General features: G+C 44.0%; 111 protein-coding genes and 4 rRNA genes (1 of these 115 only partly in view). 66 read left to right on the forward strand and 49 right to left on the reverse strand.

Features of this window, described 5'->3' with window-relative positions; genetic code table 11:
* Positions 1–99: 99 nt before the first annotated feature.
* The 4 genes from mutM to rpmB form a co-directional block, all read right to left on the reverse strand.
* On the reverse strand, positions 100–909 hold the full coding sequence (mutM, locus tag ACXAER_RS09820) for a bifunctional DNA-formamidopyrimidine glycosylase/DNA-(apurinic or apyrimidinic site) lyase (RefSeq protein ID WP_474828810.1): 810 nt from the start codon (positions 907–909) through the stop codon (positions 100–102).
* 3 nt (positions 910–912) lie between these two features.
* Positions 913–1,374 carry a hypothetical protein gene (locus tag ACXAER_RS09825; protein ID WP_474828812.1) on the reverse strand — a complete coding sequence of 154 codons (462 nt, stop codon included), beginning with the start codon at positions 1,372–1,374 and terminating at the stop codon, positions 913–915.
* 363 nt (positions 1,375–1,737) lie between these two features.
* Positions 1,738–1,893, reverse strand: a complete 156-nt coding sequence (gene rpmG, locus ACXAER_RS09830; RefSeq protein ID WP_012516577.1) for a 50S ribosomal protein L33 — start codon at positions 1,891–1,893, stop codon at positions 1,738–1,740.
* 11 nt (positions 1,894–1,904) lie between these two features.
* Entirely contained in the window at positions 1,905–2,141 is a 237-nt protein-coding gene (rpmB, locus tag ACXAER_RS09835; RefSeq protein ID WP_012516576.1) for a 50S ribosomal protein L28, read from the reverse strand.
* 463 nt (positions 2,142–2,604) lie between these two features.
* Between rpmB and ACXAER_RS09840 the strand changes: the two genes are divergently transcribed.
* The 3 genes from ACXAER_RS09840 to ACXAER_RS09850 are packed head-to-tail and all read left to right on the forward strand — an operon-like array spanning position 2,605 to position 5,005.
* Complete coding sequence (locus ACXAER_RS09840) at positions 2,605–3,600, forward strand: CDP-glycerol glycerophosphotransferase family protein (protein WP_474828814.1); 996 nt, start codon at positions 2,605–2,607, stop codon at positions 3,598–3,600.
* The gene (locus tag ACXAER_RS09845) at positions 3,588–3,986 is read left to right on the forward strand and encodes an FAD synthase family protein (protein WP_474828816.1); all 399 of its coding nucleotides are present in this window, start codon (positions 3,588–3,590) and stop codon (positions 3,984–3,986) included. The genes ACXAER_RS09840 and ACXAER_RS09845 overlap by 13 nt, the downstream gene beginning before the upstream one ends.
* On the forward strand, positions 3,983–5,005 hold the full coding sequence (locus ACXAER_RS09850; protein ID WP_474828818.1) for a CDP-glycerol glycerophosphotransferase family protein: 1,023 nt from the start codon (positions 3,983–3,985) through the stop codon (positions 5,003–5,005). The genes ACXAER_RS09845 and ACXAER_RS09850 overlap by 4 nt, the downstream gene beginning before the upstream one ends.
* Positions 5,006–5,072: 67 nt before the next feature.
* On the opposite strand, the gene ACXAER_RS09855 is transcribed toward ACXAER_RS09850, so the two are convergent.
* From ACXAER_RS09855 to radC, 5 genes are all read right to left on the reverse strand, one after another.
* Positions 5,073–7,202, reverse strand: a complete 2,130-nt coding sequence (locus tag ACXAER_RS09855) for a YjbH domain-containing protein (RefSeq protein ID WP_474828820.1) — start codon at positions 7,200–7,202, stop codon at positions 5,073–5,075.
* Entirely contained in the window at positions 7,199–7,948 is a 750-nt protein-coding gene (locus tag ACXAER_RS09860) for a capsule biosynthesis GfcC family protein (RefSeq protein WP_474828822.1), read from the reverse strand. The genes ACXAER_RS09855 and ACXAER_RS09860 overlap by 4 nt, the downstream gene beginning before the upstream one ends.
* Positions 7,948–8,637 (reverse strand): YjbF family lipoprotein, encoded by a 690-nt coding sequence (locus ACXAER_RS09865; protein WP_474828824.1) that lies wholly within the window; start codon positions 8,635–8,637, stop codon positions 7,948–7,950. The genes ACXAER_RS09860 and ACXAER_RS09865 overlap by 1 nt, the downstream gene beginning before the upstream one ends.
* A gap of 94 nt (positions 8,638–8,731) precedes the next feature.
* Positions 8,732–9,091 (reverse strand): hypothetical protein, encoded by a 360-nt coding sequence (locus ACXAER_RS09870; RefSeq protein WP_474828826.1) that lies wholly within the window; start codon positions 9,089–9,091, stop codon positions 8,732–8,734.
* Between the two features lie 93 nt (positions 9,092–9,184).
* On the reverse strand, positions 9,185–9,862 hold the full coding sequence (gene radC, locus ACXAER_RS09875; RefSeq protein ID WP_179981900.1) for a RadC family protein: 678 nt from the start codon (positions 9,860–9,862) through the stop codon (positions 9,185–9,187).
* A 205-nt stretch (positions 9,863–10,067) separates the two neighbouring features.
* On the opposite strand from radC, the gene coaBC reads away from it, so the two are divergent.
* Positions 10,068–11,297, forward strand: a complete 1,230-nt coding sequence (coaBC, locus tag ACXAER_RS09880) for a bifunctional phosphopantothenoylcysteine decarboxylase/phosphopantothenate--cysteine ligase CoaBC (RefSeq protein WP_474828829.1) — start codon at positions 10,068–10,070, stop codon at positions 11,295–11,297.
* 115 nt (positions 11,298–11,412) lie between these two features.
* Positions 11,413–12,000, forward strand: coding sequence for a nucleoid occlusion factor SlmA (slmA, locus tag ACXAER_RS09885; RefSeq protein WP_118490945.1), 588 nt, complete (start codon positions 11,413–11,415; stop codon positions 11,998–12,000).
* A gap of 57 nt (positions 12,001–12,057) precedes the next feature.
* On the opposite strand, the gene ACXAER_RS09890 is transcribed toward slmA, so the two are convergent.
* Complete coding sequence (locus ACXAER_RS09890) at positions 12,058–12,948, reverse strand: capsular polysaccharide export protein, LipB/KpsS family (RefSeq protein ID WP_474828831.1); 891 nt, start codon at positions 12,946–12,948, stop codon at positions 12,058–12,060.
* A 579-nt stretch (positions 12,949–13,527) separates the two neighbouring features.
* Positions 13,528–15,165 carry a M28 family metallopeptidase gene (locus ACXAER_RS09895; protein WP_474828833.1) on the reverse strand — a complete coding sequence of 546 codons (1,638 nt, stop codon included), beginning with the start codon at positions 15,163–15,165 and terminating at the stop codon, positions 13,528–13,530.
* Positions 15,166–15,353: 188 nt separating this feature from the next.
* On the opposite strand from ACXAER_RS09895, the gene ACXAER_RS09900 reads away from it, so the two are divergent.
* The 8 genes from ACXAER_RS09900 (at position 15,354) to ACXAER_RS09935 (ending at position 25,222) form a co-directional block, all read left to right on the forward strand.
* The gene (locus ACXAER_RS09900) at positions 15,354–15,689 is read left to right on the forward strand and encodes a DUF1820 family protein (RefSeq protein ID WP_136783251.1); all 336 of its coding nucleotides are present in this window, start codon (positions 15,354–15,356) and stop codon (positions 15,687–15,689) included.
* Between the two features lie 39 nt (positions 15,690–15,728).
* Complete coding sequence (locus ACXAER_RS09905; RefSeq protein ID WP_474828835.1) at positions 15,729–17,480, forward strand: DUF885 domain-containing protein; 1,752 nt, start codon at positions 15,729–15,731, stop codon at positions 17,478–17,480.
* A 2-nt stretch (positions 17,481–17,482) separates the two neighbouring features.
* Entirely contained in the window at positions 17,483–17,995 is a 513-nt protein-coding gene (locus tag ACXAER_RS09910) for a hypothetical protein (RefSeq protein ID WP_474828837.1), read from the forward strand.
* Between the two features lie 247 nt (positions 17,996–18,242).
* Positions 18,243–18,968, forward strand: coding sequence for a recombinase RecA (locus tag ACXAER_RS09915; RefSeq protein ID WP_474828839.1), 726 nt, complete (start codon positions 18,243–18,245; stop codon positions 18,966–18,968).
* A gap of 2 nt (positions 18,969–18,970) precedes the next feature.
* A complete protein-coding gene (locus ACXAER_RS09920; RefSeq protein WP_474828841.1) occupies positions 18,971–20,467 on the forward strand; it encodes a Y-family DNA polymerase in 1,497 nt (498 codons plus the stop codon).
* A 35-nt stretch (positions 20,468–20,502) separates the two neighbouring features.
* Positions 20,503–23,592, forward strand: coding sequence for an error-prone DNA polymerase (locus ACXAER_RS09925; protein WP_474828843.1), 3,090 nt, complete (start codon positions 20,503–20,505; stop codon positions 23,590–23,592).
* A 142-nt stretch (positions 23,593–23,734) separates the two neighbouring features.
* Positions 23,735–24,526: a hypothetical protein gene (locus ACXAER_RS09930; RefSeq protein ID WP_474828845.1), complete on the forward strand. Its 792-nt coding sequence runs from the start codon at positions 23,735–23,737 to the stop codon at positions 24,524–24,526.
* 165 nt (positions 24,527–24,691) lie between these two features.
* Positions 24,692–25,222, forward strand: a complete 531-nt coding sequence (locus tag ACXAER_RS09935) for an acyloxyacyl hydrolase (RefSeq protein WP_474828847.1) — start codon at positions 24,692–24,694, stop codon at positions 25,220–25,222.
* A 393-nt stretch (positions 25,223–25,615) separates the two neighbouring features.
* Here the strand turns inward: ACXAER_RS09935 and rrf (ACXAER_RS09940) are convergent.
* From rrf (ACXAER_RS09940) to ACXAER_RS09960, 5 genes are all read right to left on the reverse strand, one after another.
* Positions 25,616–25,730: ribosomal RNA gene (gene rrf / locus ACXAER_RS09940) — 5S ribosomal RNA — on the reverse strand.
* 139 nt (positions 25,731–25,869) lie between these two features.
* Positions 25,870–25,985, reverse strand: a 5S ribosomal RNA gene (rrf, locus tag ACXAER_RS09945).
* A gap of 135 nt (positions 25,986–26,120) precedes the next feature.
* A 23S ribosomal RNA gene (locus ACXAER_RS09950) occupies positions 26,121–28,996 on the reverse strand.
* Positions 28,997–29,329: 333 nt separating this feature from the next.
* Positions 29,330–30,862 (reverse strand): 16S ribosomal RNA (locus tag ACXAER_RS09955).
* The 16S, 23S and 5S rRNA genes sit together here, the layout of an rRNA operon.
* A 383-nt stretch (positions 30,863–31,245) precedes the next feature.
* Positions 31,246–32,073 (reverse strand): UDP-N-acetylglucosamine 2-epimerase, encoded by an 828-nt coding sequence (locus ACXAER_RS09960; protein WP_474828849.1) that lies wholly within the window; start codon positions 32,071–32,073, stop codon positions 31,246–31,248.
* A 344-nt stretch (positions 32,074–32,417) separates the two neighbouring features.
* On the opposite strand from ACXAER_RS09960, the gene ACXAER_RS09965 reads away from it, so the two are divergent.
* Entirely contained in the window at positions 32,418–32,960 is a 543-nt protein-coding gene (locus ACXAER_RS09965; protein WP_474828851.1) for a gamma carbonic anhydrase family protein, read from the forward strand.
* On the opposite strand, the gene aroE is transcribed toward ACXAER_RS09965, so the two are convergent.
* Positions 32,957–33,796, reverse strand: coding sequence for a shikimate dehydrogenase (gene aroE, locus ACXAER_RS09970; protein ID WP_474828853.1), 840 nt, complete (start codon positions 33,794–33,796; stop codon positions 32,957–32,959). The genes ACXAER_RS09965 and aroE overlap by 4 nt on opposite strands.
* On the opposite strand from aroE, the gene ACXAER_RS09975 reads away from it, so the two are divergent.
* On the forward strand, positions 33,795–34,226 hold the full coding sequence (locus tag ACXAER_RS09975; RefSeq protein WP_474828855.1) for a group II truncated hemoglobin: 432 nt from the start codon (positions 33,795–33,797) through the stop codon (positions 34,224–34,226). The two genes, aroE and ACXAER_RS09975, sit on opposite strands and share 2 nt — an antisense overlap.
* Before the next feature lie 115 nt (positions 34,227–34,341).
* On the opposite strand, the gene ACXAER_RS09980 is transcribed toward ACXAER_RS09975, so the two are convergent.
* From ACXAER_RS09980 to ACXAER_RS10010, 7 genes are all read right to left on the reverse strand, one after another.
* Positions 34,342–35,022, reverse strand: a complete 681-nt coding sequence (locus ACXAER_RS09980; protein ID WP_474828857.1) for an OmpW family outer membrane protein — start codon at positions 35,020–35,022, stop codon at positions 34,342–34,344.
* Between the two features lie 213 nt (positions 35,023–35,235).
* Positions 35,236–36,168 carry an oxygen-dependent coproporphyrinogen oxidase gene (hemF, locus tag ACXAER_RS09985; protein ID WP_474828858.1) on the reverse strand — a complete coding sequence of 311 codons (933 nt, stop codon included), beginning with the start codon at positions 36,166–36,168 and terminating at the stop codon, positions 35,236–35,238.
* Positions 36,165–36,770, reverse strand: a complete 606-nt coding sequence (gene tsaC, locus ACXAER_RS09990) for an L-threonylcarbamoyladenylate synthase type 1 TsaC (protein WP_474828860.1) — start codon at positions 36,768–36,770, stop codon at positions 36,165–36,167. Before tsaC ends, hemF begins: the two co-directional genes overlap by 4 nt.
* A gap of 33 nt (positions 36,771–36,803) precedes the next feature.
* The gene (locus ACXAER_RS09995) at positions 36,804–37,346 is read right to left on the reverse strand and encodes a DNA topoisomerase family protein (RefSeq protein ID WP_474828862.1); all 543 of its coding nucleotides are present in this window, start codon (positions 37,344–37,346) and stop codon (positions 36,804–36,806) included.
* A gap of 84 nt (positions 37,347–37,430) precedes the next feature.
* Entirely contained in the window at positions 37,431–37,907 is a 477-nt protein-coding gene (locus ACXAER_RS10000; protein ID WP_474828864.1) for a DUF494 family protein, read from the reverse strand.
* Between the two features lies 1 nt (position 37,908).
* Positions 37,909–39,039, reverse strand: a complete 1,131-nt coding sequence (gene dprA / locus ACXAER_RS10005; RefSeq protein ID WP_474828866.1) for a DNA-processing protein DprA — start codon at positions 39,037–39,039, stop codon at positions 37,909–37,911.
* A 40-nt stretch (positions 39,040–39,079) separates the two neighbouring features.
* The gene (locus tag ACXAER_RS10010; RefSeq protein WP_474828868.1) at positions 39,080–40,141 is read right to left on the reverse strand and encodes a LysM peptidoglycan-binding domain-containing protein; all 1,062 of its coding nucleotides are present in this window, start codon (positions 40,139–40,141) and stop codon (positions 39,080–39,082) included.
* 219 nt (positions 40,142–40,360) lie between these two features.
* Between ACXAER_RS10010 and def the strand changes: the two genes are divergently transcribed.
* The 4 genes from def to trkA all read left to right on the forward strand — a co-directional run bounded on the left by def (position 40,361) and on the right by trkA (position 44,594).
* Positions 40,361–40,870, forward strand: a complete 510-nt coding sequence (def, locus tag ACXAER_RS10015) for a peptide deformylase (protein WP_474828870.1) — start codon at positions 40,361–40,363, stop codon at positions 40,868–40,870.
* Positions 40,871–40,878: 8 nt separating this feature from the next.
* The gene (fmt, locus tag ACXAER_RS10020; protein ID WP_474828871.1) at positions 40,879–41,829 is read left to right on the forward strand and encodes a methionyl-tRNA formyltransferase; all 951 of its coding nucleotides are present in this window, start codon (positions 40,879–40,881) and stop codon (positions 41,827–41,829) included.
* Between the two features lie 2 nt (positions 41,830–41,831).
* Positions 41,832–43,151: a 16S rRNA (cytosine(967)-C(5))-methyltransferase RsmB gene (gene rsmB, locus ACXAER_RS10025; RefSeq protein ID WP_474828873.1), complete on the forward strand. Its 1,320-nt coding sequence runs from the start codon at positions 41,832–41,834 to the stop codon at positions 43,149–43,151.
* Positions 43,152–43,214: 63 nt separating this feature from the next.
* Positions 43,215–44,594, forward strand: coding sequence for a Trk system potassium transporter TrkA (trkA, locus tag ACXAER_RS10030; RefSeq protein ID WP_136782368.1), 1,380 nt, complete (start codon positions 43,215–43,217; stop codon positions 44,592–44,594).
* A gap of 148 nt (positions 44,595–44,742) precedes the next feature.
* Here trkA and ACXAER_RS10035 read toward each other — a convergent pair whose 3' ends face one another.
* Together ACXAER_RS10035 and elbB are read right to left on the reverse strand one after the other, a co-directional pair.
* Positions 44,743–46,194 carry a TrkH family potassium uptake protein gene (locus tag ACXAER_RS10035; RefSeq protein WP_474803290.1) on the reverse strand — a complete coding sequence of 484 codons (1,452 nt, stop codon included), beginning with the start codon at positions 46,192–46,194 and terminating at the stop codon, positions 44,743–44,745.
* 251 nt (positions 46,195–46,445) lie between these two features.
* Positions 46,446–47,099: an isoprenoid biosynthesis glyoxalase ElbB gene (elbB, locus tag ACXAER_RS10040; RefSeq protein WP_474828876.1), complete on the reverse strand. Its 654-nt coding sequence runs from the start codon at positions 47,097–47,099 to the stop codon at positions 46,446–46,448.
* 421 nt (positions 47,100–47,520) lie between these two features.
* On the opposite strand from elbB, the gene polA reads away from it, so the two are divergent.
* The gene (polA, locus tag ACXAER_RS10045) at positions 47,521–50,310 is read left to right on the forward strand and encodes a DNA polymerase I (RefSeq protein WP_474828877.1); all 2,790 of its coding nucleotides are present in this window, start codon (positions 47,521–47,523) and stop codon (positions 50,308–50,310) included.
* A 401-nt stretch (positions 50,311–50,711) separates the two neighbouring features.
* Here the strand turns inward: polA and yihA are convergent, their stop codons facing one another.
* On the reverse strand, positions 50,712–51,347 hold the full coding sequence (gene yihA / locus ACXAER_RS10050) for a ribosome biogenesis GTP-binding protein YihA/YsxC (protein ID WP_474828879.1): 636 nt from the start codon (positions 51,345–51,347) through the stop codon (positions 50,712–50,714).
* Positions 51,348–51,521: 174 nt separating this feature from the next.
* Between yihA and ACXAER_RS10055 the strand changes: the two genes are divergently transcribed.
* The 4 genes from ACXAER_RS10055 (at position 51,522) to ACXAER_RS10070 (ending at position 54,257) form a co-directional block, all read left to right on the forward strand.
* Positions 51,522–52,145, forward strand: a complete 624-nt coding sequence (locus ACXAER_RS10055; protein WP_179981871.1) for a c-type cytochrome — start codon at positions 51,522–51,524, stop codon at positions 52,143–52,145.
* Positions 52,146–52,498: 353 nt separating this feature from the next.
* Positions 52,499–53,146: a class I SAM-dependent methyltransferase gene (locus tag ACXAER_RS10060; protein ID WP_474828882.1), complete on the forward strand. Its 648-nt coding sequence runs from the start codon at positions 52,499–52,501 to the stop codon at positions 53,144–53,146.
* A gap of 127 nt (positions 53,147–53,273) precedes the next feature.
* Positions 53,274–53,777, forward strand: coding sequence for a Der GTPase-activating protein YihI (gene yihI / locus ACXAER_RS10065; RefSeq protein ID WP_474828884.1), 504 nt, complete (start codon positions 53,274–53,276; stop codon positions 53,775–53,777).
* 18 nt (positions 53,778–53,795) lie between these two features.
* On the forward strand, positions 53,796–54,257 hold the full coding sequence (locus tag ACXAER_RS10070; protein ID WP_474828886.1) for a DUF2489 domain-containing protein: 462 nt from the start codon (positions 53,796–53,798) through the stop codon (positions 54,255–54,257).
* A 126-nt stretch (positions 54,258–54,383) separates the two neighbouring features.
* Here the strand turns inward: ACXAER_RS10070 and ACXAER_RS10075 are convergent, their stop codons facing one another.
* Positions 54,384–54,992 carry a DNA-3-methyladenine glycosylase I gene (locus tag ACXAER_RS10075; RefSeq protein ID WP_474828888.1) on the reverse strand — a complete coding sequence of 203 codons (609 nt, stop codon included), beginning with the start codon at positions 54,990–54,992 and terminating at the stop codon, positions 54,384–54,386.
* Between the two features lie 146 nt (positions 54,993–55,138).
* On the opposite strand from ACXAER_RS10075, the gene glyQ reads away from it, so the two are divergent.
* The 3 genes from glyQ (at position 55,139) to ACXAER_RS10090 (ending at position 58,653) form a co-directional block, all read left to right on the forward strand.
* A complete protein-coding gene (gene glyQ, locus ACXAER_RS10080; protein WP_014947716.1) occupies positions 55,139–56,044 on the forward strand; it encodes a glycine--tRNA ligase subunit alpha in 906 nt (301 codons plus the stop codon).
* Between the two features lie 2 nt (positions 56,045–56,046).
* Positions 56,047–58,125, forward strand: coding sequence for a glycine--tRNA ligase subunit beta (gene glyS, locus ACXAER_RS10085; RefSeq protein ID WP_474828890.1), 2,079 nt, complete (start codon positions 56,047–56,049; stop codon positions 58,123–58,125).
* 84 nt (positions 58,126–58,209) lie between these two features.
* Positions 58,210–58,653, forward strand: a complete 444-nt coding sequence (locus ACXAER_RS10090) for a hypothetical protein (RefSeq protein ID WP_474828892.1) — start codon at positions 58,210–58,212, stop codon at positions 58,651–58,653.
* A 166-nt stretch (positions 58,654–58,819) separates the two neighbouring features.
* Here ACXAER_RS10090 and gyrB read toward each other — a convergent pair whose 3' ends face one another.
* From gyrB to dnaA, 4 genes are all read right to left on the reverse strand, one after another.
* Positions 58,820–61,240 carry a DNA topoisomerase (ATP-hydrolyzing) subunit B gene (gene gyrB / locus ACXAER_RS10095; RefSeq protein ID WP_474803310.1) on the reverse strand — a complete coding sequence of 807 codons (2,421 nt, stop codon included), beginning with the start codon at positions 61,238–61,240 and terminating at the stop codon, positions 58,820–58,822.
* Between the two features lie 8 nt (positions 61,241–61,248).
* Complete coding sequence (gene recF / locus ACXAER_RS10100; RefSeq protein WP_474828895.1) at positions 61,249–62,337, reverse strand: DNA replication/repair protein RecF; 1,089 nt, start codon at positions 62,335–62,337, stop codon at positions 61,249–61,251.
* A 124-nt stretch (positions 62,338–62,461) separates the two neighbouring features.
* Entirely contained in the window at positions 62,462–63,562 is a 1,101-nt protein-coding gene (gene dnaN, locus ACXAER_RS10105) for a DNA polymerase III subunit beta (protein ID WP_118491027.1), read from the reverse strand.
* Between the two features lie 32 nt (positions 63,563–63,594).
* The gene (gene dnaA / locus ACXAER_RS10110) at positions 63,595–65,262 is read right to left on the reverse strand and encodes a chromosomal replication initiator protein DnaA (RefSeq protein WP_474828898.1); all 1,668 of its coding nucleotides are present in this window, start codon (positions 65,260–65,262) and stop codon (positions 63,595–63,597) included.
* 616 nt (positions 65,263–65,878) lie between these two features.
* On the opposite strand from dnaA, the gene rpmH reads away from it, so the two are divergent.
* The 25 genes from rpmH (at position 65,879) to ACXAER_RS10235 (ending at position 87,808) form a co-directional block, all read left to right on the forward strand.
* Positions 65,879–66,013: a 50S ribosomal protein L34 gene (rpmH, locus tag ACXAER_RS10115; protein ID WP_014290886.1), complete on the forward strand. Its 135-nt coding sequence runs from the start codon at positions 65,879–65,881 to the stop codon at positions 66,011–66,013.
* Between the two features lie 17 nt (positions 66,014–66,030).
* Positions 66,031–66,390: a ribonuclease P protein component gene (gene rnpA, locus ACXAER_RS10120; RefSeq protein ID WP_334059820.1), complete on the forward strand. Its 360-nt coding sequence runs from the start codon at positions 66,031–66,033 to the stop codon at positions 66,388–66,390.
* Entirely contained in the window at positions 66,375–66,623 is a 249-nt protein-coding gene (gene yidD / locus ACXAER_RS10125; protein WP_205422076.1) for a membrane protein insertion efficiency factor YidD, read from the forward strand. The genes rnpA and yidD overlap by 16 nt, the downstream gene beginning before the upstream one ends.
* Before the next feature lie 10 nt (positions 66,624–66,633).
* Entirely contained in the window at positions 66,634–68,292 is a 1,659-nt protein-coding gene (gene yidC / locus ACXAER_RS10130) for a membrane protein insertase YidC (RefSeq protein ID WP_474828900.1), read from the forward strand.
* A gap of 70 nt (positions 68,293–68,362) precedes the next feature.
* Positions 68,363–68,845, forward strand: a complete 483-nt coding sequence (locus ACXAER_RS10135) for a YajQ family cyclic di-GMP-binding protein (protein WP_014977844.1) — start codon at positions 68,363–68,365, stop codon at positions 68,843–68,845.
* 2 nt (positions 68,846–68,847) lie between these two features.
* A complete protein-coding gene (gene mnmE / locus ACXAER_RS10140) occupies positions 68,848–70,236 on the forward strand; it encodes a tRNA uridine-5-carboxymethylaminomethyl(34) synthesis GTPase MnmE (RefSeq protein WP_474828901.1) in 1,389 nt (462 codons plus the stop codon).
* 97 nt (positions 70,237–70,333) lie between these two features.
* The gene (gene mioC / locus ACXAER_RS10145; RefSeq protein WP_474828903.1) at positions 70,334–70,771 is read left to right on the forward strand and encodes an FMN-binding protein MioC; all 438 of its coding nucleotides are present in this window, start codon (positions 70,334–70,336) and stop codon (positions 70,769–70,771) included.
* Positions 70,772–70,798: 27 nt separating this feature from the next.
* Entirely contained in the window at positions 70,799–71,467 is a 669-nt protein-coding gene (locus tag ACXAER_RS10150) for a DnaT-like ssDNA-binding domain-containing protein (RefSeq protein WP_474828905.1), read from the forward strand.
* Between the two features lie 6 nt (positions 71,468–71,473).
* Entirely contained in the window at positions 71,474–72,301 is an 828-nt protein-coding gene (locus tag ACXAER_RS10155) for an ATP-binding protein (protein WP_071960318.1), read from the forward strand.
* Between the two features lie 896 nt (positions 72,302–73,197).
* A complete protein-coding gene (gene mnmG, locus ACXAER_RS10160; RefSeq protein ID WP_474828908.1) occupies positions 73,198–75,099 on the forward strand; it encodes a tRNA uridine-5-carboxymethylaminomethyl(34) synthesis enzyme MnmG in 1,902 nt (633 codons plus the stop codon).
* Positions 75,100–75,419: 320 nt separating this feature from the next.
* On the forward strand, positions 75,420–76,055 hold the full coding sequence (rsmG, locus tag ACXAER_RS10165) for a 16S rRNA (guanine(527)-N(7))-methyltransferase RsmG (RefSeq protein WP_474828910.1): 636 nt from the start codon (positions 75,420–75,422) through the stop codon (positions 76,053–76,055).
* 35 nt (positions 76,056–76,090) lie between these two features.
* Complete coding sequence (locus ACXAER_RS10170) at positions 76,091–76,885, forward strand: ParA family protein (RefSeq protein WP_474828912.1); 795 nt, start codon at positions 76,091–76,093, stop codon at positions 76,883–76,885.
* 45 nt (positions 76,886–76,930) lie between these two features.
* The gene (locus tag ACXAER_RS10175) at positions 76,931–77,809 is read left to right on the forward strand and encodes a ParB/RepB/Spo0J family partition protein (RefSeq protein ID WP_474828914.1); all 879 of its coding nucleotides are present in this window, start codon (positions 76,931–76,933) and stop codon (positions 77,807–77,809) included.
* Between the two features lie 206 nt (positions 77,810–78,015).
* The gene (locus tag ACXAER_RS10180; RefSeq protein ID WP_474828916.1) at positions 78,016–78,402 is read left to right on the forward strand and encodes an ATP synthase subunit I; all 387 of its coding nucleotides are present in this window, start codon (positions 78,016–78,018) and stop codon (positions 78,400–78,402) included.
* Between the two features lie 101 nt (positions 78,403–78,503).
* Entirely contained in the window at positions 78,504–79,337 is an 834-nt protein-coding gene (gene atpB, locus ACXAER_RS10185) for a F0F1 ATP synthase subunit A (protein ID WP_120962294.1), read from the forward strand.
* Between the two features lie 99 nt (positions 79,338–79,436).
* On the forward strand, positions 79,437–79,658 hold the full coding sequence (gene atpE, locus ACXAER_RS10190) for a F0F1 ATP synthase subunit C (protein WP_012520222.1): 222 nt from the start codon (positions 79,437–79,439) through the stop codon (positions 79,656–79,658).
* Between the two features lie 45 nt (positions 79,659–79,703).
* Positions 79,704–80,174, forward strand: coding sequence for a F0F1 ATP synthase subunit B (gene atpF, locus ACXAER_RS10195; protein ID WP_474828919.1), 471 nt, complete (start codon positions 79,704–79,706; stop codon positions 80,172–80,174).
* Positions 80,175–80,188: 14 nt separating this feature from the next.
* Positions 80,189–80,722 (forward strand): F0F1 ATP synthase subunit delta, encoded by a 534-nt coding sequence (atpH, locus tag ACXAER_RS10200; protein ID WP_474828921.1) that lies wholly within the window; start codon positions 80,189–80,191, stop codon positions 80,720–80,722.
* Between the two features lie 13 nt (positions 80,723–80,735).
* Positions 80,736–82,277 carry a F0F1 ATP synthase subunit alpha gene (gene atpA / locus ACXAER_RS10205; RefSeq protein ID WP_014951450.1) on the forward strand — a complete coding sequence of 514 codons (1,542 nt, stop codon included), beginning with the start codon at positions 80,736–80,738 and terminating at the stop codon, positions 82,275–82,277.
* A gap of 58 nt (positions 82,278–82,335) precedes the next feature.
* The gene (gene atpG / locus ACXAER_RS10210; RefSeq protein WP_012520217.1) at positions 82,336–83,196 is read left to right on the forward strand and encodes a F0F1 ATP synthase subunit gamma; all 861 of its coding nucleotides are present in this window, start codon (positions 82,336–82,338) and stop codon (positions 83,194–83,196) included.
* A 33-nt stretch (positions 83,197–83,229) separates the two neighbouring features.
* Entirely contained in the window at positions 83,230–84,615 is a 1,386-nt protein-coding gene (atpD, locus tag ACXAER_RS10215; protein WP_014951449.1) for a F0F1 ATP synthase subunit beta, read from the forward strand.
* 60 nt (positions 84,616–84,675) lie between these two features.
* Entirely contained in the window at positions 84,676–85,089 is a 414-nt protein-coding gene (locus ACXAER_RS10220) for a F0F1 ATP synthase subunit epsilon (RefSeq protein ID WP_474828923.1), read from the forward strand.
* 210 nt (positions 85,090–85,299) lie between these two features.
* Positions 85,300–86,253, forward strand: a complete 954-nt coding sequence (locus ACXAER_RS10225) for a hypothetical protein (protein ID WP_474828925.1) — start codon at positions 85,300–85,302, stop codon at positions 86,251–86,253.
* Between the two features lie 21 nt (positions 86,254–86,274).
* On the forward strand, positions 86,275–87,138 hold the full coding sequence (locus ACXAER_RS10230) for a hypothetical protein (RefSeq protein WP_474828927.1): 864 nt from the start codon (positions 86,275–86,277) through the stop codon (positions 87,136–87,138).
* A gap of 70 nt (positions 87,139–87,208) precedes the next feature.
* Positions 87,209–87,808, forward strand: coding sequence for a glutathione S-transferase family protein (locus tag ACXAER_RS10235; protein ID WP_474828929.1), 600 nt, complete (start codon positions 87,209–87,211; stop codon positions 87,806–87,808).
* A 23-nt stretch (positions 87,809–87,831) separates the two neighbouring features.
* Here the strand turns inward: ACXAER_RS10235 and ACXAER_RS10240 are convergent, their stop codons facing one another.
* Positions 87,832–88,413, reverse strand: a complete 582-nt coding sequence (locus ACXAER_RS10240) for a tRNA-uridine aminocarboxypropyltransferase (protein WP_474828931.1) — start codon at positions 88,411–88,413, stop codon at positions 87,832–87,834.
* 99 nt (positions 88,414–88,512) lie between these two features.
* On the opposite strand from ACXAER_RS10240, the gene ACXAER_RS10245 reads away from it, so the two are divergent.
* From ACXAER_RS10245 to ACXAER_RS10255, 3 genes are all read left to right on the forward strand, one after another.
* On the forward strand, positions 88,513–88,851 hold the full coding sequence (locus ACXAER_RS10245; protein ID WP_474828933.1) for an MGMT family protein: 339 nt from the start codon (positions 88,513–88,515) through the stop codon (positions 88,849–88,851).
* 72 nt (positions 88,852–88,923) lie between these two features.
* Positions 88,924–90,123: an HD-GYP domain-containing protein gene (locus tag ACXAER_RS10250; RefSeq protein ID WP_474828935.1), complete on the forward strand. Its 1,200-nt coding sequence runs from the start codon at positions 88,924–88,926 to the stop codon at positions 90,121–90,123.
* A gap of 377 nt (positions 90,124–90,500) precedes the next feature.
* Positions 90,501–91,142 carry a YiaD family glycine zipper/OmpA-like lipoprotein gene (locus ACXAER_RS10255; protein WP_179985088.1) on the forward strand — a complete coding sequence of 214 codons (642 nt, stop codon included), beginning with the start codon at positions 90,501–90,503 and terminating at the stop codon, positions 91,140–91,142.
* A 37-nt stretch (positions 91,143–91,179) separates the two neighbouring features.
* On the opposite strand, the gene ACXAER_RS10260 is transcribed toward ACXAER_RS10255, so the two are convergent.
* The 3 genes from ACXAER_RS10260 to ACXAER_RS10270 all read right to left on the reverse strand — a co-directional run bounded on the left by ACXAER_RS10260 (position 91,180) and on the right by ACXAER_RS10270 (position 93,999).
* Complete coding sequence (locus tag ACXAER_RS10260; RefSeq protein WP_474828937.1) at positions 91,180–91,677, reverse strand: nuclear transport factor 2 family protein; 498 nt, start codon at positions 91,675–91,677, stop codon at positions 91,180–91,182.
* A 185-nt stretch (positions 91,678–91,862) separates the two neighbouring features.
* Complete coding sequence (locus ACXAER_RS10265; protein ID WP_474828939.1) at positions 91,863–92,864, reverse strand: LacI family DNA-binding transcriptional regulator; 1,002 nt, start codon at positions 92,862–92,864, stop codon at positions 91,863–91,865.
* Positions 92,865–93,135: 271 nt separating this feature from the next.
* Entirely contained in the window at positions 93,136–93,999 is an 864-nt protein-coding gene (locus ACXAER_RS10270) for a YicC/YloC family endoribonuclease (protein ID WP_269917860.1), read from the reverse strand.
* 300 nt (positions 94,000–94,299) lie between these two features.
* On the opposite strand from ACXAER_RS10270, the gene rph reads away from it, so the two are divergent.
* Genes rph through tusA form a run of 3 tightly spaced genes read left to right on the forward strand, consistent with a single transcriptional unit; the run spans position 94,300 to position 95,962 of the window.
* Positions 94,300–95,013 (forward strand): ribonuclease PH, encoded by a 714-nt coding sequence (rph, locus tag ACXAER_RS10275; protein WP_025257195.1) that lies wholly within the window; start codon positions 94,300–94,302, stop codon positions 95,011–95,013.
* Between the two features lie 57 nt (positions 95,014–95,070).
* The gene (gene pyrE, locus ACXAER_RS10280; protein WP_474803393.1) at positions 95,071–95,712 is read left to right on the forward strand and encodes an orotate phosphoribosyltransferase; all 642 of its coding nucleotides are present in this window, start codon (positions 95,071–95,073) and stop codon (positions 95,710–95,712) included.
* Positions 95,702–95,962, forward strand: a complete 261-nt coding sequence (tusA, locus tag ACXAER_RS10285) for a sulfurtransferase TusA (protein ID WP_474830559.1) — start codon at positions 95,702–95,704, stop codon at positions 95,960–95,962. Before pyrE ends, tusA begins: the two co-directional genes overlap by 11 nt.
* Before the next feature lie 52 nt (positions 95,963–96,014).
* Here tusA and ACXAER_RS10290 read toward each other — a convergent pair whose 3' ends face one another.
* The 7 genes from ACXAER_RS10290 to ACXAER_RS10320 all read right to left on the reverse strand — a co-directional run bounded on the left by ACXAER_RS10290 (position 96,015) and on the right by ACXAER_RS10320 (position 101,286).
* A complete protein-coding gene (locus tag ACXAER_RS10290) occupies positions 96,015–96,818 on the reverse strand; it encodes a DUF1206 domain-containing protein (protein ID WP_474828942.1) in 804 nt (267 codons plus the stop codon).
* Between the two features lie 116 nt (positions 96,819–96,934).
* Complete coding sequence (locus tag ACXAER_RS10295) at positions 96,935–97,117, reverse strand: hypothetical protein (protein WP_474803402.1); 183 nt, start codon at positions 97,115–97,117, stop codon at positions 96,935–96,937.
* A 27-nt stretch (positions 97,118–97,144) separates the two neighbouring features.
* Positions 97,145–97,606 (reverse strand): hypothetical protein, encoded by a 462-nt coding sequence (locus ACXAER_RS10300; RefSeq protein WP_474828944.1) that lies wholly within the window; start codon positions 97,604–97,606, stop codon positions 97,145–97,147.
* 170 nt (positions 97,607–97,776) lie between these two features.
* Complete coding sequence (locus ACXAER_RS10305) at positions 97,777–98,364, reverse strand: YqaA family protein (protein ID WP_474828946.1); 588 nt, start codon at positions 98,362–98,364, stop codon at positions 97,777–97,779.
* A gap of 24 nt (positions 98,365–98,388) precedes the next feature.
* Positions 98,389–99,681 carry an amidohydrolase family protein gene (locus ACXAER_RS10310; RefSeq protein ID WP_474828948.1) on the reverse strand — a complete coding sequence of 431 codons (1,293 nt, stop codon included), beginning with the start codon at positions 99,679–99,681 and terminating at the stop codon, positions 98,389–98,391.
* A gap of 176 nt (positions 99,682–99,857) precedes the next feature.
* On the reverse strand, positions 99,858–100,439 hold the full coding sequence (locus ACXAER_RS10315; protein ID WP_474828950.1) for a DUF1285 domain-containing protein: 582 nt from the start codon (positions 100,437–100,439) through the stop codon (positions 99,858–99,860).
* Positions 100,426–101,286 (reverse strand): DUF3014 domain-containing protein, encoded by an 861-nt coding sequence (locus tag ACXAER_RS10320; RefSeq protein WP_474828952.1) that lies wholly within the window; start codon positions 101,284–101,286, stop codon positions 100,426–100,428. Before ACXAER_RS10320 ends, ACXAER_RS10315 begins: the two co-directional genes overlap by 14 nt.
* A 382-nt stretch (positions 101,287–101,668) precedes the next feature.
* Between ACXAER_RS10320 and ACXAER_RS10325 the strand changes: the two genes are divergently transcribed.
* Positions 101,669–102,055, forward strand: a complete 387-nt coding sequence (locus ACXAER_RS10325) for a hypothetical protein (protein WP_474828954.1) — start codon at positions 101,669–101,671, stop codon at positions 102,053–102,055.
* A gap of 96 nt (positions 102,056–102,151) precedes the next feature.
* The gene (locus tag ACXAER_RS10330) at positions 102,152–102,460 is read left to right on the forward strand and encodes a DUF6482 family protein (RefSeq protein ID WP_474828956.1); all 309 of its coding nucleotides are present in this window, start codon (positions 102,152–102,154) and stop codon (positions 102,458–102,460) included.
* 131 nt (positions 102,461–102,591) lie between these two features.
* On the opposite strand, the gene ACXAER_RS10335 is transcribed toward ACXAER_RS10330, so the two are convergent.
* The 4 genes from ACXAER_RS10335 to ACXAER_RS10350 form a co-directional block, all read right to left on the reverse strand.
* Complete coding sequence (locus tag ACXAER_RS10335; protein ID WP_474828958.1) at positions 102,592–103,959, reverse strand: ABC1 kinase family protein; 1,368 nt, start codon at positions 103,957–103,959, stop codon at positions 102,592–102,594.
* Between the two features lie 233 nt (positions 103,960–104,192).
* On the reverse strand, positions 104,193–104,612 hold the full coding sequence (locus ACXAER_RS10340; RefSeq protein WP_474828960.1) for a hypothetical protein: 420 nt from the start codon (positions 104,610–104,612) through the stop codon (positions 104,193–104,195).
* 278 nt (positions 104,613–104,890) lie between these two features.
* Positions 104,891–105,475: a DUF6702 family protein gene (locus tag ACXAER_RS10345; RefSeq protein ID WP_474828962.1), complete on the reverse strand. Its 585-nt coding sequence runs from the start codon at positions 105,473–105,475 to the stop codon at positions 104,891–104,893.
* Positions 105,465–107,927, reverse strand: coding sequence for a M1 family metallopeptidase (locus ACXAER_RS10350; RefSeq protein WP_474828964.1), 2,463 nt, complete (start codon positions 107,925–107,927; stop codon positions 105,465–105,467). The genes ACXAER_RS10345 and ACXAER_RS10350 overlap by 11 nt, the downstream gene beginning before the upstream one ends.
* A gap of 193 nt (positions 107,928–108,120) precedes the next feature.
* Between ACXAER_RS10350 and proB the strand changes: the two genes are divergently transcribed.
* From proB to ACXAER_RS10370, 4 genes are all read left to right on the forward strand, one after another.
* Positions 108,121–109,221: a glutamate 5-kinase gene (gene proB / locus ACXAER_RS10355; protein ID WP_474828966.1), complete on the forward strand. Its 1,101-nt coding sequence runs from the start codon at positions 108,121–108,123 to the stop codon at positions 109,219–109,221.
* Between the two features lie 125 nt (positions 109,222–109,346).
* The gene (locus ACXAER_RS10360; protein WP_474828968.1) at positions 109,347–109,784 is read left to right on the forward strand and encodes an acyl-CoA thioesterase; all 438 of its coding nucleotides are present in this window, start codon (positions 109,347–109,349) and stop codon (positions 109,782–109,784) included.
* A 3-nt stretch (positions 109,785–109,787) separates the two neighbouring features.
* Positions 109,788–110,804, forward strand: a complete 1,017-nt coding sequence (locus tag ACXAER_RS10365) for a D-2-hydroxyacid dehydrogenase (RefSeq protein WP_474828970.1) — start codon at positions 109,788–109,790, stop codon at positions 110,802–110,804.
* A 9-nt stretch (positions 110,805–110,813) separates the two neighbouring features.
* A complete protein-coding gene (locus ACXAER_RS10370; RefSeq protein WP_474828972.1) occupies positions 110,814–111,716 on the forward strand; it encodes a DMT family transporter in 903 nt (300 codons plus the stop codon).
* Positions 111,717–111,732: 16 nt separating this feature from the next.
* Here ACXAER_RS10370 and ACXAER_RS10375 read toward each other — a convergent pair whose 3' ends face one another.
* Complete coding sequence (locus ACXAER_RS10375; RefSeq protein ID WP_136782441.1) at positions 111,733–112,008, reverse strand: hypothetical protein; 276 nt, start codon at positions 112,006–112,008, stop codon at positions 111,733–111,735.
* A gap of 210 nt (positions 112,009–112,218) precedes the next feature.
* Between ACXAER_RS10375 and ACXAER_RS10380 the strand changes: the two genes are divergently transcribed.
* A complete protein-coding gene (locus tag ACXAER_RS10380; protein WP_474830561.1) occupies positions 112,219–112,725 on the forward strand; it encodes an RNA polymerase sigma factor in 507 nt (168 codons plus the stop codon).
* Positions 112,718–113,338 carry a hypothetical protein gene (locus tag ACXAER_RS10385; RefSeq protein ID WP_474828974.1) on the forward strand — a complete coding sequence of 207 codons (621 nt, stop codon included), beginning with the start codon at positions 112,718–112,720 and terminating at the stop codon, positions 113,336–113,338. The genes ACXAER_RS10380 and ACXAER_RS10385 overlap by 8 nt, the downstream gene beginning before the upstream one ends.
* A gap of 43 nt (positions 113,339–113,381) precedes the next feature.
* On the opposite strand, the gene ACXAER_RS10390 is transcribed toward ACXAER_RS10385, so the two are convergent.
* Positions 113,382–115,343: the 3' portion of a translocation/assembly module TamB domain-containing protein gene (locus ACXAER_RS10390; protein ID WP_474828976.1), read on the reverse strand. The gene runs 1,929 nt beyond the window's last position; only the last 1,962 of its 3,891 coding nucleotides appear in the window; the start codon falls outside the window, past its right edge; its stop codon occupies positions 113,382–113,384.

Here is a 115,343-nt window from a genome sequence, read left to right on the forward strand (position 1 = left end):
GTAAACCGGCGTTGTCCAGTACAGTCGCTTTACGGTGTTAAGTTGCTTTAAGTTAGTTTTCTAGCTGTAAACCTTTCTAGCATAAATCTTTTTTAGCTATTAGCGCTGGCAGCGAGTACAGAAAAAGGTATTGCGCTGCCCTATCACCTTGCTTTCAATGGCTTTACCGCACACTTCACAAGGCTCACCTTTTCTTCCGTACACATTTAAATGCTGCGCAAAATAACCGGGCTTACCATCGGTTTGTGCAAAGTCTTTGAGCGTAGTACCACCTTGCTCGATGGCTTTAGCGAGCACTTGCTTTATTGTAGCGGTGAGTGACTTATAGCGAGCCGCACTGATGTTACCCGCCGCTCTACGCGGATCGATACCGGCAAGAAACAAAGCTTCGTTTGCATAGATATTGCCCACACCAACAACGATTGCGTTATCCATAATGAAATTTTTTACCGGGCCTTTACGGTTACGCGATAGCTTGAACAGGTGCTTTTCGTCAAAGTCGTCTGTAAGTGGCTCTGGGCCTAGGTTGTCAAACATTACTTGATGCGTATTGGGCGCTTGAAATAAAACTGCTCCAAAGCGCCTAGGGTCATTTAAACGCAAGCATTTCCCGGTATCTAGAACAATGTCCACGTGGTCGTGTTTCACAACGGGTGTGGTTGCGTCGATGACACGCAGCTTGCCCGACATTCCTAAATGTAAAATAAGCGTGCCTGTTGCTGTTTCAATAAGCAGGTATTTCGCTCGACGTTTTACCGCAATTACCTTCTGCCCCTCAACACTTGAGACCTCCTCAGGTATGGGCCAGCGCATTCTTCGTTCCCGTACTATTACACGAGTAATGGTATTGCCGATTAAATGCGGTGATATGCCTAGCCGGCTTACTTCAACTTCTGGTAATTCAGGCATTTATCATGTCCAAGGTAATAATTTATTGAGGTTGGTATTGGTTAATGTGTACCAGTTATTTTCAAATTTGATCACTACAGGTGATGTATTGGGGTAAATAGCATAAACGTTGCCGTTACTATTACCCGCAAGCCAAACCACAACAATATAAGGCTGGCTATTCATGACCGACGCAGGTACCTCAGTAGCTGGGTTCAGCATAGCCCGTTGCCAGTGTGAAAACTGCTCGTCGGGTTTTACAGCAAGGCTTGTGTTAAGGCTTTTTTGACGCCATTGTTGCCCGATGCGCTCTAGGCTATTTGTATCATGCTCTATCTTGAGCACGTAGGCATCTTCAGGTAATAAACTACGCGTTTGTATAGGGTCTTTCTTTGGTACCAAACTGTCTAAGTTAAACAGTGCAATCATAATGAGCATTGCGATGATAACGACGTTGTTCATTGCCCGCTGAGAAATTCTTGCCACGCGTTTTTCCGTAATATGGTCGACTATAAACAACGCAATATAGTAATGCCTCATTCTCTTATAAGCTAATCCAATGTGCAGATTACTTGCTTAACTCTGTGTAGGGCGCTTTAAAAGAAAAGTTGGCGCTGCTTGAAGTCTGGCTTAATACGTTTTTAGGATGCTGTAAGCCTTAATCAGCGTGCTGCTTACGTCTTATCTACTGAACGTACGGCAACTATTTGTGTGTGAATAAAAGCGGGATCATTTGTGCGCTACGTTGCGATCTCGCGAAGATCTGAGAGGTATACGAGCAATTGCAAAGGATTTAAAAGCAAAAAACCCAGCAAAGGCTGGGTTTTCGTGGAGACAAAAGCAAGCTAATTACTTGATTTTGGCCTCTTTGAACATAACGTGCTTACGCACAACGGGATCATACTTTTTGATCTCCATTTTGCCAGGCATGTTACGCTTGTTTTTATCAGTAGTGTAGAAGAAACCTGTACCTGCTGAAGAAACTAGTTTAATTTTATCACGCATTGTCGGCTTCCTTAGATTTTCTCACCACGGGCACGGATGTCAGTTAGTACTGAATCAATACCTTTCTTATCGATGATACGCATGCCTTTAGCAGACAAACGTAGTTTTACAAAACGGCTTTCGCTCTCAACCCAAAAACGGTGTGTTTGAAGGTTTGGTAAAAAGCGACGACGAGTCGCATTTCGTGCGTGTGAACGGTTATTACCAACCGTTGGACGCTTACCTGTTACTTGGCATACTCTTGACATTGTATTTGTCTCCAGAACAACGATAACTGTCGCGTCAGTTAATCCCAAGCGCTCAAACAGTGGTTGGGTCAAATGACGTATTACTATAAATTAGAGGGCGCATTTTATACAGCAAAGGCAGGATCATTTCAATAAGAAAGTACAAAAAGGTTACTTTTTATTTTCCCTGGCGCTCAATTTTTAAACAATACTCCATTTCACTCCCAAATAGCCACCTTTCAACCTTATCATTCGTCTATGCGGGCAAACTTTGTTACATTTTCATTTCAGCGCGATATACTAGCTCGTGTTAATCGTTACTGATAAAAGCATCAGTTTGCAGCATTATGTAGGTTGTTTGTAATTTTGGAGTCGAAATATGTCATCAAGTGTGCTTTTTGATGTGCAACATCTCTATTATCTACCTCAATACTTGCCTGTGGCAAAGGAGCTAAAAAGCCAAGGTGCTAAGGTTCGGTTCATATTGCACAAAGAAGATGGATACGACGAGATAAAAGCGCAAAAACTTGACGAGGAACATTTTGAATATTATTTTATTGCCGATAAATCAAATGTGTTTGAATTTTATGAGCAACAAAAAGTAGACTGGATTATATTCGGCAACGTACCTCCATTTCATCGTAAAAAGAAAGCGTTTCTACACGCAAAACTTGCCCTAATGCAACATGGGATAGGCCCTAAATCTTGCTATTACAAAGTATCAGAATACCCTTTCGATGTTCGCTTTGTTGAAGGAGAGCGTAGGCTAGCAAGGTTAATCGAGCGTTTTCCACAACGCACTTTTGTAAATACGGGTTATGCAAAACTCGACCCTCTTTATGGCGATAACCCTGCTCCGATTTCATTGGAAGATATGGGGTTGGATCCCACTAAGCCTACGGTCCTTTATGCCCCTACCTTTTTTCCAAGCAGTATAGAGCAATTTGACGATAGTTGGCCCCGTTCGCTTTCTGATTTCAATATTATTCTTAAACCTCACTTCTTCAGCGTAACCAAAACAAAATATGCTAATCAGAAGAATAAACTCCACACTTGGTCATCGTATGACAATGTCTACCTAACACAAAAAAGCGAGTTTTGTTTAGTACCGTTTATGAAGATTTGTGATGTAATGCTTTCTGATGCGTCCTCTGCTATTTTTGAGTTTGCAGCGATCGATAAACCCGTCGTGTGGTGCGATTTTACCAAAAGAAAGTGGAACTATACTGGCCTATTTAAATTTAGAATGAAAAAGCGCCTCGATCCCGATATTGTACTTTTTCACGATATTGCAAACCGTGCCTCAAATCCTATTGAATCTAATAGATTGCTCAGGGAATGCGTCAATGCTCCGGATGCAAGGCGTGCTGAGCGACTTTCAGTTACCCGTTGCATGGTGGGAGCAATGGATGGAAAGTGCAGTTCACGGATAGCACATTACCTTACGACAAATAATCAGGAATTACCTTGCGAAAAATAATCACCTTCGGCACATTTGATGTGCTTCACATTGGGCATATCCGTATTCTTAAGCGCGCCAGAGCTTGTGGCGATCACTTAACTGTAGGCCTATCTTCTGACGAGCTCAACTTAGATAAAAAAGGGCGCTCTCCTGTGTACGCCTATAGCAGTAGGGAAGAATTACTGTCTTCATTGCGCTTCGTTGATGATGTGTTCATGGAAGAGTCGTTAGAAAAGAAGCGCGATTACATTATGCAGCACAACGCCGATGTACTGGTTATGGGTAATGACTGGGAGGGTAAATTTGACGAATTTAGAGATATTTGTGAGGTCATTTATTTACCCAGAACACCTTCCATATCGACGACAGAAATCATCGAAATTATTCGAGACACTCATTCATGAGATTTTTGCTTTATATATCTCAAAACTACTCTTTTGAGATCCTACGACCGCTTCAACAAGAAATGCGTAGCGCTGGTCATGAAGTAAAATGGTTCGTAGAAGGGAATGACATCAACACATCACTCTTTCGTGAGGATGAACAAGTGTTACCATCAATCAAAGAGGTCATCCAATTCAACCCCGATGCATCCTTTGTGCCTGGCAACCTTATTCCTTCATTCTTACCTGGCTTAAAGGTACAGTTATTCCACGGCTTTGAATGGAAAAAGAAAGGCCATTTTCGGATCAGAGGTTGTTTTGATTTGTATTGTACGCAGGGCCCGTTTTTCACTAAAAAGTTTGAAGAGCTAAGATTGCAACACCCTCACTTTACAGTAAAAGAAACTGGATGGACTAAGCTAGATAACTTATTTAAAAGTGGTAATCCTGATACCCCGACTAACCAAAAGCGAGTTATCCTTTACGCCCCGACCTTCTCGCCAAGCCTTACCTCTACCGAAGCATTGTTTGAGCATATTGTTGCACTGAGCAAAAAGCACGACTGGCAATGGAAGGTAAAATTTCATCCTAAGATGGACAAAGCAACCATTGAAAAATATATGCTCGCACAGCACGATAAACTAGAAGTTGTCACCTCTTCTAGTATTCTTCCTTTGTTGCGGGAAAGCGATATTATGATTTCAGATACCTCGTCTGCTATTACTGAGTTCTTATTAACGGGTAAACCAGTTGTGACATACAAAAATGAGCAGCCAGAGCCAGTACTTATTAATATTGACAATGCCGATGTACTTGAGATGAGCATAATAAAGGCGTTAGCCATGGATTCAGAACTTGAAAATGCCATCAGTGTTTACAGCAGCGAAATGCACCCCTATAAAGATGGGGAATCAGCAAAGCGCGTCTTAGCGGCAACAATTGATGAGATTAAGCATTTTCCAAGGTCTGAAAACTGCACTAAGCCTAAGAATTGGTTCAGAAATCTAAAACTGCGAAAGCGTTTGAAATACTGGCGCTGATAGTAAAATGATAAAGGGAGCATGTGCTCCCTTTTTAGTTTCTAACTTTTACGTAGCTAAACTATCGCTAGTCAAAAAAAGGCGACCTAACTTCAGTTAAATCTATCAACCTTGAAGGTCGACGTAACATTTGCCCACCATCACGAGAGATTGGTACCCAAGGGAACAATCCTCGCCCTTTCGACGGCTCTAGCAAGAACAGATCGGTAGGAATGGAAATATAGAAGCCTTTAGTAAAACTCCCCTCCCCATATTCTTCTGAAGAAACATCAGTGAAGGCAGCGTAAGCACCTACTATAATGCCGCTATCAAAGCGCTTGGCGTAATCAATATTCACGCCTTTATCTTTCGCCAAGAATTGACCCGCACTAACCGTAATTTGCGTATCATCTAGGAATTCAGGCTGCCAATAGACACTTGCATGGCCGGTTATCGTGTCGTAATCCTCTAAGCCTGTTTGGCTGTAAGGGTCGCGCTGTTTAACGTAGTTGATATCGATGCCGTAGGCGACATTACTATCGACAGGGCGATAAAGAATTTCACCACCTACACCAGCAAACATGGTTTCTAGATAACCTGCGTATGCTTGAGCATAAAGATCGTCAGCGATATCGTCTTTGTAATGTAAAAACGCAGTATCTAACCATACATCATTTTCAGACACATATTCACGTACCCGGGTACGCACGCGAGGTAAAGACACGTCTTCACCATCTACGAGGTAATTAAACTTATCGAAGTTATCAAGAAGCGTCACTCGTGCACTACTTACCACCGAGAAGTTTTCATTAAACGCATAGCCACCGTTGAGTAATAGCCCAGTTTGATAAAGGTAGAAGTCCTCTGGGTTACCAAACGATTGAGTGAAAAAGAAGTCGGTGCTATAGAAAAAGCCTGACGTATTTGCGGGGTCGTAAGCGTCCATCACTTCTTCAGAAGGTGACGTTCTTATGTAAGTCTCAGTTATTTCAGCATCCACTGACTCATAGCGGGCGGCAGAGATAAAGGCTTCAGCATCTATTTGTGTATCGACCATAGGAATGCCGCCACGATTATCTACCATATGATAAGTTTTAACACTATCAGGAAGCTCAGAAGCCACAACACGACCTACCCGCTCGATAGCTTCATCTTGATCGCGATACTTAACCTGCGTTCCATAGAAAGTTGCGCTGTCTTCTTTAATTTCAGCATCGGATAAAACAAAACCGCCTGAATTATAAAGGTCATTGTAAAGACGCGATTTATTCACATCCTTAACATCGGACGGTGCATTTCTTCCCAATAAGTTTCGCGGCGCATCGTCAAACTTGATCTGTGATGCTGTGTCCATGTTGAAGCGATATGTCACACCGAAACCAATGGTATTTCCACGTTGGTAATTTAACGAGAAATCAAAGTCTTTGTAGCGATATACCGCGCCCACATTCCAGCGAGAATCTTGCTCTAACTGACCGGCTCTGTCACGTGAGTAATCGTTTCCTTCAAACTCTAGCTTTAGCGTTAACGGTTCCCACGGTGTTTGATACTCTACGCCACCAAAGAAGGCTGTGGTGCCTTTGAAAAACTGGTCGTAATCTACCTTACCACCTCGGCCTGAGAACCCGCCAGGACGTTCACAAAAGCTGTCTCGAACCTCACAAAATGGGTTAGTGATATCGTCTGCTGTACCTAAATATCCCCAGCCTAAGCCTAAGTGGAAATCGAATGGACCAACAGATTTACTGGCGTTTACGTACTCGCTTTCAAAGAAACCAGTGCCACCGAAGTCTCTAAAACCAACGCTAATATCTGGTAGGTAGTAACTTTCTTTCCATAGCCTGAACTTAACGTCTAGGCCCTTATCTTTTAAGGTTTGGTCGCCACTGAATGATTCAACTTGGCTATATAAACGTGTACGTACGTCGGTATAGCGAGCGGTCGCTTCCATCCAATCATAAAGCTGGATATTAACTGACCAGAAGCGGTATTCACCGTTATCGGTATAGTTGATGGCCATTCCGCCTTCGTCGCGCATACGCGCGGTTGGCGTTTGAATTAGGCCATTACCGCCTTGCACCATCTGCGAGGGCGTAACGCGAAGTTGAGTATCAGCAAGCGTGGCAGAAGATAATGCGCTGCTAATTACCAGCGCGAGTGTTTTTTTCTTAGATATTTGTTTCTTAGATACTTTTTTCTTAAATATTGGCGCACTCATTGAGGTAAAACCCTATGTACAGCTAACGCGGCAACCCGCTCATTTAATTTCTTAAGTTTATTGCTGAAAAGCTCTGAAGAAATAGGCACGTAAATCTGGCTACCCGGCATAAGCTGAGCAAAATCTAAATTCCAGTAAGCAATACCCTTCTCTTCTATATTACCCATGGGGTCAATGACATAAACAACGCTTCTGTCGGCGTCTACCGCCTTTTTAACCGTATGAGCCGCCGTATAAATTGAGGTATCGCTTTGATGTTGATAAGCGCCTGGCTTTATTACTGCACCCGAGAAATGCACTACGTTAGGGCGCCCATTTAAACGGATCCAATATTTACCCGGCTGGAACATAGGGTTGTCTTCAAAGAACAACCTAGCTCGATTGTAAGAAATAGGCATATCGATACGTGTAGACACCGTCCATGAAGATACTTGTTCAAAGAGGTTTTGCAGTGCTTTGTGAGTGTCTGAGTCTTTATCAAAGCTAGCCAGTAGTTCTCTTATTTGCGACAGCGCAATCTCTTTTTCTCTTTCAGCTGTTGGGTTGGTTAAATCAAATGCAGAAGCTGTAGGCCAATACCAATCGCCATTATCAGCCACTATAGACAACACACTTGATAACCTGATTGGTCGGTCGAACTGGTAAGTTTGCTTGTTCACCATCACGCTTACAATGCCGTCATTGGCGCACAAACTAGTGGATGTAATAAGACCTAAGGCAATAAAAAGCGTAGAAATAAACTTCATTATTGCGTTACTCCTTGTTTGTTCATCTCGCGTACAACACGGCTTAGATAAACCATGTCGTATACGTCCCCTTCAGGGCTGAACTGTTGCTTCGTGGCCATTAGCTCTTTCGTGTGTTTATGTAGGAAATAGGTATTTTCCCACGACAATCCCACGTCTATAAAGGGGGTATATTCTGAAAAGTCTACGGTTTCTACGACTTTAATAAGAGGCACAGAAAAGCCCAGATATTCGTGAGTTTCCTCTCCCACAATTCGCCATGAAGAGTCCACCGGAACACCGTATCCAATTAAGTCTATATCTACTTTACGCTTCCAGCTAAAGGGCAAAACATCATTGGTGGCTAACGGATTATGCTGCAAATTTCCTGTATAAAAGAGGTCGTTATCTAAACCTTCAGTTTTCACGATAATACCGTGGTGCATAGTAAAAATGACTCTATCACCCGACACCCATTTATACTTGTCACCATCAATGTAGGCTAATGCAAGAGAGGCAGTGTCTCGTTTCCCCGCTTTAATTTGCATAATATCCGCCTTACTCGCTGCAATTTCTTCAACGGTGTAAGTTACCGTGCGGTCTTTAAAAGCAAGTTTAAGCGTATTGTAATAAGCGAGTGTTGTTGTTGAACAACCCGAAAGGGAAAGGCAAAGAAAGCCGATAAGGGCCGATAGAATATGTAGTTTCATTAAAGTACGCCGACAAACACTAAGAATGATGAAGTTTTGCTGTAAAAATAAAAAAAGCCGCTAAAAGAAGCGGCTTTTTCGAATACTCTTAAATTTACTGTACGGTCGGCGCGTAAGTAAATGTAACAGGCACAGTAATTGTCTTAGTTACAGTGCTTGTACCAGAAGTAGTAACAGTAACAGTGTTAGTTGTACCAACACATACGTCGTCTACGATTTGGTCGTCGCCTTCGCAAGTAGGTTCACCTGGAGTAACGCCACCATTTCCTGGCGCATCTGCAGAGTTGTTGTTTGCAACACCAGCGATAATACCAGCAGCAACAACACCAGTAGCGATTAGACCACCGCTTACTGCGCCCGCACCACCTGCACCAGCACCGCCTTCACCTTCTTGTGCGTTAACACCAGCTACCATAGTAGCAGCTGCAAACAATGCAATAATTGACTTCTTCATAACAGTCCTTTAAAAAAAATTACCCACTAGGTCCTATGCTAAATCATTTTCATCTATTTGACTAGATTATAATCGACAAATGACTTAGAAATCTTATGTTAGCAAGCCACGCTGCGCAAATGAAATGGTTTCTTTGTCCCCAACCACAAAATGATCAAGCACAGGTACATCGATCGATGCCATAGCATTTTTGATCTCGGCTGTTAACCGAATGTCTGCGTGACTAGGTTCTGCTACGCCTGAAGGGTGATTATGGACCAAAATGATCGCCGCCGCGTTGTCGATCATAACCTGCTTGATCAATTCTCTCGGATACACTGCAGCGCTGTTGATCGTTCCGTTAAACATGGTACGAAAAGCGATAAGTTGATGTTGGCTATCTAACATCAAAAGCGCAAATTTTTCTCTTTCGCAGTCTCTTAATTTGGCCTGTAAGTAACGCTTAGTGTCATCTACGTTGTTAAATACATCTTGGCGTTTAAGTTTTATTTCTAAATTGCGCTTAAAGATTTCAAACCCTGCTTGGAACTGGGCATACTTACACGGCCCAATACCTGACACTTTTGAATAGCTCTCTTTCGTTGCGGTTACCACTCCTCGCAAACATCCGAGTTCGTTTAACAATTCATGCGCTACAGATAAGGCGCTCTTTCCTTTCACCCCCTTGCCCAGCAACACAGCGAGCAACTCAGCATCACTTAAGCTTTCTGCACCGTGCTGTAGTAGCTTTTCTCTTGGCCTTTCACTTATCGGCCATACTTTTATCGACATGTACTTGGTCCGTTAACTCAATAAAACAGTGGTTATAGTTGAATTGAAAGAGATTAACGACTGTATAAAAGGCGGGTTTCTTCTTTTGAAGTTGAGCAGATATAAGACAAACAGTATCAAAACGCCAAGATCGACTTTTGTTCAGCTATCCGATTTTTTGTCACCATGGTAGGCTAATATTAATATTTAGATTTCGTGTTCTTTTATGTCTATTGCTAATAAAAACATTTTGTTGGGCGTAACGGGTGGTATTGCCGCATATAAAGCTCCAGATTTAGTGCGCAAGCTCACCGCATTAGGTGCAAACGTACGTGTTGTTGTCACCGACTCTGCCGCAGAGTTTGTGAGCACTTTATCGCTACAAGCTGTGTCAGGAAATCCGGTGCATCAGCACCTTCTAGACCCAGCTGCTGAAGCCGCGATGGGACACATCGAATTAGCAAAATGGGCCGACATACTACTTATCGCGCCAGCCACAGCAAACACTATCGCTAAACTTGCTCACGGCATGGCAGACGATTTACTAACCACGCTTTACTTGGCCACAACCGCTACGCTTTTTGTTGCCCCAGCAATGAACCAGCAGATGTGGAAGGCGTCGGCGACACAGCGCAATATTGCTACACTTCAAAAAGACGGTGTTACCTTTATTGGCCCAGCAAGTGGTGAGCAAGCTTGTGGTGATGTAGGCTCAGGCCGTATGGTTGAACCTGTAGATATCGCCGATTTATTAAACGAAAATGAAGATAAGACTTCAGAGTTGGCATTAGCATTAACAAATCTAGCGGGAAAACAAATCACGATTACCGCAGGGCCAACCAGAGAGCCGTTAGATCCGGTACGCTATATCTCTAATCACAGTTCTGGAAAGATGGGGTTTGCTATTGCGCAAGCCGCGGCTCAAGCGGGCGCGAACGTAACGCTAGTTGCAGGGCCAGTAACGCTTTCTACGCCTACCCTTTGTAACCGTATTGATGTTACCACCGCAGATGAAATGCTTGAGGCTTGTGAAAAACTTGTACCTTCTACAGATATTTTTATTAGTACCGCCGCGGTTGCCGACTATAAGGCATGCTCAGTGGCTGACAATAAAATTAAGAAAACAGGTGATAAGTTAACACTTACTTTTGTTAAAAACCCTGATATTCTAGCAACTGTGTCCAACAGACAAGACCGCCCATTTTGCGTAGGCTTCGCAGCTGAAAGCCAAAATGTGGAAGATTATGCTCGCGGCAAGCTTACTAAAAAGAAGCTAGATATGATTGCTGCAAATGATATAACGGCGGAAGGTCTAGGGTTCAATAGCGATAAAAACGCGCTGCATGTAATATGGCAAGACGGTGATAAGCGACTGCCTGCCACCAGCAAAAATGCGCTATCCAAGCAGCTGCTAGCGCTTATTGCGGAACGTTTCGCTTTCAACAATAAAAACTAACAGATACTTATTAAGTGTCGATAATAAAAACGATAAATATAAATGCTTTGGCGTAAGCCAACTTAACATGGAACCCGAGTTGCTATAACTCGGTAGCGGAGGAACCACTTTCGTCATGCCTGCTGTCAAAAAAACAAATCGCAGAGCCCAAATTCTGCAAGCACTTGCTGGAATGTTAGAAACCAGCCCAGGTCAACGTATCACTACTGCTAAGTTAGCGGAAAAAGTCGGCGTGTCTGAAGCGGCACTGTATCGTCATTTTCCCAGTAAAGCGCGTATGTTTGAAGGGCTTATTGAGTTTATTGAAGAAACGCTTTTTACACGTATCAACAAGATTGTTAATGAAGAAAAAGACTCGCTCACGCGCTGTCAGCTAATTCTCCACCTTATTTTAGGCTTTGCAGAGAAGAACCCAGGCATTACCCGTATTTTAAACGGCGATGCGTTAATGGGTGAGCAAGACCGACTACGTGCGCGTATCGCCAAGCTTTTTGAACGTTTAGAAACCCAGCTTAAACAAGTGCTAAGAGAGCGCAAACTGCGTGAAGGGAAAACCCTTTCCGCCGATGAAGCGACCATCGCCAATATGATGATTTGCTATACCGATGGACGTATCAACGGCTTTATTCGCAGCGGCTTTACCCGCAAGCCAACAGAACAGTTCAATGAGCAATGGGCTGCGTTTAAGCAGATGTTTGTTTAAGTCAAGCGATAACCAATAACAGTAAAGGCGCTTTTTAGCGCCTTTACTGTTATTGTATTAAGCAAGTTTGCATGTAGTCGTCATCACCTTTTCTGTCATCGTCTCACTATTCACAAAATTTGATATATAGTGTGCCAAAGCATCTTGCTTCAGTAATCTTTTAGTAAGTGCTTCAACATGCTGACTATCAATATTTTTCCACGTAGTTGGAATAACATAGTAATTGTACATGAAATTTAAGTAGCCGCATTTAGCTTCAGTATCTGCTGCAAGCAATTCAATATTTTTCATGACTTCTAGCATTTCAGCTTCACTTCGCACAAGTTTTGTTACGCCTTCAATGCCGTAGCATGCCTTACCTAACACCACCACCGGCTTGTCCAGTAATAGAGACTCGACTCCCACTGTAGAGTTCACTGTCATCACTACTAATGAACGTTCTATTAACTCTTGAGTCTCGCAGTGATTAGCGAACAAAATCCGTTCGTGTTTATTGTGTAGGTTGTCGTGCCTCACTGATTCTGATGGGTGCTCTTTGATTACAATATGAAGCGTAGGATCATCCACTTTGTCTATGACATTGAGTAAATGCTGGTAATACTGCGCCATACTTCGTATCCAAGGTGAATTTGAAATAATTTGGCTATCAGTCTCTACTTGAAATGGTACAAATATATAACGCTCGGGCAATGCATTTGCCTTTACTCCGCAGGCTTTTCCACACACTGGTTTACGCGGCACTAGTTTGCAAGGTAATGCTTTATTCTCATAAAACTGTTTGTAAAAGTCTTTGGTAGTCGGTAATGAGTTTTCGCAGTTAACGCCAGCCCAATCACATGTTGTAGAATTTGGGAATAGTCCGTTTTCAAAATATACGACTTCTTTTTTTAGTGCTTTCGCAGCAGCAATTGATGAACTAGGCTGTTTTTGTCCGTTCCAGACCCCCACTACGTCTGAATCTTCCCTTTCAATAAGCGCTGCACTTTTAGCAATATCTAATATCGTAAGCCATCGACTTATTTTTTCGTAAAGCAGTCACACAAAAGAATGATGAAGTTTTTTTGTGTTTTTGCGCTTTTTTCAATAAGTGGGGATTAACTAAAGCGTCAATATCGATATGTTTCATGAGGGCTCAGTGCCGGACGTTAATTGGCAGAAACCAAGTAGAGGCAATATTAGCAACAGATACATTTAGCGAGGTTTGCTCCGCAAATTGCTTAAAGTACCGTATGTGAGAACTACCTCTAGCAATTAGCGTATACTTTTTCTGTTGCTTTACCACTGTAAGTTTCTCCTGCGTTCTAACTTGATGAACTCTTCGGTTCTGCGCTTTTATCGGAACTCATGTTATTAGTAATAACATAGACTTCATAGCATATATTAAAAATTTTACCCTACCTCTATTATTGTAGACATAATTTCTTTCTTATTAGTTAAAGGTTGTGTAAAGACGAAACAAATTATCAATACACAGGTACAAAAAAAGCAGCATAGAAATGCTGCTTTTTAGCGTCGAACAAATATGGGTTATTTACTAAACGTATTACCAAAGAAGTCACCATCGTTCCACTTAGGCTTGTTCTTCTGATTTGCCAATGTCCAACCGATTTGCGCGTTGACCTTAGTGAACGTCTCTGCAGCATTCCAGTTGAAAGGCTGATTAATATCATCACTAGGCTTGTGATAGTGCGTAGATAAGAACTTACCAAATACCTTGCTGCCGTCTACGTTAGGATCTTTAGATTTAAGACCAGGCACCATAAATACTGAAGGTACACCTTGTTTTACAAACGCATAGTGGTCTGAGCGAGTGAAAAGTGCCTGCTCTGGCCATGGGTCTGGGCTTAGCTCGATATCGGCGTTAGCTGCAGCTTTTTCCACTGATTCTTGCAAATCACTGTGGTTCGCGCCAAACGCAATAACGTCTGCAAACTCGTAGGTCAAAATCGGCATATCTAGGTTTACGTTCGCCACCATTGAAGTAACAGGTACCGTTGGGTTACGAGCGAAATAATCTGCACCTAGCAGGCCTTTCTCTTCACCCGTTACCGACACGAACAGAATTGAGCGCTTTGGCTTTTCTTTCATTTCGCTAAACAGGCGTGCAGTTTCTAACATCACTGATGTGCCCGACGCATTGTCCATAGCACCATTGTTAATGTTGTCTTTCTTCACTGTTTTGGCAAAACCAATGTGATCAGAGTGAGCAGAGAAAACCACGTACTCGTTTTTAAGCTCTGGGTCTGAACCTTCAAGTACACCCACGACATTCGGGCTTGTAATGGTGTCGTGCACACTCTTCTTGCTGATATCTACCACACCGTTTAACGCAAAACCTCGCGGTACTTTGTCAGCTTCAAGAACTGCATAAACGTCATCAAGGCTCTTTTCAGCGCCTTCAAATAACTTACGCGCCGCACCTTCACTCATATAAGCGCCACCTTTCAGTTGAGTAAAGCTATTTGCAGGCTGACCTTTGTCGTCTAACCAAGCCATACGCGGTGTATGAATGTAGTTCAAACGGCTTTGATAAGGGCGTACCTTTTCATTTTTAGGCGTTGTGATGGTGATCATGCCAATAGCGCCATTGTCTACCGCATACTTTTGCTTTTGATAGCCAGACGCAAAGTGAGCGCCCTCTTCTGATGGGAAGTCACTTGGCTTACCTGCAAGGGCCACAACAATTTTACCTTTTACATCTAAGTCTTTGTAATCGTTGTGAGATAGCTCTTCAGCTACGATACCGTAGCCTACGAATACCATTTCACCTTTTACATTAGCCTCGGTGCTAAGCAAACTCGGGCTAGCTAGATACTCTTTCGGATAGTCAAACTCGATGATCTCGCCGTTTTGGGTGAAGGTAAACTTAGGAGACTCTTGAACCAGATTGGCTTTACGAAACGATACGTTTTGTACGTAACCATCTGTACCTGCCGGCTTCAAACCATATTTGGCAAATTCGGTAGCAATATAAAGCGCCGCAATTGCATGACCGCGAGAGCCAGTATCACGACCTTCAAGTAAATCGTCTGCTAAGAAAAACAGATGTGATTTAATTCGCTGTGTATCAGGGTTAAAAGCATTGTCTGTCGATGCGTGGTTATGTGCAGTAGCAGCAAAGCTCATTGCTGTCATTGCACTACCTATCAGGAGTTTTTTTATCATTCTAATTTCACCATATAACTAAGTGTGCATCATGGTAACGCAGTTAATAGGGGGAATACCATTAAACTACTTACGTTTACCATGTGTTTCCTACCGTTGCTCGCATTTTAGGAGCAAGGTAAAATTGTGGGCCAAACGCCGGAGCAATTTCCGGGAGTATCTATATTTTTTAGTGAAGAGCAGCACCCATGTCGAAAGACGATATTCTTTACCGCGTTCAGTTCATCAGCAATGGAGAACGTTACGAGCTTTACGTTAGAGCCCTTACTCAGGGCGCTTTGTTTGGCTTTATCGAGATAGGTGACTTTGTGTGGGACACCCACACAAGTGTTGTTGTAGACCCTAGCCATGAAAGGTTAAAAGCCGAATTTTCTGAAGTAACAAAAACGTATATTCCTATGCACAACGTTTTACGCATTGACGCCGTAAATAAAAAAGGAACAGCCAAAATTACTAAATTAGAAAATAAATCTGATAAAGTAACTGCTTTCCCTAGTCCAATATATACACCAACGAAAGAGTAGCCGCCGGAGTCTATCCGGTAAAGGTTACCGGAGACCCTTATGTATCGCTATCTGTTAGCTGCATTACTATTTATTTGCAGCGTTAGTTCATCTGCAAAGGACCTTGACGATGAAAGCTTGTACCAACTACTTGATGACATTTGGCAGTATGAGCTTTCGGTTTCCCCGCTTCTAGCTTCTCGCCAAGGCGATAGCTCCCTCGCTCATGTGCTACCCGATATTTCGCCCGAAGCACTAAAAGCACAAAATGAACAATGGCGTGCGTTTCAAAAAGCCTTAAATCAGTACAAAAAAGACAATATCTCTACTGACGCTTATATTGCTTTGCTAATGCAGCAATACCGTTTAGCTAACTATGTGGACGAATATACGTATCGCGCGCATTTAGTGCCTATCAATTCAGAATATGGCTTTCACGGTGCAATGGCCTCGCTTCCTAATTTATCCACCTTTAAGCGCGTAGAAGATTATCAGGCCTATATTAGCCGCCTAAATGCGCTGAAACCTTATTTTGACCAACAAATTGCGTACATGAAACAGGCGCTAAAAGAAGGCTACACACAGCCTAAAGTCGTGCTGAAAGGGTTTGAAAACTCAGTGGCGTCATACATTGTTGAAAACGCCGAGGACAGTGGCTTTTATTCTCCATTTACCCGTTTTCCAGAGTACTTTACTGCCGAGCAAAAATCAGCGCTAACGGAGCAAGGCAAAGCTGCCATAAACAGCAGTGTGTTGCCTGCGTATCAAATGTTCTACGACTTCATGGTAGAGGAATACATTCCTAATGCCCGTGAAGATATTGCCGCGAATAACTGGCCAGACGGCGTGGCGTATTACGCCAATAGAGCCAAGCATTACACCACCACGGATATGACGCCACAGGAAATCCATGATTTAGGTTTGTCTGAAGTAAAACGTATTCGCGCGCAAATGCAGCAAATTGTGGATGAACTTGGTTTTGATGGCGACATTAACGACTTCATTAGTTTTTTACGCGAAGACCCGCAGTTCTATGCCACCAGCGCTGAAGACTTGCTAAAAGAAGCGTCGTTTATCGCAAAGAAAATGGACGCGAAACTCCCTTCTCTTTTTGAGTATTTGCCAAGAACGCCTTACGGTGTAGCGCCTGTACCAGATGCTATTGCGCCTAAATATACAACGGGCCGTTACATCCACCCTAGCCGCGATGACCAGCCAGGATATTACTGGGTAAATACTTACGCCCTTGATAAGCGCCCTTTATATGCGCTGCCTGCTTTGACATTACACGAAGCGGTGCCTGGCCACCACCTTCAAATATCGTTGGCAGCAGAGCTTGAAGACTTACCTATGGTACGTCGTAACACCTATATTTCAGCGTTTGGTGAAGGCTGGGGTCTGTACTCTGAGTTTTTAGGTATTGAAGCAGGTATTTATGAAACGCCGTACGACAACTTCGGTCGCTTAAGCTACGAAATGTGGCGTGCGTGTCGTTTGGTTGTTGATACCGGTATGCACACCATGGGCTGGAGCCGTCAACAAGCGGTTGATTATATGATGGAAAACACCGCGCTTTCAGAACACAACGTAAATACTGAAATAGACCGCTATATTTCTTGGCCAGCGCAAGCTTTGTCTTACAAGATTGGTGAAATCAAAATTAAAGACCTTCGCAAGAAAGCAGAGAAAGCATTAGGCGAGCGTTTTGATGTGCGTAAATTCCACCGCGCCGTGTTAGAAAACGGCTCAGTTCCACTGTTTATCTTGGAGCAAAACATCAATACGTTTATAGAAGAACAAAAGGCAAAATAAACATGATCGTTGCATTTGGTGTTATTGGATTACTTATCCTGTTTTTAATTTACTTTGTGCTGCGAGCGCAGAATTTGCAAAAAGAGCTGGCGCTGTTGCGCCACTCGAATAAACAGACCAGTAACAAAGTTACGTATGCTTATCGCAATCTTGTTCTTGTTACAGATGCGTTGGAAAAAAACCTTACTGCGCGTATTGAAAGTGCCTATAAAAGCCGCCTTATCGACCAAACTCAATACAATGCGCTGCACCCGCTTATGCGCAACTTTTCAAGCATTATTATGGCTTGTTGTGAAAAAGGAATGTCTCTTGAAGAGTCTTTAAATAAAGCGTTGCAGAATGAAGAAGTAACGCTTGAGGAAATTCGTGAAGTGGTAAAGGCTCTACCTAGTAACGTTCGCATGGTGTGGGCAAAAAATACCGCAGATGGATTTATTGCTTTTTGCCAAGCCGTTACAGCAACCGTAAGCGGTACCGCAGCAAAATCACAAAAAGAACCATCATCACAAGAGTAACCTCTTGTTCTTATCCCCATGTTAGCGCCGATAAGGTGCTAACTGTATGACAGGGTCGTCTGCTTTACTATGTAGTAAGGCCAGCGACCCTAGCCATGTTCCTACTTTTTTAAAAGTTTAATCTTTTTACCTTTCCAAACTAATCAGTAAGTTAGCGCTTAAAACAACAAGTCAAAAACCTTTTGTCTTGAAAAGGGTTATTGCTGCACTATAATACTGTATAAAAATACAGTTTATTTTGAGTGCCATGAATAAATCGTTATCCGTGCTTAACAACCATCCGCATATTTGGCGGGCCAGAGATCAAAAGCAAAGTGAAGCTAAGTTTTCGCTGGGTTTTCCGCGTCTGGATAAAGCGCTTAACGGTGGCGTTGCCTCTACGGGGCTTGTACGTATTGCCTCACTAACCGGCGTGGGTGAGCTTTCACTATTTAAACGGGTTATTTGCCAGCACCGCATGCATAAACTGGTGGTGTTTATTAACCCTCCCGGGCTACTACAGTCGCCGTGGTTAGAAAATCTGGGACTTAAAGCGCAACAAGTGCTGGTAGTAAAAACAGGTGCAGAACAAGAATCATTATGGGCAGCAGAACAGTGCTTAAAAAGTACGGCTTGCCATTGCGTGGTGCTGTGGAGTAATGCTGTAAATCAAAAAGAAGCACGGCGCCTACAAGTTGCAGCAACGCATAATGATGCGCTGTGCTTGCTGTATACTCCACCGCAACAGCAGGCATTACAGACAAGCTTGCAGGCTGAAACGACAAGCCAAAACGACAGCTCATTGCCCATCACTTTAGATATTGCGCTACTTAGCAAACCCCACGCCTTGTCGGTGAATATACGCAAACAGCGTCATGGGTGGCCCAAAGATAACATTGTTATTTCTCATCAGTGGACCCCTGACAATCAGGCCATTAAATGGGCCATGGCACACAACACGCTTTCCGACAAGGCGCTACACTCTGTGAGCTAATAATGTTGTGGGCTTATATTTACTGCTATCAACTTACTTTAGACAGCCACATAAAAGCGGCTAAAACTAAACGTGCGCACAGGAAAGGGCCTGGAAACGAACCTAGAGACGAATCTAACGGAAGTTCTTCTTCATTACCGTCGAATACACCTATTGCTGTGTATTGCAGTAAAACAAACAAAATTACGCAGTGTAATGATATTGCGAAAAAAGAAGGCATTGAAATTGGCCATGGACTTGCCCAAGCCGCGGCGCTGTGCCCCTGCGGGCATATTCTGCCTTTCAGTGAAGAAGCCGAAAAGCATATGCTGACGCAGCTAGCCCATAGGCTGTACCCTCTTGCTTCTGACATCGTACTAGACAGCCACATTCATTCGAATGGCGTAAATGGCCTGGCAGTAAGGCTAGATAACCTAATTCATTATTATGGCGGGCATAAGCCGCTGTGGAAAACCCTAACTCAAGCACTCGCAGAGGCAGATATTCGCTATCATTTTGCTAGTGCATGGACGATTGAGGCTGCAAGGGTATTAGCCCTTCATCAACACAATACCTATATGCATGCGCCAGATGATATAAAAAAAGCGCTAAGTACATGCCCGCTTTCTATTACTGCTTTGTCATCTAAAGTCGTTGAGGCCTTAGCAAGGGTAGGTGTTACCCGTGTACAGCAACTCTTGGCCATGCCGGTACAAGAGCTGGGGCGGCGCTTCGACAATAACACCATTATGTACCTTACTGCGCTCAGAGGAGAAACTTTTCCCCGCGTTACGCTATTTAGGCCTTTAGAGCATTTTGATAACTTTACTTTATTGCCTTTTGCTATTGAAAACACGCAGCACCTAACACCTTTTGTCACACAGCAGTTTGAGCATTTGTCTCACTATTTACGGGCCAGGAACTTATATACATCAAGCATAAGCGTGCATATTCATTTCAGAGAAGCACCTGTATTGGATATTAATATTCACTCTGCAATGCCTCAGTCTTCGGTGCATAGTTGGCTACCACTGTTTAGCCTTAAAACCGAGAACTTGGAGTTACCTGAGCCTGCCACAGCGATTGCGCTTACCTGTCGGCAGTTTGAAGAAATAGATTCGCAGAATGGCGACTTTTTTAGCGATAGATTTAATGACGTTGCACAGAAACAATTGATTGGGCGCTTAAATGCAAAGCTAGGCGATAACAGTACGTTTCAACCTCGCGCTGCTGACAGTCATCAGTTTGAATACATGACGGTGACTGAATCGAGCGCCGGTAGCTGCACCGATAATTACGCTTATAGCAGTGACATTACGCCCACCTTTACCTTTGATACACCTAAGCCACTTACTCAGGCGACCCAAATTTGCTTTGGCCCCGTGCGGTTACACAGCGAGTGGTGGCATGACAACCCAACAAAGCGAGATTATTTCATCGCCCAGACTGAGCAATGTGTAAGGCTTTTAGTATTTAAAGATGAAGAGAGCCGCTGGTGGGTACAGGGCCTTTTTTGTTAGCCACATGCGGTTAAAGAAGAGGGAAAGGCGAAACCATGAAATACAGCGAACTCTTTTGCCAAAGTAATTATAGCTTTCTTTGCGGAGCCTCCTCTCCTGCAGAACTTGTCACAACGGCGTCTTTTCTTGGCTATGACGCGCTTGCCATTACAGATGAGTGCTCAGTAGCGGGAGTCGTACGGGCTTTCGATGAAATTAAGCATCAGGGTCTGCCTATTAAGCTTATCGTTGGCAGTTACTTTGTATTCGATGACACTTTATCTTTTGTACTGCTGTGCCCGAACAAACCAGCCTACAGTGAACTGTGCCGAATTATAACTAACGCCAGGCGTCGCTCTGAGAAAGGTGAATATCAACTAGCTGAGTGGGACTTGCGTACCATTCGCCATTGCAAATTCATTTGGTTACCAAGCGGCAAAGAAGCCCACGACAAGCATTGGGCTGAATGGCTGCAAAAACACCCTAGTATTGATGCCTATATTGGCGCTCAGCGCCTATTAGACGGGCAGGATCATCAGAGGTTTGCGCACTACAACCATTTACAGTCTGCCTACTCCTTTCCGGTTATTGCCTGTACAGGTGTACTCATGCATCACGCTGACAGGCTACCGCTTCAACATGTTTTACATGCTACACAACAGCATACCAGTGTAGATAAAATAGGCCGGGAAGCATTGAGTAACGCAGAACGTAGTCTGCGAACCGTACAAAAAACTAAGAAGCTTTACCCTGAGAAATGGATAGCCAATACCAATGCCCTAGCCCAGGTATTCACGTTTTCTTTAGAAGAGTTGCGCTATCACTATCCTTCGGAACTGGTGCCACAGGGCTATACACCCACATCGTATTTACGGGAGCGCGTAGAAGCCGGTATTAAAGTACGCTTTCCTGAAGGTATAACCTCTGAAATTCGCCAAATTATAGAAAAAGAACTAACACTTATTGCCGAACAAGAATACGAGTATTTCTTTTTAACCATTTACGACATTGTTCAATTTGCTAAGCAGCAGCGTATTTTGTACCAAGGACGAGGGTCGGCAGCTAACTCTGTAGTGTGCTATTGCCTAGAGATAACGGCTGTAGATCCAAGGCAAATAAGCGTACTGTTCGAGCGTTTCATATCTAAAGAACGTAACGAGCCGCCCGATATTGATGTGGATTTTGAGCATCAGCGCCGTGAAGAGATCATTCAATACATTTATCAAAAATACGGCAGAGAAAGGACAGCTATCGCGGCTACCGTTATTTGCTACCGCTTTAAATCAGCGTTTAAAGATGTGGGTAAAGCGCTTGGTTTTAGCGAGTCACAACTTGATTTTGTGGTAAAACAAATTAATCGCCGAGACAGCGTTATTCCGTGGAAGTCTCAGCTAGCGGGGCTTGGGTTAAACCCTGAGGAGCCTAGAGTACAGCAGTTAATTACCCTTACCGAAGCTTTACTGGGTACGCCCCGACATTTATCGCAGCATGTAGGCGGTTTTGTTATTAGCGCAGGGCCGCTCTACGATCTCGTTCCTGTTGAAAACACCGCGATGGAAGACCGCACTATTATTCAGTGGGATAAGGACGACATTGAAACCTTAGGTCTATTAAAAGTGGATGTACTCGCGCTTGGGATGTTAAGCGCTATTCGTCGTGCATTTTCTCTTATCAACAAGCAATATCCGGTTGAAACCAGTATTCCATTTATTACTAAGCTTGGAGATGACAAACAAGTTTTCGATATGATTTGTCGTGCCGATACCGTAGGCGTTTTTCAAATAGAATCACGAGCTCAGATGTCTATGCTGCCAAGGCTTAAACCCCGTCGTTATTACGATTTAGTTGTACAAATAGCCATTGTACGGCCAGGTCCGATTCAGGGTGATATGGTCCACCCTTATTTGATACGCCGCCACGGCAACGAAACCATTAGCTACCCATCGAAAGATGTGGAAAAGGTGCTATCTCGCACTATGGGTGTACCTATCTTTCAAGAGCAAGTGATTCAGCTTGCCATGGTTGCCGCTGGCTTCAGTGGCGGAGAAGCCGATCAACTGCGTCGCGCAATGGCAAGCTGGAAAAAAGACGGTAGAATTTTTGAGTTCAGAGACAAGCTTATTAAGGGGATGACGGATAAAGGCTATGACAGTACGTTCGCCCACAACTTATTTGAACAAATAAAAGGCTTTGCAGGTTACGGCTTTCCTGAATCTCATTCGGCATCTTTTGCAGTATTAGCTTATGTGTCTTGCTGGCTGAAGTTTTACTTCCCCGCCGAATTTTACGTGGCGCTGTTAAATAGCTGGCCCATGGGGTTTTATTCTCCTTCTCAGTTAGTTCAAGATGCTAAGCGTCATCATATACGGGTAGAGGCGCCCTGCGTGAACCAGTCAAACGCAGAGCACACTTTGGTTGTAAAAGGCCAAGAAAAGTACATTCAGCTTGGTCTTAAGCTTATTAAGGGTTTAAGTGAAGCGTCGTTTCAGATTATTGTTCAAAACCGTTCAGATGAAGGCTACACCAACGTTGAACAGTTACAGCAGCTATCGATAAAAAGTAATGAACTAGAGGCACTTGCCAGCGCAGATGCACTTCGTACTATTTCAGGGAACCGGTACGAAACCCGCTGGCGAATTATGGATACACAAACGCGTTTACCGCTATTTGATACCGATGATTTTTATGCAGATAAAAGTGCCGCAACCCTTGACGCTAAACCCTCTGAAGCAGAAAACTTACTTGAAGATTATGCCTCGACAGGCTTGTCTGTAAATAACCATCCTATTTCATTGCTTAGGCAGCAACATGAGCTTAAAGACATAAGCTGGTCAAATTCACTTAAAGACAAAAAAAATAAGTCTGTAATTAAAGTACTTGGGGCAGTAACTGGTCGACAGGCCCCAGGCACTGCCGCAGGCGTCACCTTTCTGACCTTAGAAGATGATATAGGCAATATAAATGTTGTGGTATGGCAAGCTACCGCTCGTGCTCAACAACAAACATTTTTAAAAGCTAAACTATTACAGGTAAATGGTATTATTGAACGCTCCAAAGAGGGAGTTATTCATATCATCGCAGGTAAGCTTATTGATCGGACGCCGTGGCTCGAAAAGCTGTCATTAAGTTCAAGAGATTTTCACTGAGTATTTTACACCCGCAAAACGATAAATTATGGTGTATAGATACGCGATTTATTTTTGTATTAAAAAACTTCCTCTCAAGGAAATGCTTCAAAGATAATTTATTTGTATATTGTAAATTGCTGTAGTCATTTTGGAGTTTAGAATGATGCGATGTATTGGGCTTTTCATTGGCTGTTTGTTTAGCCTTAATATTTATGCAGATAAATATGTGATTGGCGCACAAAACTTAGCTTATTTCCCCCATTACGATTTTGCATCATCAACAGATAAAGGGGTTGCCTGGTCAATTTTAGAAGCTTTTTCTGAAGCTTCGGGACACGAGTTTGTGTATTTAAGCTTGCCTATAAGACGGCTTCAACTCGAGTTAGTTAAAGGTAATGTTGACTTTGTATACCCTGATAATAGAGGCTGGTATAACAGCATTACCACTTCAAATGACAAGTACTTTTCCCTCCCATTAACCAGCGCAGTAACGGGGACAATTGTAAAACGACAGAACGCTGGGAAAGGCATCGAAAAAATAAAAAACCTCGCCATGCCGTTAGGCTTCACACCGGTAAATTGGCAAGAAAGAATAGACACTCAACGTACCCAAATAACTTGGGTTACGGATATTCAACAAGGCTTGGCGCTTTTGTACCAAGAACGTGTAGACGGGTTAGATTTAGAGTATTTCGTTAGCCAGCGATCTGCTCCTCTATCATATGAGCAAGACGCATTTACTTTAGATTTGACACTTCCACATAATGAAATTCCTTTTTCCCTGTCTACGCTTTATCATCAAGACATTATTAATGAACTTAATAAGTTCATATCCTCAAATCCAGAATTAATTGATAGCATAAAAACAAAATACGGAATAACCCCGATTGAGAAATTGTCTCAGCAGCTTCTTAACGAACAAGGATTGGAAATTGAAGAGGTTTGGAAATAATAAAAACGCGCTATGGAAACCCTTGTAAAAACTTCAATAATGTCAGTAAAGTAGACTTTCTAAAACTAAAGCCCCACTAATTCTAGAGCCCTATCCGACTGAAATAGCGGCTTTTTTTTGATTGGATAATTTTTTGCTTGTTGATCATCAGATCAAGGAGCAATCATGAAACAGTTATCACTACTTTTATTTTCTTTTTTAATCATTTTTACCGCTAATAGCGCGCAGGCAAGGCAAACTGTCAGTGTAGACTATATGCACGGATTTGATGATATCGACGGTATGCGCTTCGCATACAGACCACTTGAACAAACATTAGCGACAGATTGGTTTGGCGACATAAAGCTTTACTGGGAAGTGAGCGCGGTTGTTTGGGAATATGGCGAGAACGATACGCACAGTACAAGTTATGGCGCATCACTGACTCCTGTTTTTATGAAACAGGTAACCACACTATATGACAAGTATCCTGTATATATAGAAGCAGGTATTGGCGCAAGCTACATTGGCGATCAAAAAGTGGCTGGTAAAGATATTGGATCTAACTACCAATTTGAAGACAGATTAGGTGTGTTTGTAGAGATCGATAAAAAACAACACGTTGCTCTGCGTTACATGCACTTTTCAAACGGCGGCTTTAACAACAACAACCCCGGATTAGACTTCCTAAACCTATCCTACGCCTACCACTTTTAAAGAAATGGGGTCAGAGTACATTTTTGCACTGCAAATAACGACGCTAGGCTGTGTTGTTACACTGTTAAGATCATTTATTCAAAAAAGTACACTGACCCCATTATTCTATATTCAAGCTGACTTGTCCCTCGGCCTCTTTATGATAAGGAAATAGAGGCTTCAGGCTGCCCATAAAATGGGATGGAAAAACTTTGGGGTCAGAGTACATTTTCATTCCGCAATCATTGGGTCAAGGGCTGTTTTGATTTCGAGGAGTATTAGAAGTATTAATGTACTCTGACCCCTTTTTGATGTTTTAAAGGGGGAAGATTGGGGATTAATGTACTCTGACCCCATTTTTTTGTTTCTTCCAGACGCAAAAAACCCGCCGTTAGGCGGGTTTTTCTTAATGGGACCTGGCAGTGTCCTACTCTCACATGGGGAAACCCCACACTACCATCGGCGCTAATACGTTTCACTTCTGAGTTCGGAATGGGTCAGGTGGTACCGTATCGCTATGGCTGCCAGGAAAAACTGGTTTGCAGTAGCGTTTACTGCGTAAAGCTGAGAACTCTCAACTTCACTAAATTCTGTGAGCTCGCATATAAAATGCTGTAGCTTCTATATAAAGCAAAAAACCCGCCGTTAGGCGGGTTCTTCTTAATGGGACCTGGCAGTGTCCTACTCTCACATGGGGAAGCCCCACACTACCATCGGCGCTAATACGTTTCACTTCTGAGTTCGGAATGGAGTCAGGTGGTACCGTATCGCTATGGCTGCCAGGAAAAACTGGTAACAATTTGGGAAAGATAATATTAATTCAATCAGTGAGTAACTACTTTTCACTCTACTTTCTGCTCATTTTTCAGAGCTTAGCTTGTCTACAACACGCAAAAGCCTAAAGCTTTTTGGGCGTTGTATGGTTAAGCCTCTCGGGCAATTAGTACAGGTTAGCTTAACGCCTTACAACGCTTCCACACCCTGCCTATCAACGTCATCGTCTATAACAACCCTTCCAGAACTTAAAGTTCAGGGATGACTCATCTTTGGGCCGGCTTCCCGCTTAGATGCTTTCAGCGGTTATCCGTTCCGAACATAGCTACCGGGCAATGCGATTGGCATCACAACCCGAACACCAGCGGTTCGTCCACTCCGGTCCTCTCGTACTAGGAGCAGCTCCCATCAATCATCCAACGCCCACACCAGATAGGGACCGAACTGTCTCACGACGTTCTAAACCCAGCTCGCGTACCACTTTAAATGGCGAACAGCCATACCCTTGGGACCGACTTCAGCCCCAGGATGTGATGAGCCGACATCGAGGTGCCAAACACCGCCGTCGATATGAACTCTTGGGCGGTATCAGCCTGTTATCCCCGGAGTACCTTTTATCCGTTGAGCGATGGCCCTTCCATACAGAACCACCGGATCACTATGACCTACTTTCGTACCTGCTCGACGTGTCTGTCTCGCAGTTAAGCTAGCTTATGCCATTGCACTAACCTCACGATGTCCGACCGTGATTAGCTAACCTTCGTGCTCCTCCGTTACTATTTGGGAGGAGACCGCCCCAGTCAAACTACCCACCAGACACTGTCCACAATCCCGATAAGGGACCAATGTTAGAACATCAAACATACAAGGGTGGTATTTCAAGGACGGCTCCACACAATCTAGCGACTGTGCTTCAAAGCCTCCCACCTATCCTACACATGTAGGTTCAATGTTCAGTGCCAAGCTGTAGTAAAGGTTCACGGGGTCTTTCCGTCTAGGTGCGGGTACACAGCATCTTCACTGCGATTTCAATTTCACTGAGTCTCGGGTGGAGACAGCGTGGCCATGGTTACACCATTCGTGCAGGTCGGAACTTACCCGACAAGGAATTTCGCTACCTTAGGACCGTTATAGTTACGGCCGCCGTTTACCGGGGCTTCGATCAAGAGCTTCGTCCGAAAACTAACCCCATCAATTAACCTTCCGGCACCGGGCAGGTGTCACACCCTATACGTCCTCTTACGAGTTTGCAGAGTGCTGTGTTTTTAATAAACAGTCCCAGCCACCTGGTCACTGCGGCCTCCATTTGCTTACCACGCGAGGTGTTCACAAACAGAGGCGTACCTTCTCCCGAAGTTACGGTACAATTTTGCCGAGTTCCTTCACCCGAGTTCTCTCAAGCGCCTTAGTATTCTCTACCTGACCACCTGTGTCGGTTTGGGGTACGGTTCATATAATCATAAGTTTAGAAGCTTTTCCTGGAAGCAGGGCATCAACAACTTCACTCCCTTGGGAGCTCGTCTCGTGTCTCGGCCTTGAAAACCCGGATTTACCTAAGTCTTCAGCCTACGCACTTTCACTTGGACAACCAACGCCAAGCTTGCCTAGCCTTCTCCGTCCCTCCATCACTGATTATATAAGTACGGGAATATTAACCCGTTTCCCATCGACTACGCATTTCTGCCTCGCCTTAGGGGCCGACTTACCCTGCCCTGATTAGCATGGGACAGGAAACCTTGGTCTTCCGGCGTGGGAGTTTTTCACTCCCATTATCGTTACTCATGTCAGCATTCGCACTTGTGATATGTCCAGCAAGCTTTACAACTCACCTTCATCCACTTACACAACGCTCCCCTACCCAGCATGTAAACATGCTGCCGCAGCTTCGGTATATTGCTTAGCCCCGTTACATCTTCCGCGCAGGCCGACTCGACTAGTGAGCTATTACGCTTTCTTTAAAGGGTGGCTGCTTCTAAGCCAACCTCCTAGCTGTCTATGCCTTCCCACATCGTTTCCCACTTAGCAATATTTTGGGACCTTAGCTGGCGGTCTGGGTTGTTTCCCTCTCCACGACGGACGTTAGCACCCGCCGTGTGTCTCCCGGATAGTTCTCATTGGTATTCGGAGTTTGCAAAGGGTTGGTAAGTCGGGATGACCCCCTAGCCTTAACAGTGCTCTACCCCCAATGGAATTCGTCCGAGGCTCTACCTAAATAGATTTCGGGGAGAACCAGCTATCTCCCGGTTTGATTGGCCTTTCACCCCCAGCCACAAGTCATCCCCTAACTTTTCAACGTTAGTGGGTTCGGTCCTCCAGTTGATGTTACTCAACCTTCAACCTGCTCATGGCTAGATCACCGGGTTTCGGGTCTATACCTAGCAACTAAACGCGCAGTTAACACTCGCTTTCGCTACGGCTCCGCTATTCGCTTAACCTTGCTACTAAATATAAGTCGCTGACCCATTATACAAAAGGTACGCAGTCACCCCGAAGGGCTCCCACTGCTTGTACGTATACGGTTTCAGGTTCTATTTCACTCCCCTCACAGGGGTTCTTTTCGCCTTTCCCTCACGGTACTGGTTCACTATCGGTCAGTTAGGAGTATTTAGCCTTGGAGGATGGTCCCCCCATATTCAGTCAAGATAACACGTGTCCCGACCTACTCGATTTCACTGTAAAGATTGCGTCGTGTACAGGGCTATCACCTTGTATCGCTCCTCTTCCCAAAGGATTCCACTACATTCAATACAGCTTAAGGGCTGTTCCCCGTTCGCTCGCCGCTACTAGGGGAATCTCAATTGATTTCTTTTCCTAAGGGTACTTAGATGTTTCAGTTCCCCTCGTTCGCCTCGTTACACTATGTATTCATGTAACGATACCTATAAATAGGTGGGTTTCCCCATTCGGACATCTGTGGTTCAAATGCATTTTGTCGGCTCACCACAGCTTTTCGCAGACTTACACGTCCTTCATCGCCTCTAACTGCCAAGGCATCCACCGTATACGCTTCGTCACTTAACCATACAACCCCAAACAGCCTTTTGACTTCTGTCTAAGTTATGTCGTATGCATGACAAGCTAATCGGAAGAATTGCCTTGCTATCAAATCATCGATTGATAACAAGCAATTCAGTCAAGTAGAGTAAAAAGTCATCTTTCGATTTCTCAGTTACTCAATTTTGATTGATTACTATTAATATCAGCTTTCCAAATTGTTAAAGAACATAGTGCTTAATTCAAAACACTTAGGTTTGATCTTAAATCAAAGCTAAGGGCTTTTATTTAAGTCATCTTTAAATATAAACAAAACAATCTGTGTAGGCACTGCATCAAGTGCGTCTATCGACGTAATGGTAAGGAGGTGATCCAACCCCAGGTTCCCCTAGGGTTACCTTGTTACGACTTCACCCCAGTCATGAAACACAAAGTGGTAATCGTCCTCCCGAAGGTTAGACTAACTACTTCTTTTGCATCCCACTCCCATGGTGTGACGGGCGGTGTGTACAAGGCCCGGGAACGTATTCACCGCAGTATTCTGACCTGCGATTACTAGCGATTCCGACTTCATGGAGTCGAGTTGCAGACTCCAATCCGGACTACGACATTCTTTAAGGGGTCCGCTCCACATCACTGTCTCGCTTCCCTCTGTAAATGCCATTGTAGCACGTGTGTAGCCCTACACGTAAGGGCCATGATGACTTGACGTCGTCCCCACCTTCCTCCGGTTTGTCACCGGCAGTCTCCTTAGAGTGCCCAACTTAAGGCTGGCAACTAAGGACAAGGGTTGCGCTCGTTGCGGGACTTAACCCAACATCTCACGACACGAGCTGACGACAGCCATGCAGCACCTGTGTCAGAGTTCCCGAAGGCACCAATCTATCTCTAGAAAGTTCTCTGCATGTCAAGTGTAGGTAAGGTTCTTCGCGTTGCATCGAATTAAACCACATGCTCCACCGCTTGTGCGGGCCCCCGTCAATTCATTTGAGTTTTAACCTTGCGGCCGTACTCCCCAGGCGGTCTACTTAGCGCGTTAGCTTCGCTACTCACGACTTAAAGTCACAAACAGCTAGTAGACAGCGTTTACGGTGTGGACTACCAGGGTATCTAATCCTGTTCGCTACCCACACTTTCGCACATGAGCGTCAGTCTTTGGCCAGGGAGTCGCCTTCGCCACTGATGTTCCTCCAGATATCTACGCATTTCACCGCTACACCTGGAATTCCACTCCCCTCTCCAAGACTCTAGTCTGCCAGTTCTAAATGACCATCCCAGGTTGAGCCCGGGGCTTTCACATCTAGCTTAACAAACCGCCTGCGTGCGCTTTACGCCCAGTAATTCCGATTAACGCTCGCACCCTCCGTATTACCGCGGCTGCTGGCACGGAGTTAGCCGGTGCTTCTTCTGTTGTTAACGTCACGGCTAGCAGGTATTAACTACTAACTTTTCCTCACAACTGAAAGTGCTTTACAACCCGAAGGCCTTCTTCACACACGCGGCATGGCTGCATCAGGGTTTCCCCCATTGTGCAATATTCCCCACTGCTGCCTCCCGTAGGAGTCTGGGCCGTGTCTCAGTCCCAGTGTGGCTGATCTTCCTCTCAGAACAGCTAGAGATCGTCGCCTTGGTAAGCCTTTACCTTACCAACTAGCTAATCTCACTTGGGCCTCTCTTTGCGCCGGAGCCGAAGCCCCGTTTGGTCCGTAGACATTATGCGGTATTAGCAGTCGTTTCCAACTGTTATCCCCCTCGCAAAGGCAAGTTCCCAAGCATTACTCACCCGTCCGCCACTCGTCATCTTCTAGCAAGCTAGAAATGTTACCGTTCGACTTGCATGTGTTAGGCCTGCCGCCAGCGTTCAATCTGAGCCATGATCAAACTCTTCAATTAAATATATCGAAATATGAATCGTCGTTGTGACACTCTTAACGAGTGCCCACACAGATTGTCTTGTCTAAATTTTTAAAGAACGTTGCGACTTCGTCGCAATTCACTAGAAGCCGTTGCTTCTTAGTGACTCACCCTGTTCGAGTGAGGTGCGCATTATACGCTGGAAGTTTTCAGTGTCAACACTTTTTGAAAATTTATTTTCGAAAGCGCTTCTTCTAAACTCCCGTCTTTACTGGCCTATAAAGGTAGTAGAGACTTACTTCAGAAGGGTTGCTGTTTTGCTTTTCCCCCGAAGCGGATGCGCATTTTAGGGAAATGAGCGCTCACGTCAACACTTATTTTAAAAAAAGTGTCATATTGGCTTTGAACGCTCAAAATACCAACTACTTCCAGTATTTTAGCTTATTCCTTAACCTGAACTTGCGCCACAGGTTAAGCGGCTTAGCTTTTATCTTACCTTTATAGTTACTATTAAAGTCATCGACTGCATCTAAAATACGTTCGCAATTACGTCCATCTCTATAGGCTTCATGATAATGGGCTAAGTCATTAACCTCTTTCATTAATGATGCTGGTCGCGTCAACGCAGTTTCGATGACGTTTTCTACTTCGCTTACTTCTGTGACATTAAGTAAATGTTGTCCAGGGTTTGTATTGCGATAAGTGACAACAGGTTTGTTCATCATCATAAACTCTAAAATTATAGAGCTGCTGTCACACAACATGACATCTGATTGCTGAAAGTCTTCAAGACGCACATTATCGACAAAGGTAACGTTACTATTTTCATCTGCCAAAGCACGGTATCTATTTAATAGTGCTTGATCGTTGAGTTTAGGATGAAATGTTAAACGCCAATTCCATTTCTTTTCTTTCACTAACTTACTTATTGTGTCGACAAGTATAGGAGCAGAGGTAATGCCTTTAGAAAAAGTGGTGGCGTAGAGAATAGTGGGAACATCGTTTTCCTTCTTATGTGAAGAAAAGTAGTCATCCACTTTAGCCAAACCTGTTTGGTACACTTTAAAAAACTGATGTTTTACCTCAAGCTGCTTGAAATACTCTGTGCTACTTGGCCCCTGAGTACAGTACATATCAAACCACCCACGAATAGAGAAGTGATAGATGATATTTCCACACGCAAATATGGCTAAGGGGTTGTATTCAACAACATCATTAATAGTGTGAAGACGAATTTCATCAGGCTTCAAAAGATCGGGACATTTTCCTTCCAAAAACCACGCTACTTCGTCACCTCTAGCCCTAATGGCCTCTTGTAGTGGTCTATAAATAGGATACGCATAGGAAAGGGCAGTGAAAAATACATAGCGCTAGGGCATTACAACGTCTCGATAAATTCTATTAGCAAGCTACATTATCATTTTTCTCCTTGTGATTTACTACCCTCCTCTTCGCGTGTTGCAATGTAAGGATAGTTACCTGTTGCTTAAAGCATTACAGGTAGGCTCTGTAACCACCCTATCAGTACCAACTCATCTATATTGCTGTTAAAGTTTGCGTAATTCACTTTCTGCATAGTTTATATGAGTGTGTAATGTATAAATCGATTGATAGTTTTAAAGGTGTTTCTCCTACATTAGGAGAGAAAGTCTATGTTGATGACTCGGCAAGAATCGTCGGTGATGTAGTTTTAGAAGATGATGCGAGTATTTGGCCGCTGGTTGCTGCACGCGGTGACGTGAACAAAATTCGTATTGGTGCCCGTTCTAATGTTCAAGATGGCAGTGTTTTACACGTTACCCGTAAATCTGAGAAAAACCCCAACGGCTTCCCACTTATTATTGGTGAGGACGTTACCGTTGGGCATAAGTGTATGCTGCATGGCTGCCAATTGGGTAATCGTATTCTGGTCGGTATGGGCGCTATTGTAATGGATGGCGTTGTTGTTGAAGACGATGTGTTCATTGGCGCAGGTACATTAGTACCTCCAAACAAAAGATTAGAAAGCGGATTTCTTTACGTTGGAAACCCCATGCAAAAGAAAAGGCCACTCAACGACGCTGAATTGGCATTTCTAAAACAGTCTGCCGTTAACTATGTTGTATTGAAAAATGAGTACCTTGAAGAAGCGAACTAGTTTCGCTTCTCACTTTGCTCAACAATATCTCTAACCTGTTTCACAATGTCCGAGGTATCGGGGCGCTTTTGTGTCCATATATAGAAAGCTTCTGCCGCTTGCTCAACCAGCATCCCTAACCCATCTATTTGCGTACTGACACCTAGTTCGGCCGCATCTCTCATAAAGCGCGTAGGTGAATTTTTATAAACCATGTCGTAAACCACTTCACAGTGTTCTAAAACACCATCGTTCAAACTACACGGCAACTCATTACTTAAACTAGCGGCTGTTGAATTGATAATAATATGAGGTGCTATCGTTGCGATATCTTCAAGGGACACCACCTGCACTTTAGCGTTAGACGTGGCGCTTGCGACTTCTTCAGCTTTTGCTTTGGTTCTGTTCGCAATAGTCAGTGAAGCAGCACCCGCTTTTAACAACGGAGAAATAACGCCTCGGGCTGCGCCGCCGGCACCGATAAGCAACACGCGTTTGCCCTTAATTTCCACTCCACTATTAAGTAAATCATTTACCAACCCCACACCATCTGTGTTGAACCCCAGCAGTTCACCGCTGTCACCATTCATTAGAGTATTAACAGCTTGTGCATCTTTAGCTGCTTGGTCATCTACCTTTGCTAAGTTAAAGGCATCAAGCTTAAAAGGCATGGTAACATTGCAGCCTACAGCACCTTCTTGAGCTAAAAACGCTTTAGCAGCTTCAACAAAACCATCTTCAGGCGCAAGTATCTTTTCATAAGAAATCTTTTCTCCAACTTGATCTGCAAACATTTGATGAATAGTTGGTGATAAACTCTGTGCAATAGGATTTCCGAATACAGCGAATTTTTTCATGGGAATACGAGACTTATTTAATATAAAGAAGAAAAGCGATAGTCGTGCTTCGCAGAGTACACCATATGAGCGTATAGGTGGAGAGGAGAAAGTACGGGAATTAGCAAATACGTTTTACGACATTATGGAGACCGACCCATTAGCCAATGAACTACTTGCTATTCACCCTCAGCCATTAGACAGAATTCGCCATGTATTCTTTTTATATTTAAGCTTATGGCTGGGTGGTCCTGATGATTATCAGCAGCAATTTGGCCACCCGCGTCTACGTGCACGCCACCTTCCCTACACCGTAACACCAGAGTTAAAGGCCCAGTGGATGTATTGTATGCGAAAAGCCATGTTTAAAACGGTTGAAGATATCGCCTTAGCTCAACAGTTACTTGATGCACTCGATCAACTTGCCAATCACATGGTGAATACAAAATAAAAAAGCGCGTTGAAAAGATTAACCTTTTAACGCGCAAGTCCCCTGTTACTGTCTACGCTCTTGTTGGCGTATAAAGTAGTGCAATTGTGAAAGCTTCAACTGTTAGGTTTAGGCTTTAGAAGGTGTAACCTACCGATATCGTATATACCCAAGGATCTATTTCAATATCACTCACCTTTCCAGCAGCATCACCTACTTTAAAGGTGGCTTCTGTATCAATATCAATAAATCGAACCGATGCATTGATGTGCCATTTGGTATCTATTTGGTAATCCATTCCCACCTGTGCTGATAAGCCAAATGAATTATCAAGCGATAGGTCGCTTAAGCCAGCTGTTTCATTCGCACCTGTAAACCCTTCATCAAAGATAAAGGTGTAGTTGATACCTGCACCAATGTACGGCTGAAATGCAGAGCTGGCATCATTAAAATAGTAGTTTGCGGTAAGCGTAGGTGGAAGGTGTGTAACTTCACCAAGCTGATTCCCTGTGCCTAGAGGGTCTGCCACAGAAAAGTTCACGTCGTGCTTAAAGGGCGTTGCGGCAAGCAGCTCGATATTAATATTATCGGTAATAAAGTACGCTACATTTAAACCTAGTTGAGTATCGTTATCGATATTAAGGGCCACGCCAAGATCAGTTCCACCCGCTACGATGTTAGAAGTCGATTCGTCAGGAGCAACGGTAGTAAGACCGCCACGAACAATCCAGTCGCCCTGTTGATGAGCGTTAGCTAAAGGTGAAAGTGCAGCAAGTGTAAGGCAAAGTGCAGATGCAGATAAAAAGTGTTTGCGCATGATGTGTCTCTTTTGTGTTTAACTAAGATGACGCTACTTTACGCCCTTGGTTAAGAGAAACATTGATCCAGCGCAAGCTTGATAACTCACTGAAACAAAGATGATATTCGGACTTGATTCAGATCAAAACACGCCGTATGTTCATTTCACACGGCGTGTTTTGTTATTGATGACTTTAGTTAAAACAGTAGAAGCGACCTTACTGCGTTAAATTCACCAGTCAGTAGGCTTTAACCAGTCAGTTAACTTAGCTTCAGCGCTACCCGGTGCCGGCGTATAGCAATACTCCCAGCGGGCTAAGGGCGGCATCGACATTAAAATAGACTCTGTGCGCCCTCCGGTTTGTAATCCAAACAGGGTACCGCGGTCGAATACTAGATTGAATTCGACGTAGCGACCTCGGCGATAAAGTTGGAAATCACGCTCTCTTTCACCAAAGTCGGTTTGCTTACGGCGTTCAACAATAGGAACGTAAGCATCGATGAAACCATTGCCTACCGCCTGCATAAATGCAAATGACTGTTCAAAGCCCAGTTCGTTCAGGTCGTCAAAGAACAACCCTCCCACGCCGCGAGTTTCGTTTCGATGTTTTAAATAAAAATAGTCGTCACACCACTTTTTATACTTAGGGTATACATTATCGCCAAACGGCTTACATAATTTCTTTGCAGTATCATGCCAGTGCACAACATCATCTTTGAACGGATAAAACGGCGTTAAGTCAAAACCACCGCCAAACCACCAGATAGGTGCTTCACCTTCTTTTTCCGCAATAAAAAAGCGAACATTAGCGTGTGACGTTGGGATATACGGGTTATGTGGGTGAATAACAAGTGATACGCCCATTGCCTGAAAGTTTCTTCCCGCAAGCTCAGGACGATTTGCCGTTGCTGATGCAGGCATTTGACTGCCAAACACGTGAGAAAAGTTAACGCCGCCCTGCTCAATCACCGCACCGTTTTTTAAGACTCGAGAGCGACCACCTCCCCCTTCTTCACGCTGCCAACTGTCTTCGACAAACTGACCTTTCCCGTCGGCGAGCTCGAGGGTTTGGCAAATGGTGTCCTGCAGCCCTAGTAGATAGCTTTTTACTTGTTCGATTACTTCAGCGGCATTTTTACCGTCCAGTAATTCTGCTGACGTCATGCTCTTATTACCTCTGCTGTGTCACCATCGCGAATGGTACTGGGTTTAGTTGCACCGCCTACTGCACCGTCAACGTAGAAGACGGAATCAGCGAATACGGCTTTTGCTTCTTCAGTGGTGATGGCTGGCGGTTGACCGGTTAAGTTAGCGCTTGTAGAAACTAACGGTTTACCTAACTTGTTGCACAGCTCTAGTACTACTGGATGATTAGTTACACGCACAGCTATTTTATTATGCTTGCCGGTTAACCAAACCGGCGCCGATGACGACTTAGGTAATAGCCAAGTATTAGGGCCTGGCCAGCTAGAGAAAATATCGGTGCGTCGGTGTGGTCGTATGGCGTTGTCGTTGACATAGGGCAATAGCTGACTGTAATTGGCAGCTATTAAAATAACGCCCTTTTCTACCGGTCGTTGTTTTATCTCTAACAACGCATTTACCGCTGCTTCGTTGTCCGGGTCACATCCAATGCCCATTACCGCTTCGGTTGGATAAACGATTAAACTTCCCGCTTCAAAAGCGGCAACAACAGGGTCTACTTCAGACGAATTAGCCTCAACGGGGGTAAACGTGTTTACGTTCCCATTTTGGATATCAGACATGGTTTTAATCTCTACGTATAGTTCTTCGTATAATTACTTTTTATAGCCGCAAGCCGGCTGAGGACACTGTAACTGCCCCTTTTTGTCTATCAATACTCCCCAACCGCAGTCTGGGCAGCTTTCATTAACCGGCGTGAAATTTAGCACATATCGACATTGTGGATAATGGTTGCACGCAAAAAACTGTTTGCCGTATTTGTTAGTACGCGAGATTAGATGCCCTTTCTTACACTTTGGACAATCCACCAAAGTATCTTCTTTTTCTTTAATGGGCTCTATGTGATGGCATGAAGGAAAATTTGTACAGCCGATAAACATGCCAAACCGCCCTTTCTTTATGGCTAAGTCGGATGCGCATTCAGGGCAGGCTACACCGTCTAAGGTTTTCAGTATGGTGGTTTGTTTATCGTGAAGTGGCTTACTAAAGCTACATTCCGGATAGCCCGCACACCCGATAAAAGGGCCGGATTTACTGTTCTTTATATGAAGAGGTTTACCGCACTCGGGGCAATCTCCGAAATTATCATCGAGAGCATGCTCGTGCGCTGAAAAAAGTGAGTGGTCTATTTTAGACATGTATTAGACGTTAAGGCCTTAACGCGCTGTGATTCACAGCGCATTTTGTAAGTAAAGATTTAAGTATCGGTGACTACGACTACACTAATGCAGCACGCCATCTGGCTCTTCGAACAAAAGATCTTCCATTTGTTCGTAGGCTTTCTCTTTGCCAGGTACGTTGAATAGTACCATTAGCACAACCCACTTGAGGTCTTCTAAACAGAATTCATTGGAATCGATTTCCATTACCCGATCTATCACCATTTCACGTGTAGACGCATCTAGTACATTAACCTGTTCTAAGAACATAAGAAAACCACGACATTCCACATCTAAACGCATCTGTTCTTCGTGGGTGTAGATACGGCTTAAGCTAGTGCTAATCCCTTTACACAAGTACGGCTTGATATCCGTTTCTTGAAGAGCCGCTAGCTTCTCTAACCAAGCGAGGGCTTTATAAATCTCATCGTGATGGAAACCTGCACGCACAAGTTCTTCCGTTAATTCGTCTTGATCAACACGAATTTCCGTTTCACTGTGAATGAAGTTTTCAAACAGATACATGAGGATATCGAACATATTATTTTCCCCTCAATTTAACGTAACCACCAGGGACAGCGGCTACTAAACCACGCAACTCATATTCTAATAAAGATGCCATTGCTTGCGATACAGATAAGGCATTGCGCTGGGCTATAACATCAATAGCGGTGATGTCATAATCCACACTAGCTAATAATTTATCGGTTGCCAAGCTATTCGCTGCACTTTTTTCGTTGGGCTCGTTTACATCCAAGCTCAGTTGTTCAGGCTGAAAACTAATTTCATCAAGAATATCGTTAATATTAATTACTAATTTGGCGCCCTGCTGGATTAACCAATGGCAGCCTTCAGAGTACGCGTGAAAGATACTACCAGGTACAGCGAATACTTCTCGTCCCAAATCTGCGGCCAAATTCGCAGTTATCAAGGTACCGCTCTTAATTTTTGCCTCTACCACTAAAGTTCCAAGTGATAACGACGCGATAATTCTATTTCGCCTAGGGAAATGCCAGGGTTTAGGGCCTACACCAGGGAAGAACTCTGTCACCAATGCCCCCTGGCACTCAATAATTTCTTCAGCCAATGAAAGGTTTTTCGTTGGATAACAATTATCTGGCCCCGTACCCATAACTGCAATTGTTCCGCCCTTTTCTTTCATGCTTCCTTTATGTGCCGCGCCATCTATTCCCGATGCGAGCCCACTCGTAACCGTTACACCATTGGCAGACAAGCCCTTTGCAAAATTTTCAGCAATAGACTTCCCATGAATGCTTGCTCGTCTGCTTCCAACAATGGCCACTTGTGGCGCACTGAGCAATGAGCTTTCGCCCTCAACAAACAAAACCAATGGAGGGTTACTTAACTGCTTTAATCTTTTTGGGTAAAAGGGTGATTCAATAGATATTATGGACCGGCTAGCCTCTCTTTCGAGCCATTTAATTGCTCGCCCCACCCGCGAAGGTGACATTTTTGTTGTCAACGCTTGAATATGCGGAAAATCAGATTGGTGCTGATATAAATCTAATGGTTTTATACCTGAAGCTACAATAGCATCAAGCCATTTTTTGCTTGGTATTGAGTGTGCAGAGGCAAAATTCAACCAAGCAAGATCTTGTTCGGTTAGCGTTTGAGATGATGCTGAAGTATTTTTAGAAATAAAAGGCGTCATTGCCGCTCCTGATAGTAAGCGGCAATGAAACTTTTAAGGGTTAAGGGTTAGCAACTATATTACCGCGCTTGACACCTTTACTCGCTCGCGTAATTAAACCATAACTTGCCGCATTAAAGGTTTTAAACACTATTAACTCACCAATTTTAAGTGCTGGTTGATGAACCGTATTAATAAACAAGTCACCTTTAGCACCGGGCTCATCAGTATAGCGAGGGTTCTCTTCGTTAATTATTGAAGGCCCCTGAGCGTATATACCCATAACTGTACCTGGCTCAACTTGATTGCTACCCAAGTCCAATATCACGACGTCGTATCTTCCAAGTAAATCATGATCGTGAAGATCGCCAATCACAGCACCACGAGTGCTAGTAGCTGCTTTGAGCTCGAAGCTTTCAGGGTGTTCAAAACCTCCAGATAACAGCTTGTCACCGCGTCTTGCTTCTTGGTTTACAGTATCGATGTAAAGCAAGATAGCGTCTTCCGATTCACCTTCTTTTATGACGTCTGCTGTCGAAATATGAGTCGCCTGAATACCCAGCACATTTCCTTTAAGGTCGGTAATGGTATCGTGCTTTCTTACTACTCTGTACTGTTCCTCAGTACTGTTTTGTTTTTGACCTAAAACAAAATCGTTAGAAGAGAAAACAATATTGCCATCGCCATTACCAAGCACGCGCGGCAACATTTCATATGCAGCTTCGTCAATAATAGTGTGCTGTTTAATAAAAGGGGCAATAGTTTCCCAAGCCAGTACATCAATAGGGTTTGGTTTTACTCTTTTATCTGCGTTTGGTGATAAATTGAAGGAGGGTTTGTCTCGTTGAACTGACAATACAGGTTTGCCATCAACGATAGTAAGAACAATCACATCTCCTGGATAAATTAAGTGAGGGTTCTCTATTTGAGTGTTGGTACGCCATAGTTCAGGCCATAACCAAGGCTCACTTAAAAATACGCTTGAAATACCCCAAAGCGTATCTCCCTTTTTTACTGTGTAAGTTTTTGGCGCATCATCCTTGAGTTGAAGCGCAAGTGCGGGTAGCGCAAATAGCATGCATAGTGCTATCGCTAACGGTCTACGAATTTTACTGAATCGCATTTTGAATTTTACCACCTCTAATACACTCCCTGCTGTTTATTGTTGTTTTTCCAGACAACATTACTATATCAGTACATCTATTTAATATTAAAGGCTTTAGTAAAAAACTGCACGAAAGCCTCGATATAAGTTAGAATAATAACCCAAATCTTTATGTAAAGCGTGCTAATAAATTGATCGTATACCAATTTATACAGCGAAAAGGTGAAATGATAGGCCATGGCAATTTTAGACGTATTAAGCTTTCCTGATGAACGTCTTCGCACGGTAGCTAAGCCGGTTGAAGAAGTTAACGACGAAATTAAACAATTGGTATCGGACATGTTCGATACCATGAAAGACGAGAACGGTATTGGCCTTGCTGCAACGCAAGTTAACCGTCATGTTCAAGTTGTTGTAATGGACGTATCGGAAGATCAAAACGAGCCACGCGTATTTATAAACCCTGAAATTACTCGCAAAGATGGTTCAACTATTAGCGAAGAAGGTTGCTTGTCTGTTCCAGGTAACTACGCCAAAGTTGAGCGCGCAGAAGCGATAACTGTTAAGGCGCTAGACCAAAACGGCGAGACTTTTGAGCTAGATGCTGAGGGCCTGCTGGCTATCTGCATTCAGCATGAGTTGGACCATTTAAAAGGTAAACTGTTTATTGATTACCTTTCACCACTTAAACGCCAGCGTATTCGTAAAAAGCTTGAGAAAGAAGCGCGTCTTGCTGCAAAAGCATAAGGTATAACGTGACAACTCCATTAAAAGTGATTTTTGCCGGTACTCCGGATTTCGCAGCTAAGCACTTATCAGCGTTGCTAGAAACTGAGCACGATGTTATCGCTGTTTACACTCAGCCAGATAGACCCGCTGGGCGTGGTAAAAAGCTTACAGCTAGTCCGGTTAAAGTGCTAGCCGAAGAAAATGCCATTCCTGTGTATCAGCCTCAGTCGTTAAAAGCGCCAGAGGCACAGGAAGAGTTAGCCTTGCTAAAGGCCGATTTAATGGTGGTGGTTGCTTATGGCTTAATATTGCCTACAGCAGTATTAAATGCGCCTAAGCTAGGATGCATTAACGTTCACGGCTCTATTCTGCCCAAATGGCGCGGGGCTGCTCCAATCCAGCGCGCTATATGGGCGGGTGACGCTGAGACTGGCGTAACCATAATGCAAATGGATGAAGGCTTAGATACGGGAGATATGCTGCATATCGCAACATTACCCATTGCATCTAAAGATACCAGCGCCACCTTATATGAAAAGCTTGCAGAGCTAGGGCCACAAGCGTTGGTAGACGTCGTTAATGCGTTTGATAGTTACACGCCCACCAAACAAGACGACTCTCAAGCGACCTACGCTAAAAAACTATCCAAAGAAGAAGCGCTTATCAATTGGGCAGACGATGCCGAGCAAATAGAACGAAACATTCGCGCCTTCAACCCTTGGCCAGTAGCGTGGATGAAGGTCGAAAATCAGAACGTTAAAGTATGGTCTGCTAGCGTTGTGCCGTTAGAAAAAGACGTTGAGCCAGGTACTGTAGTTAGTGCCAATAAAGAAGGCATTACTATCGCTACCGGGCGCGATGCACTTTGCATCACATCACTTCAAATTCCAGGTAAAAAGGCGCTACCAGCGTCAGACGTTATCAATGCTCGCCAAACGTGGTTTGAAGTGGGTCGTTGTCTGACACAAGCGGACTAAACGTGAAACCATTACCCCTTCCCAAGCAAAAAAACCTGCGCGCAGATTGTGCGTGGGTCATTTATCAAATTTTAGAGCAAGGCAAATCATCGCGTGAATGCTTAGAACGCGTTCAGCGCAGACACAACGCCAAAGATAACGCATGGATTCAAGAAATGTCGTTAGGGGTAATGCGTCGCCTTCCCCTTTTGCAACACTGGCTACGCTCTTTGCTAGATAGACCCTTAAAGGGAAATAAAAAGGTTATTGAGCACCTTATACTTCTTGGCTTGTACCAGCTTAACTTTTCACGTGTTAGTAACCATGCTGCAGTAGGTGAAACCGTTGCTGCAGCGTCTTATTTAAATGCAGCAGCGCTTAAAGGCTTGGTAAATGCGGTATTACGCAATTTTCAGCGAGAGAACCTTGCCGACAAAAACGTTGACGATGCCATTATAAACAGCGGTTTACCTAAGTGGCTGTTTAAGGCAATAGAAAACGCCTATGGCGCCGATGCCGACCAAGTGCGTAGCGAAACTAACGCTATGGCTCCCATCTGGCTTCGTGTAAATAAGCTGCAAACAACATTGGCAGCATTCACCGAGGCGCTAGATAGTGTTGGCGTAGAATATACCCTTAGCGACAATCACGCAGATGCAGTAATTCTGGCTAAACGTGAAGACATTACGTCCCTGCCTGGCTTTGATAAAGGGCACTTTGCGGTGCAAGACGGTGCAGCTCAATTAGCCGCACACTACTTACAGCCACAAGCAAATGAGCGTATTTTAGATTGTTGCGCTGCACCAGGTGGTAAAACCGGGCATATTGTAGAATGCGAACCGAATACTAAGTACGTGCTGGCACTTGATGCCGACGCTACACGCCTAAAACGCGTAGAAGAAAACATGACGCGCCTTAAACACGTTGTGGATATTAAGCAGGGTGATGCAGCTAATCCAGAAACTTGGTGGGACGGAAAGCCCTTCGATAGAATATTACTGGATGCCCCCTGCTCTGCTACTGGCGTTATACGACGCCACCCAGATATTCGCTGGCTTCGAAAATCCAATGACATCGACAATTTAGCGCAGCTACAACGCCGCATATTAGATACGCTGTGGGGCCTATTAAAACCAGGCGGCACCTTGCTTTATGCAACCTGTTCTATTTTACCAAAAGAGAACATGGCGCAAATACAGCAGTTTCTAGCCGACACGCCAAACGCCAAGTTATCGCCTGTAGTGAAAACAGAAACCATAGATAAACCTGGACGTCAGATAACGCCGGGGGAAGAACAAATGGATGGTTTCTATTATGCGAGGCTGGTAAAGTCGTCAGACTAAGTTTAATAGTTGTGCAGGTTACATAGTTATGGCCTGCACAGATATGAAGGCAAAATAATAACGATGAAGATCATCATTTTAGGGGCCGGACAAGTAGGCGGAACTCTTGCTGAAAACCTAGTAGGTGAAAATAACGAAATTACCGTTATTGACTCTGACCCCACTATTCTGCGCGCGCTGCAAGACCGTCTTGATTTGCAGGTTGTTACAGGTGTGGGTTCACACCCTGATGTATTGCGCAAAGCCGGTGCGGAAGATGCTGATATGCTGATAGCCGTAACCAATAGTGATGAAAGCAACATGCTTGCCTGTCAGGTTGCCTATAGCCTTTTCAAAACGCCCACAAAAATTGCCCGCGTACGCTCAGAACAATACATTATTTACCAAGAGCAGCTATATAAGCAGCAAGACATTCCGGTAGACCACATTATTGCCCCAGAGCAACTGGTAACCAAGGCAATTAAACGCCTTATCGATTATCCCGGTGCCCTTCAGGTTGTTGAGTTCGCAGAAGGCAAGGCAAGCTTGGTAGCCGTTAAAGCCTATTACGGCGGCTTATTGGTAGGCCACGCGTTATCTGCACTTAAAGATCACATGCCTAATGTGGAAACCAGGGTTGCAGCTATTTACCGTCGCGGCCGTCCTATTCGTCCACTGGGCACGACGGTTATAGAAGCAGACGACGAAGTATTCTTTATTGCCGCTACCAAGCACATTCGTGCAGTTATGAGTGAGCTTCAAAAGCTGGAGTCTAGCTACAAGCGAATTATGATAGCCGGCGGAGGTTTAATTGGCGCAGGGTTAGCGAAGAAGCTTGAACACAATCATAACGTTAAGCTTATTGAATACAGCCCAGAGCGGGCAAAGTATTTATCTGCCAACTTAGATAAAACCATTGTCTTCAGTGGTGACGCGTCTGATCCTGAATTACTCAGCGAAGAGAATATCGAACAGGTCGATGCCTTCATTGCGGTTACCAACGATGATGAAGCGAATATTATGTCGGCCATGCTGGCAAAGCGTATGGGCGCGCAAAAAGCCATGGTGCTTATTCAGCGAAGTGCTTACGTAGATCTCGTTCAGGGTGGCGAGATAGACATTGCGTTTTCACCACAACAAGCCACTATTTCGGCACTACTTACGCACGTGCGCCGTGGTGACATTGTTAACGTTTACTCATTACGTCGTGGCGCGGCAGAGGCTATTGAAGCCATTGCCCATGGCGATGAAAACACGTCTAAAGTGGTTGGCAGACAAATTGGCGATATTAAGCTACCTCCAGGTACGACTATCGGTGCTATTGTTCGCGACGAACAGGTGATTATTGCTCATAGTGATACCAAGATAGAAGCTAACGATCACGTTATTTTGTTCTTGGTGGATAAGAAGTACATCAATGATGTAGAAAAGCTGTTCCAGCCTAGTGCATTCTTCTTTGGCTAGCGCTAAGCCTCTCTTTATTGGCGCTTTGCAAAGATATCTGAGTACAGTGATTCGAATATAGACTTATAGAACAAAGGGCGATAATTATCGCCCTTTGTTTTAGCTTGTTCTAAACCCTGCGGTTGAACAACGCCTTCAATTCTAGATATTAGCTTCGCCAGAACGTAGGCGAGAATAGTACCAGTAATGAAAAGACTTCTAGTCGACCAAACACCATACCCGTTACTAGGATCCATTTGCCTGCATCAGTTACATCGGCATAGTTTGCTGCCACACTGCCAAGGCCCGGGCCCAAGTTATTTAGCATGGCCGCGGTTGCAGTAAAAGCACTGAGGTTATCTAAACCTGTAGCAATTAGGCCTATCATTATTACCACAAATACTACGGCGTAAGCCGAGAAAAAACCCCATACAGCTTCTACCACTCTGTCGGGCATAGCACGGTCGCCAAACTTAACACTGTACACGGCTTTAGGGTGGATAAGTCTGTCTACTTCACGCTTGCCTTGTAAAAACAATAAGCACACACGTACTACCTTCAAGCCACCACCTGTGGAGCTGGCGCAACCGCCTATGAAGCTAGAAAAAATAAGCATTATGGGTAAAAACGTAGGCCATACAGAAAAGTCAGTAGTGGCGAATCCGGCCGTCGTGCTAATAGACACGGCCTGAATCATAGCCTGATCTAAGGCTTGCTCAGCGGAACTATAGTAGCCTGATAGCGTTAGCACTAGAAAGCAAATACCGATTAGCGACGCTTGGATAATAAAGAAGGCTTTGAACTCTGGATCTTTAAAGTAGCCTTTCACTGAGCGTGAACTTACCGCGGCGTAGTGCAGTGAGAAATTCAGCGCAGCAATAAGCAAAAAGACCGTACAAACCACGTTTACCATGGGACTGTTAAAGTACCCTAAGCTCGCATCATGGTTAGAAAACCCTCCAATGGCTACGGTTGAGAATGCATGACATATAGCATCAAATACATTCATACCTGAAAGCCAATATGCACCCGCGCATGCAATGGTGATAGTTAGGTAGATATACCATAGGTGCTTTGCCGTATCGGCAATACGCGGCGTCATCTTGTTATCTTTAACCGGGCCAGGCGTTTCTGCTCGATACAGCTGCATGCCCCCAACACCAAGAATAGGAAGTATGGCAACAGCAAGTACAATGATACCCATACCGCCTAGCCACTGAAGCTGCTGGCGGTAAAACTGCACTGAATGTGGAAGAAAGTCTATCCCTTCAATCACCGTAGCACCTGTGGTCGTCAGGCCAGAAAACGATTCAAAAAAAGCATCGGTAACTGTCATGCTAGGTTGCTCAAGCAAGATAAGCGGTATTGCACCCACGCTTGCCAGTACAGACCAAAATAGCGCGACTATCAAAAACCCTTCTCGCGCCCTTAAGTCATTTTTTTGCTGACGATTGGGGTACCACAAGGCCATACCGCCAATAACACAGAATATAAAAGCGAGAGTGAAAGGAAGACCGCTGCCATCTTGATAAATCAACGACACAATAGCGGGTGGGATCATGGTTACGCTAAAAAGCGCTATTAGTAACCCGAGTATTCGTATGATGGCACGGTAGTGCATTGTTTATGATGCCTTTATTTTTATAGCGCGCATAAGGGCTTAAGTACCCTAGTTTTAATGTTTTTTGAACTGACTTCAAAAAACAAACGTCGTTACCTAAAACAAAAAAGGTAAACTTAATGTGTTTCGTATAGGGTTTTGATTATAGGACTATAATCAGTAAGGGGAAACCTTTGTCTCCCCACATAATTAAGCTAATTATATAGGATGGCGCTTAACTTTTCGGTTCAGAAAAGCCAGCCCCAAGTTTTCTATTTCATGGCAAGTACAGTCTTGACCATTTTGCTAATACTCGCATTTGCTTCACTAACGCTTTGGGCCAGCATATAGGCAGGGGTGGTTACCAGCTTTGCATCATTATCCACCACAACCTCATCTACCGGGCATTCCACATGAGTGGCACCTAAGGCATTCAAGCCGCAAGCCGTGACTTCATCGTCGCCAATAGTTAGCTTAGTCTTATTGCTATACACTTTGGCGGCTAATGCGGGTGCAATACAAGCATAAGCTGCAGGTTTTTTAGCTTGTGCAAATGCCTTACAGACCTCAAGAACTTCTTCGTTAAAGGTACATTTATCTCCGTCTACAGCAAAGGTACAAAGGTTTTTCGCCGCACCAAAGCCGCCAGGCACTATGAGTGTATCAAATGCATTAACGTCACAATCAGTGACAGGCTTTATATTGCCTCTGGCTATTCGAGCTGACTCTACCAATACGTTTCTGGTTTCACCTTCCGCCACTTCACCGGTTAAGTGATTGACCACGTGAAGTTGCTCTACATCGGGCGCGAAACATTGGTAAGACGCCCCTTCTTGCTCAATGGCTAAAAGCGTTAATACCGCCTCATGTAATTCTGCCCCGTCGAACACACCACTACCACTTAAAATAACGGCTACTTGTTTCATATTGTCCTCCTAGACGTTATGCCATCTACTTATTCAAAATTTGGCTATTAAACACACAAGTGTACAAAAAAAGTTCTTATAAATACGTGTATACAATGTTAACGGTTATGCTACATTACTTGACCAACTTGGTTAAACCAAAAATAAACGTACACCAAGTTATCCACACAAAATGGAATGATTAGTAGCAGGTACGCTGTTTTCACACCTTAGTCTCATTCCCTTATTTTTCTTGATTTAGAAGGTGATCTTTAACTTGACAAAGATCATCTGGATCACTGTGCCTGAAACTTTAGATCACAAAGTTATCCACAGGCGAAATGTGATCGACTGTCACGTTTAATCTTCTTTCATGATATGGCGATCTGCCCTAGCCTGTGGCATCCTTGCGCTCATATTGTATATTGGAAAATCGCCCGCTATGCCAGATTCTAAAAAGCCTCCATTTATTCTTGTCGATGGATCGTCCTATCTCTTTCGTGCCTTTCACGGGTTACCCCCTTTAACGAACTCAAAAGGTCAAGATACCGGTGCCATTTATGGTGTTGTGAACATGCTTAAAAGCTTGATCAAGCAATACAACCCTACCCACATGGCAGTGATTTTTGATGCTAAAGGAAAAACGTTTCGAGACGACATTTATAAAGAATATAAAGCTAACCGTCCTCCGATGCCGGATGAGCTAAGAAGTCAAATCGAACCGTTGCACGCCATCATTAAAGCAATGGGCTTGCCCGTTATTGTTGAGTCAGGTGTAGAAGCAGATGACGTGATTGGGACGCTAGCCAAGCACGCCACCGAAAAAGGCATTGATACCCTTATCAGCACTGGTGACAAAGACATGGCGCAATTGGTGAATAAACATGTCACATTGATCAACACCATGACCAATCAGGTAATGGACGTTGAAGGCGTAAATACTAAGTTTGGCATTCCACCAGAGCTTGTGATCGACTTTCTAGCACTAAAAGGCGACAAAGTAGATAACATACCCGGCGTACCTGGTGTAGGCGATAAAAGTGCTCAAGCCTTACTAAATGGTATTGGCGGTATCGACGATATTTATAAGAACCTGGATAAAATTGCCGATCTATCGTTTAGGGGTAGCAAATCAATGGCGGCTAAAATGCAGGAGTACGAGGAGCAAGCACGCCTTTCTTACACCTTGGCCACTATTAGCATCGATCTTGACTTAGACTATGATGTTGAAGCCTTGATGCCTTGCCAACCCGATAATGAACAACTTCGCGATCTATTTGCTGAGTATGAATTTAAACGCTGGCATACAGAAGTAAGTGCGCTTGTGGCGGGCGGTGATACCTCAAATAGCGACACGACTAGCAGTGAAGATAGCAGCAGTGCACAAGAAAGTGAGCAAAGTACATCGGTAGATATAGACAAATCGAGATACGAAACCGTACTTGATGAAGCGCGATTTAACGCTTGGGTCGCTAAGCTTGAAAAAGCTGAGCTAATTGCCTTTGATACCGAAACTACTAGCCTTAACTACATGGATGCCGAATTAGTTGGCGTTTCATTTTGTATAGAAGAAGGTGAAGCAGCTTACGTACCTGTAGCCCATGATTACCCCGATGCGCCGGCACAGCTATCACGAGAGTTCGTATTAAACGCATTAAAACCTATTTTGGAATCATACAAGATTATCAAAGTAGGCCAGCATATTAAGTACGATAAAAATGTATTAGCGAACTATGACATAACCTTAAATGGCATTGGCTTTGACACCATGCTTGAAAGCTATGTACTAAACAGCACCGCCCAGCGCCACGATATGGACTCGCTAGCTCTAGCTTATCTTGGTCATAAAACCATTCACTTTGAAGAAATTGCTGGCAAAGGTGCAAAACAGCTTACCTTTAACCAAATTGACCTAGAAGAAGCAGGCCCTTATGCAGCGGAAGATGCTGATATAACGCGTCGCTTACATAACGCTATTTGGACTAAGTTAAAAGATATTCCAGAACTTAAAAACTTGTTGATAGACGTTGAAGTTCCCCTTGCGTGCGTCCTTTCTCGCATGGAACAAGAAGGCGTGCTGATTGACAGCCAGAGACTTAGTCAACAAAGCCAAGATCTTGCTAGTCGTATTGCCGAACTTGAAAGTGAAGTTCATGAGGAAGCGGGCGAGCCATTTAACTTAGGCTCAACAAAACAGCTTCAGCATGTTCTATTTGAAAAGATGTCGCTGCCAATTATTAAGAAAACGCCAAAAGGAGCGCCCTCTACTTCTGAGGATGTGCTTCAAGAACTGGCACTTGAGTATCCGCTGCCTAAAAAGATCATGGAATACCGCGGCTTAACTAAGCTAAAGAATACCTACACCGACAAACTTCCTAAGATGATCAATCATCGCACAGGTCGGGTGCATACGTCTTATCATCAAGCGGTAACGGCGACAGGACGGCTCTCGTCAACCGATCCTAACTTACAGAACATCCCTATTCGCAATGAAGAAGGTCGTCGCGTACGCCAGGCTTTTGTTCCAAGGGAAGGAAATAAGTTTGTCGCAGCTGACTACTCTCAAATTGAGCTGCGTATCATGGCCCACCTTTCTGGTGATAAAGGCCTACTCGATGCCTTTGCTCATGGCAAAGATATTCATAAAGCAACGGCATCTGAAGTATTCGGCGTACCACTTGATAAGGTAACAACCGAGCAGCGACGCAGCGCGAAAGCGATTAACTTCGGCCTAATTTATGGTATGAGTGCGTTTGGACTGTCTAAGCAACTTAATATTCCACGTAACGAAGCCCAAAAATACATGGACCTTTACTTTGAGCGCTACCCTGGTGTGCTTGAATATATGGACTCTACTCGTGAGAGTGCAAAGGAAAAGGGTTATGTAGAAACTGTATTTGGTCGCAGGCTATACCTGCCTGATATTAAAGCCAGCAATGGCGCACGCCGAAAAGGTGCAGAACGCGCAGCAATCAATGCGCCAATGCAAGGTACGGCGGCAGACATTATTAAGATGGCTATGATTAAAGTTGACGACTGGATCAGAAAAAATGCATCCGACGATGTAACCATGATGATGCAAGTGCATGATGAGCTGGTTTTCGAAATAAAAGAAGACAAGGTAGAGACCTATGTCTCGACTATTACTTCACTTATGGAAAGCGCAGCTACGCTTAATGTACCACTGGTTGTTGAGGCTGGAGTGGGCGAAAACTGGGATGAAGCTCATTAGTTTGGTAATTAGATTACAGTTTTCACATTCAAAGGCCGTATAATTTCATTAAATTTGGTAATTTAATTACATAACGCCCTTGCCTTTTCTGTGCTTTGTTGTAATATTACACATGTAGGGTACAGAGGTGAGAAAGCTGTTTTCAAACCTTTGCTTTAACCCCGACAGTTTTGTCGGGGTTTTTTTATGTCTGCAGAAAATAAATAACCTTTAAATATCAGACACATATCAATTTTAGTGATTTTTCTTTCTATTTTTCCTGAACTTCTTTGATTACCGCTACTCTATATCTACGGTTTTTATGTGTTTTCTCTCAGTTTACGCCTCGCTCTATGCGGGGCGTTCTTTTTTTGGCGCATCAAGCTTTCCCACTAATACACTAAGTCAATACAAGTGAAACGTTATTCGGCTTCACTATCGGATGTATCTTCATCAACTGATTTGCCCAGCCCGAACCATGAATCCAAAATACGCTCAAGCTCTGGTAAACCGTGTTTATTTAATGAGGAAAAGGTTTGCACCGTTACATCGCCCATAAATGCCATTGCTGCTTCACGGGCCATTAATAGTTGTGCTTTACGCTTTCCGCTTTTGAGTTTGTCCGCTTTCGTAAGAAGCGCGAGCACTGGAATATCTGACGCCACTGCCCAGTGAATAAGATCTTGGTCTAAATCCTTGAAAGGATGGCGGATGTCCATTAGAACCACTAAACCTTTTAGCGACTTACGCTTTTGAAGGTATTCACCTAGTGATGCCTGCCACTTCTTTTTCATCGCAACCGGGACTTTTGCAAACCCGTATCCCGGCAAATCTACAAGGCGCAAGTCTTCTTCTAATTCAAATACATTGATTAATTGAGTACGACCTGGTGTTTTACTGGTTCTCGCCAGGTTCCTTTGGCGAGTTAATGTATTAAGTGCACTCGACTTACCCGCATTCGAGCGACCCGCAAACGCAACTTCAATTCCGCTGTCATTCTTTAAATGACGAATGTCAGGTGCACTCGTAAAGAATTTTGCTTTGGTGTAATACGACATCTAGACTTACCTCCACATGCGTCTCAACCTTCGGTTTACAGTTTTTTAATGAATAAACCAGCTAAAAACCATAGTTTTATCATGGAATAGGTTTTTCTGACGCGTTAAATGTGTAAAATACGCATGATATCACGTATATCACGCGAGCCGTTGGATCCATTTAAGAGATTTATTATGAAAAAACTGTGTTTGTTGGTATGTATGTCTTTAGGTTTAAGCGCAACTGCTATGGCAGAAGGCGACGCCGAGGCAGGTAAAGCGAAGTCTGCAGTATGTGCAGCCTGTCATGGCCCTGATGGCAACAGCATGATTGACATGAACCCGAAACTTGCTGGCCAGCATGAGAAGTACATTGTTAAGCAATTAACCGAGTTTAAACTTGCCTCTCAAACAGGTGGTGAGGAAGGTCGTAACAATGCTGTGATGAACGGCATGGCTGCTCCCCTATCAGAGCAAGACATGAAAGACCTTGCTGCGTACTTCTCAAGCCAAGAACCTAAAGCGGGAGAAACGCCAGAGCAATATGTAGAAGCTGGACGTGCACTTTATCAAGGTGGTGACGAGTCACGTGGCGTAACCGCATGTATCGCATGCCACGGACCTAAAGGTAACGGTATGGCACTCGCGGGCTTTCCTGACATCAGCGGACAGCATGCAACTTACACTGCATCTCAGCTAAAAGCTTTCCGTTCTGGTCAACGTCACAATGACATGAATGGCATGATGCGCGATATTGCGATGAAATTAACCGATGAAGATATCGAAATTTTATCTAACTATATCGCAGGCTTACACTAGGCCTTACCGTTTATACACATTGTTGTTAAAATTTTGTTACCATAAAAGTTGTATTTTTAAATTATTCGTGTAATCTAACGGCGTAGTTTGTAGGTACCTTTGAAAATCTACAAACTAAATAACAAGAATAATAATAAAAATGCAGCATGGAAGACGGGATAAAGAGCCACGAGGGCCAAAAACAACAATACAGCTCTGCTAACAATAAAAATAAGGGGAGCACAGCTAGGGAAGCCAGCTACACATAGATGTGTATAACGGGAGAGGTGTCATCTGACACTCAAACAATGTAAGGTGATGGTGAAAACCATCACCTTTTTCTTTTTTAGTCCCTTTATAAATTTCCGCCTTTTATGTCTTGTCCTTTATGTCAAAGCGCTAATACATCGTCTCACTATCACACTGATAAAAAAAGAAATTACCTTCAGTGTAGTCAGTGCGACCTTGTTTATGTTTCTACTGCGTTTCTGCCGTCAAAAGAAGCCGAAAAACAGGAATATGATCTTCACGAAAACAGTTTCGAAGATGAAGGATATCGAAAGTTTTTAGGAAAGGTTTTAACCCCGCTTTCACCTTTTATAAAAGCAACTAACGCAGGAGAGCTTTCTGGACTAGACTTTGGCTGCGGTCCAGCACCTGTTCTAGCAAGCATGCTGTCAGAAGAAGGAGTGAATATGTGTACATACGACCCCTTCTATGCCCCGACCTTAAAGGTACTAGAGAGAAGTTACGACATTATAACCTGTACTGAAGCTATCGAACACTTCCACACACCGCACGTGGAATGGGCACTGTTTAACAAACTAGTTGCGCCAGGTGGAGTTCTTGCCATCATGACAAAGCGCGTGCTCGATAAGGCTCGCTTTGCAAATTGGCATTATAAAAACGACATCACACATGTAAGCTTCTTCAGCGAAAAAACCTTTGAGTATTTAGCACAAAGAGACGGCTATGACGTTAAATTCCCAGCAAATGACGTTGTGCTAATGAAGAAGCGCTGAAATAGATTATCTATCACTACCTTTATGGCATATTGATTTTTAACCACACACCCAAAGATCAATACGTAGGCACTAATTCGCGCTATAATAGCGCTGTTTTTTTCACTCTCTTTGTTATTTGGAAATTATGGCACGTTCAAAGAAATCTCGTAAAGTCGGTCAAATCGGCGTTCGTAAAGACCCTGACTTTAAACCTAGCGAAAACCGTAAATCAGATTCGCCTCGCCCTAAAAAGCACAAGGGTAAGCCTGCAGGTAGTCGTCACAATGTTGAACAGAAAAAAGTAACTGGCAAAAAGAGTGCTGAGAACAAAGATCCTCGTCACGGCAGTAAGAAGCCTGTTCAGCTTGTGAAAACGGTAACACCAACCCCGGCTCAAAAGAAAAAGTACGCTACTCCAGCCCAAGAGTTAGCAGCCTTAGAAGCAGACCAACGCTTAACAGATTTACTTGATAAGCTTGATGATGACAAGCCGCTTACTCGCGAGCAACAAGCATACGTAGATGAAAAAATGGCGCGCCATCGCATCCTTTGTGACCTGTTAGGTATAGTGGAAGACGATGATGAGGATGACGATATGGATCCGTTTAACGATTTAGACGCTATTAACATCGACGACTTTAAGCATTAATAGAAACAGGAAAACGTTATGCTTTGGGCAGTACTTTCAGGCATTGCGCTACTCATCATTGTTGGGCTTGGCTTTTACGCAGGTAAACTGCTGTTTATGCTAAAGCAGCAGAAAGCGCGACAGGAAGCCGCAAGACAATCTCGTATTGCTACTATCACTGATAGCATCATAGTGATTGCTAAAGCAATGGAGCAACAGCAATGTGATTTATCAGAAGGTGTTATTCGCATTGTTAACTTGCTTAATGCACTTCCTATTAAGTCGCCACCTGACTTTAAAGCGCAGTACCCGCAAGTTCACGCACTTTTCACCGAAGTCAGTGGCTTTGCGATTTTAGAGGCAAGACAACAACTTCCCAAAAATGAGCGAAGAAAACAGGATATCGCACGAGAGCAAATTGAGTCTGAATACGAGTCTAAGGTATTGGATGAATTACCACCGCTTAAAGCCTACTGTGAAACTTTGATAAACGCTCAATAAGACTGCGTAAAAACAAAAGCTTTAGCGTCAGGCATATATAAAAAAAGACCGAACATCATTAGGTGCTCGGTCTTTTTTGTTTTTTATGGATTAATTTCTATATTCAATGTTGTGTCCCTTGCCATATCACTTTATCGCTAAGTCACAGGTACGCTGATAACAGTGGCACCCTACTTCGTGATCGTTAACCATTCCCACTGCCTGCATGAAAGCGTAGCAAATCGTTTCACCAACAAAGTTAAACCCATGCTTTTTTAATGCTTTTGACATCGCTTTCGAAGCGTCCGTAGAGGTAGGTGCCTGCTTAAAGTTATCCCAAGCATTTATCACAGTACGTCCGCCTGTGAATTGCCAAATAAACTCGCTAAATGGCTGTGTTTCTTCTATGGCCAGATACCCTTTAGCATTCTTAATAACAGACTCTATTTTGAGCTTATTTCTGATTATACCGCTATCCTGCATTAATCTTTCAACATCAGCAGGGCCCATTGTCGCGATTTTCTCAGGATCAAACTGGTGAAATGCCCGCTCAAAATTCTGCTGTTTTTTAAGGATAGTTAACCAAGACAAGCCTGCTTGCTGACCATCTAGGCATAACTTGGCAAACAACGCTCGGCTATCTAGTTCAGGTACGCCCCATTCGTTGTCATGATAAGCCAGATAAATAGGGTCATTGCTCACCCAACCGCAACGGTGTAATGGCGTGTTTTGTGCTGTTTTTAATTGACTGGTCATGGCTTAAGATTAAATCCTTGTTGTGAAGTAGCATATTGCCTTTATTCGTGACGTTTTTTCACCCTTTACACCTACATACTATGCCTCACAAATTGTATACTATCCCACCTCAATTTTAAGTCAGTTAACTAATAAGCAGCGGATGTATGCAAAAATACGATATTAAAACCTTTCAAGGGTTGATCCTTGCGCTTCAAGATTATTGGGCGCGTCAGGGCTGCGTTATTATTCAGCCTCTGGATATGGAAGTGGGTGCAGGTACTTTTCACCCTATGACATTCCTACGTTCTTTAGGTCCAGAGCCAATGAGTAGCGCCTATGTTCAACCATGCCGTAGACCCACCGATGGTCGTTACGGTGAGAACCCAAACCGCTTACAGCATTACTATCAGTTCCAAGTAATGCTTAAGCCTTCACCTGACAATATTCAGGAATTGTACTTGGGGTCTTTGAAAGAGTTGGGCTTTGATCCGCTGGTTCATGACATTCGCTTCGTAGAAGACAACTGGGAATCACCAACGCTTGGTGCGTGGGGTCTAGGTTGGGAAGTATGGCTTAACGGTATGGAAGTGACTCAGTTCACCTACTTCCAACAGGTAGGCGGCCTTGAATGTAAGCCTGTTACTGGTGAAATCACCTACGGCTTAGAGCGACTAGCTATGTACGTTCAAGGTGTAGATAGTATCTATGACCTGGTATGGACTGACGGCCCAATGGGTAAAGTCACCTATGGTGATGTATTCCATCAAAACGAAGTAGAACAATCTACGTATAACTTCGAACACGCCAACGTAGAAGCCCTGTTTAGAACTTTCGACGAGTGTGAAGCCGAAAGTAAAAAGCTAATTGAGAATAACCTTCCACTACCCGCTTATGAGCAGGTAATGAAGGCGTCTCACGCATTTAACTTACTTGATGCACGTCACGCTATTTCAGTGACAGAGCGCCAACGCTATATTCTTCGTGTGCGAACGCTGGCTAAAGCGTGTGCAGAGAGCTATTACCAAGCACGTGAAGCACTAGGCTTCCCGCTATGTAACAAGGAGGCATAAGCGTGCGTACAGAAAATTGTTTAGTTGAATTAGGTACTGAAGAGTTACCACCAAAAGCGCTTAAATCTTTGGGCGAAGCCTTCGCCACGCAATTTGAAGCGGCGCTTACCCAAGCTGACTTAAGCTTTGACTCAGTTAGCTGGTTTGCTGCCCCTCGCCGCTTAGCGGTTTACGTTTCAGGTCTTGCTGAAGGTCAGGCTGACAAAGTGGTAGAGAAACGCGGCCCAGCAGTATCTGCGGCGTTTGACGCTGATGGCAACCCAACCAAGGCAGCACAAGGTTGGGCACGCGGTAACGGTATCGACGTTTCTGACGCAGAGCGCTTGGTTACAGATAAAGGTGAATGGCTTCTTCATAAAGCACATGTGCCTGGTCAAACTATTGCCGAGTTGTTAGAAGGTTTGATTAATCAAGCAGTAAGTAAGTTACCTATTCCAAAGCCTATGCGCTGGGGTAACTACAACACTCAGTTTATTCGCCCTGTGCACACCCTTTGTGTGCTTTATGGAAGCGAAGTGGTCAATGTTTCAGTATTGGGTCTAACCAGCGGCCGCATTGTTCAAGGTCACCGATTCCACGGCGAAGGTCGCTTTGAGCTTGATCATGCTGACAACTACGCCTCTGCACTAGAGCAACAATATGTGCTGGCAGATTTTGAGGCGCGTAAAGATAAAGTACGTCAGCAATTAGAAGACGCAGCTAAAAACCTATCGCTTAAGCCAGATTACGATGAAGAACTGCTTGAGGAAATTGCTTCCCTAGTAGAGTGGCCTGTTGTGCTGCAAGCAGGATTCGATAAGGGTTTCTTAGAAGTCCCGAAAGAAGCGCTTATCTACACAATGAAGGACGACCAGAAGTATGTGCCGCTGCTTGATAGTGATGGCGCACTTTCTAATACCTTCTTGTTTGTAACGAATATCGAAAGCCATGACGCATCTCAAGTTATCTCTGGTAATGAGAAGGTTATACGCCCTCGCCTTGCCGATGCAGAGTTCTTCTTTAATAGCGATAAAAAGACAACGTTAGAAAGCCGCCTTGAAAGCTTAGAAACCGTGTTATTCCAAAAGCAGCTTGGTACGCTTAAAGAAAAGTCTGAACGTATATCAGCCCTATCGGCATTTATCGCTTCGCAAATTGACGCAAATGAAACACAATCAGCACGCGCAGGACTTCTAGCTAAAACCGACTTAATGTCGAACATGGTTATGGAGTTTCCAGACGTTCAAGGTGTTATGGGTAAATACTATGCGCTAAACGACGGTGAAGATGCACCTGTAGCGGAAGCTTTATATGAGCAGTACATGCCGCGTTTTGCTGGTGACGCCCTTCCTAGTTCTGGCGTAAGCGCATCAGTAGCCCTTGCTGACAAACTTGATACACTGGTTGGTATATTCGGTATTGGCCAGCTGCCAAAAGGTGATAAAGATCCATTTGCGCTTCGTCGTGCAGCCATTGGTGTTTTGCGTATCGTTACCGAGCTATCGCTGCCTTTAGACCTTGAAACACTTGTGAGCAAAGCTATTGAGGTATATGGCGATAAGTTAACAAATGCTGAAACACAAACGCAGGTTGTTGATTTTGTATTAGGTCGCTTCAATGCCCTCCTACAAGATCAAGCTATCGCCATTGACGTTATTCAGGCCGTAGCAGCCCGTCGCCCTACTAAGCCTTCTGATTATCTAGCTCGTGTCCATGCGGTAGATAAATTCAAGGCATTAGAAGAGGCAGAGGCGTTAGCCGCCGCTAATAAACGCGTAGCCAATATTCTTGCTAAGCAAAAAGTAGATGTGACTAACTCGGCGAATATAGATGAATCGTTACTAGTGGAAGACGCTGAAAAAGCGCTTTACGCTGACTTAAAAGCCGCACAAAAAGAAGTGGATAGCGCGCTACCTTCGCATGATTACACACGCATTCTGTCGGCACTTGCTACGCTGCGTAATGTAATCGATAACTTCTTCGATAACGTAATGGTTATGGCAGATGACGAAGCAGTTAAGAATAACCGACTTGCTTTACTGTCGCTTTTAAGGCAACTTTTCCTTACTACCGCAGATATTTCAATCCTTGCGAAGTCATAAGGCTAGTTAACGTTAATGCAGTCTAATGCTGCAATAAATGAAAGCCCAACCCTTACGTTGGGCTTTTTTATAAAGGGAGAAACTGTGAATAAGTTACTAACTATTGCTTCTATGTGCATAGCCCTGTCAGCATGCTCAAGCAGTGGAAGCTTTAAGATCCCAGAAATAGCACCGGACGTGCCACGTATTCAATTTGAAAACATGTTTTTAAGAGGCGTGTTTAATTGGTGGGAAGCCGATGCAAGCTATAAGTTCAAAAGGTCAGATTCAGGTTGGGCAGTAGATGTTGAACTGATTGCCGACGGACAACCTTACGACTTCAGACTATCTGATGCAAAATGGACGCCCTCACAGAGCTGTGGAGGCAAATATAAAGGCCAGCCTGTGATGCTAGGCTCTACCGTTTATTTAGTTTGTGAGCAGGGCTCAGAGAACTTGCAATTCACGCCTTCTTCAACAGGAACCTATCGCTTTACAGCAACAGCTGCAAGTGCGGGAGAAGTCGCATTGGTAGTGACCAAAGTTTAAAACGAATGCCGCATTGAAGCGGCATTTTTTTTACATATATCATTAATCATTTAATTCACTGCGGTAAACACGCTATAACGTTACTGTCTTTTTAGCGAATTTTCTCGTTCTTTATACATAAAAAAAGCGACCATGTGGTCGCTTTTTTTTCAGCAGATTTTATCTACTACACGTCCAAGTTTTCTACTTTAAGCGCATTAGCTTCGATAAACTCTCTACGAGGCTCAACTTGGTCACCCATCAATGTAGTGAACAGCTGATCACAACCAATGGCATCCTCAATAGTAACTTGAAGCATACGACGGCTTTCAGGGTCCATGGTCGTTTCCCAAAGCTGCTCCGGGTTCATTTCGCCTAGCCCTTTATAGCGCTGAATGTATTGACCACGTTTCGCTTCATTCATTAACCACTCTAAAGCGTCCTTGAAAGACTCTACTGGCTGTTTACGTTCACCACGCTTAATGTAAGCGTCTACACCCATCATGTCATTAATAGCTAAGTTAAGTTCTTTCAGGCGCTGGTACTCAGACGACTCGATGAATTCGTGATCGATAATGTACTCATAATCGATACCGTGCATACGCATAATGATCGTGATGTAGTATTCGCTCAGCTCAGCATCAGTGCGGATTTCATAGCGGTATGTAGCTCCATCGTTTTCGCGCTCTGTAAGCTGCTCTACGAAGTGTTTCGCTACGTGCTCTAGAGCTGATTCATCTTTCAGATCTTCAAGGTTAAGCGTAGGTGTGTACAGCATGCGGTAAAGAATCGCTGAAGGCATTTTGCGCTTCATACGTGCAATCATCTTCTCTACCGATTGGTACTGCTTAACAAGGTTTTCTAGCCCCACACCACTGATGCCTGGGTCGTCATCGCTAGTGTGCAATGAAGCACCATCAATTGCGATGCCTGTGAGGTAATTAGTCAAAGCATCGTCGTCTTTTAGATACTGCTCTTGCTTACCTTTTTTCACTTTATAAAGCGGCGGCTGCGCAATATAAACATAACCACGCTCAATGATTTCTGGCATCTGACGGTAGAAGAAAGTCAGTAAAAGCGTACGAATGTGAGAGCCATCCACATCAGCATCGGTCATGATAATAATGCTGTGATAGCGCAACTTTTCTGGGTCATATTCGTCACGGCCAATACCACAGCCTAGTGCCGTTATAAGCGTTGCAACTTCTTGTGAAGAAAGCATCTTGTCAAAGCGTGCTTTCTCAACGTTAAGGATCTTACCTTTAAGCGGCAAAATAGCTTGGTTCTTACGATTACGACCCTGCTTGGCTGAACCGCCCGCCGAGTCACCCTCCACTATGTATAGTTCGCTTAGTGCAGGATCTTTTTCCTGACAATCAGCAAGCTTACCTGGCAGACCGGCTAAATCTAGCGCGCCCTTACGGCGTGTCATTTCGCGAGCTTTACGGGCTGCTTCACGCGCTCTCGCAGCATCAATGATTTTACCCGCAATAATCTTACTTTCAGCTGGGTTTTCTAATAAGAAATCAGCAAGTTTTTCATTCATCGCAGATTCAACTGCAGGACGAACTTCAGAAGATACAAGTTTGTCTTTTGTCTGTGAACTAAATTTTGGGTCGGGTACTTTTACTGAAATTACAGCCGTAAGACCTTCACGAGCATCATCACCACTGGCATTGGTTTTAGCCTTTTTATTCAGGCCTTCCTTTTCCATATAATTGTTCAGTGTACGCGTCAAAGCTCCACGGAAACCTGCTAAGTGAGTACCGCCATCTCGCTGTGGAATATTGTTGGTAAAACAGAATACGTTTTCTTGGAAGCTATCGTTCCACTGCATTGCAACTTCTACAGCAATGCCATCTTCTTGCTCGCTCGCGAAATGAAATACTTTTTGATGTACTGGTGTTTTCTTTTCATTCAAATATTCGACGAAAGCTTGAATACCACCTTCGTACATGAAGTGGTCTTCTTTACCGTCGCGTTCGTCTTTCAAACGAATTGAAACGCCAGAGTTTAGGAATGAAAGTTCGCGAAGGCGCTTAGCAAGAATATCGTAATGGTACAGTGTATCTGTGAACGTATCAGAACTTGGCCAGAAACGAATCATTGTTCCTGTTTTGTCTGTATCGCCAGTAACTGCAAGAGGTGCTTGTGGAACACCATGTTGGTATTCTTGCTCATGAGCTTTACCAGCGCGACGAATGCGCAGCTTCAGTCGACTAGAAAGTGCATTTACTACCGATACACCAACGCCGTGAAGACCGCCGGAAACTTTATATGAGTTGTCATCGAATTTACCGCCTGCGTGAAGCACCGTCATAATAACTTCAGCTGCAGACACACCCTCTTCTGGGTGCAATTCTGTAGGGATACCTCGTCCATCGTCAGACACAGAGACTGATCCATCACTATGGATTTGCACAGTTATTTCAGAACAATGTCCCGCCAGTGCTTCATCGATAGAGTTATCGACCACCTCGAAAACCATGTGGTGTAATCCGGTACCATCATCAGTATCACCGATATACATACCAGGACGCTTTCTTACGGCATCTAATCCTTTAAGTACTTTAATACTGGACGAGTCGTAGTTGTTCTCTTCTGACATACTAGCTTTTACTCCTCTTTCACGTTTCCATGTTCCACGTGAAACATTTTCTTTTCGTTGTATTTTTGTATAAATGCGAGTTGCGTGGACTCTATTGCAGTAACGAAAACCTGCGTGTCCATTTCGAGCAACCCATCAATAAATTGTTCTCTTTTATCTGCGTCTAACTCAGCACCTACATCGTCAAGTAGAAATATACTTTTCCGCTGCGTTGCCGAATTGAATAGCTTTGTCTGTGACATTTGTAGTGCAGCCACAGCCATTCTAAGCTGTCCTCTCGATAAAAGCTCCTGGGCGTTAACACCATTCACTTTAAGCCTTAAATCAGCTTTGTGAGGCCCAGAAGAGGTATATCCTATTTTACCATCATACTCGCGTTTTTTAACTAAGCTTTCTGATAAAGCGACATCTTTTTCCCACCCTTTATAGTAACTTAATTCAACGTCAAAGTTTGGAAGAAATTCCTCTGCATACTGTTTAAAAATTGGTGTAAGTCTATCGACATATTCTTGGCGCGTTAGAGTTAAAGTCTCGCCAAGCTCAGCGAACTGTGTTTCCCAGTACTGGTTTTGTGGTGCGGACAAGTTTGCTTGCTGTTTAAGTAGTGCATTTCTGTGTTTAAGAAACTTACCATACTGATTAGCAATAGACTGAAATTGATGTTCCACGTGAAACAACCCCCAATCACAAAAACGCCGACGTTCAGATGGCGAGCCTATGATGAGGTCTGTACTTTGAGGTGTGAAAAGTTGAATGGGAACTAAACTAACTAAATCAGACAATTTATTTGAGTGTTCGCCGTCAATACTACAGGTAAATGTTTCGTTTCTACTTCTTTGAAAGCCTAGCTTCAGCATTTCACCTGCCTCAGATTTACAGGAAGCAAAAACGCTAAAGCTGTCTTTCCCACTCTGAATTACTGAGCCGTGTTTATTCGTTCTAAAAGAACGACCAAAACCTAGATAGTAAAGCGCTTCAATTAGTGATGATTTCCCACTGCCATTCGCACCTTTTATTATCGTTAAGGATGGTGAAGGAGAAAACGTTACGGAGGTAAGATTACGAAACTGAGTAATCTGGACGCGGTCCAGTTTCATGAGGCCACACTAAAGATAAAAAAGAAGCGATAAATAACTAAACTTATCGCTTCTTGAATTGTATATGTAGATAACAAAATAAAGTCGTTATAAGAAAAGGGTACAAATGCTTTTATAGAGGAAGCTATAGTCGCATTGGCATGATTACGTACAAAGCGGCATCATCTGCATCATCCTCGATGAGTGCACTCGCATTTGAATCAGACAGACTTACTTTTACGCCATCGGAGCCTAAGGCATTCAATACATCTATAAGATAGGCAACGTTAAAGCCAATTTCTAAATCGTCACCTTGATATTGAACATCAACAATTTCTTCTGCTTCTTCCTGCTCTGGATTGTTAGCCGTTATCTTAAGCTCACCAGAAGACAAGTTTAATCGTACACCTCTAAACTTTTCGTTAGATAGAATGGCCGCACGTGAAAATGCTTCTTTTAATACAGCTTTACTCGCAATAATTTCTTTGTCGCCATTTTGGGGTAAAACACGGCGATAGTCTGGGAACCTACCATCCACTAGTTTTGAAGTAAAAATAAAATCGTTTGAAAATATACGTAAATGATTGGCGCCAATTTGCACTTTTAGCGATTTGTCATCTTCGCTAATAAGACGAGAAATTTCTAATACCCCTTTTCGAGGAATAATCACTTGGCGAGACGGTAACGCAGTTTCATAGTTCAAACGGCAAAGTGCTAAACGGTGACCGTCAGTGGCAACGGTACGAATGATATTCTCTTCCGTTTCTAGCGACATACCGTTTAGATAGTAGCGCACATCTTGTTGCGCCATAGAGAAACTAGTTGCGTCGATAAGGCGTTTTAAGTCACTGCAAGATAATTCAAACTCAACCTCACCTTCCCAATCCTCAAGATTAGGATAATCGTTAGCAGATAACGTTGAAAGTGTATAACGACCTCTACCAGCGCGAATGAGCGCTTTACTTCCGTCTAACGAAAAATGAATATCTGTTCCTTCAGAAATGCCGCGAATAATATCGAAGAGTTTTTTAGCGGGAACAGTAATTTCACCTTCGGTAAACTCGCCCTCTAGTTTTACACTAGATATTAGCTCGACCTCTAAATCTGTACCAGTAAGCCAAAGTGCGTCCTCACTAACTTTAATGAGAACATTTGAAAGAATTGGCAATGTGTGTCGACGCTCAACAGCACCTGACACTAATTGTAGGGGTTGTAAAAATTGTTCGCGGCTTATAGAAAATTTCATCGCAGTGCTATCTCGCCTCTAAAGTCGTGTTGTTAGGAAGACAAAGTCCTAATGAGGTTCTTATAGTCCTCTTTTATATCATGACTTTCTTCTCTTAGCTGCTCTATTTTTCTACACGCATGCAAAACGGTAGTATGGTCTCGGCCACCAAACGCATTACCTAGTTCAGGCAAACTGTGATTAGTTAGCTCTTTAGCCAGCGCCATCGCTACTTGGCGAGGACGTGCTACGCTACGACTACGGCGTTTAGACAAAATATCAGCTACTTTTATTTTATAATAATCGGCGACAGTTTTCTGAATATTATCAACAGTAACCAACTTTTCTTGAAGTGCCAATAAATCGCGCAGCGCCTCGCGCACAAAATCAATGGTGATAGGACGGCCAGTAAAGTTAGCATTTGCTATAACTCGATTCAAAGCGCCCTCTAGTTCACGTACATTCGAGCGTAAACGCTTAGCGATAAAGAACGCTACCTCATTCGGTAAATGTATGCGGTTTTCAGCTGCTTTACGCATCAAGATTGCAACTCGGGTTTCAAGCTCAGGTGGCTCAATAGCAATTGTTAAGCCCCAGCCAAAACGCGACTTCAATCTATCCTCTACCCCGTCAATCTCTTTGGGGTATCTATCAGAGGTTAAGATAATTTGCTGGTTACCTTCTAAAAGCGCGTTGAACGTATGGAAAAACTCTTCCTGCGAACGCTCTTTGTTTGCAAAAAATTGGATATCATCGATAAGTAGCGCATCGACGCTTCGATAGAAACGTTTAAAATCTTCTATCGCATTATTTTGAAGCGCCTTAACCATATCTTGCACAAAGCGCTCGGAATGCATATAAACAATTTTGGCATCGCCATTGTTTGCCACAATACCATTGCCTACCGCATGCAATAAGTGAGTTTTACCTAAACCTGTTCCACCATAGATAAACAACGGGTTATAAGAACCGCCAGGATTATTCGCAACTTGAGTCGCCGCCGCGCGTGCTAGTTGGTTAGATTTACCTTCGACGAAATTATCGAACTGATACGTCGGATTAATATTGCTCTTATGTTTCATCGCTTCAGGGATCGGGATCACCTTTGGCGGCGTTGACGATCGTGGCGCATGATTTCCGTAACGATTCTGACCATTAGGATCTACATTTCTTGCAGCAGTATTATTCTGATCGGCTTGCTGTGAATAAGCACCAAGATCTTTATTTTGATCTTTATAATTAAAGTGATCGCTACCGCTAGCCACATTACTATTTTGAGGTATGGTGGGCTGACGCTGATACGATGAATGCTGAACCTGGCTCTCGTCGTTGCGGTTAGTAAATTGTGGCGCGCTATAATTTGAATTATGTCCGTGATTCGGAGAATTTACAGTAGTAGAACTATTGGTGTAGCTATCACCGTTTGAACTATGTACTGAACCAGCAGCATTACCCGTAGCCGGCTGAGAACGGTTTACGCTATTGCGACTCATTACCTCTAAACGCAACTGAGGTGCATCGGCTCCAGCAAATTCCCTTAGCAGAGCAGTAATATTATTCAGGTACTTGTCTCTTACCCAATCAAGCACAAAACGATTAGGAGCGTATAGCTCTACAACACCGTCCTGCTCTTCACAAACAAGCGGTCGTATCCACATACTAAATTGCTGCGTAGGTAGTTCTTGACGCAGTCTTTCAAGACATTGGTTCCACAAGGACATGGTACGTTGTTAGCTCCCGTAACTCGCTAAAAACCACCCTCTTTTGAAAGCCAAGCATAGAATAGCAGGCACTGAAGCGCGCCATTAGAAGAAAATAGCGTTGGAGGTGTAGAGTAGCAGCGAGAAATTTAAGTTTTCGTTTTAATCGCTGTGGATTATCTTACGTTATCAACACAATGTAAATGGTGATCCCGATCGATCTTTCTGATCAAAATATTAAACTATTGAATTTAAAGACATTAACCTTTAGATCAAATATAACTATAAGAAGAAAAAATCATTCTAAATTTCACTAAGAAAACCGCTAGATCACCTTGCAATTTATATCTAACATCATGTTTTTCACAATCCGCTGTGGATAACCTGAGTCAAATTTATGCGTTATTCACAACTAAATTGTGTAAAAAACAATGTTATCGTTCAAAAAACAGCATAAATTGTTCACTTATTCGTCCGAAAAGCAAGAATATCCATTGACAGCAGGCCCCGAGATCTCTAGAATTCAGCGTCCTTTTTCGATGGGCTTTTCTGGTGAAAACACCACATTGTTCTGGCAACAGTATAATGTGTTACCAAAAACGCCTATGTTTAACTAAATATAAGTGAGACTTTGGTCATGAAAAGAACATTTCAACCGAGCAATCTAAAGCGCAAGCGTTCTCACGGTTTTCGTGCTCGTATGGCGACTAAAAATGGTCGTAAAGTACTAGCAGCTCGCCGTGCAAAAGGCCGCGCTCGTCTTTCTGCTTAATTAGAAAGACGCCAAAAGTGGGTGAGAATAATTTTTCAAGGGAGTTACGTCTGTTAACTCCCACCCACTTTACCTATGTGTTTGATGACGCAACCCCTGCTGTATCCCCCTCTTTTACTGTTCTAGCTAGAAAAAATACACTTTCTAATCCTCGTTTGGGTATTACGCTCGCTAAAAAACGTATTCGTAAAGCGCACGATAGAAATCGATTAAAACGATTAGTCAGAGAAAGTTTTCGGCATAAGCAGCACAACTTACCCAATGTTGATATTATCGTTATTGGCAAGTCAGGCGCTGACAACCTTAGCAACCAAGAAGTTTTCGCTACATTGGACAAGCTATGGAAAAAATTAAACAAGCGTTGCGGCAACTCTTAATTGCTGTGCCTTTGGCCTTGATAAAATTTTATCAATGGTTCATTTCTCCTATATTAGGGCAACGATGTCGTTTTCATCCTTCTTGTTCTTGGTATGCTATAGATGCATTAAAAACACACGGATTAGTAAAAGGCGGTTGGTTATCTATTAAACGCATATTAAAATGCCACCCTTTGCATGCCGGCGGATATGATCCAGTGCCGGAAAAACAACAAGATAAACACTCAAAATAAAGAGACCTCTATGGAATCGCAACGTAGTTTTCTGATAATTGGCCTTGCGCTAGTTAGCTTTTTGCTTTGGCAATCATGGCAAAAAGATTATGGGCCGCAGCCAGTTGTGCCTGTTGAGCAACAACAAACGCAAGAGACATCACAAGGCGTACCGTCATTTGATGAAAATGGCAGCGAAGATGTACCTAGTAGTGATAGCGTTCCTGCTGCACAACCTATCGCAGCGGCGCAAAGTTCAAACCGCATTATTGAAGTAAAAACCGATACGCTTGATTTACGCATCGATTTGCTAGGCGGCGATGTAGTATCAGCAGACTTACTTAAGTTTCCGGTAGAGCAAGGTTCGGATATTCCTTACAGCCTACTTCGCTCTGGCAACGGTCTTTATGTAGCGCAAAGTGGCCTAATCGGTGCTCAAGGGCCTGATGCAAGCAGCAGTGGCCGCCCGGTGTATAATGCGCAAAGTGACTATTATGAAATGACGGGCGACACCCTTGTTATTCCTCTTACATGGAAAAACAACCAAGGCTTGTCAGTTACCAAAACCTTCACTTTCACAAAAGGTCACTATGACGTAAACGTAAGCTATAGCGTTGAAAATGGTACCGGTAGCGCAGCAACGGTTCAACCGTATGCACAGCTTAAGCAAGTAATGGAATTTGAAGACGACGGCAACATGTTTATGCCAACCTATCGCGGTGCCGCTTTTTCTACCGAAGACGACCGCTATCAGAAATATTCGTTTGACGAGATTGAAGATGACAACCTGCGTGAGACCACAAAAGCGGGTTGGGTAGGCATGCTAGAGCACTATTTTGTATCGGCATGGGTACCTTCACAGGAGCAAACCAATACCCTTTACTCGCGTAACTTAAAAAATCAGTATGCGGTAATTGGTGTGTTGCAACCGTCTGAAAGCGTAGCGCCTGGTGAAACCAAAACCCTTGCGTCTACCCTTTATATGGGTCCTAAAGATCAAGAAAGCCTAGCGAAGATTGCGCGCGGCCTAGACCTAACAGTGGATTACGGTATTCTTTTCTGGATTTCACAGCCGCTATTCGCCCTTCTTACATTCCTTCATAGCCTAGTTAATAACTGGGGTGTGGCAATTATCCTTATCACTATTGTAGTGAAAGGCGCAATGTACTGGTTAACCAAGAAGCAATATGAGTCAATGGCGCGTATGCGTAACTTAGCGCCTAAAATGCAGCAGCTTAAAGACCGCTTTGGCGATGACAGACAGAAAATGTCGCAAGCCATGATGGAGCTATACCGCAAAGAAAAAGTAAACCCGATGGGCGGCTGTTTACCCCTTCTTCTGCAAATGCCTATCTTCCTAGCCCTTTATTGGGTACTGATGGAAAGTGTTGAACTACGCCATGCAGACTTTGTGCTCTGGATCACAGATCTTTCTACAAAAGACCCATACTTTGTACTGCCTATTCTAACAGGCGCGAGTATGTATCTATTGCAAAAACTTCAGCCAACCACCATTACTGATCCAATGCAGCAAAAAATCATGCAGTGGATGCCGGTAGCAATGAGTGTGTTCTTCCTGTGGTTCCCTGCAGGTCTGGTACTATACTGGCTAGTCAGTAACGTGATTACCTTGGTTCAAGCCAAAATGATTTATGCTTCCATGGAGAAGCGGGGCATCAGCAGTAAATAACACGCTGATCAATTAATTATACAGCCCGCCTATGCGGGCTGTTTTGTCTTAAAAGATAGAGGATTAACCTGTGCCATCATTTGATATTGTTTCAGAAATCAACATGGAAGAAGTTCGTAACGCCACCGAGAACGCAAGCCGTGAGCTATCTACGCGTTTCGATTTTCGCGGCATTGACGCGAGCTTTGAGTACAAAGATAAAACCGTGGTCATGAAAGCTGAAGCTGAATTCCAACTTCAGCAAATGGAAAGCATGTTTAGAACGGCGATGTCTAAACGTAACGTAGACACTTCATCTATGGATGTTAAACCCTACGATGCACACGGTAGAACTTACCGTCAGACCATTACCTTTAAAGAAGGTATTGAGCAGCCGATGGCGAAGAAGATTGTGAAGCTGGTGAAAGACGCCAAAATCAAAGTGCAAACGGCTATTCAAGGCGAAGAACTTCGCGTAACAGGTAAAAAGCGTGATGATTTGCAGCAAGTGATTTCGCTGGTTAAAGAGTCGAACTTAGGCCAACCTTTCCAATTTAAGAACTTCCGCGACTAATTATGGAATCACTCACCCTTTCTACCGACACTATTACTGCACAAGCGACAGCGCCCGGCCGTGGCGGCGTAGGTATTGTGCGTGTTTCAGGTCCTAAGGCTAAAGCCATCGCAGAGGCGTTAGTACCAAGCGCACTAACACCACGTCTTGCGACCTACACGCCGTTTGTTGATGCTAACAACAGCGTAATAGACCAGGGCATAGCACTGTTTTTTAAAGGGCCAAACTCTTTTACCGGAGAGGATGTGCTTGAGTTACAGGGCCATGGAGGCCAAGTAGTGATGGACATGCTGATTGATGCCGTGCTTGCGACGGGCCATGCCCGGCTTGCCAACCCCGGTGAATTCAGTGAACAGGCCTTTTTGAATGATAAATTAGACCTTGCGCAGGCAGAGGCGATTGCCGACTTAATTGATGCAAGCTCTAAACAGGCAGCCAAAAGTGCACTGCGCTCGCTACAGGGTGAGTTTTCCACACAAATTCAAACGTTGTCTGACCAAATCGTACACCTTCGTATGTACGTAGAGGCGGCTATTGATTTCCCTGAAGAAGAAATTGATTTTTTATCTGACGGTAAAGTATCGGGTGACTTAAGCGCAATCATGCAAAGCTTAACCAAAGTGCGCGAGCAGGCTAAACAAGGAACCTTGTTGCGCGAAGGTATGCAGGTGGTTATAGCGGGGCGCCCTAACGCCGGTAAATCGAGCTTATTAAACGCCCTAGCAGGACGGGATAGCGCTATTGTTACTGATATCGCCGGTACTACCCGCGATGTACTAAAAGAGCACATTCACATTGATGGTATGCCGGTGCATATTATCGATACTGCAGGTCTTCGTGAAAGCCCAGATAAAGTAGAGCAAATAGGCATTGAACGTGCGTGGCAAGCTATCAATGAAGCTGACCACGTATTATTCGTTGTAGACTCTACCGCAACATCAGTTATCAACCCTTATGAAATTTGGCCAGAATTTATGGCGCGCTTGCCACAAGGCATTCCCGTTACCGTAGTTCGCAATAAAGCGGACTTGAGTACCTTAGATATCGGACAAAGCACGGTTGCTACCGAACAAGGCGATATCTCGGTTATCAACTTATCTGCCAAAGAAGGTAGCGGTGTCGATACGCTAAAAGCACATCTGGCAAAAACAATGGGCTTTGATACGACCACCGAAGGTCAGTTTATTGCGCGAAGACGACACATAGATGCACTCGATCAAGCCTACAGCTATGTAAGCACTGGTGAACAGCAGCTACATGACGCCATGGCCGGTGAATTACTCGCTGAAGAATTGCGCTTGGCTCACCAGGCACTATGTGAGATAACGGGTGAGTTCACATCCGACGATCTCCTTGGCAAGATTTTTTCATCGTTCTGTATCGGCAAGTAGCGTAATAAACAAAGTGATAAGTAAGAAGGTGAATAACCTAACGGATAAAACTTACTTACGTTAAGACGATAATCGAAAATAGAGAAGCAACCCAATAATGAGCAAGCATTTTGAAATCATCGTTGGCACCATGTTAGGCGCCGCAGAATACGTGGCAGATGCCATTGCGGAAAAGCTTGATGCGAGCGGGCACACCCACACTATTCACGCTGAACCTAATCTGGACGAAATAAAAACAGAGTCAACGTGGATCGTGTGCACGTCTACCCATGGAGCAGGCGAACTTCCTGATAATATACAACCATTTGCCAAACAACTAGAAGGCGCGGATTTAAGCGCAGTAAACGCTTATGTTATTGGTCTAGGTGACACCAGTTACGACACCTTTTGTTTCGGCGCGAAAGAAATGGAGAAGCACATAAAAAACGCTGGTGGTACATTAATCACTGATGCCCTTTACATCGATGTGCTTGAACATCCTATTCCTGAAGAAGCTGCAGTAGAATGGTTTGAAGAAAAGCTGGCCAATGCTTAACAACACCATCAATGTGGACATTGCACTATGAACAGCAATCTTACCCAAGCTGAACTAGCGGCGTTGCAATCTCCCCTTTCTAACGATTGCCGGGTACTTTATTTACTTGGGCTTCGAACAGGTGCAAATGCGGCAACGACATCGTCAGCACCTATTGATTATAAGCAATTATTGAACTTGCTAAACGGCGACAGCAAAGACGAACCTTACCAACGCGGTCGTCAAATCAATAGCTTGGTGAAGCAGCTTGAACAAGTGGGTTTGGTTGCCCTGCCCCTTGAACTTGATCTTGAGCACACAATCAACGGGAAAACCCTACTTCTTCCGCTTCTAAGCGAGCCACAATCGGACTTCGACCAACTACATGCCCGTCATAGCGCCATGACCGCTAATTGGACGCCCAATAAGGCGTTGTTTGAAGAAATGGCCTCGCTACTTGGTATTATCGACAAAACATTTGATGACAATGAAGTGGGTGAATTCATTGCCTATTGGTTAGGAAGACCAAGTTCAGTGTTTAGCGAATTCCAATGGACACAAAAGTTTGCCAACAATATCAAGCGCAAGCGTCTCGCTTCAGGCTACGCACCAACAAAGGTGGTGGGAACGCAACAAGTGAAAGTTGCAGCCGGCATAGAAGCAGATGATAATGCTAGAAAGCTGGTGGAAAAGTATGCCGCAACAAAGAAGAGTTAATTCATTATGGATCGTATAACTGACAAAATTGCTAATCTTGCCAAAGCGCTTAAAAAAGATGTCGATCCCAATGGTGAGTACATCGACTACAAAACGCTGCGCAAGCAGTATGAAGCGAAAGCTAACGAGGAAGTATCACAACTACAGCAGCGCAGTAAGAAAGCGCGTGTAGAAGCTATCCATGGCCGTTCTGACCTAAATCCAAAGTGGACGTTTGCTAACTTAGTGGAAGACAGTGACGATGTCATAGAAGCTGTTTCTATCGCACAGTCGTTTATTGCTGCTCATGATGATCCAGCGTGGCGCCAAAGTGGCTCTCATATGATGATTTTCTATGGCGATTATGGTCGTGGTAAATCTCATATTGCGGGTGCTATTGCTCATCAACTTATCGAGCAATATGAGATCTCTGTGCTATACCGTCAGCTTTCGACTCTGCTCGAAATGCGCAACTTTTCTTTTGATTTCTCTGCTACCGATAATGCTAGTCAGCGTTTCAGAGAAATTAACCAAGAGCTTTTAGACGTAGATTTACTTATTTTAGATGAGGTCTGTGTCAACGAGTCTGCACTTAAGAAAAACGCACAGAGCTGGTTTGGGAACTTACTCAGACAGCGCTTAGTGAATAAGAAAAACTGTATCTTAATCACTAATCACAACTTAGCAGAACTTGAAAATGCCCTTGGTCGTTATTGTTTCGAATCGATTAAAGAGTACGATACTTACAAAGTTCGATTCCAAGGCCCAAGCCGCCGTGAAGGCTTAACTATCGAACAAGAGGATATGCAAGGCTCTGTTGCACAGCCACGCTATCAACCTAACCAGGTGCGCTAACAGCACCTGGTTTCCTCTCTCTCAAAACCTTGCCCTTACTCTGCTAGGTCTTTTCCTTCATTAAACCTTATTGCATGTTCCTGTTGTGCCAGGTAATAGCGAATAACTTAGCCTATTGATCACGCTTTTTACCAAAACAATACGGTTTCAATTCATAGATACACTCAACGATCTCCTGCAGTTAAACAAGTAACCATTCTTACAGACCGACTTCTTCCTTGTAAAAGTGACTGTATTTTGGTCATTTCCTATGTTTTTCTCCTGAAAAATGGGCTGTTTTGAAAAAATAATCTTGTCGTTCATAAAAACGTGCACTTTTTTTGAAGGTGTTGATAAATGCGATCGGGCGATCTAATCACAGCTTTTGGAAAAGATCTCCTCCACAATATGATCACGCTATAACGCACGTATCTACACGATCTTTTGATCGCGATACATAAATAGCAAACATTTTATCCCCAGCTGGATCACATCTTGATCACCCCTGTGGATAGGATCCTACAAACCACTGTGCATAAGCTTTGATCGAAAAAAGAATAACTTTTCAAACGATTCGGGGTGTGGATAAAAAGGCCATTTATACACAAGTTTGAGGTAGGGTTATGGATCGGGGTTTCCCAATGTTATTGATCGCGTAACTTGATGATCTTTATGTGCTTTGATCGGTTACCCACAGATCTTGATGATCCTAATAAAAGTAAAAATAAACAGATCTAAAAGAGATCTTAAGATCTTATAATTCGATCACACCTTTTCAAAAACAGGTTTTGAGGAAAATTTAATCATTTTATTTATCCAATAAGTCAGATAAAATACGCGCCCTTTTTTCAGCAGTCTCTGCGTGAGAAAAATTAGTTTTTAATCGGCTTATCGTAAGTTAATAGTGAGGTTTAACCATGTTTTATGCTGAAGCATTTGATGTCATCGTTGTAGGTGGTGGACATGCAGGTACAGAAGCGGCGCTTGCAGCTGCTCGCATGGGTGCAAATACGCTGTTGCTCACTCACAATATTGAAACGATAGGCCAGATGTCGTGTAACCCTGCAATTGGTGGGATCGGTAAAGGCCATCTTGTAAAAGAGATCGATGCGTTAGGCGGGGCAATGGCACTGGCTATCGACAAAGGTGGTATTCAGTTTAGAACATTGAATTCTTCTAAAGGCCCAGCTGTTCGTGCAACGCGTGCGCAAGCTGACCGTACGCTTTACAAAAACGCCATTCGCGACATTGTTGAAAATCAAGAAAACCTAACCTTGTTCCAACAGAGCGTTGACGATCTGATTGTTGAAAACGATCAGGTATGCGGTGTTGTCACGCAAATGGGCTTGAAGTTTAAAGCTAAGTCAGTGGTACTGACAGTGGGAACTTTCCTTGGCGGAACCATACACATTGGCCTTGAAAACTATCGCGGCGGTCGTGCCGGCGATCCACCGTCTATCGCACTTGCAGATAGATTACGTGCTCTTCCGTTTCGTGTTGACCGTTTAAAAACTGGTACACCAGCAAGACTTGATGCTCGCTCGTTAGATTTTTCTGTGATGCAACCTCAGCCTGGTGACAATCCAACGCCGGTATTCTCGTTTATGGGTGATAGAAGCATGCACCCTACTCAGATCCCGTGCTATATCACCCACACTAACGAAAAAACCCACGATATCATTCGCGGGGGATTAGATCGCTCGCCCATGTTTACTGGGGTTATCGAAGGTATCGGACCGCGCTATTGCCCAAGTATCGAAGATAAGATCACCCGTTTTGCAGATAAGGCATCGCATCAAATTTTTGTCGAGCCAGAAGGTTTAAACAGCATTGAAGTTTATCCAAATGGTATTTCAACCAGTTTGCCATTTGACGTACAAATGAACCTTGTCCGCTCGATCAAAGGTTTTGAAAATGCGCACATTGTACGCCCGGGTTATGCGATTGAATATGACTTCTTTGACCCACGCGATCTGAAACAAACACTGGAAACGAAGTTTATTCGAGGTTTGTTCTTTGCTGGCCAAATTAACGGTACCACTGGCTATGAAGAAGCGGGTGCGCAAGGGTTAGTAGCAGGCGCAAACGCAGCGCTACAAGTTCAAGAAAAAGACCCGATGATTTTACGCCGCGACCAAGCATACATGGGCGTACTTATCGACGACTTGGCTACCATGGGTACGAAAGAGCCGTACCGCATGTTCACTAGCCGTGCTGAATACAGACTACTGCTTCGTGAAGACAATGCCGATAGCCGTCTAACCGCAATGGGCCGAGAGATTGGTCTTGTTGATGATGCGCGCTGGGCGAAATATAACGACAAGATGGAAGCGGTAGAAAGTGAGCTGCAGCGTCTACGCGGTCAGTGGATCCACCCTGATCACGCGGCAACGCCGGAACTTAATACCATGCTGAAAAATCCTGTGAGTCGTGAACATTCTCTTGAAGAGCTGATCCGTCGGCCTGAAATGACTTACGGTCAGTTAATGGAAATTGAAAGTGTTGGCCCAGGTCTTGAAGATCCGATTGCTGCAGAGCAAGTGGAAATTCAAATTAAGTACGCCGGCTACATTGCTCGTCAAATGGATGAAATCGCGAAAACGCAGCGACACGAAAATACCCTGTTGCCGGTTGATATGGACTTCAGCAAGATTTCCGGCTTGTCGAACGAGGTTGTAGCCAAGTTAACCGAAGCCAGACCGGAAACTATTGGTAAAGCGTCGCGCATTTCGGGCATTACCCCGGCGGCCATTTCTTTACTGCTGGTTTACCTTAAAAAACACGGCATGTTGCGCAAGCAAGAGAAAATCAGTGCGTAAAACGCGCGCTTAACTCAACACATTACTCGCAGCGCTTAGTTTTTCCTATTTATTCGCGTATTATGATAATCATAATTGCCTAAACTATGCGAAAACTAGAAAAACTCGGCGCTTTTCACACTGTCCCATTGCACCAATTTACATTCGTTGTGCGGCTTTGATTAATCCATGTGCCTTTTTCAAGCGCACTTGTATCGAGCATGAATAGCTGCATTAAGAAACGGCTGTAAATGAGCGGCAAATAACGATTCGCCACGCGTGTTTATGGTATGGACTGTGTAGAGCAAAAAAATTTTTAACGCGAACAGACAGATTTTTCGATGACGATACAGCAAGAATTGCACACCATTTTGGTGTCTGGACTCGATGCCCTTTCACTAGATTTAAGTGATAAGCAACAGCAGCAGTTAGTTAACTATGTGCTGCTTATGGACAAATGGAATAAGGCGTACAACCTGACTTCTGTGCGCGATCCTAAGCAAATGATGGTGAAACACATTCTAGATTCGCTGGCGATTGTTCCCTTTCTTGATGGCAACAATATCATTGATGTCGGAACGGGCCCTGGCCTTCCAGGTATGCCGTTGGCAATCGTGTTTCCAGATAAATCATTCACATTGCTTGACTCATTAGGCAAGCGTGTACGGTTTATGACCCAATGTGTGCACACGCTTGGATTAACTAATGTAACTCCTGTGCAAAGCCGCGTTGAAGAGCACAATGGCGATACGCCTTACGATATTGTGCTAAGCCGAGCTTTCGCTTCGCTAAAAGATATGTTGCACTGGTGTCAGCATCTGGTAGATTCAGAAGGTCAATTTTTGGCGCTTAAAGGTCAGTTTCCACAAGATGAGATAGACGAAGTGAGTGATCACTTCCATGTGAGCAAAACGGAAAACCTCACTGTGCCAAATTTGGTAGGCGAACGACATCTGGTTTGGCTAAAAAAGAAATAGCCGAAAAATAGAAATACACGAGAACAGGATCTAACGTGGCTAAGGTAATCGCGATCGCGAATCAAAAAGGTGGTGTTGGAAAGACAACCACTGCAGTTAACGTGGCAGCGTCAATGGCAGCAACTAAACGCAAAGTGTTGCTGATTGATCTCGATCCACAAGGTAATGCAACCATGGGAAGCGGCGTTGATAAATACGACGTCGAATCTACGGCATTTGAATTGTTGATTGAAGATAAGCCAATTAACGATGTTATCGTTAAAGCGACAAGCGGTAAGTACGATCTCATCGCAGCGAACGGTGATGTAACCGCAGCAGAAATTAAGCTGATGGAAATGTTTGCCCGTGAAGTAAGGCTTCGCAACGCGCTGAAGCCCGTTATGGATTACTACGATTTTGTCTTTATCGACTGCCCTCCTTCGCTAAACCAGTTAACTGTGAACGCCTTGGCGGCTGCCGATTCGGTAATGGTGCCTATGCAGTGCGAATATTACGCATTAGAAGGCCTCACTGCCCTTATGGATACCATTCAAAAACTGGCATCTGTAGTGAATCCAGAATTGAAGATTGAAGGCGTATTGCGTACTATGTACGACCCGCGCAATCGCCTCGCTAACGACGTTTCAGAACAGTTGAAGCGTCATTTTGGTGAACAGGTTTATCGCACGGTTATTCCGCGCAATGTTCGTCTAGCTGAAGCACCGAGCTTCGGTACGCCAGCGATGTACTATGATAAGTCATCGACAGGCGCTAAAGCCTACTTGGCACTGGCGGGTGAAATATTGCGTCGTAGGGACAAAACAACGCCTAAACAGGCAAAAGCAAGTTAAACGACAATAAGCTGAATACTATCAGCACATGCCATAGAGGACACTATGTCAGCACGTAAAAGAGGCCTTGGCCGCGGTTTAGATGCGCTACTCGCAACCAGCCAATCATCTGCTCAAAAAGAACAAGATGCCGCCGAGGTAAATTCAACCAACGGTGAGTTGAGTAAACTCCCTATTGAATACTTAGTGCCGGGCAAGTATCAACCCCGTAAAGACATGTCACCTGAGGCATTAGAAGAATTGGCATCGTCTATTCGCGCTCAAGGAATCATTCAGCCTATCGTAGTGAGAAAGGTCGACGAACACCGCTATGAAATCATTGCTGGTGAACGTCGTTGGCGCGCTTCGCAGCTAGCACAACTAGACGAAGTGCCTTGTTTGGTTAAGAACGTGCCTGATGAAGCGGCAGTGGCCATTGCCCTTATCGAGAATATCCAGCGTGAAGATTTAAATGCAATGGAAGAGGCGCAAGCCCTTGACCGTTTAATGAGTGAATTCGCGCTTACTCATCAGGAAGTAGCCGAAGCGGTGGGCAAGTCACGCACCACGGTGACAAATTTACTTCGCCTGAATAATTTGAACGACGATGTAAAACTGTTAGTTGAGCACGGTGATATTGAAATGGGCCATGCAAGAGCGCTGTTAGCGCTAGAAGGTGAAACTCAGTCGGAAACTGCGCAAGTAGTATCGGGCAAAGGTCTTACCGTGCGTGATACAGAAAAGCTTGTTAAAAAGCTTTTGGAGCCAGCTAAACAAAAGCCTGAGAAGAAAGTTGATCCCGATGTGCAAAACCTTATGACTCGACTTTCAGAAAATTTGGGCACTCCTGTGAGCATTGACCATAATGCGAAAGGCAAAGGCAAGCTGACGATTAGCTTTAGTGACCTTGAACAATTAGACGGAATTATCTCTAAAATTCAATAGGTTGAAATAATAATAATAGAGATGATTTCTTTGCCTACCCGCAATTGATACGCTGTTCGGAGCTAATACCGGACACTCTCCTTTCCGGTTATAGCAATAGAAAATTTTCAGAATAACTTTCAAAAAGCGTTGTACTGTTGAAAATTGTCGGTAAAACAGTATACTTCTGACGCTTTTTGTAAGACGTGAACAAGCTGCGAGTAAAAGTGACGAACAAGTTAGCAAAGCGCGGGCTAGACCTCGCAAAAAAAGGGCTACTTTTTCAGGCTGTCACGGCCCTATTCGTTACGGTCATCGCAGGTGCTGCGGGAGGAAGTCATTCCGCCATGTCGGCAGCAGCAGGCGCTCTAATCAGTATCCTGCCCAATAGTGTTTTTATGGCTTTCGCGTTTCGATACGCAGGTGCAAGTAAAAACGACCTTGTTGCACGTAGTTTTAGCCAAGGCTCAAAATTGAAGCTGGCATTGACAATCATTTTATTTGTAATTGCTTTTAAAGGTTTAAACGCCGCGCCATTAGAGATTTTCATGGCATTTGTGATTACAACTGCTAGCCACGGGCTAGCCATGTTTCATTACGGTACGAAACAATAAAGACAACGCAAGGCGTTGCGATAACGAAAACAACGTAATCGACCGATTGAGACAATAGAACCAGTCACCAAATTTTTACACTTTACAACTTGGGTTAAACAATGGCATCTGAATACACTACCTCAGAATACATCAAGCACCACTTGACCAATGCCACCATGTGCTCAACTGACAACGGAATTGCTTTTAACAAAGCGTGTTCTGACGCCGGTTTTTGGGCATGGCATGTTGATACACTGGCATGGTCTATCGGTCTTGGTCTTCTTTTCCTAATTATCTTTAGAAGCGTTGCTTCAAAAGCGACAACAGGCGTACCTGGCAAAATGCAGGCGTTTGTTGAGCTTGTTGTTGAGTTTGTTGACGACAACGTGAAAAGCACTTTCCATGGTAAGAGCGCACTTATTGCGCCATTAGCACTAACTATCTTTGTATGGGTATTGCTAATGAACCTTATGGACCTTGTGCCAGTTGATCTCATTCCATGGGTTTCTGGTCTTATTGGCCAAGCTGCTTTTGGCATGGACCCTCACGACGTTTACAACAAGGCAGTACCAACCACTGACCTTAACCTAACGTTCGCACTGGCTTCAGGCGTGTTTATCCTTATTCTTTTCTATTCAATCAAGATGAAAGGTATCGGCGGTTTTGCTAAAGAACTGACTATGCAGCCTTTCGGTCACCCTATCTTTATTCCGGTGAACTTTATTCTTGAAACCGTTACTTTGCTTGCGCGTCCGCTTTCATTAGCACTGCGTTTGTTCGGTAACTTGTATGCCAGTGAGCTAATCTTCATATTGATTGCTACAATTGGTTATTTCCAGCTTCCACTGCACTTCATGTGGGCTGTGTTCCATATTCTGGTACTTCCGCTTCAAGCGTTTATTTTCATGATGCTTACCATCGTGTACTTAAGCCTGGCGTGTGAAGAACACTAAGCATTAACGGGTGTCGGTTTTGATTTTTAATCGGCACTGTTTTTACAGAGTTTGACTTTTAAACATTAACTTTAAATTTAACTTAAATCGGAGACGTAAATGTTATACATCGCTGTTGCACTACTGATTGGTCTTGGTGCCCTAGGTACCGCTATTGGTTTCGGTCTACTAGGTGGTAAATTCCTTGAATCTGCTGCTCGTCAACCTGAACTAGCACCTCAACTACAAGTTAAGATGTTCATCGTAGCGGGTCTTATCGACGCCATCGCGATGATCGGTGTTGGTATCGCTCTATACCTATTGTTCGCTGTTGGTGCCTAATTCTACTAAACACTTTTTTAGCGAACTTTAAGAGGAGGGGCGATTGTGAATTTTAACGCCACTTTTATTGGTCAATTAATCGCCTTCGCTGTGTTCGTGGTGTTCTGCATGAAATATGTATGGCCTCCACTAATGGCAGCGATTGAAGAACGTCAGAAGAAAATTGCCGATGGGCTTGAAGCTTCTGAACGTGCAGAGAAAGACCTAGAGCTTGCTCAAGCGAAAGCTACTGAGCAATTGAAAGATGCGAAAGCGCAAGCAGCTGAAATTATCGAGCAGGCTAAAAAGCGTGCCAACCAATTGGTTGACGAAGAAACGCAAAAAGGCCATGCGGAACGCGAAAAGATTATCGCTTCTGGTTATGCCGAGATTGAAGCTGAACGCAATCGTGCCAAAGAAGATTTGCGCAAGCAGGTTTCTGTACTTGCAGTAGCTGGCGCACAGCAAATCTTACAACGTGAAATCGATGCAAACGCACAAAACGACATTGTTGAAAAACTTGTCGCTGAGCTTTAATAGGGAGATGAGCCATGTCTGAATTGACAACCGTTGCTCGTCCTTATGCTAAAGCTGCTTTCGATTTTGCTGTCGAGAAAGATGCCGTTGCAAAATGGCAAGAAATGCTTGCCTTTGCAGGCGCTGTAGCAGCGAACGATGACATGCACCAGCTTTTGTCTGGTGCGGTTGCCGCTGACACGCTAGCCGACATTTTTAACAATGTTTGTGGTGAGCAACTCGACGAACACGGCCAAAACCTAATTAAGGTGTTGGCTGAGAATAAACGTTTAGCCGCGTTGCCTGAAATTTCTACTTTGTTTGACGCCTTTAAAGCAGATTACGACAAAGAAATAGAAGTGGACGTAACCTCAGCATCTACGCTGACTGATGCACAACAAAATGAGTTGGTTGCATCTTTGGAAAAACGTTTGGCACGTAAAGTGAAGCTTAATTGTAACGTGGACCCTGCCCTGATCGCTGGAATGGTAATTAATGCCGGCGATACAGTTATTGATGGTTCCGTAAAGTCGAAATTGAACCGTCTAGCAGACGCGTTGCAAGCATAACGGGGATAAGAGCATGCAACTTAATTCCACTGAAATTGCTGAACTGATCAAGAAAAGAATTGAACAGTTCAATGTAAGCAGTGAAGCACGTAATGAAGGTACTATCGTCGCAGTAACAGACGGTATTATCCGCATTCACGGCCTTGCAGATGTAATGCAAGGTGAAATGATCGAGCTTCCAGGAAGCCGTTACGCAATTGCACTAAACCTTGAGCGAGACTCTGTAGGTGCAGTTGTTATGGGTCCTTATGCGGACCTTAAAGAAGGCGATAAAGTACAATCTACTGGTCGTATTCTTGAAGTACCAGTAGGTAATGCACTACTAGGTCGTGTTGTTAACACACTAGGTGAGCCTATCGATGGTAAAGGCGCAATCGACGCTGCTGGTTTCGAGCCAGTTGAAAAAATTGCACCTGGCGTAATCGAGCGTCAATCGGTAGACCAGCCAGTACAAACTGGTTATAAGTCAGTTGACGCCATGATCCCAGTAGGTCGTGGTCAGCGTGAGCTTATCATCGGTGACCGTCAGTGTGGTAAAACAGCAATGGCTGTTGACGCTATCATCAACCAAAAAGGTACAGGCATTAAATGTGTGTACGTAGCGGTTGGTCAGAAAGCATCTACTATCGCTAACGTAGTACGTAAACTAGAAGAGCACGGTGCACTTGACCACACTATCGTGGTTGCAGCATCTGCATCTGAGTCTGCTGCGCTTCAATACCTAGCGCCTTACTCTGGTTGTACTATGGGTGAATTCTTCCGTGACCGCGGTGAAGACGCGCTAATCGTATATGATGATTTGTCAAAGCAAGCTGTTGCTTACCGTCAAATCTCACTACTACTTAAGCGTCCACCAGGCCGTGAAGCTTACCCAGGTGACGTATTCTACCTTCACTCACGTCTACTAGAACGTGCTGCACGTGTAAACGAGCAATACGTTGAGCGTTACACAAACGGCGAAGTGAAAGGTAAGACAGGTTCATTGACTGCGCTTCCAATTATCGAAACGCAGGCTGGTGACGTATCTGCATTCGTACCAACTAACGTAATCTCAATTACCGACGGTCAGATCTTCCTAGAAACTGACTTGTTTAACGCAGGTATCCGTCCAGCGGTTAACGCTGGTATCTCGGTATCTCGTGTTGGTGGTGCTGCACAGACTAAAATCATCAAGAAGTTGGGTGGCGGTATCCGTCTAGCCCTAGCACAGTATCGTGAACTTGCGGCGTTCTCGCAGTTTGCTTCTGACCTTGATGACGCAACTCGTGAGCAACTTGAGCACGGTGAGCGCGTAACTGAGCTAATGAAGCAGAAGCAGTACGCTCCACTTTCAATTGCTGATATGGGTGTATCTCTGTTCGCGGTAGAAAAAGGTTTCCTTAAGGGTATCGAGCTTAACAAAATCCTAGATTTTGAAGCCGCTCTTCACTCTTACATGAACAGCGAACACGCTGACCTTATGAAGACTATCAACGAATCAGGTAACTACAACGACGAGATTGCCTCTAAGTTGAACGACGCTTTAACAAACTTTAAAGCGACACAAACTTGGTAATCAATGGTGCTGGTGTTTAACCACCAGCGCAATTCGTTGAGTAATCGGAGAGATAGTCATGGCCAGCGGTAAAGAAATAAAAGGTAAGATTGGGAGTATCAAAAATACTCAGAAGATTACCAGTGCGATGGAAATGGTTGCTGCGTCTAAAATGAAAAAGGCGCAGGAACGCATGGCTTCTGGCCGTCCATATGCACAAAATATGCTTAAAGTGATTGGTCACATTGCAAACGGTAACCTTGAATATCGCCATCCTTATTTGGAAGAGCGTGAAGTCAAGCGCGTCGGTTACATTGTGATTTCCACTGACCGAGGCTTATGTGGTGGCTTGAACACCAATGAATTTAAGCTCGTCACTCAAGACGTCAAAAAATGGCGTGAACAGGGTGTAGAAGTGGATTTCGCTGCATTAGGTTCTAAAGCGTGCAGTTTCTTCAACCGCTTTGGTGGCAAGTTGCTTGCTGCTGAATCTGGTTTAGGTGACAAGCCGTCTGTGAGCGATGTAGTGGGTGTTGTACGCGTTATGCTTAAGGCGTACGACGAAGGACAAATTGACCGAGTATTCTTGGTATTCAATGACTTCGTTAACACCATGACACAGAAACCTGTGATCAATCAGTTATTGCCTTTGCCAAAGTCAGAAGACGAAGAATATCAACATCGTTGGGACTACATCTACGAGCCAGATCCAAAAGAAATTTTGGAAGCACTAATGGTTCGTTACATTGAGTCTCAGGTGTATCAGGGTGTTGTAGAAAACGCGGCTTCAGAGCAAGCTGCGCGAATGGTTGCCATGAAGGCAGCAACCGACAACGCCGGTAACCTTATTGATGAGTTACAACTGGTATATAACAAAGCGCGTCAAGCTGCAATCACACAAGAAATCAGTGAGATTGTTAGCGGTGCCGCAGCGGTGTAGGCAAAGGTTTAAAAGAGATAACGAGGACAAATTATGAGTCAAGGTAAGGTCGTCCAAATCATTGGCGCCGTTGTGGATATTGAGTTTCCACAAGATGCGGTACCAAGAGTTTATGACGCACTACGAGTTACCGAAGGTGACTTGTCAGGTCTAACCCTGGAAGTGCAACAGCAATTAGGTGGCGGTGTTGTTCGTGGCATCGCACTAGGTACTACTGACGGACTAAAACGTGGTCTTGCAGTAGAAAATACCGGTAACCCAATCATGGTTCCAGTTGGTACGAAGACACTTGGTCGTATCATGGACGTATTGGGTAACCCAATCGACGAAGCAGGTCCAATTGGTGAAGAAGAGCGTATGTCTATTCACCGTGAAGCGCCTAGCTACGAAGATCAGTCTAGCTCGGTAGAACTACTAGAAACTGGTATCAAAGTAATCGACTTGGTTTGCCCATTCGCTAAGGGTGGTAAAGTTGGTCTATTCGGTGGTGCGGGTGTAGGTAAAACCGTAAACATGATGGAACTTATCCGTAACATCGCAATCGAGCACAGCGGTTTCTCAGTATTCGCGGGTGTTGGTGAGCGTACGCGTGAGGGTAACGACTTCTATCACGAAATGAACGAATCAAACGTACTTGATAAAGTATCGCTTGTATACGGTCAGATGAACGAGCCACCGGGTAACCGTCTACGTGTTGCACTTACCGGTCTAACAATGGCTGAGAAGTTCCGTGACGAAGGCCGTGACGTTCTATTCTTCGTAGATAACATCTATCGTTATACCCTAGCAGGTACTGAAGTATCAGCACTTCTAGGTCGTATGCCGTCTGCGGTAGGTTACCAGCCTACGCTTGCAGAAGAGATGGGTGTACTTCAGGAACGTATTACGTCAACGAAGACAGGTTCAATCACTTCAATCCAAGCGGTATACGTACCTGCGGATGACTTGACTGACCCATCTCCAGCGACAACCTTTGCTCACTTGGATGCAACGGTAGTACTTTCTCGTGATATCGCGTCTCTAGGTATCTACCCTGCGGTAGACCCTCTAGATTCAACGTCTCGTCAGCTAGACCCGTTAGTAATTGGTCAAGAGCACTATGACGTAGCACGTGGCGTACAGACTGTTCTTCAGCGCTATAAAGAGCTGAAAGACATCATCGCGATCCTAGGTATGGACGAACTATCTGAAGAAGACAAGCAAGTGGTATCACGTGCTCGTAAGATTCAGCGTTTCCTATCTCAGCCGTTCTTCGTAGCAGAAGTATTTACTGGTGCACCTGGTAAATATGTATCGCTAAAAGACACAATCAGTGGCTTTAAAGGCATTCTAGACGGTGAGTACGATCACCTTCCAGAGCAAGCCTTCTACATGGTTGGTTCTATCGAAGAAGCGCTAGAGAAAGCCAAAAAAGCATAATGACAGGGCTAGCAGTTGCTAGCCTAGCATCATGCTAACGTACCTAATCAGGAGGTTCACATGGCAATGACAGTACATTTGGACGTAGTAAGCGCGGAGAAAGCGATTTTCTCAGGACGCGTTGAATCGATTCAGGTGACAGGTAGCGAAGGTGAATTGGGTATTAACCCAGGTCACGCGCCACTTATCTCTGCTATTAAACCTGGTATGGTGCGTTTGGTTAAACAGCACGGTGAAGAAGAATTTATTTATGTTGCTGGTGGTGTACTAGAAGTACAGCCTAACAACATTACCGTACTGGCTGATACCGCGGTTCGAGCTGAAGATCTTGACGAGCAGGCAGCACAAGAAGCCAAACGACGTGCAGAAGAGCACATCGCCAACCCAGGCGCTGACTTTAACTATGCGGAAGCAGCTCACGAGCTTGCAGAAGCAATTGCACAACTTCGCCTTATTCAGAAGTTACGCAAGTAAAAAGCACAGCTTTGAAAAAACCCGCCAACAGGCGGGTTTTTTATTGTCGAACGAAAAGTAGTCGTTCACATTCTCTTACGTTTATTTCTATTGCTTACGCTGTCTTTAGCGCTTATGGTTGACAGGTTATTAGTGGCCCATAGGCATGCTTTCTTCAAGCCTTTTGCATCAGTTGATAGTAAGGAAAGCTGCCTTTAAATAATTATTTGAATGATGAAACTAAATCCATATTCGAATGCGCCCAACGGTGTATTTATAGGATTATATCCATTTTTATTGGTAGGTGTTCTTCTCTGTGTGCACTATTTTAGTGGCGCTTTGATGTTGGGTAATGATGGAAGTGTTCGCGAGCAGATCGATTTCAATACAGCATTTGGCATGACCTTGCTTTCTGGTTATTTTTGGCTTTGTTTACAAATAAATCATAAGAATGTACTGAGTACATTGATTTCGATGTTGGTAAAAACAAACCAGCTGAGTCATCTGAGCCGACATAGGCAAAAACTTTTTTCGAAATTACAACTAGATACAATAAATAGTCTCATTACAGCAATTTTCACCACCGCAGTATACGTAATTATAGACAATCCCCTTTTTTCCGAGGTGAAATTTTGTCAATACGTAATAACTTTATGCGCAGTACTTTTTTGGTTCTTGTTTTTTCTCGTTTTGATTCAGTCTACTTCGAATGTAAACTATCTAAGAAAGTATGTGCTTAATCAAACAGAGGATTACATTGATCATCTAAATTCCCTTTCATCTTTGGCTCGTTTATCATTAATTAATGCGACATTGTCCATTGGCGCATTTTCACTGTTCCCTATATTTTGGATTAACAAAACCGTTCCTTTGTTTGATATTGCTATAACGATATCGTTTTTATGCGTTGTGGGGGGGTATCTCTTTTATCCTGTACTTAAACTACAATCCCAGTGGCTTAAAGGTAAAAGGGAAAAATGTTATGAACTTAATGCGTTAATGGACAAAGAACAGTCTTCTGAAAAGCTTGTGTTATACGAGCAAGACCTAGAAAGAATAAATTCACTATTGATGAATTTTTTTGTTGCCAGAGACAAAATTAGGTTTATTGCCTGTGTATTATTAATAACTATTTCTTGGAGTACGGTTCTAATCTTCTCCCATAACATCAAAGGGCAAATATAAAACGCCTTGTTAAAACCTTTTATGAGTAAAGTTGAACTACTAGAAAACTTAATGTATCCCCTAATACTCGTAGCTTCTATGATTGCGCTTCATATTATTGGCGGCACGATTCAGATAGATATCGCCACTAAGGATGCACAGCGAGACTTCAATACCGCAATTGGAACATCACTACTAAGCGGGGCATTTCTGTTTTCTATTAGAATCATGCAAAAGAGTGTTGCCAAGCACCTTTTGCTGATCCTTGATGTAACTAAACAACGTCATGATTTTTGGCTACATAGAAAGAACTTGTCAGAGCAATTCAAAAAACACCTGATTTGGTCAGTTTCATTGGGTTTTATTATGCCTATTTTGTACATGGTAACTGAAGGTGTGATCTCGAGAATTAACGAGAAAGAAGTCTTCATTGTTGCAATGGGAGCAATACCTTTCTGGTTACTCATGTCCCTCTATATATTTCAAATAACGACAGTTAACCGGCATCTAAGGACATTTCTCAATACTGAAGGCTTGGAGCTTATTGTGAAAATAAAGATGTATAAAAGTGTTATGACCGTTGCCGCTATCACTATATCTACTACACTACTGGTGTTGTTAATAATGCCTGTATTTTGGATAAACTTGTCAGTTCATCTGTTTGATGCGGTTCTCATATCTACACTATGCCTGTTTTTAACGCTCCTACTCGTTTCTCCGTTAATCAATTATTATCGTAAGTTACTCAAGATAAAGCAGTCACTTGCGATTAAATTAGATGCAAGGATAGAGTGCCTCATCAAAGAAAGCGTGACGTCAGAAAGAAGTAAAGAAATAGAAAATTTACTCAGTCTGAAAGAAAAATACTGCAATTCTAATTTTGCTGTCTGTATAAATAAACGTTAATGTTGCTAAGTGAATCAGTGAGCTTAAGCTCACATGAAGTCTTCTACATAACTGTATTGAGAATACCACTGTGCGAATATATGGCGATAAACGTTCTGGAAACTGCTACAAGCTTCAATTGCTGCTTTCTTTGCTAGGCAAAACCTGTGAATGGGTTGATGTTGATATAATGAAGGGAGAGACCAGAGCGCTGTCCTTTCTTGAAAAAACGCCTAACGGTAAGATTCCCATACTAGAACTCGATGACGGAAGAGTTTTGTCTGAGTCGAACGCTATCATGCACTACCTTGCTTCTAATACGCCCTTGGTTCCATCTTCGTCCTATCACTTTGCACAATTGTTACAGTGGCAATTTTTCGAACAGTACAGCCACGAGCCTTTTATCGCCGTTGCTCGCTACATCAATGTTTATTTAGGGTTGCCCGATGAGAGAAAAGCAGAATATGAGTCTAAACAAGCGGGAGGGTACCGGGCGCTTGAGGTAATGGAACATCAACTTAACAGTACACCGTATTTACTGGGCGATACTATTAGCCTAGCTGATATTTCACTGTTTGCTTATACCCATGTAGCACATGAAGGTGGCTTCGACCTTTCAGCATACCCCGCTATTCGCCATTGGATAAGTCTAATTAAAGAGCATAGAGGCTTTGTACCAATGGACACTTAGAAAAGCCTGTAGCCTTCTGAGCGTTAGGCTTGTCTTCTATGCGACTTTGGCCCTTTCCAATGTTTTTGTAAGGCACACTGTGCTTCGTGAAGTGCAGAGACGTCAGTTTTTTCTAAGCAACTTATCGCATAGGCAGTCGCCTCTAGTGTCGAGAGCGCGTGCTCTAGCTTTGTATGGCGGATTGCATAATTAGACGTAGGCGCCGCAGTAAAGTGAAAGGCGGGTAAAGTGGTAAGCCATGGGTTCTGCTTAACCATACCAAAAGCTTGTTTCCAACTGCCGTCAATTAACAACAAGGTTGAAATTTGATGTAACCTTGTATGGGCGGTATTTTCTATCGGCATACTTTTATCGCTGGGGTAAATCAGCGCCGTATGCTCGAACGAGCACTCCTTTTCCAAGTGTTGCATGGCCTGCACATCGTTTGTAAGAACAATACGACTTGTTGGGATACACAAAGAGATTAGCCTTGCTGTATTTTTCGCGTGATACGCTTCTTTTTCATGCTGAATAATGACGATGTTTAACGACGTATTCAAAGTGCTAATATGGGGGCAGATACACGTTGCTTCGGGGTATCCACATTTTTGACAATAAAGGCGCATTAGCTAATTTCTCTACTTTTATTTTACAATGCTAACTGTGTTTATTTATCGCAATCACCTATTTAACTGCGCAACTTACCAGATAGGATAATATACAGCATGCCAGATGGGGCCGTACAATTCCGAGTAGAAAAAACGCTTTCTTTTGTACCTTCAGGACATGTAGTCAGTTATGGTCTGCTTGCTGATTTATGCGGGCTTCCAGGCAGAGCAAGAATGATGGGAAAATGTTTAAAAGAGATAAACGTAGACTGTAATTGGCATAGAGTATTGCGCAGTGACGGAAAGATTGCCTTTCCTGCAGGTTCGGAAAAAGCAGAAGAGCAGCGACAGCGTTTAACTGCAGAAGGCGTTATAGTAAAAAACTACCGAATAAATATGAAGAAATTCGGCTGGGAGCCAGATTTACACACTATACTGGTGGAGTTAGAGTATTAATCGCTTCTGCGAGTTCAGGAGTTGCCCAGTAGCAGTATAATAGCGTTTGAATAAAAGTGTTGTGCATTCAGAATGATAAAAAAGATTACTATAGATCAGCTAGTGCCGGGTATGTTTGTTCATCAAATATTAGAGCAAAAAGGTAGCTTGACAGTAAAAAGCCAAGGGCGCGTTACATCAATTGATCTAGTCAATACACTGAAAAAGCAAGGCGTTAAAACCCTTGCCATCGATACCGAAAAAGCGTTCGAGGTTAGGGGGAGCGCATATTCCTCTACTGACGTTAAAGGCGATTTGGCAAGCCCAAGTGAGGCAGCGAAGCCCCAGCTAGTCCCCCTCGAGAAAGAATTAACGAGAGCATCTAAACTTCACGAACAAGGCAAAGCGATTCAAAAGCTTTTGCTTGCTAGTGTTCAAAAGGAAACGCCTTTTGATGCAAGTATACCAAAAGCATTTTCGAGCAAGCTGGTGGAGTCAGTTGATAGAAATCCTGATGCGCTGCTTTGCTTAACTAAAATTCGCGAGAAAGACGACTACTTACTAGAGCACTCCCTTAACGTTGCTATTCTATTAGCGAATTTTGGCAAGTTTTTAGGCATGTCCGAAGAAGAGGTTCAAGACCTTTCCTACGCGGGTTTTTTGCATGATTTAGGCAAAATAAAAATTCCAGATGAAATACTTCATAAGCCAGGTCGCTTAACAGATAGCGAAATGGATATTATGAAGGGGCATGTAAAACACGGCGTAGACTATCTAAAAGAGACAGACATAGCGCAACCGTTAATACGAGCAATTAGTGAACACCATGAACGCTTGGACGGCTTAGGATACCCTGCTGGAACAAAAGGCAATGATATAAGTAAAGCAGGACGCATGTTGGCTATTGCAGATATGTACGATGCGTTGACTGCGGATAGGGTTTACAAAGCAGGTATGTCTAGCCAAAGAGCATTCTCTATCCTAATGAATGATGCCCCCACCCGACTTGATAAGTCGCTTGTTCAGCAGTTCATTAAATGCTTAGGGGTTTACCCTGTAGGTAGCCTTGTTTTACTCTCTAACGAAAGGCTAGCCATGGTACTGGAACAGAAAGATTCACCTCTTACGCCATTGGTAAAAGTTTTCTATTCCGTTCGTAACAGTCATTACCTAACCCCGAAAGATATTGACCTATCTATAGATAAAACCGTCAGGATAACGAAAGCTGTCATTGCTTCAGATTACAAAATAGATGTAAATGCATTCTTTGAGCGTTCGGTTTCGGTTGGTTGAAACGTTACTTATGGGCAACACAGTGTAGTCTTTACACTGTGTTGTAACGACTTTCTTTTCCCTCTCTGCAAAAATAAATTAATTCGTTTAGCTTACGTTCAGCATGTGTCATTTAGACTTTAGTCAGATTAGTTGCTCGAGATGAGAAGGAGTCGACCTTAATCACTGATCTAACAGTAATAATTTTATTAAGTTAAAGTATAGGTTGTAGTATCAATACCCTGCTGACTATATCGCAAATAGTGGTGGAACATTTATTGCTAGACTTAAGTACAAGGTTAAGTAATTAACAAAAGTTTTTATACAGAGCTTATTGAGAGTGGCAAGGGACATCTGTCGCTTCTTAATATGAGGCTTAATTGAAATAAGAGGAAGCTATGAAAAAGACTCTTGCTGTAAGTTTGATTGCTGCATCATTAACCGTAGCAGGTTGTGCAAATGACCCTAATAATACGCAAAAAGGCGCTGCTATCGGCGCGGTAGTAGGTGCATTGCTAGGTAAAGCAACTGGCGATAATGATAAAAGTCGCTATGCATGGGGCGCTGCGGTAGGTGCCATTGCGGGTGGTGCAATTGGTAATTACATGGACAAACAGGAAGAAGAACTTCGAAGCGAGCTTTCTGATACTGGTGTTCAAGTGGTACGTGAGGGTGATAACCTACGTTTGATCATGCCTGGTGATATTACTTTTGCTACTGACAGTTCGAGCATTAGCCCTAACTTTAATCCTGTGCTTCAAGATGTTGCGAAAGTCGTTAACAACTATGAAAAAACCGTATTGATGATTAAAGGGCATACCGACGATACTGGATCAGAGCAGTATAACCAGTCTTTATCTGAGCGTCGTGCGGGAGCGGTTAAAAACTTACTGATTAACTATTCAGTTAATCCAACACGTATTACAACAGTAGGCATGGGTGAATACTCGCCAAAAGTGCCTAACAACAGTGCGGCAAACCGCTCTATGAACCGCCGTGTTGAGATGGAGATTCAGCCGCTTACCCAATCTAATACCTAGTAATTAGTACATAAGTGATAGGTTAAAAAGCCCCGTTCTAATTCGGGGCTTTTTCGTTATCCATGGTTTTAATTTGCTCTGCAACGCTGTCAGCTAGCGAGTTTGGAATTGGTATAGCTAAATGATATTGGGTTAATTTCCAATCTTCGCCAACTTTTATCAAAACGCCAGTCCCTCTTGTTTCGCCTAAACTTTCATTGTCCAGCAACTCGTCGAACCAAGCGATATTTCGGCTAGGCGAAAAATAGATGTGTCTGTCTTTTGGGTGGTATGTCCATCCTGTACCTTTATCGAAGTGGGGCTTCGCATAAAATTTAAACGCCTCTTTGTCCCACACTTCCGACGCGTCAGTGCCAATGAAGACGGCGCTTTCGTGATACAAGTTGAAATACGCTTCAAAGCTAGCAACAGAGGCATTGTGATGCAACGCATCAAGGGTTCGGTTCACCGATACTTTATCTGTATTGGCACTAACGCTTGTCGCTATTGCTGCGCCGACCCAAAGCAGTAGCCAACTCAATAATAAACTTTTCATAGTACCTTCTTATCCTGTATTAAATATTGTGTAGTTAAGCCCAACATTTGGCGATGTTCCACATGAAACAGCCTCAAAGCTCTAATTTTCAACTATTAAAGGGCGTTTATCGGCTCGCTTCATGTATTAAATATATAGAGGACTCTCGCATGTCATTTGGGAGCAGCTATGGTTTAGAGCTTACCCTAGCCTTCATACAGTGTCGTAGATTCTCGAATTATAAGTCCGGGGTCAAAGCTCAGCTTGACTTCGTTAGATTGCCCATAAACTTTGTTTAAAATATATTTCGCTGACATTTCAGCCATGTCTGCAACAGGGTTACTTATCGTTGTAAGTCTGGGGAACACATGATGTGCGAAAACAACGTCATCGAAACCAACAATTGATAGGTCGTCTGGTAGACTCATGCCCAAATCTCGGGCGCAGCTTATTGCTCCTGATGCCATCCAATCGTTAGCACATACTAATGCGGAAAAAGGTAAGTCGCGAGCCATAAGTTCCAGTAGCCCAAGCTTTCCGTCGTCTTCAGTATAATTGCCTTCAAAAATGAGCTCGGAGTTAATCGAAAGCCCAGCTTCGGACAGCGAACGATTGTGCCCTTCCAAACGAAGTTTGGCGTCACGCTTTGCTATTGGACCTGATATATATGCAATGTTTTTATGGCCTAATTCGAGTAAATGACGGGTGGCAAGATATCCACCTTTTTCATTATCTAGTGTAGTGCACGCTTCAGAAAGCCCCTCGACTTGCCTGTTAACTAAAGCAATGGGAAGTTTGGACTGATTAAGTTCTAATAAGTATTCATCCGAAAGCGCTTCGGCGTGCATGATAAGTGCGTCGCAATTACGGCTTATTAGGAATTCTACTGCATCTTTTTCAGTTTCTAAGCAGTTTCGCCCTACAGTAATAATGACGTGCTTGTCGGCGGCGCGTAACGTTGATTCTACAGCCTGCATCAAGTCGCCGAAAAAAGGAGCATTTAGTTCAGGTACAAGCACACCAATGCTGTCTGTTCGGCTATTAGCCAAAGAGCGGGCGACGGAATTTGGACGGTAGTTCAACTCTTCTACCGCTTTTTCCACTCGCCCTCGCAATACCTCATTTACCGAAGCTTTTCCGTTTAAAACGCGGGATACCGTAGATAGAGAAACACCTGCGCGCTCGGCAACTTGGTAAATGGTAGGCACGTGTAAAAACCTCGTTCATTAAAACAATCATTTAACGTTTTTGTATTATGCCGTTATCTAATATGGTTCGCTATGAAAAGGGCGGGAAAGTTCAAGGAAATGTGGTACGTCATTTTTGATTTATGTTGATACCAGTAAACGCATTTTGCATACCAAAGTACCTAAAAATGAATTTTTGAGAAAGCGCTTTCTCACATCAGTCAGAAGTTACTATGAGGTAAAGAAAGGGCTTTCTACACATTACAAAACAAGTAATCTTATAGTTAGGAACCTATTCTATATTCTGGATCTGCTCGCGCATCTGCTCAATCAACACCTTAAGTTCAACGGCTGATTGTGTGATGTCAGTGCTGATAGATTTTGAACCTAACGTGTTCGACTCGCGGTTAAATTCCTGCATCATAAAATCTAAACGGCGACCCACTGCCCCACCCTTTTTAAGGATATTGCGCGTTTCTTTGACGTGAGCGTTTAGGCGATCTAGTTCTTCGGCAACATCCACTTTTTGCGCAAGCATAATCATTTCTTGTTCAAAACGGCCTGCATCAAGCTCTACCTTTGCTTCTTCAAAGCGGGTTTGCACTTTTTCTCGTTGCCACACCATGATTTCAGGCATACGGGCAGCTACTTTTTCCGCTTCAACTTCAATGGCGTCTAGGCGCTGCGTGATCATACCTTTAAGGGCTTCGCCTTCTGTAGCGCGAGCACTGATAAAGTCGTTTAACGCTTGATCGAACGCTGCCATTACGTCGCCGTGAATGGTATCCATATCAGTTTCTTCTGCAGCAATTACGCCAGGCCAGCGCAAAACGTCTAGTGGGTTTACACCTGTAGACTGGCCATGTGACTGCACCCAGTCGGCAGCGTGAAGCACTTGCTTAGCCAACTCTTCGTTTAAGCTTAGCTTGGTTACAGCAGCATCGTTCGCGGTAAAGCGTAGCGCACATTCCACCTTACCTCGGGCTAGCTTTTTACGAAAACGCTCGCGCAAAACCGGCTCTAACGAGCGGAACTGTTCCGGTAAGCGAAAATAGGTTTCTAAAAAGCGTTGGTTAACCGAGCGTATTTCCCATACGGCTGAGCCCCACTCTTTTTTGGTTTCTACGCGCGCAAACGCTGTCATGCTGTAAATCATAAATGTCCTTTAAATTTAACTGAAAGCCTGCAAAAACAACCCGAACGTCGTGTTGTATACGTGAATTTCTACAGCAGGTTTTCTTGTATTTTGTATATTAGCGCACATTTAGGTAATTCAATAAGCAAACATGTAAAGTTCGTTTTTATCGGTCACGGGTAATGCGTTATACTTAGGCACAATTTCGTAGCTACATCGAATTTACAGGGTTTGACCGCGAATTGAGCTTTCTATTCCCATATCGCACGAAAAACCTGTAAAGCGCTACCTTTTTTAAGCATTTACGTTGTGGAGAACACTATGCGTCCAAGCGGCAGAACCGCCAGTCAAATTCGCCCTGTTACTATTACTCGCCAGTACACTTGCCATGCAGAAGGCTCTGTTCTTGTAGAGTTTGGTAATACTAAGGTGTTGTGTAATGCGACGGTAGAAGAAGGTGTACCACGCTTTATGAAAGGCCAAGGTAAAGGTTGGGTTACCGCCGAATATAGCATGCTTCCACGTGCAACCCATACGCGTAGCGGTCGTGAAGCGGCCCGCGGTAAGCAAGGCGGTCGTACGCTAGAGATTCAACGTCTAATTGCGCGCTCACTTCGCGCGGCAATTGATTTAAAACTTCTAGGTGAAAACACCATTACGTTAGACTGCGACGTTATTCAAGCCGACGGCGGTACACGCACAGCATCTATTACAGGTGCATGTGTTGCTCTTGTTGATGCGCTTACCTATATGCGTGCAAAAGGCATTATCAAAACTAACCCGCTTAAGCACATGATTGCTGCACTTTCGGTGGGCATTTATGAAGGTACGCCAATCGCTGATCTTGAGTACACTGAAGACTCTGAAGCTGAAACAGACATGAACATAGTGATGACCGAAACCGGTAAACTGATTGAAGTTCAAGGTACTGCTGAGGGTGAACCCTTCTCGTTTGAAGAGCTTGATGAACTGTTGAAAATTGGTAAGCACGGCTTACGCGAATTATTCGATATTCAAAAAGCGGCACTTGCGTAAGCGAGACAATTAAGCGTATTTAACGCCTACGTAATAGTTAGTAATTAAGAGGTCATCATGAAAGCGTTTCAGCGTGATTTTATCGAGTTTGCCATTGAACGTGGCGTACTAAAATTTGGCGAATTTACTTTAAAGTCTGGCCGCGTTAGCCCTTACTTTTTTAATGCAGGCTTGTTTAATCGCGGCGGCGATTTGGCCAAGCTAGGGCGTTTTTACGCTGATGCGCTAATGGATGCAGGTGTCGAGTTCGATGTACTGTTTGGTCCAGCGTATAAAGGCATTCCTATTGCGACGACTACCGCCGTAGCACTGGCCGATAGCCACAACCTTGACGTACCTTATTGCTTCAACCGTAAAGAAGCAAAGACCCACGGCGAAGGCGGCAATTTAGTTGGCAGCCCACTAGAAGGCAAGGTGATGCTGGTGGATGACGTAATTACCGCGGGTACCGCTATTCGTGAATCGATGACATTAATTGAACAGCAGCAGGCAAGTTTGTCTGGCGTATTGATCGCATTAGACAGACAAGAGCGCGGTAATGGTGAACTGTCAGCTATTCAAGAAGTAGAACGTGATTTTGGCACTCAGGTGATTTCTATCGTATCGCTAGCCGATGTTGTGGCTTATCTGACAGAGAAAGGCGGTTTTGAAAATGAAATCAGTGCCATTAACGCCTACCGTGAAAACTATGGCATCTGATTTTGATGGCGCCTTCAGCGCGGCAAGTCAGCATTTAGACGCGCTAGGTTTACGTTGCCCTGAGCCGGTGATGATGGTTCGTTTAAATATTCGTAAGCTGGCCGATGGGGAAACCTTATCGGTCACGGCTGACGATCCCTCAACGGCAAGAGATATTCCTAGCTTTTGCCGTTTTATGGACCATACGTTGGTAGCGTCTCAAACAGAGACCTTGCCTTACCAATATGTTATTAAAAAAGGGCGCGCTTAAGCGCCCTTTTATCATTCAAATTTAGGCTTTTAGCGCCTTCCATTTAAATTTCCTACCCTACCTTTCTGTATTTCGCTTCTAGCGCACAATAAAGACCAAACATAACAAAGCCTGCGCCCACTGCGGCAATGAGATAAGGGCCGAAGGGCTGCTTTATTAAGGTTTCTAGTGCTTTTTGTAATCCACCTGCTTGGGATGGGTTACTTAATATGGCGGCAAGGATAAAAAAGCCACCTACTAAGGAATAAACGACCCCTCTTGCGGTATACCCTAGGCGACCGGTTACTTTTACACTCTTTCTAATGCGCTGATTTAAAGCGTGTAGTGAAAATTTCTTTAGAAAGTCGGCAGTGTAAGCATGTTTGAACTGCACAACGGCAAATATGATGATGCAAAGCCCGATCGCGGCTACAAGCCACAGCCCCCACTCGTATTGCATTAGAAATTCACTCACTTTCTTTCCGCTCCCTTGCGATGATGAGCTACTTTGTATTTCTAATAAGGTTTTACCTCCCGCGTAAGCAGCAACAAGATAGAACGAGCCTGATATAAAGAAGAACAGCTTATTTATGATGTGAATGAACCAGCTGTCGTCGTCAGATTTGTCGGTAATAAAAATCTGCAGCCAACGCCAACAGGCATAGCATGCTAAGCCAAGAACTAGAATGCCTAATAAGATCTGCCCGAGTGGTTGCTCTTTAAGTGTAAGAAAGACATTGGACTGAGAGGCTTTTTCACGGTTAAGCGCAGTAAATACAGATGTAAGAATGAAGACACCAAGCATAACGTACATGACGGTTTTGGCGCTATACCCCGCTCTAGCGATTATCTCTTTCCATTTAGACGAAGGTTCCACGGTGTCCTCTCATAGCTTAATTGCAAAATAAAAACGATTTCGTTACTTATTCTGTATCAAGTTATGTTCCGTTTTGCTTCCGTCTGTATTTTACGCTTACTAGCTAGCGTTTAAGGCTAACGTTCTGAACTGTCTGCAACGGCTTTTAGCAGCAAGTTTTGAAGCGTACGTTTGCTGTGAGCACAATTGCAGTGAACATCTGTCATATGTAGAACTTCACCTTTAAGCATTTTTTGAAGTACAGATGCTCTTACACTTAATGAGACAAAGCCGTCTTCATTAGGGATTGGTTTCGACATCATCATTCGCTCCTTCAACTGTTTGATTTAATGCAGAGCTGCAGGGGCAAGCTGTCTGCTAATTTGAGGTTCGTAGGTTTGCTCTAGCGTGTGCTGAATGGCGGATATAAGCCGGCATACAGACGGGTTAGTGGCATGCAAAGGCAATATGGCAATTAGCTGCTGTTGGCACTCCTGCAAAATTGCATGAGACTCTTGTTTTTTATGCTCTAGAGTAAGTAAAGAAGATAAGTACATGCCCATAGTGCCGAACGCGAGTACATCTTCTTGCACAGCGCTCACTTTTTGAGAGGATGTGGGCTGCAGCGCGTTGAGAATAGCTTTAGCCGCTTCAAAGGCTTGATAACCTAACTCTCTGGCATAATCTAACTTACCCTGTTGATGGGCTTTTTGCGTTTGTGCCTGCATTGCTAAGCGATGCTCTCGTGCGCTAGAAGGGTTTAGCTGTAGCCACTTTCTGTAAACTGGGCATAAACGTTGAACATTCATATAAGCACCTCCTGTTTTTTATAACATTAGTGCAAATAAGAATCATTATCAAATGTAAAGTTCAAAAAATCTATTAGCGTAATTTGAAATGGGGATTTAGGGTGAGCTCACACGATTTGGTTGATGCTATTTTGATAGCTTTAGCGCCCTCAAATCGAAAGGCTCTTCAATTAGGAGAGCATATTAGAAAGCCACCACAGTAAGACTACCACTAGCGTGATAGCAAACACGGCTTTCATCTTGTAGCGTTTTATAAGTTGCTCTGCTTTGTCACCTGCGTAATACACCACTACTGCAAGGCCAAAATAGCGAATAGCGCGGGCAATAACCGTGGCTAAAAGGAATAGCGGGAGTGAGTATTGGGTGGCGCCAGCAGCTAACATGGCCACTTGAAAAGGAATAGGCGCAATGCCTAGCGTCATCACAAACCAGAAGCCTTGATTTTGCATTTGTTGTTTAACGCTGTCGAACTGGTCTTGACTAAAGAAGGTATCAATAACCCACTGGCCAACAAGGTCGAAAAGGTAATAGCCAAGGGCATAGCCGAAAACAGCGCCAATCACACAGCCTATAGTGGCCATTAATGCTATTTTCCAGAGCGACTCTCGTCTAGCCTGCATTAACGGCACCATAACGGCTTCAAGCGGTATAGGAACAATGGTCGATTCTAAAAATGACGCTAAGGTAATGCCCTTTAACATATGTTTGGAATCGATAAGCTTTTTAGTTTTATGCTTAACCTTTTTACCTAGTGCCATGTAACCTCTACCACTTTTATTGTCTTACTGCTTGTAAACTACCCCGTCTTTCATCACAAAAGACACGCTTTCCATAAGCGATATATCGTCAAGCGGGTCGCCTTGAACAGCCACAATATCTGCTAACTTGCCTTGCTCTAATGTACCTAAAATGTCGCTTATACCCAGTAAATCTGCGCTATTAACGGTAGCACTAAGAAGTGCGTCAGCGGGTTTCATGCCTGCTTCAACCATTAAAGAAAATTCTTGTGCATTATCGCCATGGGCCGATACACCACTGTCTGTACCAAAAGCAATTTTTACGCCCGCTTTGTGCGCTTGTTCAAAGGTATTTTGAATTAGCGGGCCGATGGCTGCTGCTTTAGGGCGAACCAGCTCAGGAAAGAAACCATCAATCTTGGCTTTATCTGCTACAAACTTTCCAGCCAATATAGTAGGTACGTAATAGGTGCCGTGTTTCTTCATTAGTTTGCGAATTTCATCGTCCATGTAGGTACCGTGCTCAATAGAATCAACACCAGCTTCTATCGCGCGTTTCATGCCTTCTTTACCATGGGCATGCACAGCTACCGTCATGCCGTAATCTTTCGCGGTATCGACAATCGCTTCTAATTCGTCGGTCATAAATTGAGGGTTTTGGCCACTTTTGGCTACGCTTAGTACGCCGCCAGTTGCAGTAATTTTGATTAGGTCGGCACCATCTTGATAACGGGCCCGTACCGCTTCGCGGGCTTCCACTTCGCCATTAACAACACCTTGTTTAGGGCCCACGTCTGGTCGAAGTAAGTGAGACATACCATTGCTTGGATCAGCGTGTCCGCCTGTAGTCGCAATAGATTTAGCTACCGTGTAAATACGTGGGCCGGTAGCATAGCCTTTTGCAATAGCATTTCTTAGAGCCACTGTTTCGTTATAGCCATCACCTAGGTTACGCACTGTGGTAAAGCCTGCATCTAGGGTTATTTCTGCGTAGTTTGCTGCACGCAATGCGTAATCGGCTTCATTAAGTGAAAAACGTTCTAAGTAGGTTTGCGGCCCGCCGTGTTGCGACGATAAATGAACATGCATATCCATTAGACCGGGCATAACCGTTGAAGCGCTTAAATCGATAACGGTGTCGCCTTTTTGTGGCTTAGCAAACCCTTTCTTTATCTCTGCTATTTTGTTGCCTTCAATAACAATGGTCATTTTTTCTTGAAGTGATTTTGAGGTGCCAGTAAACACTTTTCCCGCGTGTATGAGGGTATCGGCAACCGTAGAAAAAGGTGATGAGATTAGTGCGCTGGTAATCGCAAGGGTGAGCAAAGGCTTTTTCATGATGTAGGTCTTCTTTTGATTGTTTTATAGACTATATCGAATGTAATGCACGGGCTCCGAGAACGCAAAACAAAGCGCCATCAATGGCGTATTATTGATGACGAATAACGGAATTGTGGGTAAAACGCACTGGTGTAAAACATTGAAGTAACCAGTAAAACGATGAATAAGCGTGTTTAACGTATTTCACCTAACGCAAAAGGTATGCCGCTAGACTGAATAGTAAATCGCGTACCTGAATCATCCGTTTCTTCTTCAGCCTGCTCTAACAGCTGATAATAGGTGTTTTGATGTAGTCTCGCCCACAGGTTTTTGCGAACACATAGGTAGGGAATGGGCGTCGCCTCTGGGTCTCGTATTGCTTTTGGGGGAACGCGAAGTTCAAGCTGATCAGAATGTTCTAACCGGACGATGTCGCCCGTTTGTGTGGTAAATAAGTAGACGCTGTCACTTGTAGACCCACATTCTTCCTTTTTCCATTGGGTAACAAGAAACGGCGTGTCTTCAACGGTTATACCCACTTTCTCTACGGGCGTAACTAAGAAGTATTTATCACCCTCACGCTTTAATACAGAGGCAAAAAGCTGAACTAAGCTTGCCCGCCCGATAGGGCTGCCCTCGTAAAACCATCGGCCATCAAGAGCAATCGTCAGATTAATATCACCGCAAAAACCTGGATTCCATTGGTCGACGGGGGGCAAAGGGCGTGCCTTTGAAGACGCGCCCTTAAGTTGTTGTTGAAATCTAGTTAGATCCACGCTCTTCAACCAAAACTTTCAATTCGCGTAGCTTTGCTTTAATGCGACGCATATTGTCCGGACCTGTGCGAAGTAACTGCTTTTGCGGCTCGTTAAGGCTTTCCAAACGATCGTCTGCATACTTATAAGCTACCGAGTCTGTATACACCTCCACAGGAACCGGTACTTCTGGCGTATCAAGTAACTGGTCGATGGCCTCTAGCAATACACTGTTAAAGTCTTGGTCTGGACTACCAATTTCTGCAAACTTCGTTTGGATATCGTCTTTATAAATACCGTAGATATTAAGCAGCGCTTCATTATTAAATGACTCTAACATGTCCACATAGGGCGTATATCGCTTGTAGCTTGCAGCATCTATCCACTGCTTTCCCGCTTGAGAGTAAACGCGGAAGTTCTGCTCTGGCGGCGTAAGCAGTTGATGGTTGGGCGCCATCTCATCATTCGCCAAATTAGCTACCGATACAACAAAGCGTTGAATAAGCCCTTCGTTAACCAGCATGCGATTTACGGTCTCTTTATCTGCAGATGAACTCTCAATTAATGAAGCTTTGACTGCCGGATCGCTGGTATCCAGCGGCTCTGGGTCTGGTTCAACAGGCTCTGGAAGCGGTTCAACTTCATCTTTCTCTTCAAGTTCAACGGTAGGTGCTGGCTGGGTAGGTTCAAAAACTTCGGGTTCTTCCGGTGCTGTGACTTCAGGCTCAGTCACTTCAGGTTCGGGTGTAATAACTGGCTCAGGCTCTTCGTCGCTTGGCCAAAAAACTACAGCCAGAATAACAATAAGAAGAATGCCTACAATAATAAAATGTGGGCCTAACGATTTCTTTTCTGACGATTCGCTCATAATGACTCCGCTACAAAAATATCCTTTCGGTAATACTACCAGAGATAACACTCAAAATTAGAAAATCAATCAAGAGAATTGTTCCCCCAAAAAATGAATTTCTTACTTTTAAAATATTTTAACGTTCAAAATCCATTTTCCGATTTGTTTTTGACCACAAAATTAGTGGGAACTCCCCATTTTTTATCTTCTTTTATAGCAATACGATGTGAGTGTGAAATAACAATTCAAACACTTGTTTAACATTTTTGGATTGTGTATAAATGTTGTTTCTAATCGAGAGTCAGCGAATGCTAGAGCGTTATCAATTATGGTTGTTAATGAATCAGTTAAGCCTATTAATTAGAGCTTTAGTTAAATACGCCCCTGTAGGATAGTTAGCGTGAGTAAATTATATCATCCGAAGTTACATCGAGCGGTTAAACGTTATGCTGTTATACAGTGCGTTATTGCACTCGGGGTTATGCTATATCTGTTTTTAAATATGCATAGTCTATCAATGTATCACCAAACTATTGCCGCGTTAACTTTCGTTGTTATGTGTATACAAAACGGCTTCATCTTATCGAGAACAAAAGTGGCACTTGCCGTTGAAGGGCCTCGATTATTGGTATTTCCGCTTCTTTGGATCGCGACAGGGATGGGGCTGGCGGCGTTGGTGTACAGCGTCTTTTCCGTTGCATCGCTATTAGTTTTAGTTAACGCTGTACGATATAAAAATCACCGTCCTCCGTTTGACCTAGCAAATGAACCTGAAAACCTTGCATAGCGTATATCTGTTATTACCTCGTTCTGTACATATTCAATGTAAATAAAACCAAGCAGGATGAGCGTAATGCACACGCTTATTTCATGAGGTAGAAAAATGCATAAGTTTTATTTTCGGGATGTTGAAGAGTCGCCGACGGTTATCGATTACTTAGAAGTTCAGTCTTATGAAATGAACGTGTATCTGGTTTATCTGACTATCAATAACCAAAGCGGTATGCTTTATGACAATAGAGATAAGCCGATGCGTTTTTTTAGTGCTGGCCATATACGCGAGGCTTTTGCGCACTGCCGCGTTTTGCAGGCGGTAATGAAGCACGACACGCCTTACGATGAAATGATTGGTAACCCGCCAAAAAGTAAAGAGCAAATGGCGCTACCCTTTAGTATGGAGTTACCTTATTAAAGGCAACTCAATTTGGCATAGAGCCATAGTTTTTTTATAAATCGATTTGTAAGAAGAGCGCATAGCACGTTAAATCTTGGGCTTTTCCTGAATTTTTATTAACGTAACGTATTGGATTAACGCGCTGCTTGTCAGGTAGTAAGCCATTTACCAGCAGCTTGGCGCATATTAACTCTCGCTTGCAGCCGCTTCGCCAGCAAAAATAACCCACCCAATTTTCTATGTATAAACAGCGCATCAACCGGTGGCGTATGCCAAAAGTTATGCTCCATAGTCAGCGCCATTCCCTTTTCGTGAAGCCTTGCAATGAGATCGCTTTGACCAAAGTCATAAGCGCCTTCGCAGCGGATCGCTTCACATGCCTCCATACCAATGCTTATAACGGCGTCAATTTGCTCTTGAGAGTGACTTTCATCAATCAATCCAATGCTAAACGCGGCTTGCTGCATCATCGCCCGATCTTTGGCTGCGGCGCTGTCGAGTAAGGCTTGATATTGGGCTGAAATGGCGTCGGGGACGTCTCGTGTTGCACCAAAATCTAGCAACACGATTTCTTTTGTATCCGGTTTAAACCGATAGTTGGCTAAGTTAGGGTCGCTCTGAAGCAGTTTGAAATGAAAAATTTCATTAAAAAACAACGTCATTAACGCCGTCATCACAGCATCTCGGACGTCCTGTGGCTCGTTTGATAGCGAGTCTAAATCTTGCGCCTCTATGAAATCCATAGCTAACACCGTACTGGTGGTAAGCGGTGCGTAGGTTTGCGGAATGATAAACACCTTATTCCCTTTGCATTGGATGTCAGTGCTTTCAACCAACGCGCGATAACGGTTGAGCATGTCAGCTTCGCGCACATAATCCGCTTCTTGGTGAAGCTGCACTTTGGCTTCCTGCAATAACGGGCCTATATCTAATGATTTGGGCACTAATCCAGTAAGCTTGATAAGCGCAGCTACGTTATCCACATCGCTATCAATACTCTTTTTCACGCCAGGGTACTGTACTTTTACCGCTAACATCTTACCGTCCATAGTAATGACTTTATGAACCTGGCCTATAGAGGCTGCGGCAATGGGTGCAAAAGAAAAATAAAGCAAGCCGTCTTGCCATTTATCGCCCCAAGACTGATTCAACCTGGCTATTAATTGGTCTTTAGGCATAGGGTCTGCATCATCCCGTAACCGCCCTAAAATAGCGGCGAGTTCTTCAGGGAGAAAGTCACCCGCATCCATTGATATAAGTTGGCCGAGTTTCATGGCTGCGCCGCGCATGCTGGCAAGCTGATCGGCAATATTTGAAATATTCTTTGGTGTTAAAAGCAGCGAAGATAAGACCGGCTTCTCACCTTTTAGCAGCTGGCCAGCCCCCTGAGAAACCACATTACCTGCAATCCTACCTGCTAACGTGCCTAAGCGACCTATACGCGATAGACGAGACGAGGGTACAGCCTTACTTGAACGGTTTGGCGATTCTGTGGATTTATTGGGCTTCTCTGCCATGTTGGCTCTCTGTTTTATTGAAGACGAATAGGGACACTAATTTTTATCGTTTAAAGCATTACTTAAAAAGTACCTTAACCTTTTATACCTTTAAGTAAGGTGGCTGGATCGGGTTTAAAGGTATAAGACCTGACAGCTGAGTTTAGAAACAGAAACTAAGGGGGAAATAATATAGAAATTTGAGAAAAAGGTGGCGCACTGCATAAGTTTACGGCTTACACAGTGCTATATATTTAGATGATCTGTGAAATAAATTGAAGCACCAAGCCAATAACGCTTCCATAAGCAAACCCAGTCCATCCGCTTGCTGTTCTGTATCGCCAAAGCGCAGCACCAAAAAATCCGCACCATAGCATTGCAGAATAAGTAGATATTAGGCCCCCGCCCATCCCTGTATCGGGCAGAAATAGCATTACGATAAATGTCAATGCCATAGCGCCACTTAACAGCACCCACATGATATTTTTCTTATCAGCGAACGCATTGCTGGTTTTACCATTTGCTGGTTTAGCGTCTGGCGTTAGTTCAGCGTTTGCCTCTTGCTCAGTACGCTCTGCTGCGTGAGCAGTACGCATTTTTCTTGCACGACGCTCGCTTCTTGATAGGGTTTTCTTGACCTGTGAAGGCAACGGTGCTGTAGCGCTATTGGTCATGATATACCTCATTAACTGAATTTAGTAACTGTTTATCCATAGTTAAGGTAGAGCATGCATGCCAATATGACTATACGACTTCGGTCTCACACGACAATTTTAGATATTTGATTTTCCCTATTCGAATGCGGCGCTTGAATTAGAGGGGGTAAAGGCTGAGGAAGGCATACATTATCTACAAGAACACCGTGAAGCACGCAAACAAAAAAGCCCACCCGCAATCACTGCCGTTTGACAAGGAATGCGGGTGGGCTTTCATACACCTATTCTGCGAGGTATTAGTGATGGTCGCTATTTTGGCTTTTGAAGCTTACTTCCAGCAGATTTACGCTATCAGCAAAGGTGAGGGTTTTAATATTGCCCTTGCCTTCTACATTTAGCGTATTCACTTGCTTCGGCCACAGGTCACGCAATGCATCATGACGAATTTTAATGCCTTCTAGCACAGGCGGTTCAGCAGTTTCCTGATAAACCCAAAAGTGCTTACCTTCAACTTCAAAGCCCACGTCAGCAAGTCTTAACGATTCGCCTGCCGCGTTTAAGATAGCAAAATGCTTAGCAACGTAATCGGCAAATTGTTGCTGCGTTTCAACGTCGTCCATAATATCTGCATGCTTATCGAACAGGGCTTTAACCGCGTGCTCAGCATCATGCAAATTAAAGCGGTGCATCACTTCAATATTTTCTGTTCTAGGGTTGAACAGTACCGTTGTAATCGCGGCTTTTATTTGATGCGCTTGAGCAGTCGTGCTGAACGACATTGCGCTAACTAGTAGCGCAGCCGCAATAGCTAACCCACCAACGCTTGCAAGCAGAGCATGAGAGCTCTGCAGCAGGCGGGCTAAAGACAACTTATTCGTCATCTTTATCCTCGTCGTCAGTTTTTAGCTCGGTCTTTGAATCGTGCATAAGGTCGCGGTACTCGTAAGTGTTACGCGGCTTATTCTTATACGCTTCAATACGCGAAGGAATGATACGACGTGGGTAGTGGTTGTTTTCCACATCTACGTCCGCTGTTTCCCAATGCGGGTCAACCGTCACGCTTACCAACTCTTTGTCTTTGTCGGTAACAATAAGCTTGCTAACGGCTTTAGGTGTACGACGCCAGATTTCCGCAGGAATACGCATTTCTTCTTTCGTACCGTCTTCAAAGGCTAGCTCAAGAATAATCGGCATTACCAAACCACCTTTGTTGCTAAAATCTAGCACGTAGTAGTTTTTGTCTTCTTTTACCGCACGTTCAAAGGCTTTACGCTCCCAAGGTTCAAGCTTATCAAGGAACTTCTTGTACTTGTTGCGCTCTTTGTTGGTTACGGTATAGCGATCATTTTCATCGTAGAAATCGCTGATATCTTCAAAGCGGTCTACCCACAGCTTTCTACCTTCTTCTTTATTGCGAATATCGGTAAGTGACTTAGGCTTTTCCATTTCCGCTTCGCGCTCACGAGCAAAGTCGATATCTGGATCTTCAGTGTCTAAACGCAGCTTGTGTACGCTGTCTAGGCTAATATCTACGTGGTCTGTGGTATAAAACCAACCGCGCCAGAACCAATCTAGATCTACACCTGAAGCCTCTTCCATAGTGCGGAAGAAATCAGATGGCGTCGGACGTTTAAACATCCAGCGCTGTGCGTATTCTTTAAATGCGAAGTCAAACAGCTCACGACCAAGAATCGTCTCACGAAGAATATTCAGCGCTACTGCTGGCTTTGTGTAAGCATTTGGGCCAAGGCGAAGTACAGAATCAGACTGCGTCATAATTGGAACCTGCGTCTGAGACTTCATGTAGCCTGTGATATCACGTGGTTCAACGCCCCATGGAATCGTCGGGTCCCACTCGCGGCCAGCAACGCCGTCTAGGAAGCTGTTAAGACCTTCATCCATCCACGTCCACTGACGCTCGTCAGAGTTAACCGTCATAGGGAAATAGATATGACCGACTTCGTGAATAACTACGCCAATAAGGAAGCGTTTTTCAGCAAGCGAATAGGTGCGCGAACCATCGTCACGAAGCTCTGTACGCGGGCCGTTAAAGGTGATCATGGGATATTCCATGCCGCCAACTGGGCCATTTACTGATTGGGCTACTGGGTATGGGTAATCGAAGCTAAAGCGGCTATAAACATCCATGGTGTGGATGATTGATTCAGTAGAATACTTCTGCCATAGCTCGCCACCTTCTTTCGGGTAGAAAGACATCGCCATTACCAGTGGCTGAGTGTCACCGCCTTGCTGATAACCACGCGCATCCCACGCAAATTTACGCGAAGAGGCCCATGCAAAATCACGAACGTTATCCGCTTTAAAGGTCCAAGTTTTAAGCTTGGTCGTGCCTTCTTTTTCGTTTTCAATAGCTTCTTCTGGCGAAACGATGAATACGATGCGGTCAGCTTTTTCTGCCTTTTTCAGACGGTCGCGCTGTGTTTTAGTTAACACGTCTTTCGGGTTTTGAAGTACACCCGTTGACGATACGATGTGATCAGCAGGAACCGTAATATCTACTTCGTAGTTACCGAATTCTAGCGTGAACTCACCACGGCCAATAAATTCTTTATTGGTCCATGCTTCGTAGTCAGTGTATGCAGCTAGGCGTGGGAACCACTGTGCTAGCAAGAAGATGTCGTTACCACCTTCACGCTCGTCATCTGGAAAGTGCTCGTAACCTGCACGTGCCGAAACCGCATCTTCTTCTACAATGTTAAACGCAAAATCGATATCAAATGTTACTTTGCTGCCTGGCTTTAGAGGCTTGGCCAAATCAACACGCATAAGCGTACCAACAATTGTGTGGCGTAAGTCGTTGCCCGCTTTGTCTTCAACACGAGAAATGGTGTAGCCCAGCTCGTTGTCGTCAACAAACTGCTGACGGCGCAATGCACCCATGCTTAATTTAGCGGGCGTATTGCCACTTGCGGCTTGCGTGCCTGGCCCACGGTTACCAATACCGCCAAACGTAGTAGTAAGCGCAGACATTGAATCGTCGCGGAATTTGTTTTGGTCAAGCTGGATCCACAAGTACTTAAGCGTATCTGGCGCGTTGTTGTGGTAAGTAATGGTTTCGCTTGCTTCAATGCGGCGTTTATCTTCAAGCAGCTTTACGTCAATATCGTAATCTACTTGTTGTTGCCAATATTGGTGGCCTGGCTCACCAGCGGCGTTACGGTATACGTTTGGAGTAGGAAGAACTTCGTCCAGCTGACGGAATTTATCTTCAAAATCGCCTTTTGTTTGTTTTATAGCGGCGGTCGTAGGAAGAGAAATCAGCATAGACAACACTGGCGCTAGCCAGAATAGGTGTCGTTTTGCGGTGCTCATGCAGTTTCCTTGCAACTTGTAAGTTAGAATTGTTATAAGATAACAGCATCTAGTATATAAGCATGCCTGCCACAATCCAATTTTTTGACCGTAAACTAACCATGTTTTAACGCAAAAAAACTGTAACAGATCGTTTTGTTTCGCGCTTCAACTGTCGTATTCTTAAGCTCTTGTTATCTTTTTTCTTTCCCCTATGAACCGTTTCAATTGGCAACGTGCCGTTATAAAAGTTGGCAGTGCGCTCATTGCTCCTGAAGGCAACGAGTGCAGCGGGCGTTATTTGCTGTCTCTCGCTCGATTTATTACTGCTAGTCGCGAAGCTGGCAAAGAAATTATTCTTGTCTCTTCTGGTAGTGTTGCCGCGGGCCGCAGCAAAGTGAAGGTTCGCCACAACGCATCTATTGCAGAAAAGCAGGCCATGGCTGCGATTGGCCAGAATTTAATGATGGCCAACTGGCAGCGCTTTTTCGACTTTCCCTGTGCACAAGTATTGTTAACGGCGGATGATTTACGCGATAGAACCCGCTACGTAAATATTAAAAATACCTTGCGCGAAATTTTGAATCACAATGCGCTACCTATTGTGAATGAAAACGACACAGTTGCTGTTAATGAGCTTAAAGTGGGTGACAACGATAACTTAGGTGCCTATACGGCGTTAGTTGCTCAAGCTGACACCCTCATTATCTGCTCAGATATCGACGGTTTATTTACCGCAGACCCAAGAAAAGACGCCAGCGCCACACTCATTCCACAGGTAGATAAAATAGACAGCACTATTTACGGCCTTGCCGGCGGCGCTGGAACTGCGATAGGAACTGGGGGCATGCGTACAAAAATTGAAGCAGCGGATAAATGTACCAGTAGCGGTATTCAAACCCTGATTGTAAATGGTCGAAAAGGAGAGACTTTTGATGCATTACTTGAAGGTAGTGTACCGGGGACTCTGTTTACAGCAAGCAGCACACCGGCTAATGCCCGAAGGCTGTGGCTTACTCACACTCTTAAAACCGCTGGCAGAATAGAAGTTGATAGCGGTGCGAAAGAGGCGTTAGTGCGAAAAGGCGCATCATTACTGCCGTCGGGTATTGTTGATATTGTCGGTTTGTTTGAACAAGGCGACGCTGTTGAAGTGGTATGCCAAGGAGAAGTTATTGCCAAAGGTCTTTGCCTGTATAACGCAAAAGACTTAACGCTTATAAAAGGGAAAAAGTCGAAAGAAATTGCCAGTGTGTTAGGTTATGAAACAACGGATGTTGCCATTCACCGTGACGATATGGTGCTTTATTCATAGCGCTACCCAAAAGAATCGCTGCAATAGACTACCGCACATTAAACATTAATTGGCGTTAGTCGTTCATCGATTTTCATTATTTGCGCCAACAACAAAGCGATACATTTATTCACTAAGGGACGATCATGACTGATATCACACCTACACTTGCCGACTACCCTTATAAAGTTACTATCGCCACGCGTTGGCAAGACAATGATGCGTACGGACATATCAACAATGTTGTGTATTACGGTTTCTTTGATACCGCGGTAAACCGCTTTTTGATTGAAGAAGGTGGACTAGATATACACAATGGGCAAACCGTGGCGTATGTGGTGAGCAGTCAGTGTCAGTACATTTCGCCGGCGGCTTATCCCGAAGACATTTTTGTGGGTTTGCGCGTTATCAAAATAGGTCGAAGTTCAGTGACTTATGGGTTGTCGGTGTATGCGGGCGAAAATAAGCGACGCGTGGCTCATGGCCAGTTTGTGCATGTATTTGTAGATAGGAAGACCGATAAGGCTATTCCTATCCCAGTAAACGTGAAAGCAGCGTTAGAGTCGATTGTGGAAGTGATGTAGGTCATGGCAAAAATGACGAAACACAACGCCTCTCAAGAGATCAGCAACGGCAAACGAAAGCAGGTTGTCTTTCTAGACGCCGAAACCATGGATTTGCCTAGCCTTGATACCTCGTCACTAGATGACTTACGAACTAATTTTGACGCCGCGATTACGCTTCATCAACAAACTCAAGCCGAAGACGTTGCCGAGCGCATAAAAAATGCCGATGCTGTGCTGGTTAACAAAGTCGTGCTACAAGCCAAAGATTTACAACAGGCCAGTCAGCTTCGCTATATTGGTGTAACTGCGACCGGCATGAACAATATCGACCGTGATTACTGCAAACAGGCGGGTATCACCGTTCAAAATGTAGAGGGCTATGGCACTGACAGCGTTGCTCAACATACGTTGACCTTGGCGTTGAATTTGGCCACCAATTTTGTGACGTATCAGCGCGATATACGCAACCAAGCATGGTCTAGTTCTTCTCATTTCTGCTTACTCAACCACCCCGTGGTGGAATTGGCGGGTAAGCATGCGGTAATTGTTGGGCATGGCGAGCTTGGCAAGCGTGTAGAGACATTGTTCAAGGCTATGGGTATGCAGGTGAGTATCGCTGCTCGCCCAGGTAAACAAGACGACCCTCGTCCAAGTCTTGCATCGCTTTTACCCAATGCCGATGTGGTAAGTCTTCATTGCCCTCTTACTGAAGCCACCGATAAGCTTATTAATGCCGAGACGTTGTCGCTGATGAAGCCAATCGCTTTTCTCATTAATACGGCTCGCGGCGGTTTGATTAATGAGGAGGCACTCTATCATGCGCTTAAAAACAACCAAATTGGCGGCGCGGGATTAGATGTACTAAGCGTGGAGCCTCCGCCTGTTGATCATATATTGCTTAAAGAGGCGCTACCCAACTTGCTGGTAACGCCGCATAATGCGTGGATTGGTAATGGCGCTAGGCAAAAACTGCTTAATAGCGCTATCGCCCATTTATCTGCCCACTTATCTTCTTGTTTATCAGAGCCTCAGGGTTAGAACGCTGCTATGAATAACGCGACCTTGTTTACTTTGTGCTGCCTTATTTGGGGCTCAACCTGGATAGCCATCACTTATCAAATAGGGCATACCTCTGAAACCTTTGCCATTGCGCTGCGTTATTTATTGGCGTCGGCCTGCTTAGGAGTTTACTGTGTTATTAGGCGTTTGCCGCTTAAGCTACCGGTACATGTTCATGTGAAAATGGCCGCAGTCGGTCTCTTTTTATACAGCTTAAATTACACGCTGCTGTATATGGCGCAAGCGCACATTATTAGCGCGCTGTTAGCCCTCATGAGCTCTTGCATTATTTACATCAACGTTGTGCTTCGGCGATGGTGGCTTAAAGAGCCTATAAGAAAAGAAGTGGTTATAGGTGCTACATTTGGCTTGCTGGGCATTGTGTGTTTGTTTGTGCCTGAGTTTTCCAAAGTATCCATGGATGCAGCCCTTGCCACTGGTCTTGCCATAGCGTTTGTCAGCTTTTTCTGCGCCTCAACAGGTAACGTTATCTCAGAGCGTATATTGACTTCGGGCACGCCTGTCATCCAAATGAATTTCTATGCCATGAGCTACGCCATGGTACTGCTTTTCATCACCTCACTGGCAATGCCGGGTAAGTTAGTCATTCCTACCCATACCGAGTTCTATTTGTCGCTGCTTTATCTGGCTATCTTTGGCTCTGTGTTTGCGTTTGGCGCGTACATGAAACTGTTAAAGCAAATGGGCGCTGACAAAGCCGCGTATGTCGTCTTGGTATACCCCATGGTTGCACTGGTTATTTCCACCTTTTTCGAAGGCTATACCTGGAGCGTTTTATCTGTGGTTGGGGTGGTCATTGTGCTGGTAGGCAACGCCATTGCAATGGGGAAAGTTCCCCGCTTTATGCGTCGCCCACCGGTGTCGAGTTAGGGGCTGGTAAAACCGTTTATTTGAGCGCGTTGATTTTCTTATTCAGTTCATAAGCAGGTTCGGTAACAATGGTTTCGAGAGTTTCAATACGCGTCATCAAGGCTTTAATTTGCGCATCTTTTTCTTCTAAACGCTGCTGCTGTTTGTCGGTCACGCCTTTTACAAATGGGTTGCTGCATTCGCCATTCATCCAGTCGTTTAATCGCCACTGAAATTTTGCGTCTAGGTAGCTTGCCAAAAGCACAAGCGACGTGATGCTGCCAATTAACAAAACTAAACTTAACGTAGACATAATGTTTTCCTAATCCGAATTTCAAGGTTGAAGGCTTTTAGGGAAAATGCCCTAAACGCACGCTACTGCACTTACTGTTTTAACTAGTCATTCGCTGTTCAAAAAAATTACAGCATTGGCGAAAAAAGTTTGTAATAAAAATTCGTGGGGGCAGACTGATAGAAGCAACACAATAAAATAACAACAGTTTTTGTGATTAGGGATGTGATCTTGGGGCAGGGTTTTGAAGATGTTTTTGCGCAATACGGGGCAATACTAAGCCGTGTAGCAAACAGCTATGAAGCAAACGAAGCGATGCAGCAAGAGTTATTGCAAGAAATTGCTATTGCCGTTTGGCAGGGGCTGTCTCGCTTTAAGGGCGATAGCAGCGTGAAAACCTATATTTTGAAGATAGCTCATAACCGCGCAGTTACTCACGTAGCAAATCAAGTGAAGCGTATTGATACCCATCAATACGACCAAGATGATTTGGGCTATGACGGGTTCGTCAGTAACACCCACTCACCAGAGGAAATGTCTAGTCAACACCAGTCGCTAGAGCGCTTGTTGCGCGCGGTACGGGCACTTCCATTGCAGTCAAGACAAGTGCTAACGCTTTCTCTAGAAGGCTTAAGTTACGATGAAATTGCAGACGTCTGTGGTCTGACTAAAAACCATGTTGGTGTGATATTAAAACGCGCCAAGCAAAGTATCATGCAGGAGCAACCGCATGCATAATTCAGATAAAGAGAATCAAACGAATCCGCCCGTATCAGTAGACCATGAGCAAAATGATGCCCTTTCTGCGCTATGGCAAGCTCAGCCAGTTACGATTATCAACCTCTCGGAAGTAAAAGCCAGCCTAAGCAGTGAACGAACAAAGCAACGTTGGTATATGGTTTTGGATTCCTTAATGGTTATCCCCGCTAGTTACATTCTTAACAAGTATTGGGGGGATATGACGCTTGTAGCACAAATGATGTTTCTTTTTATGCTAGTCACATCTTTGCCGCTACTCGTTTATCAGCTATGGTTAAGACGCATCGCTGCCTTCTACAAAGATAGCCAAACAGCAGACCATCTTGCCCAACTGATAAAGCAAATAAAAAACAATGTTAAAATCGCATTTATAACCAAACACTCAACTTGGGTAGCCGTAGTTTTTGGATTTGCATTCATTCTAGAACGATACTTCTTCGGTGACCTTTCCCCCGAAAAAATCACTAAGTTGTCCATTGTTATGACATTTATGACCATCGGGATGATGATTTGGTATGTATGGGCTCACAAAAGACAAAAGCGCTTCGAGCGACAGCTTAAAACGCTAGAAAGTATGGTGCAGCATTGCTAGAAAATAGGACTGAACTGAGAGGGTGCTTCATTACGCTCATGATTTAGTTGTCTTTGCTGGAGCTTGAGGTTTCAGCGTTACTTTCTTGTGGTGACTCTGAATTGTTATCAACCTCATCAGTATCATCACTGTCTTCAACACCGTTATCACCTTTACGAGTTCTTTTATCGCCCAAGAAAAACTCATAATAAAGGTCTAACGCAAACTCTGACTGGTCTTCCAATGTGGTTTGGATTGCCTCTAAATATAGGCTAGGTAATAACTGATATTTCAGTGCCAAATCAGGTGGAAGCTGTCTGCGACGTAGCGTGCTGTTGGCATCATTGTTACTTAAACCAACATCGACATTGTACTCCACTGATAGTCGCTCATTAATTTGCCCTGTAACCGACAACATGTTTTCGTTGGTGCTTAGGCTAAAATCATCTATCCCCAAGGCGCTGCCGACTTGCCCTGTGAGGGTTTTGGTGTTCGACAAGCCAAAGCCTAATAGCAGTGCAGCGTAATTAGGATCTTGTGTTCCCGAGTTTGGCCCTGAGCCAGTAAGCAAGTACGACAGTACGCCCTGCTGATCCATAGCTGGCTCTGAAAATAGGTTAATACTTGGCGAGTCGGCTGCACCGTCAATACGAATTCCCGCAATAACGTCGTCATCGGTTTTAGCGGGGTCGCGGATGGCTTCAACTAGCAACAAAGGCTGGTCGATGGGGCCGTTGAACTGCACTTCACCGGTTTGAATAATTAACTGTTGCCCATAAGCACTGTAGCGCCCGTTTAGTATTTGAAGGTCGCCGTAACCCACAAGTGCTGGCTGGGTGTTCACACGAATTCCGCCATATAAGCTTGCGGTTAGTCCAAACGCCTCAAGCTTCACTTCTTCGGTTTTGTTTTTATCAATGTTAACTAGCACCGACGCGTGAACGATATCTAGCGGATCTTCTCTATCGGGTTCGCCTCGTAGGTGCACGTCTTTTGAAGGCGAAACAGCGCTTTCAGGGAGCGACTCTATTTCAATTTGCGCCCACGGAATATTCACTTCGCCGGTAACATCAACCTTTTCTTTTGTGGCCGCTATATCAATATTCGGAGATACCTTGAGCCGGATATTTGGCTGACGAATTTCGAAGCCATTCCCTTTTAAATTGAATGTCGCGCTTGGGTCAGACGACCAGTCTATATTGCCCTTAAGCGCTCCTTTCCCTCCACCCAGCACAAACGCACCGTCTAGTGCTGCGGTCTGGCCATCAAGTACCACTTTTTGATTCCAATCTGCCAATGTTACGGGGGTATCTTGTATATCAATAGCACCATTTGAAATGGCTAATTCACCATTAAGCGCCGGGTCGTCAACATAACCACTTAGCCTAATATCTCCATTAAGCTTTCCTGTCAGGGTTCTAATCGCCGGGGAAAGCGGTTTAAAAGGCGCAACGTTGAGCCCTTCCATCACTAACTTGCCCTCTAGTGGTATGCGCTCATCAAACGGGCGGGTATTTAAAGAAAGCGTTGCATCGCCAATGTCTTGACTAGAGATTAAGGATGTCGACGTTAGCTGACCTTGCTTGATTTTTCCGTTAGTTTCTATGGAATTAATCGTAAGTGTAAGGGGCCGTGTTTCCCCTAGTTGCCACGGGGCGGCGCTCATTGAAGCGGAAAACGTCGCATCTATCGGATCTTTTGGTGAATAACTGCCCTTGGTTTTTACCGTGAGCGTTGCTTGCGAAGGGCTTGAAACAACGGTGGGTGCTAATTCATTCGCCCATAACCCAATCGGTAGTGAAGTAGCGCTTATGTCCCAACTGGCTTTATCTTCCTGATAATTCACATTTGAAATACACAGCTCCCCTTCCTTTCTAGAGGACCAGCAATGTTGGCCTATTTTGGCCGTTACCGGTGTGGTGCCAATGTCTAGACTAAACGAGCTTGATAATGTCCATTGCATATTAGCGAGTTTTAATGCGGTATCGCTGATTTCACCAACCCAATGGTTATTGGTCCATGCACC

Source organism: Alteromonas sp. AWJ4_199, from assembly GCF_056159165.1.

Bases quoted from the DNA above. Each gene is read 5' to 3' on its own strand.
- ACXAER_RS10340 (WP_474828960.1), bottom strand. From the start codon at position 104,612: ATGACCAATAGCGCTACAGCACCGTTGCCTTCACAGGTCAAGAAAACC.
- atpH (WP_474828921.1), top strand. From the start codon at position 80,189: ATGTCTGAATTGACAACCGTTGCTCGTCCTTATGCTAAAGCTGCTTTC.
- ACXAER_RS09855 (WP_474828820.1), bottom strand. From the start codon at position 7,202: ATGAGTGCGCCAATATTTAAGAAAAAAGTATCTAAGAAACAAATATCT.
- atpB (WP_120962294.1), top strand. From the start codon at position 78,504: ATGGCATCTGAATACACTACCTCAGAATACATCAAGCACCACTTGACC.
- ACXAER_RS10360 (WP_474828968.1), top strand. From the start codon at position 109,347: ATGACTGATATCACACCTACACTTGCCGACTACCCTTATAAAGTTACT.
- ACXAER_RS10255 (WP_179985088.1), top strand. From the start codon at position 90,501: ATGAAAAAGACTCTTGCTGTAAGTTTGATTGCTGCATCATTAACCGTA.
- ACXAER_RS09860 (WP_474828822.1), bottom strand. From the start codon at position 7,948: ATGAAGTTTATTTCTACGCTTTTTATTGCCTTAGGTCTTATTACATCC.
- ACXAER_RS10310 (WP_474828948.1), bottom strand. From the start codon at position 99,681: ATGAAAAAGCCTTTGCTCACCCTTGCGATTACCAGCGCACTAATCTCA.
- ACXAER_RS09870 (WP_474828826.1), bottom strand. From the start codon at position 9,091: ATGAAGAAGTCAATTATTGCATTGTTTGCAGCTGCTACTATGGTAGCT.
- hemF (WP_474828858.1), bottom strand. From the start codon at position 36,168: ATGACGTCAGCAGAATTACTGGACGGTAAAAATGCCGCTGAAGTAATC.
- ACXAER_RS09850 (WP_474828818.1), top strand. From the start codon at position 3,983: ATGAGATTTTTGCTTTATATATCTCAAAACTACTCTTTTGAGATCCTA.
- ACXAER_RS09925 (WP_474828843.1), top strand. From the start codon at position 20,503: ATGAAATACAGCGAACTCTTTTGCCAAAGTAATTATAGCTTTCTTTGC.
- ACXAER_RS10370 (WP_474828972.1), top strand. From the start codon at position 110,814: ATGAATAACGCGACCTTGTTTACTTTGTGCTGCCTTATTTGGGGCTCA.
- ACXAER_RS10245 (WP_474828933.1), top strand. From the start codon at position 88,513: ATGCCAGATGGGGCCGTACAATTCCGAGTAGAAAAAACGCTTTCTTTT.
- ACXAER_RS09915 (WP_474828839.1), top strand. From the start codon at position 18,243: ATGAATAAATCGTTATCCGTGCTTAACAACCATCCGCATATTTGGCGG.
- ACXAER_RS10010 (WP_474828868.1), bottom strand. From the start codon at position 40,141: ATGCGATTCAGTAAAATTCGTAGACCGTTAGCGATAGCACTATGCATG.
- ACXAER_RS10055 (WP_179981871.1), top strand. From the start codon at position 51,522: ATGAAAAAACTGTGTTTGTTGGTATGTATGTCTTTAGGTTTAAGCGCA.
- rpmG (WP_012516577.1), bottom strand. From the start codon at position 1,893: ATGCGTGATAAAATTAAACTAGTTTCTTCAGCAGGTACAGGTTTCTTC.
- mutM (WP_474828810.1), bottom strand. From the start codon at position 909: ATGCCTGAATTACCAGAAGTTGAAGTAAGCCGGCTAGGCATATCACCG.
- atpE (WP_012520222.1), top strand. From the start codon at position 79,437: ATGTTATACATCGCTGTTGCACTACTGATTGGTCTTGGTGCCCTAGGT.
- yidC (WP_474828900.1), top strand. From the start codon at position 66,634: ATGGAATCGCAACGTAGTTTTCTGATAATTGGCCTTGCGCTAGTTAGC.
- ACXAER_RS10150 (WP_474828905.1), top strand. From the start codon at position 70,799: ATGAACAGCAATCTTACCCAAGCTGAACTAGCGGCGTTGCAATCTCCC.
- ACXAER_RS09975 (WP_474828855.1), top strand. From the start codon at position 33,795: ATGGGAATACGAGACTTATTTAATATAAAGAAGAAAAGCGATAGTCGT.
- mnmG (WP_474828908.1), top strand. From the start codon at position 73,198: ATGTTTTATGCTGAAGCATTTGATGTCATCGTTGTAGGTGGTGGACAT.
- ACXAER_RS10060 (WP_474828882.1), top strand. From the start codon at position 52,499: ATGTCTTGTCCTTTATGTCAAAGCGCTAATACATCGTCTCACTATCAC.
- ACXAER_RS10230 (WP_474828927.1), top strand. From the start codon at position 86,275: ATGAGTAAAGTTGAACTACTAGAAAACTTAATGTATCCCCTAATACTC.
- ACXAER_RS09965 (WP_474828851.1), top strand. From the start codon at position 32,418: ATGTATAAATCGATTGATAGTTTTAAAGGTGTTTCTCCTACATTAGGA.
- recF (WP_474828895.1), bottom strand. From the start codon at position 62,337: ATGAAACTGGACCGCGTCCAGATTACTCAGTTTCGTAATCTTACCTCC.
- rsmG (WP_474828910.1), top strand. From the start codon at position 75,420: ATGACGATACAGCAAGAATTGCACACCATTTTGGTGTCTGGACTCGAT.
- ACXAER_RS09995 (WP_474828862.1), bottom strand. From the start codon at position 37,346: ATGTCTAAAATAGACCACTCACTTTTTTCAGCGCACGAGCATGCTCTC.
- slmA (WP_118490945.1), top strand. From the start codon at position 11,413: ATGCCTGCTGTCAAAAAAACAAATCGCAGAGCCCAAATTCTGCAAGCA.
- yihA (WP_474828879.1), bottom strand. From the start codon at position 51,347: ATGTCGTATTACACCAAAGCAAAATTCTTTACGAGTGCACCTGACATT.
- proB (WP_474828966.1), top strand. From the start codon at position 108,121: ATGAACCGTTTCAATTGGCAACGTGCCGTTATAAAAGTTGGCAGTGCG.
- ACXAER_RS10300 (WP_474828944.1), bottom strand. From the start codon at position 97,606: ATGAATGTTCAACGTTTATGCCCAGTTTACAGAAAGTGGCTACAGCTA.
- gyrB (WP_474803310.1), bottom strand. From the start codon at position 61,240: ATGTCAGAAGAGAACAACTACGACTCGTCCAGTATTAAAGTACTTAAA.
- ACXAER_RS10365 (WP_474828970.1), top strand. From the start codon at position 109,788: ATGGCAAAAATGACGAAACACAACGCCTCTCAAGAGATCAGCAACGGC.
- atpA (WP_014951450.1), top strand. From the start codon at position 80,736: ATGCAACTTAATTCCACTGAAATTGCTGAACTGATCAAGAAAAGAATT.
- ACXAER_RS09865 (WP_474828824.1), bottom strand. From the start codon at position 8,637: ATGAAACTACATATTCTATCGGCCCTTATCGGCTTTCTTTGCCTTTCC.
- rph (WP_025257195.1), top strand. From the start codon at position 94,300: ATGCGTCCAAGCGGCAGAACCGCCAGTCAAATTCGCCCTGTTACTATT.
- ACXAER_RS09935 (WP_474828847.1), top strand. From the start codon at position 24,692: ATGAAACAGTTATCACTACTTTTATTTTCTTTTTTAATCATTTTTACC.
- radC (WP_179981900.1), bottom strand. From the start codon at position 9,862: ATGTCGATAAAAGTATGGCCGATAAGTGAAAGGCCAAGAGAAAAGCTA.
- ACXAER_RS10035 (WP_474803290.1), bottom strand. From the start codon at position 46,194: ATGCACTACCGTGCCATCATACGAATACTCGGGTTACTAATAGCGCTT.
- ACXAER_RS10075 (WP_474828888.1), bottom strand. From the start codon at position 54,992: ATGACCAGTCAATTAAAAACAGCACAAAACACGCCATTACACCGTTGC.
- yihI (WP_474828884.1), top strand. From the start codon at position 53,274: ATGGCACGTTCAAAGAAATCTCGTAAAGTCGGTCAAATCGGCGTTCGT.
- ACXAER_RS10225 (WP_474828925.1), top strand. From the start codon at position 85,300: ATGATGAAACTAAATCCATATTCGAATGCGCCCAACGGTGTATTTATA.
- pyrE (WP_474803393.1), top strand. From the start codon at position 95,071: ATGAAAGCGTTTCAGCGTGATTTTATCGAGTTTGCCATTGAACGTGGC.
- ACXAER_RS10175 (WP_474828914.1), top strand. From the start codon at position 76,931: ATGTCAGCACGTAAAAGAGGCCTTGGCCGCGGTTTAGATGCGCTACTC.
- ACXAER_RS09930 (WP_474828845.1), top strand. From the start codon at position 23,735: ATGATGCGATGTATTGGGCTTTTCATTGGCTGTTTGTTTAGCCTTAAT.
- ACXAER_RS10295 (WP_474803402.1), bottom strand. From the start codon at position 97,117: ATGTCGAAACCAATCCCTAATGAAGACGGCTTTGTCTCATTAAGTGTA.
- ACXAER_RS09900 (WP_136783251.1), top strand. From the start codon at position 15,354: ATGTCGAAAGACGATATTCTTTACCGCGTTCAGTTCATCAGCAATGGA.
- ACXAER_RS10155 (WP_071960318.1), top strand. From the start codon at position 71,474: ATGGATCGTATAACTGACAAAATTGCTAATCTTGCCAAAGCGCTTAAA.
- dnaA (WP_474828898.1), bottom strand. From the start codon at position 65,262: ATGTCCTTGTGGAACCAATGTCTTGAAAGACTGCGTCAAGAACTACCT.
- rpmH (WP_014290886.1), top strand. From the start codon at position 65,879: ATGAAAAGAACATTTCAACCGAGCAATCTAAAGCGCAAGCGTTCTCAC.
- ACXAER_RS10350 (WP_474828964.1), bottom strand. From the start codon at position 107,927: ATGAGCACCGCAAAACGACACCTATTCTGGCTAGCGCCAGTGTTGTCT.
- ACXAER_RS09895 (WP_474828833.1), bottom strand. From the start codon at position 15,165: ATGATAAAAAAACTCCTGATAGGTAGTGCAATGACAGCAATGAGCTTT.
- ACXAER_RS09980 (WP_474828857.1), bottom strand. From the start codon at position 35,022: ATGCGCAAACACTTTTTATCTGCATCTGCACTTTGCCTTACACTTGCT.
- def (WP_474828870.1), top strand. From the start codon at position 40,361: ATGGCAATTTTAGACGTATTAAGCTTTCCTGATGAACGTCTTCGCACG.
- mnmE (WP_474828901.1), top strand. From the start codon at position 68,848: ATGGAATCACTCACCCTTTCTACCGACACTATTACTGCACAAGCGACA.
- ACXAER_RS10335 (WP_474828958.1), bottom strand. From the start codon at position 103,959: ATGGCAGAGAAGCCCAATAAATCCACAGAATCGCCAAACCGTTCAAGT.
- polA (WP_474828877.1), top strand. From the start codon at position 47,521: ATGCCAGATTCTAAAAAGCCTCCATTTATTCTTGTCGATGGATCGTCC.
- atpG (WP_012520217.1), top strand. From the start codon at position 82,336: ATGGCCAGCGGTAAAGAAATAAAAGGTAAGATTGGGAGTATCAAAAAT.
- ACXAER_RS10305 (WP_474828946.1), bottom strand. From the start codon at position 98,364: ATGGCACTAGGTAAAAAGGTTAAGCATAAAACTAAAAAGCTTATCGAT.
- ACXAER_RS10220 (WP_474828923.1), top strand. From the start codon at position 84,676: ATGGCAATGACAGTACATTTGGACGTAGTAAGCGCGGAGAAAGCGATT.
- ACXAER_RS10320 (WP_474828952.1), bottom strand. From the start codon at position 101,286: ATGAGCGAATCGTCAGAAAAGAAATCGTTAGGCCCACATTTTATTATT.
- dprA (WP_474828866.1), bottom strand. From the start codon at position 39,039: ATGACGCCTTTTATTTCTAAAAATACTTCAGCATCATCTCAAACGCTA.
- ACXAER_RS09910 (WP_474828837.1), top strand. From the start codon at position 17,483: ATGATCGTTGCATTTGGTGTTATTGGATTACTTATCCTGTTTTTAATT.
- mioC (WP_474828903.1), top strand. From the start codon at position 70,334: ATGAGCAAGCATTTTGAAATCATCGTTGGCACCATGTTAGGCGCCGCA.
- coaBC (WP_474828829.1), top strand. From the start codon at position 10,068: ATGTCTATTGCTAATAAAAACATTTTGTTGGGCGTAACGGGTGGTATT.
- ACXAER_RS09920 (WP_474828841.1), top strand. From the start codon at position 18,971: ATGTTGTGGGCTTATATTTACTGCTATCAACTTACTTTAGACAGCCAC.
- dnaN (WP_118491027.1), bottom strand. From the start codon at position 63,562: ATGAAATTTTCTATAAGCCGCGAACAATTTTTACAACCCCTACAATTA.
- ACXAER_RS09905 (WP_474828835.1), top strand. From the start codon at position 15,729: ATGTATCGCTATCTGTTAGCTGCATTACTATTTATTTGCAGCGTTAGT.
- aroE (WP_474828853.1), bottom strand. From the start codon at position 33,796: ATGAAAAAATTCGCTGTATTCGGAAATCCTATTGCACAGAGTTTATCA.
- ACXAER_RS10330 (WP_474828956.1), top strand. From the start codon at position 102,152: ATGCATAAGTTTTATTTTCGGGATGTTGAAGAGTCGCCGACGGTTATC.
- trkA (WP_136782368.1), top strand. From the start codon at position 43,215: ATGAAGATCATCATTTTAGGGGCCGGACAAGTAGGCGGAACTCTTGCT.
- ACXAER_RS10260 (WP_474828937.1), bottom strand. From the start codon at position 91,677: ATGAAAAGTTTATTATTGAGTTGGCTACTGCTTTGGGTCGGCGCAGCA.
- ACXAER_RS10385 (WP_474828974.1), top strand. From the start codon at position 112,718: ATGCATAATTCAGATAAAGAGAATCAAACGAATCCGCCCGTATCAGTA.
- ACXAER_RS10270 (WP_269917860.1), bottom strand. From the start codon at position 93,999: ATGATTTACAGCATGACAGCGTTTGCGCGCGTAGAAACCAAAAAAGAG.
- atpD (WP_014951449.1), top strand. From the start codon at position 83,230: ATGAGTCAAGGTAAGGTCGTCCAAATCATTGGCGCCGTTGTGGATATT.
- elbB (WP_474828876.1), bottom strand. From the start codon at position 47,099: ATGAAACAAGTAGCCGTTATTTTAAGTGGTAGTGGTGTGTTCGACGGG.
- glyQ (WP_014947716.1), top strand. From the start codon at position 55,139: ATGCAAAAATACGATATTAAAACCTTTCAAGGGTTGATCCTTGCGCTT.
- rpmB (WP_012516576.1), bottom strand. From the start codon at position 2,141: ATGTCAAGAGTATGCCAAGTAACAGGTAAGCGTCCAACGGTTGGTAAT.
- tusA (WP_474830559.1), top strand. From the start codon at position 95,702: ATGGCATCTGATTTTGATGGCGCCTTCAGCGCGGCAAGTCAGCATTTA.
- tsaC (WP_474828860.1), bottom strand. From the start codon at position 36,770: ATGTCTGATATCCAAAATGGGAACGTAAACACGTTTACCCCCGTTGAG.
- ACXAER_RS10070 (WP_474828886.1), top strand. From the start codon at position 53,796: ATGCTTTGGGCAGTACTTTCAGGCATTGCGCTACTCATCATTGTTGGG.
- ACXAER_RS10345 (WP_474828962.1), bottom strand. From the start codon at position 105,475: ATGACGAATAAGTTGTCTTTAGCCCGCCTGCTGCAGAGCTCTCATGCT.
- ACXAER_RS10375 (WP_136782441.1), bottom strand. From the start codon at position 112,008: ATGTCTACGTTAAGTTTAGTTTTGTTAATTGGCAGCATCACGTCGCTT.
- ACXAER_RS10240 (WP_474828931.1), bottom strand. From the start codon at position 88,413: ATGCGCCTTTATTGTCAAAAATGTGGATACCCCGAAGCAACGTGTATC.
- ACXAER_RS10000 (WP_474828864.1), bottom strand. From the start codon at position 37,907: ATGTTCGATATCCTCATGTATCTGTTTGAAAACTTCATTCACAGTGAA.
- ACXAER_RS10250 (WP_474828935.1), top strand. From the start codon at position 88,924: ATGATAAAAAAGATTACTATAGATCAGCTAGTGCCGGGTATGTTTGTT.